An 82,508-nucleotide genomic window follows, 5' to 3' on the forward strand; every position below is an offset into this window, starting at 1 on the left:
GTGCAGCTTCTGCGTGCTGACAGCGACTTCTGCTCCCAGGCCAAACTGTCCGCCGTCGGTAAAACGCGTAGACGCATTCACATACACTGCGGAGGAGTCCACCTCGTTGATAAAGCGGTCTGCATTGCGCAGCGTACGCGTGAGGATGGCATCAGAGTGCTGAGTGCCGTGCTGGCGAATATGATCGATGGCGTCATCCAGACCCGCCACGATTTTCACATTCAAATCCAGTGATAAAAACTCGTCGTCATACTGCTCCGCTTTTACCGCTTCCACTTTTGCCGGGCCGTTTTGCAGCAGCGCCAACGCCAGTTCATCAGCATGCAATGTCACGCCACTTTCCGCCATCTGCTTACTCAGCGCGGGCAGGAATCGCTGCGCGATACCCTGATGCACCAGCAGTGTTTCCACCGTGTTGCAGGTACTGGGGCGTTGGGTTTTCGCGTTAACGATGATTTTTAACGCCGGATCGATTTCCGCAGAGTCATCAACCACGATATGACACACGCCGATACCTCCGGTGATCACCGGGATGGTCGACTGTTCACGGCACAGCTTATGTAAACCAGCGCCACCGCGCGGGATCAGCATGTCGATGTATTTATCCATACGCAGCATTTCATTCACCAACGCGCGATCCGGGCTTTCGATAGCCTGCACCGCGCCGGCCGGTAAGCCGCACTCTTCCAGTGCCTGCTGGATAACTTTTACCGTGGCGGCGTTGGTGCGCCAGGTCTCTTTGCCACCGCGCAGGATCGCGGCGTTACCGGTTTTCAGGCACAAAGAGGCGACATCCACAGTGACGTTAGGACGCGCTTCATAAATCACACCAATCACGCCCAGCGGCACGCGGCGGCGCTCAATGCGCAATCCGCTGTCCAACAGACCACCATCCATCACCTGGCCTACCGGATCCGCCAGTTTGCAAACCTGGCGCACATCATTGGCGATCGCGGTTAAGCGCGCCGGGTTGAGCGCCAGCCGGTCAAGCATCGCGTCACTCAGCCCGTTGCGGCGAGCTTCCAGCAGATCCTGTTCGTTCGCGAGCAGGATCTCTTGCGCCTGCGCTTCGAGATAATCAGCGATTTTTTCCAGCACGCGGTTTTTCTCGCGGCTGGAGAGCAATGCCAGCTTGTATGACGCTGCTTTGGCAGCGATGCCCATTTGTTCCAGCATACTTCTGCTCCTTAACGGGTAATCATGTCGTCGCGGTGCACCGCGACAGGGCCATATTCGTAGCCCAGAATGGCGTCAATCTGCTGCGAATGTTGCCCGGCAATGCGACGCAGCGCATCGCTGTTATAACGGCTTACACCGTGGGCGATATCGCGACCTTGCAGATTACGAATGCGGATCACTTCACCACGGGAAAAGTTGCCTGTCACGCTTTTAATGCCTTTGGGCAACAAGGAGCTGCCGCGTTCCAGAATGGCCGCCGTTGCGCCTTCATCAACGGTGATTTCACCGGCAGGCGGCGCGCCAAAGATCCAGCGTTTACGGTTTTCCAGCGGCGACTCCTGGGCGTGAAAGCGCGTGCCGACGGAAATCCCTTCCACAACATCGCCAATCACGCCTGGCTTGCTGCCCGCAGCGATAATGGTGTCGATCCCCGCGCGGCAGGCAACGTCAGCCGCTTGCAGCTTGGTGCCCATCCCGCCCGTACCGAGGCCGGAAACGCTGTCCCCGGCAATCGCGCGCAGCGCATCGTCGATGCCGTAAACGTCTTTAATCAGTTCCGCGTCCGGGTTGCTACGCGGATCGGCGGTAAACAGGCCTTGCTGATCGGTCAGCAGTAGCAGTTTGTCGGCACCGGCAAGGATAGCGGCGAGCGCGGAGAGGTTATCATTATCGCCGACTTTGATTTCCGTGGTGGCTACGGCGTCGTTTTCGTTAATCACCGGCACGATATTGTTGTCGAGAAGCGCACGCAGCGTGTCGCGCGCATTGAGGAAACGCTCACGATCTTCCATATCGGCGCGCGTCAGCAGCATCTGCCCAATATGAATCCCGTAAATGGAAAACAGTTGTTCCCACAGTTGAATCAAACGGCTCTGCCCTACCGCCGCCAGCAGCTGTTTCGACGCGATAGTCGCGGGGAGTTCCGGGTAGCCCAGATGCTCGCGTCCGGCGGCAATCGCGCCAGACGTCACAATTACAATTCTATGCCCGGCGGCGTGTTGCTGTGCGCACTGGCGCACCAGTTCAACAATATGGGCGCGGTTCAGGCGACGGGAACCGCCCGTTAAAACACTGGTACCGAGTTTTACCACCAGCGTCTGGCTGTCACTCATGATTCTCTGCCGTTTTTTAAGGAAATATAAGGAAAGTAAATCGTCGTCAGACGTTGTAACAGGAGTGAGAGCGATTGCCAACTGCCAGAGCTGTCAGCCCACTTTTTTGTTGCGCGGGATCAGCAAGCGTAGCGGCAGGATTTGACACTTTTATGGCAAATACAAAAAAACATAACTTTTTAAAAATATTCTTAATTTGTCATAAATCTTTAATTTCGCAGCGTTAAAACCCTTCCTGTTTTTCACGGGGCGTATGCCCAGCGAATATTAGCGCGTTAGTCAAATCAGGAATCAAAATGAAAAAGAGCACTCTGGCATTAATGGTGATGAGCGTTGTCGCTTCTGCTTCTTCTGTTCACGCAGCCGAAGTTTATAACAAGAACGGCAACAAACTGGACGTGTACGGCAAAGTAAAAGCCATGCACTACTTCAGTGACGATACCAAAAACGACGGCGATAAAACTTACGTGCGTTTCGGCTTCAAAGGCGAAACACAGATTAACGATCAACTGACCGGTTTCGGCCGTTGGGAAGCTGAATTTGCTGGCAACAACGACGAAACTAACAATGGCGGTAAAGCGACCAGCCAGAAAACCCGTCTGGCGTTTGCTGGTCTGAAAATTAAAGATTTTGGTTCTATCGATTACGGTCGTAACCTGGGCGTACTGTACGACGTGGCTTCCGTAACGGATATGTTCCCGGAATTCGGTGGCGACGGCCTGACTCGTACCGATAACTTCATGACCAAGCGTACCTCTGGTGTTGCAACTTACCGCAACACCGACTTCTTCGGCATGATCGACGGTCTGAATATGACCCTGCAGTATCAGGGTAAAAATGAAACGGATCGCGATGTTAGCAAACAGAACGGCGACGGCTGGGGTACTTCTCTCTCCTATAACTTCGGCGGTAGCGCATTCAGCCTGATTGGCGCGTATGCGAACTCTGATCGTACCAACGCACAGAACACTGCAGCGTTTGGTCGCGGCGAGAAAGCCGAAGCCTGGGCAACCGGCGCGAAATACGATGCTAACAACCTGTATATCGCCACCATGTACGGCGTCGCTTACAACATGACACCAGTATCTGCCGCAGCGAGCACCGGGCTGGGTTCGGGTTTTGCTAACAAAACCGAGAACTTCGAAGCGGTTGTCCAGTACCAGTTCGACTTCGGTCTGCGTCCGTCTCTGGGTTATGTCCTGACTAAAGGCAAGGATCTGGAAAAAGGTGTTGGCGACGAAGATCTGGTTAACTACATCGACGTTGGCGCAACTTACTACTTCAACAAAAACTTCTCTGCGATGGTTGACTACAAAATCAACCAGTTGAAAGACGACAACAAACTGGGTCTGGCGAACGACGACGTTGTTGCGGTTGGCGTGACTTACCAGTTCTAAGTTGTAGCACCGGTAATACCCCTCGTTATATCGAATGCCCTCGCAAGAGGGCATTTATTTAACCTGATTCAGGTGGAAGGCCGGAAAACTGCGGCCAGGCCCGATAAGCGCGAGCTATCGGGCTTTTTTTAAGCGGGGAGTTACGCGGTGAGCTTCAACTGTTCTTTGAAGTCTTCGGCAGGTTCCAGCTTCAGCTCAAGTGAAGCCAGCAGGGTTTTCGCACGTTCGTGAAAATCGCGCAGCGTGTGCTCTAAACGATCGGTCACTTCCTGATCTTTTATCGCCGTAGGTTTCCATTGCCCTTCTTTATCAAAAAGGCCGAACTGATAACGGTAGGTAAAACGTGTCTCCTGCGCTTCCATTTCCATCCACCAGCCCCAGAACTCTCGTTTTTCCGGCGCGGGTTTAACATTCACGCAAACTGCCAGGCAATCAAAGAAAAAACGGTTCTCTTCGCATTGCTCTTCGCGGATATAAGGCCCCAGCGCAGTAAACTTTTTAATCAACCTGCTTCTCGGATGTCCACTCGGTAACGTCATTGCGATCTCCTTTTGTGAAGCAACTGTTTTACCAAACCGATAGAATTTATCAATCTATTAACGAAAATGATGGTTGATCCATCCGGTTATTTGTTGCAACGCCTTATCAAAATTTCGATAAACCGGGTTAAACGGGATTTCCAGCAGTTTGCCGTTGCCAGATGACGAGGTGATTAAACGCGACTCCTCCTCCGGGCTGAAGGGATCGTTTTGCCAGTAACCGGAAAGCATCGGCGTGGGACAACGTCTGCCGAGCAAACCCTGGGTTTTCAGCGAATAGCGATTCAGCTCCACGCGCAGCGCCTCGTCGGAAGCGTCGTGCATCCCCAGGCGGCTGGCGAGCACATCCAGATACATCTCCGGCACGCGTCCCTGGCGTTGCGGGTCGCTCAGCAATGCATGCACCACCGGCCCAAGGCAAGCCACCGCTTTCAGGCGCGACGATTCAAGATATGCCAGGCGCACCGCCACATTCGCGCCAAAGCGAAAGCCAAACGCCGCCACCCGCGTGTGATCGATCCAGGGAATGTTCGGCAGCGCATGCAGCGCATGCTGGTGCAGCAGGCTGGAATCCTGTGTCAGTTTCCACTTCGAAGAGAAGCCAACCGACGGCATATCCAGCGTCAACATCGCGATGCCTTGCGGCGCGAAATAGCGTTCAAACAGGGTGTAATAGTCGCTTTGCAGGCTATCCAGCCCGCCGCACATTAATACCGTCGGAAACGGGCCATTGCCAGGCGGCATATGCAAAAATCCGGTGACCGGCGTACCGCCGGGAATGGCGAACTGCAGCTCTTTGATCTCGCCCGGCAGACGCTGCACTGCCTCTTCATACGCGCGGTTCGCCAGCGCTTGCGCCTGCTCAGCGAGCGAATCACCTTTAATATGAGGATAAGCGGCAATGCTGAACAAACTGGACGCATGCAGCCAGTGTTTGCCACTGATCTCCGGCGCGGGTTCCTGCATCGCTTTTTGCTGCCACGACATAGCCTGCACGGACCATTCATAGATCCAGTTGCCGTTACGGTAACCCACCACCGTGTCATACAATTCCGGGTCAGTGCGTTCAGCCTGGCTCATCACAATGCGCGCCTGTACTTCGAGGATCTCTCGCGGATCCACGCCGCGCCAAACCCACATCAGCCGGTTGAGCATGCGATACCAGTGCGGCACATTTTTGCCATCAAGGGTCGACAGGATCGGCGATTGCGCGCCACGATTAAACCGGCGTACCAGCGTGGAAGTTTCAGGGTGCTTGAAGCGGGGTTTGAATAACGTTTCGCTAAGATTGGGCTGTGACATTGCGCGCAGGCTCCATGTATCTATCACCGGCGGTTATTGTAACCTGTTGCGCGCTAAAAAAAACAACGCCCGGCAAAACCGGGCGTGAGCAAATGTTTAAAAGCAGAATTAACGGCCGCTGATTGGCGGCACAAACACCACACCCATATCCCACGGCTGTTCAATCCAGGTGTCCTGCGGGATATCGATCACGTAATCGTCAACCAGCGGGCGACCTGCCGGTTTGGCGAAAATAGTGACGAAATGCGCTTTGGGATACATTTCACGAATGGCGACAGCGGTACCGCCAGTGTCCACCAGATCGTCGATCACGATAAAACCTTCGCCGTCACCTTCTGCGCGTTTCAGGACTTTCAGCTCGCGCTGGTTGTCGTGGTCGTAGCTGGAGATACATACGGTATCAACATGACGAATGCCCAGCTCACGCGCCAGCAATGCGCCTGGCACCAGACCGCCACGGCTTACGGCAATAATGCCTTTCCATTGTTCTGAAGGCATCAATCGGGCGGCCAGTTTGCGTGCGTGAATCTGCAACATGTCCCAGGTGACGACGTATTTTTCGCTCATGTGAAGTGTCCCAGCCTGTGTTTTACGGCTTAAAAATTATTCGAGGGGGAAATAGGTTGCGCGAGATTATAGAGATCTGAAGCGCTAAAAACCAGTATTACCCGGCATTACCGGCGCTTTTTCCGCGCACTGGTGCTCGCAGCGCGGCAATAAAGTGTTATTCTCAACGCCATCTCGCAAGCTGACGGCTTGCGATGTTCGTTTATTTAACCCTGTGACCTGCAAGGTATGTTGCGCAGGCTCTTCGTAAGGAGACTCATCGTGTCTGAACTGTCTCACCTATCGCCACAGCCGCTGTGGGATATTTTTGCCAAAATTTGTTCTATTCCGCACCCGTCCTACCATGAAGAACAACTCGCCGGTCACATTATGGACTGGGCGAAAGAAAAGGGGTTGCATGCGGAACGCGACCAGGTTGGCAATATTCTGATCCGTAAACCAGCCACCGCTGGCATGGAAAACCGCAAGCCGGTAGTTCTGCAAGCACACCTTGATATGGTGCCGCAGAAAAATAACGACACAGTACACGATTTCACCACCGATCCGATTCGCCCGTATGTAGACGGTGAATGGGTTAAAGCGCGCGGCACCACGCTCGGCGCGGATAACGGCATCGGCATGGCTTCCGCGCTGGCGGTGCTGGCAGATGACAGCGTTGAACACGGTCCGCTGGAAGTGCTGCTGACCATGACCGAAGAAGCAGGCATGGATGGCGCGTTTGGTCTGCAAGCGAACTGGCTGCAGGCGGACATTCTGATTAACACCGACTCTGAAGAAGAGGGGGAAATCTACATGGGGTGCGCAGGTGGTATCGATTTTATCACCACCCTGCCACTCACCCGCGAAGCCGTACCGGCCGGGTATGAAACCTTCAAGCTGACGCTGAAAGGGCTGAAAGGCGGCCACTCTGGTGCCGAAATTCATGTCGGTTTAGGTAACGCCAACAAACTGCTGGCGCGCTTCCTGGCCGGTCACGCGGCGGAGCTGGATCTGCGTCTGCTGGATTTCACTGGCGGTACGTTGCGTAACGCGATTCCTCGCGAAGCGATTGCTGTTTTCGCCATTCCGGCAGATAAAGCCGCGCAGCTGAAAACGCTGGCCAGCGAATATCAGGCAATCCTGAAAAACGAGCTGGAAGCCAAAGAGAAGAATCTGGTGGTACTGCTGGACAGCGCAAGCAGCGATAAAGCGGCGCTGACCACCGCCTCGCGCGATACGTTTGTGCGCCTGCTGAACGCGACGCCGAACGGGGTTATTCGCAACTCTGACGTCGCCAAAGGCGTGGTAGAAACCTCGCTGAACGTGGGCGTGGTAACGCTGCAAGACGACAACGCCGAGATCATCTGCCTGATCCGCTCGCTGGTAGATAGCGGGAAAGATTATGTGGTGAGCATGCTGGAGTCACTGGGTGCGCTGGCGGGAGCGAAAACCGCACCGAAAGGCGGCTACCCGGGCTGGCAGCCGGACGCACGTTCGCCGGTGATGACGCTGGTGCGTGAAACTTATCAGCGTCTGTTCAACAAAACGCCGAACATTCAGGTGATCCACGCGGGTCTGGAGTGCGGTCTGTTCAAAAAACCGTACCCGGATATGGATATGGTATCGATTGGGCCAACCATCACCGGCCCGCACTCACCGGATGAGCAAGTGCATATCGAAAGCGTGGGCCATTACTGGACCCTGCTGACCGAATTGCTGAAAGCGATTCCGGCGAAATAAGCCTGTTGTCCGCGCCGCCCGGCGCGGACATTTTCCCCGACTCTACATTGCCTTAAATGCCATCCCTTTAAACGCGCGCAGCGGGTTTCTCCCCGTTTAATCTGCGGGTGAAACAATCGATGTTCTAATTTCAGCGTCACGCGTTCAACACCCTTTATTTGTTGCAGACGATGAGCAATCAGCAAGGTTGCCAGCCGTTTAGTAGAAATATTTTCCGAAACGAGATGGCAAAGAGAATTGCCCGTATTTCCTTTTATATATGAAAAAATAAAAGGGATCGGCAGACGAAACCGGGGTTACAGGAACGACAAAGAGACATCAGGGCACGGTGAAATGCCTGTGCAGTAATGTGAAATAAACGTCGGGGATAAAGAAGCGTGTAATAGATCCGTAGCGTAATTTTATAGCCCTAACACCAGTTGCCGTTCCAGTTGGGGATCAAGCAGCGTGACATGCAGCCCAACCAGCCGGACACCGCGCCCGCTGCGGCGGTCGTTCCAGGTTTTTTGCGCCGTCGCCAGTAAATCCTCTTTATTTAACCGCGGCCAGACATGCTCCTGAGTCGTAAGCTGGAAATCATTAAATTTCAGTTTTACCCCCTGGCGAGCAATTAACAGATCCGGTTTTACTTTTGCCAACCGCCGCTCAAGCTCAGGGTAGAGATGTTCGATAATCGCTTCGCACTCTTCCCAGCTGTGAATATCTTCCGCCAGCGTCCGCTCCACGCCCACCGATTTACGCAACCGTTCGCTGTTAATTTCCCGCTCGTCAATGCCCTGACTGCGCTCCCATAAAATACGGCCGAATTTACCAAAGCGTTTAAGCAGCATGGCCAGGTCGCTCTTTTGCACATCTTCACAGGTGCGCAGCCCCAGCGTTTCCAGTTTTGCCGCTGATACCTTCCCCACACCGGGGATTTTGCCGAGCGGTAGCGTGCGCAGAAACGCCGGGACATCAGCGGGAGTAATCACATATTGCCCGTTGGGTTTGTTGAGATCGGAGGCAATTTTGGCGAGAAACTTCACCGGCGCAACGCCCGCCGACGCAGTCAGTTGGGTTTCATTAAAAATGGTCTGGCGAATCTCCTGCGCCATTAGCGTCGCCGAACCGTGGCAGTGCGGGCTATCGGTAACATCAAGATAGGCTTCATCCAGCGAGAGCGGTTCAATACGCGAGGTGTAACGAGAGAAGATATCGCGGATCTGGTTAGACGCTTCTTTATAAGCGTCAAAACGGCCGGGCAATAGCGTGAGGTGCGGGCAGAGTTTAAGCGCCATCGCTGTTGGCATCGCGCTGCGTACGCCAAATTTGCGTGCCGGATAGTTCGCCGTGCTGATCACGCCGCGTTGTACCCGGCTGCCGCCGATAGCGATGGGAATATCGCGCAGGGCCGGGTTATCGCGCATCTCAACCGCCGCGAAAAAGCAGTCCATGTCAACATGTATGATTTTGCGCATGCGTACGCCCTCACAGAACACTGGATAAGTATACAGCACACTTACAGCAATTGAGAAGCCAGTACGTAAATCCGACGAAAAGAGAGGAATATAAGCGGTAATTCAGGCTTTTTACTCGCATAATAGTCGCCAGCTTTCGGCCAAGCGTTTGATACATAATCCTCAATCTTATTCGCGCGAGACAAAAGCGAAGCCAATAAAGAGGCAGCGTGAAAGACGACGTAGATTGGGGCTTGCGAAAAAATGCCGTAATGCTAATGTGGGCGCTCCAAAACAGAATAGTCTGAATTTTGGGCTTCTTTTGCCGTCCTGGCAATGTGGTATTAGCTTTATCAAGGAAACAAGTAGTATGCGCAAAATCGCATTATTTATTGCGATGCTTCTGCTTCCGAGCGTCTCTTTTGCTGGCCTGGTGAGCAGCAACGGTTCAGTAACGCCGGTCAGCAAAGAATATAAGCAGCAGTTGATGGGGTCGCCGGTTTATATCCAGATCTTCAAAGAAGAGCGCACCCTTGATCTTTACGTCAAGATGGGCGAGCAATATCAGTTGCTCGACAGCTACAAGATTTGTAATTACTCCGGCGGGTTAGGCCCCAAGCAGCGCCAGGGTGATTTTAAAAGCCCGGAGGGTTTCTACTCCGTGCAGCGCAGCCAGTTGAAGCCGGATAGCCGCTTCTATAAAGCCATTAATATTGGGTTTCCGAATAACTACGATCGCGCCCACGGCTATGAAGGCAAATACCTGATGATCCACGGCGCTTGCGTATCGATTGGTTGCTACGCAATGACGGATTCCGGTATTGATGAGATCTTCCAGTTTGTTACCGCCGCGCTGGTTTTCGGACAGCCGAACGTGCAGGTGAGTATCTATCCGTTCCGCATGACCGACGCCAATATGCAGCGCCATAAGTATTCAACGTATGCGGATTTCTGGAAGCAATTGAAGCCGGGTTATGACTACTTCGCCACCACCCACCAGCCGCCGGTTGTCTCGGTCGTGGATGGTCGCTATGTGGTTAGTAAGCCGCTGAACACCGCTGTTCAGCCGCAGCTGGCGTCAAACTACACGCTCCCCCAGGCAAAATAATGCCCATTCGCCTGGCATAATCTTTTGCCAGGTTTCATTGCCGGTTAACGGCTGGGTGGCAATCACGGTAACCACATCGTTTGGTGTGGTTTCCCGCTGAAAATCAATTTCCACATCCTGATCCAGCAGCTTCGCTACGCCAAACGGCGCACGGCGGGTGATCCAAAACAGGTTGGTCGAACAAAACGCCATTACATAACGCCCGTCCGACAGCAGCATATTAAAAACGCCCTTCTCGCGCAGTTCCGTTGCCAGTGCCGCAATATATTTAAACACCGCCGCCATATTGCCCGGTGTGCGCGGGTAGCGTTCGGTCAGCTTGTGCAATAGCCAGCAAAAGGCTTTCTCGCTGTCGGTTTCGCCAATGGGGCGGAAATTACCGGTCTCCAGCGATTTATAACCTGTGAGCTGCCCGTTGTGCGCATATGTCCAGTTGCGCCCCCAAAGTTCGCGGGTAAACGGATGGGTATTTTCCAGCGCCACTTCGCCACGATTCGCCTGGCGAATATGGGCAATCACCGAACGGGATTTGATCGGATAGTCCTGTACTAATTTCGCAATAGGGGAATTAAAACTCGGTTGCGGATCTTTGAACGTGCGACAGCCCTTGCCTTCGTAAAAGGTAATGCCCCAGCCATCTTTATGCGGCCCGGTTCCGCCGCCACGCTGGACGAGACCGGTAAAACTAAAGCAGATATCGGTTGGCACATTTGCGCTCATACCGAGCAGTTCGCACATACACACCCCCACACAGCGCCCTTATCAGAGAAGGCGTAATTGGTGCAGCCAGTTGGCATACGGACAGTGCGCCGATTCACTGCACACAGACAGGATCTCGGGCACTGCCGGAGTCAAAAAGGCAAAATCGCCTTCCTTAAGCCTTAACCATCTCTTTTTCAATCAACTGAATCAGGATATGGATCACTTTAATGTGAATTTCCTGAATACGGTCAGCATAACCAAAATGCGGCACGCGAATTTCAACATCTGCGCTGCCCGCCATTTTGCCGCCGTCTTTACCGGTCAGGGTGATCACTTTCATTCCCTTCTCACGCGCCGCCGCAACCGCTTTGATCACGTTGCCGGAGTTACCGGAAGTGGAGATCCCCAGCAGCACGTCGCCTTCGCGGCCAACGGCTTCCACATAACGGGAGAAAACATAGTCGTAACCGAAGTCGTTGCTGACGCAGGAGAGATGGCTCACGTCAGAGATGGCAATTGCCGGGTAACCCGGACGGTTTTCACGGTAGCGCCCGGTTAACTCTTCTGCGAAATGCATCGCATCACAATGCGAGCCGCCGTTACCACAGGACAACACTTTGCCGCCGGCTTTAAAGCTGTCGGCCAGCAATACCGCCGCGCGCTGAATAGCGTGAATATTGGCATCATCTTTCAAGAAGTTCGCCAGCGTTTCGGCCGCTTCGTTCAGTTCGTTACGAATAAGATCCTGGTACATGAGGATATCCTTCAGCATAAATGTAAATAACACTGCGCAGTGTACCGGATACTATTCCAGGCGAGAAGTTAAAGCCGTAGCGCCCCGTCGTTTTCATTTTCCGTGCGCAAAAAGCCCTCAACAATGTGAACCAGGTTGTAATTATTTTGTAAACACATTGCTAAAAGAAATCACATCCACTACAACCAATACATCACAAGTGGTCAGACCTCCTACAAGCAAGGGAGCTTTTCTTTATGATGATTTTGAGCATTATCGCAACGGTTGTTCTGCTCGGCGCGCTGTTTTACCACCGCGTTAACCTGCTGCTCAGCAGCGTGATCCTGCTGGCGTGGACCGCCGCGCTCGGCGTTGCGGGCCTGTGGTCTATCTGGGTGCTGCTGCCGCTCGCGATTATTCTGGTGCCGTTTAACCTGCCGCCGATGCGTAAAGCGTTGATTTCCGCACCGGCATTCCGTGGTTTCCGTAAAGTGATGCCGCCAATGTCGCGAACCGAAAAAGAGGCCATCGACGCCGGGACAACCTGGTGGGAAGGCGATCTGTTTCGCGGTAACCCGGACTGGAAAAAACTGCATAACTACCCGCAGCCGCGCCTGACTGCCGAAGAGCAGGCATTTATCGACGGCCCGGTGGAAGAAGCCTGTCGCATGGCGAATGACTTCCAGATCACCCACGAAATGGCCGATCTGCCGCCAGAACTGTGGGCGTTCTTAAAAGAGCACCGCTTCTTTGCGATGATCATCAAAAAAGAGTACGGCGGGCTGGAATTCTCTGCTTATGCCCAGTCCCGTGTGCTGCAAAAACTCGCGGGTGTCTCCGGTATTCTGGCGATCACCGTCGGCGTACCGAACTCCTTAGGCCCGGGTGAATTGCTGCAACACTACGGCACCCAGGAGCAAAAAGATCACTATCTGCCGCGCCTGGCGCGCGGTGTAGAAATCCCCTGCTTCGCACTGACCAGCCCGGAAGCTGGCTCCGATGCGGGCGCCATTCCGGATACCGGCATCGTTTGCATGGGTGACTGGCAGGGCGAACAGGTGCTCGGTATGCGCCTGACCTGGAACAAACGCTACATTACGCTCGCGCCAATCGCTACGGTTCTGGGGCTGGCGTTCAAACTCTCTGACCCGGATAAACTGCTGGGTGGCGAGGAAGAATTAGGCATTACCTGTGCGCTGATCCCCACCTCTACGCCGGGCGTGGAAATTGGCCGCCGTCACTTCCCGCTGAACGTGCCGTTCCAGAACGGCCCGACCCGCGGCGACGATATTTTTGTGCCGATTGATTACATTATTGGCGGGCCGAAGATGGCCGGTCAGGGCTGGCGTATGCTGGTGGAATGTCTGTCGGTAGGTCGCGGTATTACGCTGCCGTCCAATTCCACTGGCGGCGTTAAATCCGTCGCGATGGGGATTGGCGCGTACGCTCATATCCGCCGCCAGTTCAAAGTGTCGATTGGTAAAATGGAAGGCATCGAAGAGCCGCTGGCGCGCATTGGCGGTAACGCCTACGCCATGGATGCAGCCGCATCGCTGGTGACCTACGGCATTATGCTCGGTGAAAAACCGGCGGTGCTTTCGGCAATCGTTAAGTATCACTGTACCCACCGTGGTCAGCAGTCAATCATTGATGCGATGGATATTGCCGGCGGTAAAGGCATCATGCTCGGCGAGGGCAACTTCCTGGCGCGTAGCTACCAGGGTGCGCCGATCGCCATTACCGTAGAAGGCGCGAATATCCTCACCCGTACCATGATGATCTTCGGCCAGGGCGCTATCCGCTGCCATCCGTATGTGCTGGAAGAGATGGCCGCCGCGCAGAATAACGACGTGGATGCCTTCGATAAACTGCTGTTCAAACATATCGGCCATGTCGGCAGCAATATGATGCGCAGTTTCTGGCTCGGCCTGACACGCGGTTTAACCAGCGCCACACCAACCCGTGACGCCACCAAACGTTACTACCAGCATCTGAACCGTGTGAGTGCCAACCTCGCGCTGCTCTCGGATGTGTCTATGGCGGTGCTTGGCGGCAGCCTGAAACGCCGCGAACGCATCTCGGCACGTCTCGGCGATGTGTTAAGCCAGCTCTATCTCGCCTCGGCGGTGCTGAAACGCTATGACGACGAAGGCCGTCAGGAAGCGGATCTGCCGCTGGTACACTGGGGCGTGCAGGATGCGCTCTACCAGGCGGAACAGGCAATGCATGATTTACTGGAGAACTTCCCGAACCGCTTTGTGGCTGGCGCCCTGAGCCTGGTGATTTTCCCGACCGGTCGTCACTACCGCGCGCCGTCCGACAAACTGGATCACAAAATAGCGAAGATCCTGCAAACCCCGAGCGCAACGCGTTCACGTATTGGTCGCGGCCAGTACCTGACGCCGAGCGAGCATAACCCGGTCGGCTTGCTGGAAGAGGCGCTGGTTGATGTGATGGCAGCGGATCCAATTCATCAGCGCATCTGCAAAGAGTTAGGCAAAAACCTGCCGTTCACCCGTCTGGACGTGCTGGCCCAGCAGGCGCTGGCAAGCGGGCTGATTAATCAGGAAGAGGCCGCGCTGTTGAACAAAGCCGAGGTCAGCCGCCTGCGCAGTATCAACGTTGACGACTTTGAACCGGAGGCACTGGCGACTCAGCCGGTGGTAAAAACGCCGGAGAAAGTGCGTAAACCGGAAGCTGCCTGACGCAGTAAGCGGCTGAAAACCCTCTCCTCTTATCGAAACCCGCATCATGCGGGTTTTTTTATTTATCCTCATGCTACAGTGTGCAGATGCTGTCTTACGGGGAGTTGCTATTGTGCCTGGTTTAAAAATTACGCTGTTACAACAACCGTTAGTCTGGATGGATGGACCCGCTAACCTGCGCCATTTCGATATCCAGTTAGAAGACGTCACCGGGCGTGATGTGATTGTGCTGCCGGAAATGTTCACCACCGGTTTTGCCATGGAGGCGGCGAAACAATCCATGCCGCAAGATGAGGTCATCGCCTGGATGCGGGATAAAGCCCAACAGACCAAGGCGCTGATCGCCGGTAGCGCCGCGCTGCAAACCGAACGCGGGCCGGTCAACCGCTTTCTGCTCGTCGAACCGGAAGGCAAAGTGCACTTCTACGATAAACGCCATCTGTTCCGCATGGCCGATGAGCACCACCATTACGAAGCGGGTAACGAGCGCGTGGTATTTGAATGGCGCGGCTGGCGTATTCTGCCGCTGGTCTGTTACGACCTGCGCTTTCCGGTGTGGTCGCGCAACCGCAATGATTACGATCTGCTGCTTTATGTTGCCAACTGGCCAGCGCCGCGCTCGCTGCACTGGCAATCACTGCTGGTGGCCCGCGCGATTGAGAACCTCGCCTGGGTGGCGGGCTGCAACCGCGTCGGCACCGATGGCAACGGTCATCACTATCGTGGCGACAGCCGGGTTATCAGCCCGCAGGGCGAAATCATCGCCACCGCCGAGCCGCACCAGGCGACGCGCATTGACGCCGAGCTGTCACTCAGCGCGTTACGGGAGTACCGCGAGAAGTTTCCCGCCTGGCAGGATGCCGATCCCTTTACGCTGGGGTAAGGCGATCCCCTCTCCCCGCCGGGAGAGGGGGCTCATCAACTCACTAACGCCTGTCCGTCTTTGCGGCTTTCGGTCGCTGCGACATAGTGGCCTTCCGGCATCCGGTAAATGACCTGCGCGCCGCCAAAGTTATAGCCAGCCAGCGGATCTTCTACCGTTATCACATGCCCGCGCTCACGCAGCGCCGCAATCACGTTGCGATCAAAGCTTGATTCCAGCGCCACTTCGCGCCCCTGAATCACGCGCCAGCGCGGCGCATCAATCGCCGCCTGCGGGTTTTGCCCATGCAACATAATGCGCAGCGCCATCTGCATATGTCCCTGCGCCTGCATCGGCCCGCCCATCACGCCAAACGACATTAGCGGTTTACCGTCTGCCCCCATCGCAAAACCGGGAATAATGGTGTGGAACGGGCGCTTGCTGCCCGCCAGTGCATTCGGGTGTTTTGGATCAAGCACAAAACCGCAGCCCCGATTTTGCAGGCTGATGCCGGTGTCCGGCACCACTACGCCGGAGCCAAAACCCATAAAGTTGGACTGAATAAACGACACCATCATGCCGCTGGCATCAGCGGTAGAAAGATAAACCGTACCGCTTTGCGTCGGTGCGCCATAGACAAAATCAGACGCGTTATCGGGGTCGATCAGCGCCGCACGCGATTTCAGATAGTCGTCACTGAGCAGCAGTTCGGCGGCAAACTCCAGGTGTGCGTCATCGGCAACATAGCGGTCAAGGTCGGCCAAAGCCAGCTTCATGGCTTCAATGGCAAGGTGCAGCGACTGCACAGAGTCCGGGTGATAACGCCCCATATCGCACTGCTCAAGAATGCCGAGGGCAATCAGCGTGGCGATCCCCTGCCCGTTCGGCGGCAACTCCTGCACAGAGCCGCCGGCGAACTCACGCGACAGCAACGTGACCCAATCGGCTTTGTGGTTCGCCAGGTCAGCCTCGCTGAGGTGCGCACCGTGTGCTTTGGCGAATGCGGCAATCTTCTGTGCCAGCTCACCGCGATAGAAGGCTTCACCGTTAGTCTGCGCAATCAACTCCAGCGTGCGCGCCTGCGCCGGATTACGGAAAATTTCACCGATCTTCGGCGCGCGCCCGTCAGGTGCAAAGCAGGCGCTAAAGCCCGGCTGATCTTTGAGTTTGTTATAGCCGCGCTGCCACAAGTGACCAATCAGCGGCGAGACGGGAAAACCGTGGCGCGCATACTCAATGGCCGGTTGCGCCAGCGTGGTCAGCGGCAGTGTGGCAAAACGTTCCGCCAGCGCCACCCAACCTGATACCGCGCCCGGCACGGTGACGGCATCCCAGCCCAGTTCTGGCACTGCCGTTTTCCCGGCGAACATATCCGCATGCCAGCTCGCGGGCGAACGCCCGGAAGCATTCAATCCGTGTAATTGCGTGCCATCCCAGACAATAGCAAAGGCATCGCTGCCGATCCCGCAGCCGGTCGGTTCAACGACGGTGAGCGCCATCGCGGTGGCAATCGCCGCATCCACCGCGTTACCACCGAGTGCGAGCATACGCATCCCGGCCTGCGCCGCCAGCGGCTGCGAGGTGGCAACCGCGTTGCGGCCAATCATCGGCGCGCGATGTGAGGCGTAATTTACATTGAAATCAATCGCTTTTGTCATCAGAACTCCTTAGTCGTGGCGCGGATCGAGCGCGTCGCGCAGCCCGTCGCCGAGTAAATTAAATCCCTGCACGGTCAGAAAGATGGTTACGCCGGGGAAAATAGACATCCAGGGAGCCTGTTCCAGAAAGCCCTTCGCGGTGTTCAGCATTGCCCCCCACGACGGATAGGGCGGCTGCTGGCCAAGGCCGAGAAACGACAGGCTCGCTTCGGTAATGATCGCCGAAGCGATCGCCAGCGTGGCCTGCACGAGGATCGGCGACATCACATTCGGCAACACGTAGCGCAGGATGATCCAGCGATCCGGCAGACCAATCGCCCGCGCGCCGTCGATATACTCTTCGTTGCGAATCGCGATCACCTGGCCGCGCGTCAGGCGGGCAAAGATGGGCATCGCCGACAAGCCAATGGCGATCATCGCATTGGTCAGGCTGGGGCCAAGAAATGCCCCCAGTGCAATGGCCATAATCAGAAACGGACAGGCGAGCAGCGCTTCGATAACGCGGGAAATCACCCCATCCCAGACGCCCTGGAAGTAACCTGCCAGCAAACCGAGCGGTACGCCAATCACCACGGCGATCACCACCGACACGCACCCCGCCAGCAGTGAAGTGCGCGCCCCCCAGATCATGCGCGAGAGAATATCGCGCCCCAGCTCATCGGTGCCGAACCAGTAAAGCTCCGACGGCGGTTTGCGTACTGCCAGAAAGTTCGCTTTGACCGGGTCAAACGGCGCGATCCACGGCGCGAACAGCGCAATCAACACGAACACGCCGACAATCATCGCGCCAATCACCGCGCTACGGTTAGCGAGGAATTTTTTCAGTACCCGGTTTTCCGTACGCGGCAGCGATGCCGCCACGCCGGTGGTGGACAGTTCTGCCATCATTTACTCCGCATTTTCGGGTTGATTAACACATACAGCACATCCGCCAGCAGGTTCAGCGCGAGAAAACCGATTGCCACCACCAGCACGACACCCTGCACCACCGCGTAGTCACGGTTGAACACCGAATCGACAATCATCTTGCCGAAACCGGGAATGGTAAACACCTGCTCAGTCAGCACCGCGCCCCCCAGCAGCTCGCCAAACAGCAGCGTGGTCAGGGTGATCACCGGCACCAGCGCATTACGAAACGCATGCTTCATGATCACCGCTTTTGGCAGCAACCCCTTCGCGCGTGCGGTGCGAATATAATCCGCTTTTAGCACCGCAATCATCGACGCGCGAGTATGGCGCATTAACGTCGCCGCCAGCCCCGTTCCCAGCACCAGCGCGGGCAACAACAGCGTGCGCAAGTTCTGCAATGGATCTTCACTAAATGGCACAAAACCAGACGCCGGCAGCCATTGCAGGTTGACGGAAAAGATGAGGATCAACAGGATCCCCAGCCAGAAATGCGGCACCGAAATGCCGGATATCGCCACAAAATTAGCGCCGTGATCGATCCAGCTATTCCTGTTCACCGCCGCCAGAATGCCCATGCTGATACCGAACAGCAGCGCAATAACCATCGCCAGCAGCGACATCTCAAGCGTCACCGGCAGCTTGGTGGCAACCAGGTGCGTGACCGGCTCCTGCGTACGCAGTGAGACGCCAAGATCGCCCTGCAATGCGCGGGTCAGCCAGTGAAAATATTGCACCGGAATCGGCGCATCCAGGTTCAGCTCCGCGCGCAACTGGGCGATGACCGCCGGATCGCGCTCCTCGCCCAGCATCGCAGTGAGCGGATCGCCGGGGAGCAACTTTTGCAAACCGAACACCATCATGCTGACCAGCAGCAAGGTCGGAACGGCGAGTAGCAGGCGTTTGCAAATCAATTCCAGCATGGTTTCTCCAGGCGACGCCGTTTAGTTGGCAAGCGACAGACCCGCCAGACGCACAATGCCGTCCGGGTAAGGTTTAAAGCCCTGCACTTTTTTGTTCATACCAAACAGGCGCGGTTCAAAGTAGAGGTAGGCAATCGGCATATCGGTTTGCAACTGCTTCACGACCTTTTCATACAACGCCTGACGGGTTGCCGGATCGTTGTGCAGACGCGCCTGCGTCAGCCACTCATCGACCTGCGGGTTGCTGTAGCGACCATCGTTAAGCGTCCCTTTGCTATTAATGAAGCCGAAGATGCTGCCATCGGGATCGGGGCGACCAGACCAGCCGGAGTAGCTAAGCTGAAAATTGCCGCTTTGCTGCCTGTCCAGCAGGGTGGCGAATTCCGTCATCTGCAGATTGACATTGAAACCGGCTTCGGCGGTCATCGCCTGCAACACCTGGCCCACTTGCTGTGACGTCGGGTTGTTCGGCACCAGCAGTGAGACGGTGATCGGCGTCTTCACCCCTGCGGCTTGCAGCAGCGCTTTGGCTTTTTCCACATCGCGCGGGGGCACCGGCAATTTGACGTGATACGGGCTGACTGGCGAAAACGCCTGGTTCGCCGGGGCGTATAACCCTTCGAATACCACCTGGTTGAGTGCATCGCGATCTATCGCCAGCGAGAACGCCTCACGCACGCGCGCATCTTTGAACGGATCGTTGGCCGGGACGTTGCCGTTATTGATATTAAACGTGATGCCCTGATACCCCAGCCCTGTCACTTTCGCCAGGTGAAGTTTGTTGTCGGCCTCTACGGTTTTCACATCGCTGGCGGCAATCCCTTCGGTCAGATCGAGATCGCCCGCACGCAGGTTCGCCAGTCGCACCGAGGCATCCGGGATCGGCAGGTAGATAACTTTGTCGAAGTGGTACGCACCTTTGTTCCAGTAGTTATCAAAACGCGACAACACAATGCGGTCTTGTGAGACGCGGCTGTCGAATTTATACGGACCAGAACAGACCGGGTGGGCGGCAAAATCCGCTTTCTTCGCCGCCACGGGGGCCAGCATCGCGCCGGCGCGATCGGTTAACTGCATCAGCAACGCCGAGTCCGGCGTTTTCAAATGCAACTTAATTTGCAGCGGTCCGCTGACCTCCACCGACTCGATAGAGGAGATTTCACTTTTTCGCAGCGAACCAGGCAGCGTCAGCGCACGATCGAGACTGAATTTCGCCGCAGCGGCGTCAAACTTCTCGCCATCGTGGAAGGTCACGCCCTCACGCAGATCCATGGTCAGGGTTTTGCCATCCTCGCTCCACGACCAGGCCTTCGCCAGCACGGGCACCACTTTCAGGTTTTCATCCACGTCCACCAGCCGATCGCACAGTGAAGCGAAGACAAAACGGCCATAGTAAGTACGCGCCAGGTGCGGATCGAGCATATCCGGATCCGCGCCAAGACCCACGCGCAGCACACTTTCAGCCTGGGCAGGCAGTGCCGCGCCCAGCAACATGACACTTCCCAGAACGGTCAAAAGCGAATTTCGCATCATCATTATTGTTTCCTTTAAGGGGAGGAGTGAGAGGCCGCGTGTTCAAACAGCGCGCGACGGCGCAAGAACGCGGCTGAGGGGGGAGCAATCTGAATCACGCTGCGGTCGCGGTTAATCTCCTGCCAGCGATGACAAGAGACCTGGCGACCACCTTCGAGTACCTGTGTGATGGGCTCACGTTGCTGGCACTCGTCTGTCGCAAACGGGCAGCGGGTATGAAAACGGCAGCCCTGCGGCGGGCTTGCGGGATTGGGTAAATCACCCTGCAACAGCGGCGTTTCGCGCACAATGCCGGGCTGGGGTTGCGGAGCAGACGCCATCAGCGCCTGCGTGTAGGGATGCAGCGGCGCATCGAAGATCTCATCCACCGTTGCCATTTCCACAATTTGCCCAAGGTACATCACCGCCACGCGGTCGCTCATATGGCGGATCACCGCCAGCCCGTGCGCGACGATGATCATGGTTAAACCAAGCTGCTGTTTCAGCGTCTCCAGCAGGTTGACCACCTGCGCTTGCACCGACACATCCAGTGCGGAAACGGGTTCATCGCCAAGCAGCAATTTCGGCCCAGAAGCCAGCGCGCGGGCAATGCCAATACGCTGGCGCTGGCCGCCGGAAAACTCATGCGGGTAGCGTCTGGTCCACGCCGCAGGCAGACCCACGGTGCCAAGCAGCTCGGCAACGCGTGCCTGACGTTCCGCTTTACCGATTTTCTGGTGCAACCACAGCGGCTCACCAACAATCTGCTCTACCGTCATACGCGGGTTGAGCGAAGCAAACGGATCCTGAAAGATAATTTGCAGCTCGCGCCGAAGCTGGTTTAATCGCGCGCCGCTGGCATGGGTGATCTCCTCTCCCTGGTAGTAAACGCGCCCTTCGGACGCCGCCAGCAAACGCAATAGCAGGCGACCAAGCGTCGATTTTCCTGAACCGGACTCCCCCACAATCGCCAGCGTTTCGCCGGGGTAAACCGCCAGGGAAATACGATCCACCGCCGTGACATAACGTTTTGGCGCGAACAAGCGGGTTGGCCCGGCAAAGCGTTTGCTCAGATCGAAAGCTTCGAGGATCGGCGTGCTCATGCGGTTTCCCCCAGCGCGATGTGCTGTTCAAGTGGCACACGGAAACAGGCCACCAGATGGCCCTTCCCTTGCGGTGTCAGTGGGGGTTTTTGCTGCTGGCAGCGTGCCTGGGCAAACGGGCAACGGGTGGCGAAACGGCAGCCTTGCGGCATCGCTTCCGGTAACGGCACCGCACCGGGAATGGTCGACAGTTGCCCTTTGCGCGCCCCCAGCGAGGGAATCGATCCCATCAGACCAATGGTGTACGGGTGCTGTGGGTCGGCAAAAATCGCCTCCACGCTGCCCTGCTCCACCACTTGTCCGGCGTACATCACCGCCACCTGCTGCGCCACTTCCGCCACCACACCGAGATCGTGGGTGATCATCAATACCGCCGTGCCGGTTTCGGCTTTCAGAGTGTTGAGCAGCGCGAGGATCTGCGCCTGAATTGTTACATCCAGTGCGGTTGTCGGTTCGTCGGCAATTAACAGGCGCGGCTTGTTGATGAGTGCCATCGCGATCATCACGCGCTGGCGCATACCGCCGGAAAGCTGGTGTGGATACGCTTTCAGGCGCATCTCCGCTGCCGGGATCTGCACTTTTTCCAAGATGTGGAGCGCCGCCTCGCGCGCCGCATTCGCCGACACGTTCTGGTGGCGTATCACCGCTTCGCTGAGCTGGTCGCCGAGCGTAAATGCCGGGTTGAGCGAGGTCATCGGTTCCTGAAAAATCATCGCCAGTTCATTACCGCGCAGGTCGGCATATTCGCGCGCAGTGAGCTGGCGCAAGTTGCGCCCGCGAAACTGCATCTCACCGCCAAGGATCTGCGCACTGGCGGGCAGCAGCCCCATCAGTGCCAGCGAGGTAATGCTTTTGCCGCAGCCGGACTCACCGACCAGCGCCAGCGTTTCTCCGCTTTTGACAGAGAGCGAAATCCTGTCCAGTACGCTCACCGGGCTGCCAGCAAACTGCACTTCCAGATTATGCAGACGCAGCACCGGCGCAGCCTCTTTAAACGGGATCGTCGTCATGGGGTATCGTCCTCAAGATGAATGGCCTGGATCAGCGCATGTTGCAGATCGAGCAGGTGTTCGCGCATCGCCGTCGCCGCCTCATGCGGCTGGCGCTGGCGAATGGCAATCATGATGCGGTGGTGGTGATCGTTGTAGCGATCCACTTTCGCTGGCGTTCGCGCCAGTTCCCGCAGATGGTGCCAGGCAGGTTCGCGCCGCACCGCGTCAAGCGTGTCAAAAAGACCGAGCATCAGACGGTTTCCTGCCGCCTCGGCGATAGCCCGGTGAAAAGCGCTGTCCCACAGCTCATTCAGATCCGGATCATCCGGGTTAACGTTGTCGATGCGTTCCAGCATGCGCTGCATCAGCGCCAGATTTTCCGGGCTGGCGCGAAGTGCCGCCAGCCGCGCAAGACCGGGCTCAATTTGCAGGCGGGCTTCCATCACTTCCAGCATATTGGTTTGTTGCACCAGTCCCTGTAGTGCAAGAGGTGCAACCGGTGCCGCAGGGCCAATAAAGGTGCCTTTGCCCTGTTTGCGCCAGATCCGCCCCTCCTCTTCCAGCACGTCCAGCGCGCGACGCACTTCGCGTCGCCCGACGCCTAAGTTTTCCGCCAGTTCACGTTCCGTGGGAAGAGGAGTCCCTGGTGTTGACTCATGCTGGTGAATTAGCCCACGAAGTTGTTCCAGCGCCGTACTGGAATTTGCCAGATAGCGTGACGGTTTTTCCATATTGGTTCATCCGCATTTCGCGTTATCTTTTTATTTAATTACAGACAGTTAGTTCTAATGCCGTCTGTACGCCTCGTTATTTACTAAGCAATTCGCGAACCAATACGGCATTGGTTCGATAAATTTTTGTTAATACTTTGATTTATTAATGTTTATTTTTTGGCTAACGCAGAGGAGGTAGCAGGCACCTGCGGATGCAGGCGATGAAATGCACAGTTAGCGTGCAAACCATGCACTAAAAGGGAAGAAAGAAACCAAAGGGGGAACGACCTGAACACGACAGGGACGTAGTGATGAGGAGGCGAAATGACCCGTTCTCAATCACTACGTCGAAGACAGAAACCAACACAACCTGCCGCGCCTGCCAGCCCGGCCTGTTCTCAGCATGGCGAATTCACTATCACAACGGCCAGGGTCCAGGTGCGCCCGAACAGAATGGCAGGCTGATATTTTTACCGTGATCCCCGATAACCGCACGCTGACACGGTAGTAACAGCTTGACGCTACGCCGCGTGAATAAGCCTTCCTACCGCAAGGCTCAGGGCGCGCAGCGCCTGGGCGACATCGCTACAGGCCACGCTTTCCGCCGGGTGATGGCTGATGCCTTTATAACAACGCACAAACAGCATGGCGGAAGGCCAGCGCTCCGCAATGGCGATAGCATCATGTCCTGCCCCACTCGGCAGAGATAAAACCTTCCCCTGCACGGTGTGTACCGCATCGGCCAGCTCTTCACGCAGTGGCATATCACACGGCGTGGCGGCGATGGTGTAAAAAATGTCGTGGCGGAACTCAAGCCTGCGTTGCCGGGCGATGCGGGTGGCTTCATCCAGCAAGAGGTTGAGCAACGCTTCGCGCTTATCATCGTGCGGGCTACGGATATCGAGCGTAAGCCCAACTGCGCCGGGGATCACATTCACCGCGCCGGGTTCGCATTGCAATGTGCCAACGGTGGCAACCATCTCCGGGCCAGCCTCGATCGTTGCCTGTTCGATAATCTGTATCCATTCGGCGGCAGCGGTCAGCGCATCACGGCGATGACGCATCGGCACCGTACCGGCGTGCCCGGCCTCACCGGTAAAACGGCAGCTAAGCCGCCGCGCACCGTTGATGGCCGTGACCACGCCGAGCGCCAGATCCGCGTCTTCCAGCACCGGCCCCTGTTCAATATGCAGCTCCAGATAGGCGGAAAAATCCCCGACCGGGCGCTGCGCCGTAGCAATCTGTGCGGCATCCAACCCGGCCTGTTCCAGCGCCTGTGCCACGCTGATACCCTGCGCATCTTCACAGGCCAGCCACGCTTGTGGCCAGCTGCCGGTCAGCCCACGGCTACCCAGCAGCGCGATGTTAAATCTTGTGCCCTCTTCGTCAGCAAAACCGACAATCTCGATCGCCTGCCTGCCGCGCAGGTTAGCCCGATTCAGGCCATCAACAACTTCAATCGCCGCCAGTACACCAAGCATACCGTCGTAACGCCCGGCGTCGCGCACGGTATCAAGATGCGAACCGAGCAGCAGCGCCTGGCCTCCCGCTTCGATACCTTCGTAACGGCCAAAAATGTTGCCGACCGTATCTTGCCAGGTGCGCATCCCTGCCTGCTGCATCCACCCGGCAACCAGCGCATTTGCCTGCAAATGCTGGGGCGAGAGATAAACACGGGTAAGCTGACCCGGCGTTTCGCTGATTTGCGCCAGCGCGTCACAGCGCTGCATAACCCGGCTGGCGGCTTGTGCGGCATCGAAAGGTGTCATCATTAACTGACTCCTTCGTAAATATCCCATGCCGCCTGCATACCCGCTCCCTGGATGGTGCGAAAACCCAGCCGGTTCAACACCGCTTCCAGCGCGGTCAGCGTTTGCAGCACGCAATCTTTACGCGCGTTATAGCCCATGGTGCCGATGCGCCAGATCTTGCCCTGCAGCGGGCCAAACGAGGTGCCAATTTCAATATGGAAATCATCCAGCAGACGTTTACGCACCTCTTCGCCATGCACTTCCCGCGGGATTTGTACGCCGAGGACGTTGTTCATCTTGTGCCGGATATCGCCAAACACTTCCAGCCCCATTCCCTGGATGCCCGCCAGCAGCGCGCGCCCGTGCAGTTCGTGGCGCGCAATCAGCTTATCCATCCCCTCTTCGAGCATAATGCGCGCGCATTCGCGGGCGGCGAACAGCATGCTGGTCGCTTCCGTGTGGTGATTCAGACGTTCCGGCCCCCAGTAATCCATCACCATGCCGAGATCGAAATAGTTGGAGTAGATCATCTCCTGTGCGCCGTCCTGATGCGCCTCGGTGCGAATGCCCTGTTCTACGCATTTGCGCGCCCGCACGGCAGCTTCCATTCGTGGGCTGAGGGTAATGGGCGAGCTCCCGGACGGGCCACCAAGGCACTTCTGCAACCCGGCGGAAACAGCATCCAGGCCCCACGCATCGCTTTCTAACCGGTTACCACCGAGCGAAGCGGTGGCGTCGGTATAAAACAGCACATCGTGGTGGCGGCAAATCTCACCTAATTGCTCCAGCGGTTGCAGCATGGTGGTCGAGGTATCGCCGTGTACCGTTAACAGCAGGCGCGGCTTGATGCGAACGATGGCATCTTCAATCTGATCCGGGCTAAACACCTCGCCCCACGGCACCTCAATGGTGTGGACTTCAGCGCGGCAGCGGCGGGCAATTTCACACAGCAGATGACCAAAACGGCCAAACACCGGCACCAGCACCTTATCCCCAGGGCGAATGGCGGAAACGAGGATCGCCTCAATACCCGCGCGCGAGGTGCCATCCACCAGCATCGTCCAGCGGTTTTCCGTGCGAAACACCTCGCGGTAAAGCGCCATCACTTCATTCATGTAGCCGGTCATCACCGGATCGTATTGCCCTATCAACTGGCTCGCCATCGCCCGCAGAACACGCGGGTCGGCGTTGATTGGCCCCGGCCCCATCAACAGGCGCGAAGGTGGATTAATTTGCGGGAACTGCTGGAAATCAAACATGGGCGCGTCCTTTAGTCTGCGACAGCGTGAAATGTGAAACAAAAGATTCTTTAAATTAATTTCTGCAACTAATGTGCCACAGACAAAAAAACGACACCAGCGCTGGATAGCCGCTATTTCATGCCAAAAACCATAAGAAAACGGGGCGCTTAACGCCCCGTCATAACACATCAGGATGGTGCATAAGCACCTTTATGGTGCATTAACGGTGTTCAAGCTCATCCAGTTCATCGTACAGGGAAGCGATGTGGTGAATGCGCTGACGCCCTTCGCTCAGCGCGGTGTGCAGCACGGCATTGGACAGCAAATTAACCAGGCTCATGGCGCTGCTGTAGCTGTCGAACGCGGAGACGCTCTCCAGCGGCAAACCGATGTGCCAGCGGCACAGCGGCTTAATGCTGGCTGCCTGCGGCTCACTGATTGCCAGCAGCGGAATGCCCTGCTGATGCAACACCGCCAGCAGCGGGCGCACCACGCGCGGGCGGCGGCGAAACGCCACCACCACCACCATATCCTGCGGAGTGATATCGACCACTTCTTCCGCCAGCGTCTGCCCCGGCTGCGGCATCAGCAGCACCTGACCACGGCTTTGCAGCAACTGCTGACGCAGGTGTAACGCCACAGGGGCGCTGTTACGCAGCCCCAAAATAAAAACCCGCTTCGCGGTATTGAGCGCGGTGACAATTTCGGCGAATTGCCCGGCATCCAGCGTATTGACCCACAGCGTCAGGTTCGCCATCTCCTGCTTGTAATGGCGCGCCAGCAATGTGTTGCCCTGCACCGCGTCGCGGTTCTCGGTCAACGGCATACCGCTCTGGCGCAGCGTGCGCAGTTCATCGCGCATCTCTTTGAAACGATCGTAGCCGAGGCGCTTAAACAAGCGACTGACAGTCGCTTTCGATACCCCGCTCAAGCGCGCCAGCTCGGCGCTGTTATAGCTCACCAGATCGTCGAAATGATCGATGATAAACGAGGCAACCCGTTGTTCCTGCGGGGATAGCTCGTCAAAGCTCGCCCGTAAACGCTCATCCAGCTGCTGCATAGCTTCTCCTGCAACTTTTGTTTCAGGCTAAGCTGACACAGTGAAACGCCTGTCGTCAATCTGGAACAGCTCTTGCTTAGTGTTCTGCACTTACCCGCAAAAACAGGAAGCGTGACGATGCAAAGTAATATGGCCCCCTCCGGCATGGCGGTGACACCGCACCATCTCGCCAGCGAATCGGCGTTGTCGGTGTTGCGCCACGGCGGCGACGCGATTGAAGCGATGGTGGCGGCAGCAGCAACGATTGCAGTAGCCTACCCGCACATGAACGGCATCGGTGGCGATGGCTTCTGGTTGATTGTGCCGCCAGAAGGCGAACCGCTAGCCATCGACGCCAGCGGCGCGGCCGGACAACACGCAACGCGCGAATTTTATGCCGGTCACGTACATATTCCCCATCGCGGTACGCTTGCTGCGCTGACCGTACCCGGCACGCTCAGCGGCTGGGATGAGGCGCTGAAGGTCTCCGCCACGCTCGGTGGCGGGCAGCTTCCGCTCTCACGGTTACTGGCCGATGCGATCCGCTACGCCGCCGAAGGCATCCCGGTGACCCAGTCGCAGGCCAGCGCTACGCAAAGTAAATATGCGGAACTGGTGGATATCCCCGGTTTTGCAGACACATTTTTACAGCAAGGCAACGCCCCACTGGCCGGCAGCCGGTTTTGCCAGCCGAAACTCGCCCGCACGCTGACCCAGCTTGCCACCGAAGGGCTGGAGAGCTTTTACCGTGGCTCGCTGGCGCAGGTGATCGCCCATGAAATGCAGATGTTGGGTTTGCCCGTGACCGCCCAGGATCTGGCGAACCATCGTGCCCAGCGCCGCGTGCCGTTGAAGCTCAGCCATAGCCAGGGCGAAATTTTCAATATGACGCCGCCGACGCAGGGGCTGGTATCGCTCGCCATCCTCGGCATTACCGACCATCTGGAGATGGCGCAGGCCAGCGACGTGCAGACCATTCACCGCATTGTGGAAGCGACCAAGAAAGCCTTCGCCCTGCGCGATCGCTACATCACCGATCCGCGCCACGTCACGCTGCCGGTACAGAGCCTGCTGGAACAAGCGCCGCTGGAGCAACTGGCGGCCAGCATTGATGAGCAACGCGCCGCGCCCTGGGGTCAGGGGAAAGGGCCAGGCGATACCGTGTGGATGGGAGTTATCGACAAAAACGGGCTGGCGGTGTCGTTTATCCAGAGTATTTATCACGAATTTGGCAGCGGCGTGGTGCTACCGGAAAGTGGCGTGCTGCTGCAAAACCGTGGCGCGGCCTTTAGCCTCGATCCGGCGCATCTGCTGGCGCTGATGCCTGGCAAACAGCCGTTCCATACCTTAAACCCCGCCGCCGCGCGGCTGAAAGACGGGCGCACGCTGGTTTACGGCACCATGGGCGGCGACGGGCAGCCGCAAACGCAGGCCGCTATTTTTACCCGCCATGTCATGCAGGGTATGCCGCTGCAGGAGGCGGTTTGCGCCCCGCGCTGGTTGCTGGGCCGCACGTGGGGGCAACTTTCCGATAGTCTGAAACTGGAAGGACGCTTTAGCGAAGAGACATTTCAGGCGCTGCGCGCGCTGGGCCATGACGTTGAGTGGTTGCCGGGAATGAGCGAAGCCACCGGGCACGCAGGGGCGATTGTGCGCCACCCCAGCGGCATGCTGGAAGGGGCTTACGATCCGCGCAGTAACGGCAGCGCAGCAGGGTTTTAAGGAGCAATGATGAATACACCTTTTGACTGGCCGACCTATATCCGATTGATGGAACAACTGCTTGATGTCCCGCTGGATGATGCACGCCGCGCCGAACTGGAAATCCAGCTCGCCAGAATCGCCGCGATGGCGCAACCGCTGATGGCCTTTACGCTGCCGCATCGCCAGGAAGGCGCAGGAGAGTACCGGCTATGAATTTATCGATTGCTGATATCCGGCGCGGTCTGCGGGAGAAAAACTTTAGCGTCGGAGAACTGGCGCATCGCCAGCAAGGTACAGGAGAGTGCCGGTTATGAATTTATCGATTGCTGATATCCGGCGCGGTCTGCGGGAAAAAACCTTCAGCGCCTGCGAGCTGGCGCAGCAGACGCTGGCGCACGTTGAGCGCGACAATCCGCGCATCAACGCCTTCACCGCCATCACTGCTATGCGAATGCTGGCTGAGGCCGCGCAAATCGACCGGCAAATCGCGAAGGGCGAAGCATTGCCCGCGCTGGCAGGCGTGCCGTATGGAGTAAAAAACCTGTTTGATGTTGAAGGTGTCACCACGCTTGCCGGGGCGAAACTCTTCAGCCAGCGGCCACCGGCTACGGAAGATGCCTTCGCGCTTCGCCAGTTGACGCGCGCGGGCGCGATGCTCGCCGGGGCGCTGAATATGGATGCCTACGCCTATGGTTTTACCACCGAAAACAGCCACTACGGCGCAACGCGTAACCCACGCGATCCCGAGCGTATCGCGGGCGGCTCGTCCGGCGGTTCGGCTGCAGCTGTCGCCGCGGGGATGGTCAATTTTTCGCTCGGTAGTGACACCAACGGATCAATCCGCGTACCCGCCTCCCTGTGCGGTATTAACGGGCTGAAACCGACATTTGGCCGTCTGTCGCGTAGCGGTAGCCATCCGTTTGTCGCCAGCCTCGATCATATCGGCCCGCTGGCGCGTAGCGTTGAGGATTTAACGCAGGTGTATGACGCTTTGCAGGGTCACGATCCCGACGATCGCTGGCAGTCCGATCGCGCCAGTGATGCCGCCTTGCCGCAGTTGCATGGGGAAAGCAGGCTGCGCTGCGCCGTGCTGGAGGGGTATTTCACCACCTGGTGCGATGATGATGCGCGCAAGGCCGTTGCCCGTGTCGCGCGAGCGCTGAATGCTGACAATGCGATAACGCTGCCGGAAGCGGAACTGGCGCGAACGGCGGCCTTTTTGCTGTCGGCAGCGGAAGGCGGCAACCACTATTTACCCGCCCTGCGCACCGACGCTGACGCGTTCGAACCCAACTCGCGCGAACGCCTGCTGGCGGGCGCGATGACGCCCTCGGCCTGGTACACGCAGGCACAGCGGTTTCGCGCCTGGTTTCGCGACAAAACATTGCCGCTATTCGATGACGTCGATCTGCTGTTAGCCCCGGCAACGCCTTGCTGTGCCACGCCGATTGGCGCACAGACCATGCATATCAATGGTGTCGATTTACCCATAAAAGCAAGCATGGGGATGCTGACGCAGCCAATCTCCTTTCTTGGCTTGCCGGTGGTCACCGTGGCGCTGAAAACCGCCTGCGGTTTACCGACAGGCGTACAGATTATTGGCGCGCCCTGGCAGGAAGCGCGCTGTTTACAGGCGGCATGGCGGCTGGAGCAGGCCGGTCTTCTTTTTCCACAGGATGCAGCATGAACCGAGATAATGTTGATCGCCCGGCGATCCTCAATGAAGTGACCACCGCGTTTTACCGCTATGAGCAGGCGCTTATCAGCAACGATATCAATGTGCTGGACGAGTTGTTCTGGGATGACGCACGCACCGTGCGTTACGGCGCCACCGAAAACCTGTACGGCATTGCCGCGATCCGCGATTTTCGCAACGCTCGCCCCTCAAGCGGGCTTGAGCGCGTGCTACGCAATACCACTATCACCACTTTTGGCGATGATATGGCGGTAGCGAGCACCGAGTTTACGCGGGAAAACAGCGAGAAAATTGGCCGCCAGATGCAGACCTGGGTGAAGTTCCCGTGGGGCTGGCGCATTGTGGCGGCGCATGTGAGTGTGATGGGGTAACAATAGCCCTCTCCGGTAAAAGAGAGGGAGAACATTAACCTTCGTGCAGCCCGCATTCGCGTTTCAGGCCAAAGAAGCGGGTCTCTTCTTCTGCCATGCCTGGCTCCCATTTGCGAGTGGTATGCGTGTCGCCCACCGAAAGGTAGCCCTGATCCCACAGCGGGTGGTAGTTCAGCCCGTGTTTTTGCAGGTACTGGTAGACCGTGCGGTTATCCCAGTCGATGATCGGCAGCACTTTGAACACGCCGCGCTGAATAGCCAGCACCGGCAATGTGGCGCGGCTGCCGGATTGCTCGCGGCGCAGCCCGGCGAACCAGGTTTTCGCGTTCAGTTCGGCCAGCGCGCGGTTCATCGGCTCAACTTTGTTGATGTGATTGTATTTTTCAATCCCTTCAACGCCCTGCTCCCACAGCTTGCCGTAGCGCGCCTCCTGCCAGGCCGGGCTGTGCTCGGCGCGGTAGATTTTCAGGTTCAGCTTGAGCTTATCCGTGAGCTCGTCGATAAACTGGTAGGTTTCCGGAAACAGGTAGCCGGTATCGGTGAGGATCACCGGGATATCCGGACGCACCTGGTTTACCAGATGCAGGCTCACCGCCGCCTGAATACCAAAACTTGAGGAGAGCACATATTCACCCGGCAGGTTTTCCAGCGCCCAGGCGACACGCTCTTCAGCGCTGAGTTTCTCAAGCTGCGCGTTGGTTTCAGAAAGCTGCAGTATGCGGTCTACTTTGGGCAGCTCGTTTAGCGCGTTCAGATCGAGTACGGACATATTGACCTCTCTTATCACCTCTTCCTCCCCGATCGGGGAGGAAGGAATCAGGCGTTATTCCCAGAAATCCCGCGCCGGATCGAGCACCGGGCGGATAATTCCAGCGCGGATGGTGAAGTCGCCAAAACCTTCGCCCTCTTCACGCTCGTGCGCCCAGCGTGCGACCAGTTCGTCGATAGCGCCAAGGATTTCGGATTCAGTAATGTTTTCGCGGTACATGCGCGGAATGCGTGTACCACTGCGATTACCGCCGATATGCAAGTTATAGCGTCCCGGCGCTTTACCCACCAGGCCGATCTCCGCCAGCATCGCACGACCGCAGCCGTTCGGGCAGCCGGTCACACGCAGCACAATATGGTCATCGCCCACGCCGTGTTTTTCCATCAGCGCTTCGACTTTATCGACAAACGAAGGCAGGAAACGCTCGGCTTCCGCCATCGCCAGCGGGCAGGTCGGGAATGACACACAGGCCATGGAGTTTTCGCGCTGCGGTTTTACCGCGTCCATCAGCCCGTGGCTGCGCGCCAGTTTTTCGATCTTCGCTTTCTGGCTTTCCGGCACACCGGCGATGATCAGGTTCTGGTTAGCGGTAATGCGGAACTCGCCTTTGTGGATCTTCGCAATTTCCAGCAAGCCGGTTTTCAGCGGTCGTCCCGGGTAATCCAGAATACGGCCGTTTTCAATAAACAGCGTCAGGTGCCATTTATTATCGATGCCTTTCACCCAACCGATGCGATCGCCACGACCGGTAAATTCATACGGACGGATCGGTTCAAATTTGATCCCGGCGCGGCGTTCAACTTCCGCTTTGAAGGTTTCAACGCCCACGCGCTCAAGGGTGTATTTGGTTTTGGCGTTTTTACGATCGGTACGGTTACCCCAGTCGCGCTGCGTCGTAACCACCGCTTCCGCGACCGCCAGCGTGTGCTCCAGCGGCAGATAACCGAATTCGCTCGCCGTGCGGGCATATGTTTTCTTGTTACCATGCTCGATAGACAAACCGCCGCCAACCAGCAGGTTAAATCCCACCAGCTTGCCGTTTTCCGCAATCGCCACGAAGTTCATGTCGTTGGCGTGCAGATCGATGTCGTTCTGCGGCGGAATAACCACCGTAGTTTTAAACTTACGCGGCAAGTAAGTCTGGCCTAAGATCGGCTCTTCATCCGTGGTGGCCACTTTTTCCTGATCGAGCCAGATCTCGGCATAAGCCCGGGTGCGCGGCAGCAGATGTTCGGAGATCTTTTTCGCCCATTCGTAGGCTTCAGCGTGCAGTTCAGATTCGTACGGGTTCGAGGTACAGAGCACGTTACGGTTCATGTCGTTGGCGGTTGCCAGTGCGTCCAGCCCAACGGAGTGCAGCATCTGGTGCGCCGGTTTCACATTTTTCTTCAAAATGCCGTGAAACTGGAACGTCTGACGGTTGGTCAGTCGGATGCTGCCGTAAATGGTGTTGTCGTGGGCGAATTGATCAATCGCCTGCCACTGTTTGGTGGTGATAACGCCGCCCGGCAGGCGGCAACGCAGCATCATCGCGTGGCGCGGCTCCAGCTTTTGCTCAGCACGCTCGGCGCGGATATCGCGATCGTCTTGCTGATACATGCCGTGAAAACGGATCAGCAGAAAGTTGTCGCCTTTGAAGCCGCCGGTCAGACCGTCATGCAAATCTTCCGCAATCGTACCGCGCAGGTAGTTGCTTTCGCGTTTCATGCGTTCGGCGTCGGTCAGTTTGCCTTCGACCACCAGTGGGCCGGGGTGTTTTTCGCTCATTAGTAGACATCTCGCTGATAACGGCGCTCAACGCGCAGCTCACTTAAAAATTCATCCGCCGCTTCGGTGTCCATGCCACCAAATTCGGCAATCACATCCAGTAAAGCCTGCTCAACGTCTTTCGCCATGCGATTGGCGTCGCCGCAGACATAAATGTGCGCGCCGTCGTTGATCCAGCGCCACAGTTCCGCGCCTTGCTCGCGCAGTTTGTCTTGTACGTAAACTTTTTCTTTTTGATCTCTGGACCAGGCCAAATCGATGCGGTTCAGCACGCCCTCTTTCACATAGCGCTGCCACTCAACCTGGTAGAGGAAATCTTCGGTAAAGTGCGGGTTGCCAAAGAACAGCCAGTTTTTGCCTGGCGCGTCATCGGCGGCGCGCTGCTGCATAAAGGCGCGGAACGGCGCAATACCGGTGCCCGGCCCAATCATGATCACTGGCGTTTGCGGGTTCGCCGGCAGACGGAAGTTATCGTTATGCTCGATAAATACGCGAACTTCACCCTCGTCTTCTACGCGATCGGCGAGGAAGCTTGAAGCACCGCCCGCACGGGCGCGGCCTTCGACGTCATAACGCACCACGCCAACGGTGATATGTACTTCACTCTCCACTTCTGCCTGCGAAGAGGCAATAGAGTAAAGGCGCGGCGTCAGCGGGCGCAGCAGGCCAATCAGCGCGTCCGCATCCAGCTGCGCCGGAGAGAAACGCACCATGTCGACAATCGGCGTGGTCGCGGCGTAGTGCTGCAACTGCGCTTTATCACCGACCAGCGGCAGCAACGATTCGCTGCGCGTCAGGGTGGCGTAATTTTCCACGATATTGGCGGTGTTGACCGTCAACTCGAAATGCCACTGCAACGCTTCGGCAAGCGGCAGGGTTTTGCCATCGACCGTGACGGGCTCATCACCTTTCAGCCACAGCAGTTCAACCAGCTCTTTGACTAACGCAGGATCGTTCTGATACCAGACGCCGAGCGCATCGCCCGGCTGGTAACGCAGACCGGAGTCGCCCAAATCGATCTCGATGTGACGCACATCTTTTTCTGAATTACGCCCAGTGATTTTCTGGTTAACCGACAGGCTTGCACTCAGCGGTGCTTCTTTGGTGTACGGGCTGGAGACGATTTCATTCACCGCACCGCTGGCGGCAACAGCAGCTTGCACAGGCGAAGAGGCTGGCGCACGGGCTTTCAGCACTTCAACCACACGGGCGCGCCACTCTGCGGCGGCGGCCTGGTACTCCACATCGGCATCGACGCGATCCAGCAGACGTTCAGCACCCAGCTCAGCCAGTTTGCTGTCAAAATCTTTCCCGGCCTGGCAGAAAAACTCATACGAGGTGTCGCCCAGACCGAAGACCGCAAAAGCGGTGCCATCCAGCTTTGGCGCTTTTTTCGAGAACAGGAACTTATGCAGCGCAACAGCTTCTTCCGGCGCTTCGCCTTCACCCTGCGTTGAAGCAACGACGATCAGCAGTTTTTCATTGGCGATCTGTTTGAATTTGTAGTCGCCTGCGTTGACCAGCGTAACATTGAGTTTCGCGGCCAATAAATCATCGCGCAGCGCTTCGGCTACACGGCGGGCGTTACCGGTCTGCGAGGCGGAAATCAGCGTAATAGAGGACGCTTCTGCGACCGGCGTCGCAGCGGCAACCGCGCCAGCTGGCTGCTGATTCAGCACGCCCCAGAAATAGCCGGAAACCCAGGCGAGCTGGGTGGGTGTTAAATCAGTGGTGGCCGCCTGGAGGCGCGCCAGTTGCTCCGGGCTAAGCGGAAGCAACGCGGAAGGTGGGACCTGGGTCGTCATGCGTCGTATTGTTCCAGTAGCAATTCCCTTTCGTCTTTCGCGCAGCCTGTGAACGCGCCAACGCCGCGAAATCCATGGGGATATAATTTTAAAAAAGTGAAGTGAAACTAAGGTTAACGGTGGGGATAATAACAATTAAAGAAAGGTTGGAAATAATAAATAACCAAATGGACTAACCTGTTTTAGTTATAGTTGATAACACTAAAACAGGTTAAATAACTTATTGAATTACATTGATAAAACGAATGTATTGCGGTTCGGCTTCTGTCGTAACCGCTTTTAGTGATTTTAATTAATGCTAAAAAAGGTCATTTCCGCTACCATGCGGCGGTTTTTTGGAAGCCTGAGAGTTCATTATGTCGACCACGTTGTTTAAAGATTTCACTTTCGAAGCCGCGCATCACCTGCCGCATGTCCCGCAGGGGCACAAATGCGGTCGTCTGCATGGCCACTCGTTTATGGTGCGCCTGGAGATCACCGGCGAGGTGGATCCTTATACCGGCTGGATTATGGACTTCGCCGAGCTGAAAGCCGCGTTTAAACCGCTTTACGAGCGCCTGGATCACTACTATTTGAATGAGATCCCAGGGCTGGAAAACCCCACCAGCGAAGTGCTGGCGAAATGGATTTGGGATCAGATGAAACCGGTGGTGCCGCTGCTGAGCGCGGTGATGGTAAAAGAGACCTGCACGGCGGGTTGCGTTTATCGCGGCGAATAAACGACTTTCGTACCGTCAACCTGCGAGCCGGCCAGCCCTGCGGGTTGACAGCACATTTGCCCACGCTTTATCTGCTCCGCTCACCCTCTCCGGTCTATTTAACGCACCAGATAGCCGCCATCAACGACCAGTAAATGACCATTTACATAATCTGAGGCGCGGCTGGCGAGAAAAATGACTGCGCCCATTAAATCCTGCGTATCTCCCCAGCGCATAGCCGGTGTGTGATCAATTCCCCATTTATATTGTTTGCGATCGTTACGAATTATCTGCGTGATATCCGTGGAGAAATATCCCGGCGCAATACCGTTTACCTGAATATTAAATTGCGCTAATTCGTCGCAATAGGCTTTTGTTAAACCGGCCAGCGCATGTTTTGTCGCGGAATAGGCGGGAGATCCCTGTTGACCTAAAAATGAACGCACCGAACAAATATTGATAATTTTTCCGCGAAGGTTTTTCGCCATCACTTTTGCCGCTTCATGACATAATTCAAAGGCGGCTGTCAGATTCACGTTAATCATCGGATCCCAATCAGTGCGATTAAACTCCCAGACATTATTCATTTTGCAGATGCCCGCGTTATTCACCAGGATATCAACCGTACCAAAACGTTCGCAGCAGGCGGCAATAATTTTTTTTGGCGCATCTTTTTCAGTGATATCAATCGCCATGAATTCAGATTCTGCCCCCTGCTGCTTAATGGCTTCTTCTGTTTCCCCACTGTCATCACTGATAGCGGGAATAAAAACATTTGCCCCCGCTTTCGCCAGTGCGACAGAAAATGCCTGCCCTAACCCACTATTACCACCGGTGACAATCGCAGTTTTACCCTGCAAGGAAAAAAAACTCATTGAGAAATTATTAATTGATCTTATTGACATTACTTGTTCCAAAATCCTTTTAGAAAAAGCGAAACCTCATAATAATGAGACAAACTTATTTTGAGAGATAAAACAACGAATGACTTCTATCACAGTAAAACAATGTTACATTTGATAAAGGTCAAATTTAAATTACCACCACAATTTACTTCGGAATAATCACCAATATTTAGCTTGCGTATTAATAAAAAACCCGCCAGCGGCGGGTTTTTTATTAAGCAATATTGAGATATTTGTGCGTCTGCATTGACAGCCGCCAGTTGCGGGCAATACAGGTTTCAATACACAAGCGTGTCGCATCCTCTTTCTGGCTGATCGGCTGCAAGGCGATTACCCGCTGCTTATCATCGTGCAGCTGCGCCAAAAGCTCGTCCAGCGCTTCAATATCGCGCACGCGGCCAACAGGGTGCTTAATCTCATCGGCGCGTTCCAGCGCCTGCTGGAGGACATCATAACCGCCGCGCATATTTACTTTCGGCGATACGGTGACCCAGGTGGCGTGCGACGTACGAACGTCGTGCGTGCCGCTGGTTTCAATCTGACAGCTAAAGCCGTTGTGCTCCAGCAATGTGGTCAACGGGGTGAGATCGTGAATGCAGGGTTCACCGCCGGTAATCACCACATGGCGCGCAGTCCAGCCCTGGCGCTGGATAATGGCGAGCAGATCTTCACTGCTTGCCGCACCCCATTTATCGCTCTCTTTGGTCTTCGCGAGAATGCTGTACAGCGAAACCTCCCGATCCGCGAGCTTATCCCAGGTGTGTTTGGTATCGCACCAGGCGCAACCAACCGGGCATCCCTGTAAACGAATAAAAATGGCGGGAACGCCGGTGAAGTAACCCTCGCCTTGCAGGGTCTGGAACATCTCGTTAATCGGGTACTGCATCGTCGCTCTTATTAGCAGGGAAAAACGCCATTATTGCAGATAACCCGCAGGGGATCATGTGCCATTTGCGCCGCGCACGGCGGGCTATTTAACCTGCTGATAATGAAAACTATCAGTTATGGCAAATTGTCATTACCTGCTATCAGCCGCTATCCTATGGCGGTTCTTTCTCTGGTTTGCCCCGCAAGGATGATGCAAATGGCGCGCATATTGGCCCTGTTGCTGGTGCTGAGTTTTACCCTTCCGGCGCTGGCTGTGCCTGTTCCACCGATGAATGGCGTGGTTAACGATCCCGAAAATCAGTTAAGCCTCTGGCAGCGTAAGGCGCTTATCCAGCAGGTGAGCGATCTGAATGCCCGCACGGGTACGCAAACCGCCGTACTGCTGATATCCACGACAAATGGCGAAACCATTGAACACTTTGCTAACGCGGTTTTTAACCGCTGGCGGCCTGGCGATGCCCGGCGTAATGATGGCGTGCTGGTGCTGGTCGCCTGGCAGGACAGAAAAGTGCGTATCGAGGTAGGAAGCGGCCTTGAGGGCATGTTAACCAACGCGCTGGCGAAGCAAATCATTGATGAATATATGATTCCAGCCTTCCGGCAGAATGACCTGAATACCGGAATTGTGCGCGGCGTTGAGGGGATCAGCACCGTGCTTGCCAGCCAGCCACTGCCCAAAGCTCAACCCCCGTCATTTTTCGAGCAAATGGCTGCCTGGTTTTCCCTGTGGAAGAGTTTAATTATATTGGCGGTGGTTATCATTGCCCTGACGGTCAAAGGCAAAATCCTCACGCTGACAGGACTGTTTCTTATCGCCTGCCCTCTGGCCGTGATTTTGTTCGCTTACAGTGAACAACACCCTTTGCTGCTGCCTTTTACGATATTCTGCGCTGCCGTGCCCGCCTTTATTTTACTGATGATTTTGTGCGTATGGTTAATTTACCCGCAGCGGCTTACCGTCGCAGGCCGGCAAAAATATCGTGAGAGCAGGCAACTTACTTATTCGCGTGGAGGCGAGACCAGCACCGACACAACCACTTATACCAGCAGCGAGAGTTCCAGCCATAGCAGTAGTGACAGTTCCAGTGGTGGTGGCGGTTCGAGTGACGGCGGCGGCGCTTCGGGAAACTGGTGAGCCATAAAGCGCAAAAGAAATGGTGTAACCAGATATTATTTATTTTACATTTTGAATTGAATTTATAAATAATTTGCAGGCTAACAAAATAAAAATAATCCATTAAATATCATCGATATAAATATTTAACACAGCGTGAAGGAATCTTTTTATTTTATTGGTTGTCGTAGACAAATCCCCTGTGTTTTCTTCCTTAAAACCAGCTTAAGAAACCCCGTTTTTGTACGCCATTTTATTGATATGGCGTTTAGCTTTCTGTGCCTACAATCCGCCAGAACAACCATGATGAGAAAGCGTTGATGAATACATTATTGATTACGGGTGTCACTGGGTTTCTTGGCGGGGCGGTATTAGAAAAAATTCTTCACGACAATCTACCGATGAATTTATTGCTGCTGGTTCGTGCCGAAGATAACGAAGCCGGGCTTGCGCGCGTTAAAAGCAATATGCGCAAGTTCAACCTCAGTGATGAGGTACTGAACTCACTTTCAACGTCGCAGATCCTGCTCGGTGATTTGGGCGAACCAGAAGGTTTTATTACCGATCCACGGCTGGAAAATGTCACCCATGTGCTGAACTGCGCAGCGGTGGCCTCTTTTGGTAATAATCCGTTGGTCTGGAAAGTCAACGTGGAAGGCACGCTGACGTTTGCACGCCGGATGTCGCAAGTCGCCGGGTTACAGCGTTTTCTGCACGTGGGCACCGCGATGTCATGCACCCCGGAGCCGGATTCACTGGTACCGGAAAGCAGCGAGTTTCGCGAGAATGCCGAGCATCTGGTGACCTATACGCACTCCAAATCCACTATCGAACAACTGATGCGCAAAGAGTGCCCGCAGTTGCCGCTGGTGATCGCACGTCCGTCGATTGTCGTCGGCCATACCAGCCATGGCTGCACCCCGTCTACCAGTATCTTCTGGGTGTTCAGCATGGGACTGATGCTGCAAAAATTTATGTGTTCGCTGGAAGATCGCGTGGATGTGATCCCGGTGGATTACTGCGCCGACGCGCTGCTGATGCTGCTTAGCGGAGAGATTGCACAGGGTGAAGTGGTGCATATCTCGGCCGGGGAAGAGAATAGCGTCCGCTTTGCCGATATCGACCGGGCAATGGCGAAGGCACTGGAAAAAGCCCCGGTTGGCGATAAATACGCGCAGGTGAGCTATGAAACGCTGGTGAAAATGCGCCGCGAGCTGAAGGATATCTTCGGGCCGTGCAACGAGCGCCTGATGCTGAAAGCGATGCGTCTCTACGGAGCGTTTGCCACGCTTAACGTGCGTTTCAGCAATGACAAGCTGCTCAGCATGGGTATGCCGAAGCCGCCACGCTTTACCGACTATATCGCCCGCTGCGTGCAGACAACGCGCGGCCTGACGATTCCGCAGCAGATGGAAGTCGACTTCAAATAGTCAAAAGCCTAAAAAAATGCCAGTCAACTGACTGGCATTTTTATTTGATCAACGCTTAGCGATTACGCCTGGCCTTTGATCTCTTTACGACCGTTGAACGGCGCTTGGTCACCCAGAGCTTCTTCGATACGAATCAGCTGGTTGTATTTAGCAACACGGTCAGAACGGCTCATAGAACCAGTTTTGATCTGGCCTGCAGCGGTACCAACAGCCAGGTCAGCGATGGTAGCGTCTTCAGTTTCGCCAGAACGGTGAGAGATGACGGCGGTGTAGCCAGCGTCTTTCGCCATTTTGATCGCAGCCAGCGTTTCGGTCAGAGAACCGATCTGGTTGAATTTGATCAGGATGGAGTTAACGATGCCTTTTTCGATGCCTTCTTTCAGGATCTTGGTGTTGGTTACGAACAGGTCGTCGCCAACCAGCTGGATTTTGTCGCCCAGCACTTTGGTCTGGTAAGCAAAGCCAGTCCAGTCAGATTCGTCCAGACCATCTTCGATGGAAACGATCGGATACTGTTTGGTCAGATCTTCCAGGAAGTGAGTGAACTCTTCAGAGGTGAACGCTTTGTTGCCTTCGCCAGCCAGAACGTATTTACCGTCTTTGTAGAACTCAGATGCTGCACAGTCCATCGCCAGAGTGATGTCTTTGCCCAGCTCGTAGCCCGCAGCTTTAACCGCTTCAGCGATAACAGCCAGTGCTTCTGCGTTGGAACCCAGGTTCGGCGCGTAGCCACCTTCGTCACCCACAGCGGTGTTCATGCCTTTGGATTTCAGTACTTTCGCCAGGTTATGGAACACTTCTGAACCCATACGTACAGCTTCTTTCAGGGTTTTCGCGCCAACCGGCTGAATCATGAATTCCTGAATGTCGACGTTGTTATCAGCGTGCTCACCACCGTTGATGATGTTCATCATCGGAACCGGCATGGAGTATTTACCCGGGGTGCCGTTCAGTTCAGCGATGTGTGCGTACAGCGGCAGGCCTTTAGAAGCAGCAGCAGCTTTAGCGGTAGCCAGAGAAACAGCCAGGATTGCGTTCGCGCCGAAGTTGGATTTGTTTTCGGTACCATCCAGATCGATCATGATTTTGTCGATGCCGGCCTGGTCTTTCGCGTCTTTACCCAGGATTGCCTGAGCGATCGGGCCGTTAACCGCGCCAACCGCTTTCAGTACGCCTTTACCCATGAAGCGGGATTTGTCGCCATCGCGCAGTTCCAGCGCTTCGCGGGAACCAGTGGAAGCACCTGACGGCGCAGCAGCCAGACCTACGAAACCACCTTCCAGGTGTACTTCGGCTTCAACAGTCGGGTTACCACGGGAGTCGATGATTTCACGACCGATGACTTTAACGATTTTGGACATTAGGTTTTCCTCAGTACAAGTTAAACTAAAACTCCAGACAAACAACGCGTACCGATGGTACGCGTTGCTGTTGTAACTTTTTTACTTCGCCTGGCGCTTCTGATACTCGCTGGCGGCTTTCACAAAACCGGCAAACAGCGGATGTCCATCACGCGGCGTAGAAGTAAATTCCGGGTGGAACTGACAAGCGACGAACCACGGATGATTCGGCACTTCGATGATCTCGACCAACTGATCATCCCCGGAACGGCCCGCAACACGCAGACCCGCAGCTTCGATTTGTTTCAACAGCATGTTGTTGACTTCGTAACGATGGCGATGGCGTTCAATAATGGTTGGCGCGCCATACAGTTGGCGAACCAGGCTGTCATCACCAAGCTGGCACTGCTGCGCGCCGAGGCGCATGGTGCCACCGAGATCGCTCTTCTCCGAACGCTGCTCAACGTTGCCGTCTTCGTCACGCCATTCGGTAATAAGCGCCACAACCGGGTATTTACAGTCTGGCACAAATTCCGTGGAGTTGGCGTTCTCCATTCCGACTACGTTACGAGCAAATTCAATCAACGCAACCTGCATACCCAGGCAAATACCCAGGTAAGGAATATTGTTTTCACGCGCATAGCGTGCGGTGGCGATCTTGCCTTCCACACCGCGGTAGCCGAAGCCGCCAGGGATAAGAATGGCATCAAGACCTTTCAGGATCTCTACGCCACGCGTTTCAACATCCTGCGAGTCAATCAGCTTGATGTTGACGGTTACGCGGTTTTTCAGGCCACCGTGTTTCAGTGCTTCAATAACCGATTTATATGCGTCCGGAAGTTCAATGTACTTACCGACCATACCAATGGTGACTTCGCCTGACGGATTCGCTTCTTCGTAAATAACCTGTTCCCATTCGGCCAGGTTTGCTTCCGGACAGTTCAAGCTGAATCGTTTACAAATATAATCGTCCAGCCCCTGGGATTTCAACAGGCCCGGGATTTTATAAATGGAATCGACGTCTTTCAGAGAAATCACAGCTTTTTCTGGAACGTTACAGAACAAAGCAATTTTTGCGCGTTCATTAGCAGGAACCGCGCGATCGGAACGGCAAATCAGAATATCTGGCTGAATACCGATAGAGAGCAGCTCTTTAACAGAGTGCTGCGTCGGCTTGGTTTTCACCTCACCGGAAGCCGCCATATAAGGCACCAGCGTCAGGTGCATGTAGAGAGTGCGCTCGCGGCCCACTTCTACCGCCATCTGACGGATAGCTTCAAGGAACGGCAGGGATTCGATGTCACCCACCGTACCGCCGATTTCTACCAGCGCAACGTCATGGCCTTCGCCACCGGCAATAATGCGCTCTTTAATCGCGTTGGTGATGTGCGGAATAACCTGTACGGTTGCACCCAGATAGTCGCCACGACGCTCTTTACGCAAAACCTCGGAGTAGATACGACCAGTGGTGAAGTTGTTGCGACGGGTCATTTTGGTGCGGATAAAACGCTCGTAGTGACCCAAATCCAGATCGGTTTCAGCGCCGTCTTCGGTAACGAACACTTCACCATGCTGGATTGGACTCATAGTCCCTGGATCGACGTTAATGTACGGATCCAATTTCATCATGGTGACGTTGAGGCCACGGGCTTCAAGAATGGCTGCCAGGGAGGCTGCGGCAATGCCTTTACCCAGAGAGGATACGACCCCGCCGGTCACAAAAATATAGTTCGTTGTCATGCTGAACCTGAGAAGTTAGGTTTAAAAGACGATGGAATAACCAGGACGGGAAAGCAGTATACCCGATGATGGTCTACGCCACAAACTTTCATTGCCCCCTCTCCTCTGTTCTTCAGGCCGCATCTGCATTGGCTTCTGTCACTCACCCCAGACGCGGCGCGTTTCGCTGCGTCTGAAGATTCGCTCGGTTGCCGCCTTGCTGCGACCCGAATTACTCGAAGAGGCGATTCTCAAGGCATTTCAACAAACTTAAGGAGTGTGAAAATAGCCACTTTTGGGTAAATGTTTTTGACGCAAATCAAGCGCTTGTTATTTAAAAAATCACACAAATCGCGCTTACTGGAACAAATGCTTTAAAGATCATGTTCCTGGCGTTTTACCTGTTGCCAGACATTTTCCATTGTTTCCAGATCTACACCGGTCATTTCCAGACCGCGTTCGCGCACAATACGCTCAACTTCGCGAAAACGCCGCTCAAATTTCAGGTTGGCTTTTTGCAACGCCACTTCCGCTTTGACGCCTAGATGACGCGAAAGGTTGACGGTCGCGAAGAGCAAATCGCCGACTTCCTCTTCCAGTTTCGCTTCATCAACCACCGCTTGTTTGGCTTCGTCCATGACTTCGTCAATCTCTTCGTACACTTTATCAAGCACCGGGCCAAGCGACGTCCAGTCAAAGCCGACGGTCGAGCAGCGTTTCTGGATTTTGTGCGCGCGCATCAGCGCAGGCAGGCTGTGGGGAATGTCGTCCAGCGCTGAGTGCTGAGATTTTTCTGCACGCTCTTCGCTTTTAATTTGCTCCCAACGCGCCAGCACTTCCGTGCTGTTTCCCGCATGTGCATCACCGAAAATATGTGGGTGACGACGCTCCAGTTTGTCGCTGATAGCGGCGCAAATGTCGTTGAAATCGAAACGCCCTTCTTCCTGCGCCATCTGCGCATAAAAAACCACCTGGAACAGCAGGTCACCGAGCTCACCGCGTAAGTCGTCAAAATCTTCGCGCGAAATAGCGTCCAGCACTTCGTACGTCTCTTCCAGCGTGTAAGGCGCAATGGTGGCGTAAGTCTGCTCTTTGTCCCACGGGCAGCCGTTTTCCGGGTCGCGCAGGCGTTGCATAATCCCGAGCAGACGATCGATTTGAGTCATGAGAAATTCCTGGTAATAAGTGTTAAGCCTCGCCCATCAAGGCGAGGCTCGGATGAGGAGAAAATCAGCCACCATGCAGGCGGCGAGCGTCGATGACGTCCGGCACCTGGTTGAGTTTGCCGAGCACGCGGCCCAGCACTTGCAGGTTGTAGATTTCGATATTCATATCGATGGTGGCCAGCTGTTCTTTGGTGTCGCTGCGACTGGCGACGCCGAGCACGTTCACCTTCTCATTGGCGAGAATTGTGGTGATATCGCGCAGCAGACCGCTACGGTCATTCGCCGTGACGCGCACCACCAGCGAGTAACCCGCCGAGTAGCTTTCGCCCCAGACGGCATCAACGATACGTTCCGGCGCCACGTTACGCAGCTCTTCCAGTTGATCGCAGTCGGCGCGGTGAATAGAGATCCCGCGCCCCTGAGTAATAAACCCGACGATTTCGTCACCCGGGATCGGCTGGCAGCAACGCGCAATATGGTGCATCAGATTGCCTACGCCTTCGACAACGACGCGGCCATTGTCTTTGCTGCGGCTTTGCGGCGTATACGTTTTCTGTTGCAGCTGCTTCAGCGCGGCGGCGTCCTGCTCCTCCGCGCTCGGTTTATTGAACTGCGACTGCAGGAAATTCACCATCTGATTGAGACGGATATCCCCACCGCCAATCGCCGCCAGCAACTCGTCCAGTTCGTTAAAGTTGTAGCGCGGCAGCAGGAATTTTTCCGCCTCTTTCAGGCTGATACCAAGATGCGCCAGCTCATCGTCGAGGATCTGACGCCCCGCAAGAATATTTTTGTCGCGATCCTGTTTGCGGAACCAGGCGTGGATCTTCGAGCGTCCACGGCTGGTGGTCACATAGCCCAGGTTCGGGTTCAGCCAGTCGCGGCTTGGGTTCGGTTGCTTCTGGGTGATAATTTCGATCTGATCGCCCATCTGCAATTGGTAAGTGAACGGTACGATGCGCCCGCCGATCTTCGCGCCGATGCAACGGTGCCCGACATCGCTGTGAATATGGTAAGCAAAATCCAGCGGCGTCGAACCTGCAGGCAAGTCCACTACATCGCCTTTCGGGGTAAAGACATACACACGGTCGTCGAACACCTGGCTGCGAACTTCGTCGAGCATCTCGCCGGAATCGGCCATCTCTTCCTGCCAGGCGATCAGTTTACGCAGCCATGCAATGCGGTCTTCGTGCGCCGAACGCGGGCCGCCAACGGTAGCGGTGCCCTCTTTGTACTTCCAGTGCGCAGCGACGCCAAGCTCTGCATCTTCATGCATCTGCCGGGTACGAATCTGGATTTCAACGGTTTTCCCGCCCGGCCCAAGCACTACCGTGTGGATAGACTGGTAACCATTCGGCTTTGGGTTAGCAACATAGTCGTCAAACTCATCCGGCAGATGGCGGTAATGGGTGTGTACAATCCCGAGCGCAGCGTAGCAGTCCTGTAAACGCTCGGCGACGATACGCACGGCGCGCACATCAAACAGCTCATCAAAGGCGAGGTGTTTTTTCTGCATTTTGCGCCAGATGCTGTAGATGTGTTTCGGGCGGCCATACACTTCCGCTTTGACGCCTTCGGTCTTCATTTCGGCACGCAAATGCCCGACAAATTCGTCGATGTAGTGTTCGCGATCGATACGGCGTTCGTGCAGCAGTTTGGCGATGCGTTTGTACTCTGCCGGATGCAGATAACGGAAGCAGTAATCTTCCAGTTCCCATTTGAGCTGCCCGATGCCCAGCCGGTTCGCCAGCGGCGCGTAGATATTAGTACACTCTTTCGCCGCCAGTACGCGCTCATCTTCCGGCGCATCTTTCACTTCGCGCAGATGAGCGATACGTTCCGCCAGCTTGATAACTACGCAGCGGAAATCATCCACCATCGCCAGCAGCATACGACGAACGTTATCGACTTGTTCGGAGGAGACGGAATCGGTGTGGGTGGCTTTCAACTGGCGGATAGCCGCCATATCGCGTACGCCATGAATCAGGTTGACCACCGACGTGCCGACGCTTTCTCGCAGCACCTCTTCGCTGACCACTTCCGCATCGGCCAGTGGGAACAGCAGCGCCGCACGCAGCGTGTCGGTATCCATGCTCAGCATGGAGAGGATCTCCACCATCTCGACGCCGCGCCACAGCAGTAATTCCGCGTTCGGATGTCCCTGTGTTTGTCGCAGACAATATGCCCAGGTTTCGGTTAAGCGTTCACACGACGGCTGACTGGTGATACCCAGACTCGCGATCCATTTGGCCGGATCGAATTCACCCGCTTTGTTCAAATGCGCACTGCGTACCGCAACCATTGTCCTCTCCTTTCAGGGACCGGGCCTGTCGAACTCGACAAGCCGAAATTAATCATTTGTGATTCACAAACAACACCATCGATTCCAGGTGGCCAGTGTGCGGGAACATGTCCAGCATCGCCAGCCGCTGGATCTGGTAACCCGCATCCAATAGCGCTTCACTGTCGCGGGCAAGGGTGGCGGGGTTACAGGAAACGTACACCACTCTGCCCGGCGACAATTTTAGAATATGTTTCATCACTCCGGCAGCGCCTGCGCGTGCCGGGTCGAGTAAAACTTTGTCAAATCCACGGCTTGCCCAGGGCTGTTTCGTGACATCTTCCTCCAGATTTTCATGAAAGAATGTCACATTCTGCAAGCCATTCTGTTGCGCGTTATCCTGTGCTTTCGCCACCAAATCGGCGACGCCTTCCACTCCGACCACGCTGGCCGCGCGTTTCGCCAGCGGTAGCGTGAAATTGCCCATGCCGCAGAACAGATCCAGCACCCGGTCGCCGGGCTGCACATCAAGCCACTCCAGCGCTCGCGCCACCATCTGCTGGTTAACACCATCGTTGACCTGAATAAAGTCCCGCGGGCTGAACGTTAAGCGTAGCCCGTCCGAGCTGTACCAGGGAGATTCTCCGCTAACCTGTTCCAGTATCTCGCTTTGTGGCGCGAGATACAGCGAGAGTTCCTGAGAATGCGAAAACTGTTCCAGTTTTTCTCTGTCTGTTGCACTTAATGCAACAGTGTGACGCAAAACCATTAATGGGCCATTATCGGCTTCCACCAGCTCAACATGTCCAAGCTGACGCACGGCCTGCAACCCGCTCAGGCATTCACGCAGCGGCACCAGTAATGCCTCAAGACGGGGCACCAACACCGGGCAGCGCGTGATATTAATAATGTCGTTACCGCCCGCTTTACGAAACCCCATCTCCAGACACTGGCTTTTGGGCTGCCAGCTCAGGCTGAGCCGCGCGCGGCGGCGATAGCCCCAGGGTTCGCCTGCAATCACTTCATCGACGTCCCGTTTCATCAAACGCGCCAGCGCCGCACTTTTGCTGCGCTGTTGCAGGGCAATACTGGCATGCTGCTGCTGGCAACCACCGCAGACGCCAAAATGCGGGCACAGCGGCGTAACGCGCTCGTCGCTATCATTCAGGCGACGCTTCACCTCACCGCGTGAAAACTGCCGCTTCTCCTCTTTCAGCACAATGTCCGCCGTTTCGCCAGGTAACAGCCCGGGGATGAACAGCGCTTTCCCGTTATGGCGCGCAACCCCCTGCCCAAAGGGATCAAGATCAGTTACGGTTACGGTTACTTTTTGACTAGTCGTCACACGTCGTTTTGCAGAGTAGAATTGCGCCATTGCAGGGATTTATCTCATTTACAGATTAATGGCCTAATTCTCCCATAACGGAACTCCATGACCAACTACAGCTTGCGCGCACGCATGATGATCCTGATTCTGGCGCCCACCGTGCTTATCGGTGTGCTGCTCAGCATCTTCTTTGTCGTTCACCGCTATAACGATTTGCAGCGTCAACTGGAAGACGCCGGTGCCAGCATCATTGAGCCGCTGGCGGTCTCGAGCGAATACAGCATGACGTTGCAGGACAAAGATGCGATAGGCCAACTGGTGAGCGTTTTGCATCGCCGCCATTCCGATATTGTGCGGGCAATTTCCATTTACGATGGGCAGAATAACGTATTCGTTTCCTCTAATTTCCAGCTTGATGGCGATAATCTCCGGCTGGCGGAAGGGCAACCTTTTCCGCGCAGGCTCAGCGTCTCCCGGCGCGGCGATGTGATGATCCTGCGCACGCCCATTCTTTCCGAAGGATTTACGCAAACCAACACCGCGCTACCAGCGGATAAAATTACCGGCAACATGCTCGGCTATGTGGCGCTGGAGCTGGATCTCAAATCGGTTCGTTTGCAGCAGTACAAAGAGATTTTTATCTCCAGCCTGATGATTTTGTTCTGTATAGGCATTGCGCTGATTTTCGGCTGGCGCTTAATGCGCGACGTAACCAGCCCGATCCGTAATATGGTCAACACCGTTGACCGCATTCGTCGCGGGCAGCTCGACAGCCGCGTGGAAGGTTTTATGCTCGGCGAGCTGGATATGTTGAAAAACGGCATCAACTCGATGGCGATGTCGCTGGCGGCCTACCACGAAGAGATGCAGCACAACATTGACCAGTCCACTTCCGATCTGCGTGAAACGCTGGAGCAGATGGAGATCCAGAACGTCGAGTTGGATCTGGCGAAAAAACGCGCCCAGGAAGCGGCGCGCATCAAATCTGAGTTCCTCGCCAATATGTCCCATGAGCTGCGCACGCCACTGAACGGCGTGATTGGCTTTACCCGCCTGACACTGAAATCTGAGCTTAACCCCACGCAGCGCGATCACCTGCTGACGATTGAACGTTCGGCGAACAACCTGCTGGCGATCATTAACGACGTGCTGGATTTCTCCAAGCTGGAGGCGGGCAAGTTAATTCTGGAAAGCATCCCGTTCCCGCTGCGTAATACGCTCGATGAGGTCGTCATCCTGCTGGCACACTCGGCGCACGACAAGGGGCTGGAACTGACGCTGAATATCAAAAACGATGTGCCGGATAACGTAATTGGTGACCCGCTGCGTCTGCAACAGGTGATCACCAATCTTGTCGGTAACGCCATCAAATTCACCGAACATGGCAATATCGACATTGTGGTTGAGAAGCGCGCCATCAGTAACAACAAAGTGCAGGTTGAGATGCAGATCCGCGATACCGGCATCGGCATCCCCGAACGCGATCAGTCGCGGTTGTTCCAGGCGTTTCGTCAGGCCGATGCCAGCATCTCGCGCCGCCACGGCGGCACCGGCCTGGGGCTGGTGATAACCCAAAGGCTGGTCAATGAAATGGGCGGCGATATCTCCTTCCATAGCCAGCCGAATCGCGGATCCACCTTCTGGTTCCACATTAATCTCGATCTCAATCCCAACGCCATCAGCGAAGCGCCTGCCACAGGCTGTCTGGCGGGCAAACGCCTTGCCTATGTCGAGCCCAATGCGACAGCCGCGCAAAGCACGCTGGACGTGTTGCACGAAACGCCGCTGGAGGTGATTTACAGCCCGTCGTTCTCGGCGCTGCCGCAGGCGCATTACGACATTCTGCTGATGGCGATTCCGGTAACGGTGCGTGAGCCGCTCAACATGCAGCACGACCGCCTCGCACGAGCCGCCGCCATGACCGACTACCTGCTATTAGCGCTGCCTTGCCATGCGCAGGTAAACGCCGAGGAGCTGAAGCAAGATGGCGCGGCGGCCTGTCTGCTGAAACCGCTGACCACCACCCGCCTGCTGCCCGCGCTCACAGAATATTGCCGTGCGACCCGGCTCACGCAGGCTCAGCCGATAGATGAAACAAAACTGCCGATGACGGTAATGGCGGTGGACGATAACCCGGCCAACCTGAAACTCATCGGCGCGTTGCTGGAAGATCAGGTGCAGCATGTCGAGCTGTGTGAAAGCGGTATACAGGCCATTGAGCGCGCCCGCCAGCTACAGTTCGATCTGATCCTGATGGATATTCAGATGCCGGACATGGATGGCATTCGCGCCTGCGAGCTGATTCGCCAGTTGCCGCACCAGCAGCAAACGCCGGTCATCGCCGTTACGGCCCATGCGATGGCCGGACAAAAAGAGAAACTGCTCAGCGCCGGGATGAACGATTATCTGGCGAAGCCCATTGAAGAGGATAAGCTGCGCAGCCTGCTGCGCCGTTATAAGCCCGGCCCGGATATCGGCAGTTGGCTGATGCCACCGGAACAGGCAGTAGCACCGGCGGACATCGTAGTTGACGCCGACACCACGCTCGACTGGCAACTGGCGCTGCGCCAGGCTGCCGGGAAATCGGATCTGGCGCGCGAGATGCTGCATATGCTGGTCGAGTTCCTGCCGGAGATCCGCAATATGGTGGAAGAACAGCTGGTTGGCGAAGCGCCGCAAGGGCTATCTGAAGGGATCCATAAGTTACACGGCAGTTGCGGTTACAGCGGCGTACCGCGGCTGAAAAACCTCTGCCAGCTGATTGAACAGCAGCTACGCAGCGGCGTTGCGGCCGAAGAGCTGGAACCTGAGTTTCTGGAATTGCTCGATGAGATGGATAACGTCACCCGCGAAGCACACAAATTGCTGGGGTAGCCTGCCGCATAACCGCTGGCGGGAGTTGAGGTTGGACACGTTGTGTATCCGCGAGTGGATAACCAACGCATTGATTATCCACTCAGCGTACCAGCGCCAGGCCAGTGAGAACGCGCTGATACAAGCCCGGTAAGCCTGCATGCTACCGGGCGGTTTGCGTTACAGCTTCTGCCCTGCTTTCAGCACTGCCGCCACGTTGCGCGCGGTCATGCGGACATTTTCGCCGGCATTTTCCAGCGCGTCTTCCAGCGAACAGACCTTGTAGATCACACTGAACACCGCATCGATACCGTGATGGTGTACCACGCCAACATCGGCGGTCAGGCTGCCGGCAATGCCAATAACCGGAATATTATGGCGCTTCGCCACTTTCGCCACGCCCACCGGCACTTTGCCGTGCACCGTCTGGCTATCGATACGCCCTTCGCCGGTGATCACCAGGTCAGCGCCAATCACGTACTCATCCAGCGCCAGCGCATCGGTGACAATCTCGATACCCTGGCGCAACTCTGCGCCGCAAAACGCATACAGCGCGGCACCCATCCCCCCTGCCGCGCCGCCGCCCGCCAGGTGCAGCACGTCCAAATCCAGGTCGCGGGCAATGATCCGCGCATAATGCCCGAGCGCTTTATCGAGCCTGTCGATCATCTCCGCCGTCGCCCCTTTCTGCGGGCCAAACACCGCCGACGCGCCCTCTTTTCCGGTGAGTGGATTGGTCACATCGCAGGCCACTTCGATACGGCACCCGGCAAGGCGTTTATCCAGTTGCGCGGTATCAATTCGCGCCAGCGTTTCCAGCGCCGCACCACCCAGCGCAATCTGCTGGCCATTCTCATCCAGCAGCTTTGCGCCCAGCGCCTGCACCATGCCAGCACCACCGTCATTGGTCGCACTGCCGCCAATGCCAATGATGATATGTTTAACGCCCGCGTCCAGCGCATGGCGAATCAACTCGCCGGTGCCCCAGGACGTGGTGATGAGCGGGTCGCGTTTGGCCGGGGGTACCATTTCCAGCCCGCTGGCGGCGGCCATTTCGATAAAAGCGGATTGCTCGTCGCCAGAAATCCCGTAGAACCCTTCAGCCTGCTCGCCGAGCGGGCCTTTTACCGCAACCTTAACGATACGCCCGTTGGTAGCGGCGACCATGGCTTCAACCGTCCCTTCGCCACCGTCCGCCACCGGTATTTTGACGTATTCCGCCGTGGGGAAAATTTCACGAAAACCGCTCTCAATCGCGGTCGCCACATCCAGGGCACTTAAACTTTCTTTGTAAGAGTCTGGTGCGATCACAATTTTCATAAGCCATCCTTACGCATATTCACGGCTTTAAGCATACACCCAGCAAAGATGAGGAAATGCCAGCCCCCGCAAGGACTGGCAATTTCATCAACGCACCATGCACGGACGTTTGTTATCAAATTTCCAGTTCGGGATCAGGTATTGCATTCCCATTGCATCGTCACGCGCGCCGAGGCCATGTTTTTGATACAGCTCGTTGGCTTTCATCACCTGGTCCATATCCAGCTCTACGCCAAGACCCGGTTTGTTTGGCACCTGCACCATCCCGCCTTTAATTTCGAACGGTTGTTTAGTCAGGCGCTGGTTGCCCTCCTGCCAGATCCAGTGCGTATCGATAGCGGTGATATTGCCCGGTGCCGCAGCGGCAACATGGGTGAACATCGCCAGCGAAATATCAAAGTGGTTATTCGAGTGCGAGCCCCAGGTCAGACCGAACTCGTGGCACATTTGCGCCACACGTACCGACCCCTGCATGGTCCAGAAGTGCGGGTCAGCCAGCGGGATATCCACCGATTGCAGTGACAGCGTATGGCCCATTTGACGCCAGTCGGTGGCGATCATATTGGTGGCAGTCGGCAGGCCGGTCGCGCGGCGGAACTCCGCCATCACTTCACGACCGGAGAAGCCCTGTTCCGCGCCGCACGGATCTTCCGCGTACGCCAGCACGCCTTTCAGGTGCTTACCAATTTTTATCGCTTCATCCAGTGACCAGGCACCGTTCGGATCGAGCGTGACGCGCGCCTGCGGGAAGCGTTTTGCCAGGGCGGAAATCGCTTCGGCTTCTTCCATTCCCGCCAGCACACCGCCTTTCAGTTTGAAATCGTTAAAACCATATTTCTCATACGCGGCTTCTGCCAGACGCACTACGCGATCCGGCGTCATCGCCTCTTCGTGACGCACGCGATACCAGTCGCACTTGTCATCCGGCTGGCTCTGGTACGGCAGCGGCGTTTTTTTGCTGTCGCCAACGAAGAACAGGTAACCGAGCATCTCTACTTCGCTGCGCTGCTGGCCTTCGCCAAGCAGGGAAGCGACGTTCACACCGAGGTGCTGACCGAGCAGATCAAGCATCGCCGCTTCAATGCCGGTCACCACGTGGATCGTAGTACGCAGATCGAAAGTTTGCAGGCCACGGCCACCGGCGTCGCGGTCGGCAAAGTTATTGCGCACGGTGTTGAGGATATTTTTGTACTCACCCAGCGTCTTACCGACCACCAGCGGAATAGCGTCTTCCAGCGTTTGACGGATTTTCTCGCCGCCGGGGATTTCCCCCACACCGGTGTGGCCGGCGTTGTCTTTAATCACCACGATATTGCGGGTGAAGAACGGGGCGTGCGCGCCGCTCAGGTTCATCAACATGCTGTCGTGACCCGCAACCGGGATAACCTGCATGGAGGAGACAACGGGTGTCGAACTGTATGTGCTCATTTTTTTAATCCTTTTGGTCTATCAATGACGTCCAAAAACGGGGCGTTTTTTGTCAAACGTCCAGCCTGGGATGAGGTACTGCATCGGGCCTGCGTCATTGCGCGCGCCGCCTGGCAGCGTTTTGTATGCCGCGTGCGCTTTTTCGATTTGCGTCCAGTCGATCTCTACACCAAGGCCTGGCGCATCGGGTACGGCGATTTTTCCCTGGCGGATCTCCAGCGGCTGTTTGGTCAGGCGGGCGTCGCCCTCCTGCCAGATCCAGTGCGTGTCGATGGCGGTCGGCGTTCCCGGTGCTGCCGCGCCAACGTGGGTGAACATCGCCAGCGAGATATCAAAATGGTTGTTGGAGTGGCAGCCCCAGGTTAATCCCCAGTCGTCGCACAGTTGCGCCACGCGTACCGCGCCGGAAAGCGTCCAGAAGTGCGGATCCGCCAGCGGGATATCCACCGCGTTTAACATCACCGCATGGCCCATTTCACGCCAGTTGGTGGCAATCATATTGGTCGCTACCGGCAAGCCGGTGGCGCGGCGGAACTCCGCCATCACTTCACGCCCGGAAAAGCCCTGTTCCGCGCCGCACGGATCTTCCGCGTAGGTCAGCACATCATTAAGGCCTTTGCACAGGCTGATAGCTTCGTCGAGCAGCCAGGCGCCGTTGGGATCAACCGTGATGCGCGCGTCCGGGAAGCGTTTTTTCAGCGCCCGCACGGTGTCGATCTCTTTTTCGCCCGGCAGTACGCCGCCCTTGAGTTTGAAATCTTTAAAGCCGTAGCGATCCTGCGACGCTTCCGCCAGGCGCACGACCGCATCGCTGTTCATCGCTTCCTGATGACGCAGGTGATACCACTCATGGCGGCCAGGCGTCGCGGCCAGGTATGGCAGATCGGTTTTGGTACGATCGCCGACATAAAACAGATAACCCAGCACCGTCACCGCATCGCGCTGTTTACCGGGGCCAAGCAGTTCGCACACCGGGACGTTCAGCGCTTTGCCTAACAGATCCAGCAGGGCGGCTTCCAGTGCCGCCACCGCATTCACGCGCAGCTCAAATGTCCAGGCACCTTTCCCGAAGGTGTCGAAATCCGCCGCCTGGTTGCCTTTGTGTACGCGCTGCACCACTTTATTCAATCGTGCCACTTCCTGCCCCACCACCATCGGCGTGGCGTCAACCAATGTTTTGTAGATCACGTCGCCGCCCGGCGCTTCACCGACGCCAGTGTTACCGGCGTTGTCGGTGAGCACCACGATGTTGCGGGTGAAGTAAGCGTTATGCGCGCCACCGATGTTCATCAGCATGCTGTCATGCCCGGCCACCGGAATGACCTTCATGTCGGTGATAATGGGGCTTGCTTGCGTATTCATCATTCACGTCCTGTCACAGGTTTCAGCACGATACGCTTGATATCCCCCACCAGAACCAGGTAACTGAGTACCGCCACCAGTGCATGGATACCGACATAAATCAGCGCGCCGTTAAACGAGCCGGTCGTGCCGACGATGTAGCCAATGGCAATCGGCGTCACGATGCCGGAGATATTGCCGAACATGTTGAACAGACCGCCGCTCAGGCCGCTGATCTCTTTCGGCGCGGTATCTGCCATCACCGCCCAGCCCAGTGCACCGATACCTTTACCGAAGAAAGCCAGCGCCATGAAAGCGATAATCAGCGTTTCGGAGTTGGTGTAGTTACAGAACACCATGCTCATGGAGAGCAGCATTCCCAATACAATTGGCGTCTTACGCGCCACGTTCAGCGAGCCGTAACGGCGCATTAACCAGTCGGAAATAATCCCGCCCAGTACGCCCCCCACAAAGCCGCAGATCGCCGGGATTGAAGCAACAAAACCTGCTTTCAAAATCGACATGCCACGTGCCTGCACCAAATAAACCGGGAACCAGGTGATAAAGAAATAGGTCAGGGCGTTAATACAGTACTGGCCCAGATAGACGCCGATCATCATGCGGGAACCCAGCAGCTGTTTGATCTGTCCCCATTTTTCTGAGAATGGAACATGGTGCGCGCTTTTCGCCTGATCCATGTTGATCAGTGCGCCACCTTCTGCAATGTACTCCAGCTCTTTTTTGTTTACGCCCGGATGCTGGTTCGGCTCGTGGATCATTTTCTGCCACAGGAAGCTGATGAAAATGCCGAGACCGCCCATAAAGAAGAACACATGTGACCAGCCCACGGTGTGCGTCAGCCAGCCCATGATCGGCGCGAAGATCACCGTCGCGAAATATTGCGCGGAGTTAAAAATCGCCACCGCCGTGCCCCTCTCCTGCGCCGGGAACCAGGCTGCAACGATGCGGCTGTTGCCCGGGAAGGAAGGAGATTCGGCCAGACCGACCATAAAGCGCAGGGTGAAGAGCGCAACGATGATGCCAAAGCCGCTAAAGATATCGACGAAACCTTGCAGCAAGGTAAACAGCGACCAGGTGAAGATAGACCAGAAATAGACGCGTTTTGATCCGAAGCGGTCAAGCAACCAGCCGCCCGGTATCTGGCCAATCACATAAGCCCAGGAAAACGCGGAGAAAACATAACCCATACCGACCGGATCCAGGCCTATCGCTTTGGACATCTCTGAACCGGCAATCGACAACGTGGCGCGATCGCCATAGTTGAAGGATGTGACGATAAACAGCATCACCACTATCCAGTAGCGGGCGTTGGTACGCTTTTCAGCGCCGCTCGCCGCCTGGCTAAATGTACTCATGGTTGTACTCCCGAAGCATAAATGTTCTTTTGTCCATTCATCCTGTACGGCGCAACCTGTAGGGGAAGACAGGATGATGTCATTGTGTTTTTGCTGCTCCTGCCGGGTTTGCCACACCCGGCGGGCCGCGTTTTTTTTACTGGCGAGAAAAAGTATATGGAGCGCCTTTTCAACTCTCACCGTGCAACAACACAACATTCGCCGGGCGCGGCTATGCCCTTTAAGGCATTAGCCCAGGCGGATGGGGAGTACTTCACGGAAATGAAAATGGAGCAGACCGAAGGTGGTCAAAAGAGAGGCAGCGTTAAAGAGTGTGAAATGCGTCGCTTGACGCGGCAAAAAGAGAGGTTTCCTCCCCGCTTACGGAGAGGAAGACAGCTTATTTCAGCAGGGTCGCCCAGTGCTCAACCCACGGATTAGAGACGGTTTCCGGTTCCGGGTCTTCGCTGGCGTCAATCAGCAACATCTCGCCGATACGCTGCGCACCTTGCTCTTGCAGCAGGGCATCAAACTGCTTCCCCCCGCCGCAGAAATGGGCGTATGTGCTATCGCCCAGGGCAATCACGCCATAGTGCAGATCGGGCTGATACCCCACGGTATCGCGCAGATAATGGAACAGCGGCGCAATACTTTCCGGCAAATCGCCCTGACCGGTCGTGGAGGTGACTATCAGCGCGTAATTGCCTTTGTTGTTTTCCCAGTCGCTGGCTTCGGGATCTTCAAATACCGTCGCCTTGTGGCCCTGCGCCTGTAAGATCTCCTGCGCTTCTTCCGCCACCAGCAGCGAATTGCCGTACATGGTGCCAACAAAAATTCCGACCTTCGCCATGCTCATCACTCCTTGCGTGATTCCAGATTGCCCTCATCCTGGCGACTCACTGGCAAGAACTCAACCCTTTCATTTTCAGGGAGAAGCCCGCGCCAGCCAAAGTGCGACAGCGCGCCCATCCAGGTTTCATCCAGCCCGGCGCGGATCGTTAACGGCTCGCCGGTAAAAGGGTGAGTGAGCGTTAACTGGCTGGCATGCAGCATCAAGCGGTTGCAGCCAAAGTGTTCCGCCGCGCTACGATTTTGCCGTAAATCGCCGTGTTTACTGTCGCCAATAATCGGATGGCGCAAATGCGCCAGATGGCGACGCAATTGGTGCTTGCGGCCCGTTTTCGGTTCCAGTTCAACCAGACCATAGCGCGTGGTGGGAAATTTGCTCGTCGCCACTGGCATTTCGCACGTTGCCAGCCCGCGATAGTACGTTACGGCTGGCTGCGCCTCTTTATCGGCGCGGGCGAACTTGTCGGCCACTTTATCCAGCTCTTCGACCAGCGGATAATCCAGCAACGCCTCTTCCATCAGCCAGCCACGCACAATGGCGTGATAGCGTTTTTGAATCTGATGTTGCTCAAATTGCTGTGCTAAGCGGCGACCGGCCTCGCTGGATAAGCCCATTAACAACACGCCGGAAGTGGGCCTGTCGAGGCGATGGGCGGTAAAAACGTGCTGGCCGATTTGGTCACGCACCGTTTGCATGACCACCACTTTTTCATCGCGATCTAACCAGCTACGGTGAACCAGCCAGCCGGAAGGTTTATTCACCGCCACCAGCCACTCATCCTGGTAAATAATCTCCAGCATCAGGCGTTTTCGTCGCTGAACAGCGCATCGAGCTGCTGTAAATGCACCAGCATCACTTCACGGGACGGATGGGTCGCCTCAAGGGCAATTTCATAGTATGGCGCGATGGCGAATGCCTGCGGCAATGGTTGTTGACTATCCAGCAGAGCGTGCATACGCGGAATAAGCACCCACTGCAGCCATTCGAATGGCTCAAGGGTATCCATGCAAAAAGGCTGCGTGCTTTCAAAGGCGCTTGCCGCGGGCGCGTTGGTTTGCCAAAGATTCTGTTCGCGCAGTTGCGCTTCGAGAAGATGAAGTTGCTCACGCACACGTTGATGTTGAGTCATATAAACCCCCGGAATAATCAGACTGGCGCGCAGCATACCAAAGAGCGGAGCAAATAAAAAAAGGGAGCACTGTAAAAACAGTGCTCCCGGTTCGTTTCGCAGCAGTCCCGCTACTCGTATGCTCCCTGCTCATCCATGAAAACTTTTCCTGCGGTCTCCTGACCCGTTCATCCTTAAACAGCGCATCTTGCTCACACCACCCCGATGTGACTTGGCCTCATCCGTAAAGCGTGTCCTGGATCTTCCTGATCTGCCGGGTATCCTTACCGGCTCTCATTCTCCGTCCTGGAGGTGTCCGTTAACGCATTCCAGCGATGTCCCTTTGCTTCGTCCTGAAGCCTTTCCTTGCAGCACCGTCCTGGTGAGTCCTCGAAACAACATCATCCTGATGTACGCTTCGTTGTCAGACTCCGTGTCGACACAGATAGAATCACCGATTCTGTGACGTCTTACAAGAAGACTTAACACAAATTCAGCTTTGAATGAAACCACTACAGGAAAAGGGTTTTAGATTAACCTCATGATTTATATTAATTATGAATGAGAAGGCGCATCAGAATTATGGAAAAAGACCTGGCGATCTCTTACAGGTCGTGTAAGAGATCTCTCACAAGATGAGTAGTATTGAGGATTACACAACGGGTTCGAGCTGGTCGAGGAATGCCGCGAGGCTTGGGGCGAGAACGGTGCGCTGACGCGTACCCAGCGTCTCTTTCACCACTTCGCCGCTCAGGTTACACAGCGAAATCACATCCAGTTCGCTGTCGAGCGTAGCAATAAAAAGTGTAGGCGATAACTTCAGTCTTTTTTGCGTAACCAGGTGACCAATCAGATTTTCCTGCATACGCACGAAGTCATCCTCACTCCACGTTTGCAGCAGCGTCAGCGTCAGTTCGCCAAAACGCGCGGTCATATCACCGGCAAATTGTGTGGTGTAAAAGGTATGGAGCGGCGTTTGTACCACAATTTCCATGGCCTGTTCAATTGGGTTTACATTTCGTTCTGGTACGAACGGTTTTGGCTGCCAGATAACGTATTTGTCGGTGGAAGAAATAATGCACGGCGAGGGAATACCGTAAAGCGCTTCGCTTTGCGGCCAGCTGTCTCGCAGTTCGTGCCACGCATTACAGTAACGTTCCGTAAAGGCTTTCAGGGCATGCGCCGTCTCTTTTTCCACCGATTTCTCTCTTCACATAAGCCAGGATAAACTCTGCGTCATAGTTTACCTGCAAAATGGCGATGAAACATGTCCTCTTATGATAACCATCAGGCGCTGGCTGGCCTGACGCTTGGCAAAACCACCGATTACCGCGACACCTATGACGCCAGCTTGCTGCAAGGCGTTCCCCGTTCGTTAAACCGCGATCCGTTAGGCTTAAAAGCCGACAGCTTGCCTTTTCGCGGCGCGGATATCTGGACGTTGTATGAACTCTCCTGGCTCAATGCGAAGGGTTTGCCGCAGGTGGCGGTTGGCCACGTTGAGCTGGATCACGCCAGCGTCAATTTGGTGGAATCGAAAAGCTTCAAGCTCTATCTCAACAGTTTTAACCAGACACGTTTTACCAGCTGGCAAGAGGTACACGACACGTTGCAACGCGATTTAAGCGCCTGCGCGCAAGGCGCCGTGAACGTGGTGCTGTATCGCATTGATGAGCTGGAAGGGCAGCCGATTGCGCATTTCCCTGGGGTCTGTATCGACGACCAGGATATTGAGATCGCAAATTACGAATTTGACGCCGCGCTGTTAACCGATGCCGCCAGCGGAAAGGTTGTGGAAGAGACGCTGGTCAGCCATTTATTAAAATCGAACTGCCTGATCACCCACCAGCCAGATTGGGGCTCAGTGCAAATCCAGTATCGCGGCGCGCAAATCGACCGTGAAAAATTGCTGCGCTACCTGGTCTCTTTCCGTCATCACAATGAGTTTCATGAGCAGTGTGTCGAGCGCATCTTCTCGGATATTCTGCGTTTCTGCCAGCCTGAAAGCCTGAGCGTGTACGCGCGCTATACCCGACGCGGCGGGCTGGATATCAATCCGTGGCGCACCAATACCGATTTTGTCCCTGCAACCGGTCGGTTAGTACGCCAGTAAATCACAACTTTTTATCGCTCTGCGTGGAAGATCCCACGCGACAGGTTGTTAAACGTCATAAGCCAGGGCTATTGTAATCACGGGAAAGATAAAATTTTCGTCCCGTAAGGAGTTCACTTGATTACACATATTAGCCCGCTTGGCTCAATGGATATGCTGTCGCAGCTGGAAGTCGATATGCTTAAACGCACGGCCAGCAGTGACCTGTATCAACTGTTTCGCAACTGCTCGCTCGCTGTACTGAACTCAGGGAGCCAGACCGACAGCAGCAAAGAGCTGCTCTCCCGTAACGAAAGTTTTGATATCAACGTGTTACGCCGTGAACGCGGCGTAAAGCTGGAGTTGATCAACCCACCGGAAGAGGCCTTTGTCGACGGGCGCATTATCCGCTCGCTGCAGGCCAACCTGTTTGCTGTTCTGCGCGACATTCTCTTCGTTAATGGACAGATACATAACGCCGGACGCGTTCAGCATTTAAATCTGGAAAGCTCCATTCATATCACCAACCTGGTGTTTTCCATTTTGCGTAACGCCCGCGCGCTGCATGTCGGCGAAGCGCCGAGCATGGTGGTCTGCTGGGGCGGCCACTCGATTAACGAAACCGAGTACCTCTACGCGCGCCGCGTGGGAACCCAGCTTGGCTTGCGTGAGCTGAACATCTGTACGGGCTGTGGCCCAGGCGCGATGGAAGCGCCCATGAAAGGTGCCGCCGTCGGTCACGCGCAGCAACGCTATAAAGAGGGCCGTTTTATTGGCATGACCGAACCATCGATCATTGCCGCTGAACCGCCAAACCCGCTGGTCAACGAACTGATCATCATGCCGGATATTGAAAAACGTCTGGAAGCGTTTGTCCGTATCGCGCACGGCATCATCATCTTCCCGGGTGGCGTAGGCACGGCGGAAGAGTTGTTGTATCTGCTGGGGATTTTGATGAACCCGGCCAACAAAAACCAGGTACTACCGCTGATCCTGACCGGGCCAAAAGAGAGTGCGGACTATTTCCGTGTGCTGGACGAATTTATCGTTAACACGCTGGGCGAAGCCGCGCGACAACACTACACCATCATCATTAATGATGCGGCTGAAGTGGCGCGGCAGATGAAAAAAGCGATGCCGCGCGTGAAAGAGAACCGTCGTGAAACCGGGGATGCCTATAGTTTCAACTGGTCTATCCGTATCGCGCCGGATCTGCAGGTGCCGTTTGAACCGACGCACGAAAATATGGCTAACCTGAAACTTTATCCGGATCAGCCGGTGGAAACGTTAGCGGCGGATCTGCGCCGGGCGTTCTCAGGCATCGTGGCGGGTAACGTGAAAGAGCACGGCATTCGGGCGATTGAGGAGTTCGGCCCGTATAAAATTCATGGCGATAGCGACATGATGCGCCGTATGGATGACCTGCTACAGGGCTTTGTCGCCCAGCATCGTATGAAACTGCCAGGCAGCGCGTACATTCCTTGCTACGAAATCTGCGCCTGATCTTCCAGGGCGACGCATAAGTCGCCCTTATACCTCGGATTTTTTCCCTGTATAACTCGCACTCCTATCACCAGCATATTCATATGTTACAGCGCCCCTCAAACGCCGATAAATCACTGCGATAGCGGTTTTTTACAGGGCATTTATCGTCTTTCAGCGGTGTGCGTTTGATCGCAAATCTTGCTGGTGATAGCCTTCGCGCCCATAAATTTCATCTCTCGATCATTAAGCAGAGAGATGGTCTAAATATATCCACATAAAAAGTGATTTATTGCAATTGCGATCCCGATCACTGATAGAGTCATAACATAAATGTATCTTTCCGCCGCAAATAATTGCGCAAAGAAATTATAAAAAAACCGTGATTGACCGAATTTAATATTACCGCCAGCCTGTCAGGCATTTTATTCGCCCGTCATGCCAGCATTTTGCTTTTCCCAGGAGATTTATAAATGGAAACCACTCAAACCAGTACGCTGGCCACATCGGCTACACGAAGTTCATGGCGCAAAACGGATACCATGTGGATGCTGGGCCTGTACGGTACTGCCATCGGCGCTGGTGTACTGTTCCTGCCAATTAACGCCGGCGTTGGCGGTTTAATTCCGCTGATCATCATGGCCATCCTCGCTTTCCCAATGACTTACTTCGCACACCGCGGTCTGACTCGCTTTGTGCTGTCGGGTAAAAACCCGGGTGAAGACATCACCGAGGTGGTTGAAGAGCACTTTGGTATCGGCGCGGGTAAACTGATTACCCTGCTCTACTTCTTCGCTATCTATCCGATCCTGCTGGTCTACAGCGTGGCGATCACCAACACCGTTGACAGCTTTATGACCCACCAGTTGGGTATGACGCCGCCGCCGCGCGCCATTCTGTCGCTGATCCTGATTGTCGGCATGATGACCATCGTGCGTTTTGGCGAGCAGATGATTGTAAAAGCGATGAGTATTCTGGTGTTCCCGTTTGTTATCGCCCTGATGTTGCTGGCGGTTTACCTGATCCCGCAGTGGAACGGCGCAGCACTCGACACGCTGTCTTTGAACAGCACTTCCGCGACCGGTAACGGCCTGTGGATGACCTTGTGGCTGGCTATTCCGGTGATGGTGTTCTCCTTTAACCACTCGCCGATCATCTCCTCGTTTGCGGTAGCAAAACGTGAAGAGTACGGTAACGAAGCAGAGAGCAAATGTTCACGTATTCTGGCGTTCGCACACATCATGATGGTGCTGACGGTAATGTTCTTCGTATTCAGCTGTGTACTGAGCCTTTCTCCGGCTGACCTGGCATCGGCGAAACAGCAGAACATCTCGATTCTTTCTTACCTGGCAAACCACTTTAACGCACCGATCATCGCCTGGATGGCACCGATCATTGCGATGATCGCCATCACCAAATCTTTCCTCGGCCACTATCTGGGTGCGCGTGAAGGTTTCAACGGTATGGTGATCAAGTCCCTGCGTGGCAAAGGTAAAAGCATCGAAATCAACAAGCTGAACCGCATTACCGCGCTGTTTATGCTGCTGACCACCTGGGCTGTAGCAACCTGGAACCCGAGCATCCTCGGAATGATTGAAACTCTGGGCGGCCCGATTATCGCGATGATCCTGTTCCTGATGCCGATGTACGCCATCGCCAAAGTACCGGCAATGCGTAAATACAGCGGCAAAATCAGCAACATCTTCATTGTTATCATGGGCCTTATCGCTATCTCCGCGATCTTCTACTCTCTGTTCAGCTAATCTCTTTCGCGCCGCTCTCCACGGGCGGCGCGACTCTCATTGCAATGGATAATGCGTCATGATCAGCGTATTCGATATTTTTAAAATCGGCATTGGCCCTTCCAGCTCGCATACCGTTGGCCCAATGAAAGCCGGTAAACAATTCACTGACGATCTGATTGCTCGCCGCATGCTGCACGACGTGACCCGTGTAGTGGTAGACGTTTACGGTTCCCTCTCTCTGACCGGTAAAGGGCACCATACCGATATCGCTATCATTATGGGTCTGGCGGGTAACCTGCCGGATAGCGTTGATATCGATGCTATTCCAGGATTTATTCAGGACGTAAACACGCACGGCCGCCTGCTGCTGGCTAACGGCGAGCACGAAGTCGAGTTTCCGGTCGATCAATGCATGAACTTCCATGCCGATAACCTCTCGCTACATGAGAACGGCATGCGTATTACCGCGCTCGCGAGCGACAGGGTTCTCTATAGCCAGACCTACTACTCCATCGGCGGCGGTTTTATTGTCGACGAAGAACATTTCGGCCAGACCAACAACGCGCCTGTCGCCGTACCTTATCCGTACAAAAATGCGGCGGATCTGCAACGTCACTGTCAGGAAACCGGGCTTTCACTCTCTGGTCTGATGATGAAGAACGAACTGGCGCTGCACAGCAAAGAGGAGCTGGAACAGCACCTCGCGCGCGTCTGGGAAGTGATGCAGGGCGGTATTGAGCGCGGAATTACCACCGAAGGCGTGTTGCCGGGCAAATTACGCGTGCCGCGCCGTGCAGCTGCGCTGCGCCGTATGCTGGTCAGCAGCGATAACACCAGTAAAGATCCGATGCAGGTCGTCGACTGGATCAACATGTTTGCGCTGGCGGTTAACGAAGAGAACGCCGCCGGTGGTCGCGTGGTGACTGCGCCAACCAATGGCGCGTGCGGCATTGTGCCGGCAGTACTGGCTTATTACGACAAGTTTATTCGTCAGGTAAACGCGAATTCACTGGCTCGCTATCTGCTGGTCGCCAGCGCGATTGGCTCGCTCTATAAAATGAACGCCTCCATCTCCGGCGCGGAAGTAGGCTGCCAGGGCGAAGTGGGTGTTGCCTGTTCGATGGCCGCCGCAGGCCTTGCGGAGCTGCTCGGCGCAAGCCCGGCGCAGGTCTGCATCGCTGCGGAAATCGGTATGGAACACAACCTCGGTCTGACTTGCGATCCGGTCGCAGGCCAGGTACAGGTTCCGTGCATCGAGCGCAACGCCATTGCGTCAGTAAAAGCGGTAAACGCCGCGCGTATGGCGCTACGCCGTACCAGCGAGCCGCGCGTATGCCTGGATAAAGTCATCGAAACCATGTACGAAACCGGGAAAGATATGAACGCCAAGTACCGCGAAACCTCACGCGGTGGGCTGGCGATGAAGATCGTGACCTGCGATTAAGCCCTGCCAGATGCCTCGTTTTGCGAGGCATCTTCCTGATTATCCCCCGCTTCATAGCCTCACGCCGCACGCGATGTTACCCTTAGGCACGATTTCAAGGAGGGTTTCTGTGGCTCATCTGTTAATTGTCGACGCGCTTAATCTTATCCGCCGGATCCACGCGGTACAGGGATCGCCCTGTGTAGACACCTGCCTGCACGCGCTGGAACAACTCGTCGTTCACAGCCAGCCGACGCACGCTGTGGCGGTGTTTGATGATGAGGCTCGCAGCCAGGGCTGGCGTCACCAGTTATTACCCGACTATAAAGCCGGGCGACCGCCCATGCCGGAGACGCTGCATGCCGAGATGCCCGCTTTGCGCAGCGCTTTTGAACAGCGCGGCATTCGTTGCTGGGCCACGCCGGGTAACGAAGCGGACGATCTCGCCGCGACGCTGGCGGTAAAAATGGCGCAGGCCGGGCAGCAGGCGACAATTGTTTCCACGGATAAAGGCTATTGCCAGTTGCTTTCCCCAACCATTCGTATCCGCGACTATTTTCAGAAACGCTGGCTGGATGCGCCCTTTATCGCGCAGGAATATGGTGTCACGCCGCAACAATTGCCGGATTACTGGGGGCTGGCGGGGATCAGCAGTTCTAAAGTGCCAGGTGTTGCCGGTATTGGCCCGAAAAGCGCCACCCAACTGTTAAACACCTTCCCGACGCTGGAAGTGTTGTACGAGAATCTTGCGGACGTGCCGGAAAAGTGGCGGCAAAAACTGGAAGCGCATAAAGCAATGGCCTTTACCTGTCGCGATGTGGCGCGACTGCAAACGGATCTGCAACTGGACGGCAATTTACAACAGCTGCGGCTGACACGCTAAGTAAAGCCCGCTCGGTGGCGGGCTATTCGCTTTGCTTCAGTCCTTATTTCAGCCCTTATAAGGATGGTGCTTTAGCCAATGTTCGGCGATATCCTGGCGACGGCAGATCCAGACATCGCTGTGGCTTTGCACGTAATCAAGAAAACGCTGCAGTGCACGAAAGCGCCCGGGCCGCCCGAGCAGGCGGCAGTGCATGCCAATCGACATCATCTTTGGCGCATACGCCCCTTCTTCGTACAACACATCAAAACTGTCTTTCAGATAGGTATAAAACTGTTCAGCGGTGTTAAAACCCTGAGCCGTGGCAAAGCGCATATCGTTGGCATCAAGCGTATACGGCACAATCAGATGCGGCTTCCCTTCCACCGTGGTCCAGAAGGGTAAATCATCGCCGTAATAGTCGCTGTCGTAGAGAAAATCGCCCTGCTCGACCACCAGCTTACGGGTGTTTGGGCTGTCGCGCCCGGTGTACCAGCCAAGCGGCTTTTTGCCAAACAGCGTTTGCAGGATCTCAATCGCCTGCTGCATGTGCTGGCGTTCGGTTTGAATATCAAGATCCTGATAATGGATCCAGCGCCAGCCGTGGCTTACCACGTCGTAGTCTGCCGCTTTGATCGCCTCGACGATTTCCGGGTTACGCGCCAGCGCCATTGCCACGCCAAAAACCGTGAGCGGCAGACCACGTTGCTGAAAAGCCTGATGAATACGCCAGAACCCTGCTCGCGATCCATACTCATACAGCGAGTCCATCGACATATGCCGCGCGGGATAGCTGGCAGCGCCAATAATATCTGACAAAAATTGCTCTGAACCCGCGTCACCATGCAGCACATGGTTCTCGCCGCCCTCTTCAAAATTAAGGGCAAACTGGACGGCAATGCGCGCGCCGCCCGGCCAGCGGGCATGCGGCGGTTTTCCCGCATAACCCGCCATATCGCGGGGGTAGTTGGCGGTGAAATGCCAGAAAGGTTTGTCCGTTGCTGATTGCATGCTGATTCGACCTCTTTACGGGGCCGCTTTCAGCAAAGCTGTTCGAAACATCCTGAAAGCGGCTTTTTATTGGGATACGCGAGATCGCCGTATTTGCTGGTGCCAAGCCCCAGCGCGAGAAGGGATTCCACCATCTTCACCGCGGCCGTAACGCCGTCGATCACCGGCATGCCAAGCTCTTGCGTCAACTCGCTGGCAAGGTTCGCCATGCCGCCGCAGCCCAGCACAATGGCGCCGCTATGATCTTCCCGTTTAGCTTGTATACAACGTTCACGTACCTTTTGCTGAGCAAGACCCGTGCCATCTTCCAGCGCCAGTACCGGTAAATCGATAGCATGCAGCGCGGCGCAGTGATGTTCGAAGCCATACTGGCGCAATAAATGACGGGCGATAATCACCGTGCGTGGCAGCGTGGTAACAATCGAGAACCGCGTCGCCACAAGCGTTGCCACGTGCATAGCCGCTTCAGCAATACCGATAACCGGCCCGCTCGCCAGCTCGCGCGCCGCCAGTAATCCGGGGTCGCCAAAACAGGCAATCACGTGTCCCTGTGCGCCCTGGTTTTTACCCTGTTTGATTTGCTCCAGCACGCCAATCGCCGCAATGGCTTCATCAAAATGTCCTTCGATTGATTCCACTCCCTGCGAGGGGCAACTGGCGAGAATGGTGGTGCCAGGCGACGCCACGCTGCGCGCCGCGCTGGCGATGGTGGCGGTCATTTCCGGGCTGGTATTAGGATTAATAACTTGTATACAAAACTGGCTCATCAGTGTTCTCCTGGCGCACCAAACAGGCGGGCGAAGTCCGGCACTGTCTCGCCGCTGCGCTCAAAGCGCAGGCTGGAAACAATGTGATCAAAGTGGTGGGCCATCGCATCACTGAGCCCCGGCAGATCCTTTTTACGCAGCAGCGTAACCAGTTGGTCATGATCGTCACAGCGGCAACCGCGCTGCCAGGGCGCGCCCCAGGCGGCTATCACCAGCGACGAACGCTGCGCCAGCGTGGTAATAATGTCAGCCACCACCGCATTACCGGAAATGGCCTGCAGCTGGATATGGAAAGCCGCAGAGTGGCGGATAGCCGCCGCGCCATCATGGTTTTGATGCGCCTCTTCTTCCTGCGCGATGATGTTTTCCAGCCCGGCAAGGTGTGGCGGCTGAAGATGTTCCAGCACCAGCGGCAGGTTGGCGCATTCGATCATTTTACGGGTAGTAAAGATAGCTTTTGACTCTTCAACGCCGGGGTTGGCGACAAATGCACCACGTCTGGGCGTCATGGTGATCATTTGCACCGTCGCAAGGCGGGTTAAGACTTTGCGGATCCCGGTACGGCTGACGCCAAAAACTTCCGCCAGAGCCTCTTCCGGCAGTTTACTTCCCGGTGGCAATTGATGTTCAACGATGGCGTTCATTAACGATTGCCAAATGACATGCTCTTTATCTTCCAGATCTGCAGGGGTTCGCAGCCCTATTTGCTGGTTCATAGCGCAATTCCTTTGTTACTCAATTCATCTATTTTTGTATACACCGTTAATTTATTTTGTATACAAAAAATTAAAACCTGGCCTGGTTAATGCAATGAGGGATAGCAGACAACACGTCACTATCTGTATTCAGAGGAGCAGAATCCATGCCAAACCTTGAACCAAATTACGATGCCCGCTACAGCCCGCGCCTGACCAATGAAGATTTAGCGCCGACCCGCCATCAGACCTGGAGCTGGTACAATATTTTCTCTTTCTGGATGTCCGATGTGCATAGCATGGGCGGCTATGTGGTCGCCGCCAGCTTCTTCGCCTTAGGGCTTGCCAGCTGGCAGGTGCTACTTTGCCTGCTGTTGGGGATCTGTATTGTGCAGCTGTGCGCAAACCTGGTGGCGAAACCGAGCCAAATGGCCGGTGTGCCGTATGCCGTGATCTGCCGTCAGGCATTTGGCGTGTTCGGCGCGAATATCCCGGCGGTGATCCGCGGGTTGATTGCGTTTGCGTGGTACGGCATTCAGACCTATCTGGCCGCCAACGCGTTGATGCTGGTGATCCTGAAGTTTTGGCCCGCCCTTACTCCCCTGACCAACGGCCATTTCCTTGGCCTGTCACATTTGGGCTGGCTCTGTTTCGGTATTATGTGGGTGCTGCAAGCGCTGGTGTTCTGGCACGGGATGAGTGCGATTAAACGCTTTATCGATATCGCCGGTCCGGCGGTATACGTTGTGATGATGGCGCTGGCGGGATGGATCCTCTGGCAAACGGGTTTCGATGGCATCTCTTTTACCCTCGCCAGCAAACAACTGACGGCAGGTGAGCAAACCTGGCAGATGATCACCGCAACGGCGTTAGTGGTTTCATACTTCTCCGGCCCGCTGCTCAATTTTGGCGATTTTTCCCGCTACGGTAAAAGCATGCAGGAGATCCGCCGCGGCAACCGCTGGGGACTGCCGTTTAACTTCCTGCTGTTTTCCATTGTCACAGTGGTGATTGTTTCCGGGACCCAATCGCTGTTTGGCAAGATGATCACCGATCCTATCGAAACAGTGAGCCATGTTGGTAGCAGCCTGGCGATGGCAATTGGCCTGCTGACGATGATCACCGCCACCATCGGCATCAATATTGTGGCGAACTTCGTCTCCCCGGCCTTCGATTTTTCTAACTGTTCCCCGCAAAAAATCAGTTTTCGTACCGGCGGGATGATCGCGGCGGTCGGCTCGGTACTGCTGACGCCGTGGAATTTGTTCCAGTCTCCGGAGTTGATCCACTACACGCTGGATGTGCTCGGCGCGTTTATTGGCCCGTTGTTCGGTATTTTACTGACCGATTTTTATCTGATTAAACGCGGAAATGTGTTTGTCGACGATCTGTTTACCGACTCGCCAAACGGGCGTTACTGGTACAAAAACGGCTTTAACCCGAAAGCGATTGCTGCGCTGGCGCCATCAGTGGCGGTTGGGCTGATTATTAGCTTTATTCCGGCGCTGCATGAAGTGGCCAACTTTAGCTGGTTTATTGGCGCGTTCCTCGGGGCGGGATGCTACCGCTTTCTGGCGCGTAACGAACGCGAAGGTGTGAGCAGCACATTTACCGCTCAGCGCGTGGCGGCAAAGGAGTAGAAACGACGAAGGCCTGAATCATTGCTGATTCAGGCCTTCTGAATAGTGGCGGAACGGACGGGACTCGAACCCGCGACCCCCTGCGTGACAGGCAGGTATTCTAACCGACTGAACTACCGCTCCGCGTTGTGTTCCTGTTAGGGAACGAGGCGCATATTACGGATTGCACCTGGTGCCGTCAACGCTTTTTCCATCGTTTTGAATTGTTTGCTGCAAAAATCACCCGTGCGGCGATTTTCCTGTGTTCACAAAACGATTTTACCCGCGCCACAGGCAGCTTCCGCCCTTCTTCTGCACTAAATCGAGCCGTGATTCATGGGCCATCAGCTCCTCATCACTGGCTAAAACCACGCGCAAGCGGTTTGCCTGACGAACAACACGCTGGATCCCCGCATCGCCTGTTTGTGTTTGCCCTTCGCCTTCCATCGCAAATTTCATCGATGTCTGGCCGCCGGTCATCATCAGATAGACATCAGCAAGAATTTGGGAGTCGAGTAATGCGCCGTGCAGCGTACGTTTGCTGTTGTCTATTTCGTAACGCGCGCAGAGCGCATCAAGGCTGTTACGCTTGCCGGGGAACATTTTACGCGCCAGCGCCAGGCTGTCGGTAATTTTGCAAAACGTTTCGGTTTTTGGAATACCGCGGTTCAGCTTGCTGAACTCGTAGTCCATAAAGCCGATATCAAACGACGCGTTGTGAATGACCAGCTCCGCACCGCGGATATACTCAATAAACTCATCGGCGATGTCGGCAAAGGTCGGTTTATCGAGCAGGAATTCGTCGGCGATACCGTGAACGCCAAACGCTTCCGGATCCACCAGCCGGTCAGGCTTGAGATAAATATGGAAGTTGTTACCGGTTAGGCGGCGGTTGATCACCTCCACCGCACCGATCTCAATAATCTTGTGCCCTTCATAGTGGGCGCCAATCTGGTTCATACCGGTGGTTTCGGTATCGAGGACGATCTGTCGTGTAATTGCTGTGCTCATAGCGGCCATTTATGTCAGACTTGTCGTTTTAAACACAGGAAGTCTACCAGAGATGCTTAAACAGGTAGAAATTTTCACCGACGGATCTTGTCTTGGCAACCCGGGTCCGGGCGGTTACGGCGCGATTTTACGCTATCGTCAGCATGAAAGATTGTTTAGCGAAGGCTACCGTCTCACCACCAATAACCGGATGGAACTGATGGCGGCTATTGTCGCACTGGAAGCATTAAAAGAGCATTGCGAAGTGGTGCTCAGTACCGATAGCCAGTATGTGCGCCAGGGGATCACGCAGTGGATCCATAACTGGAAAAAGCGTGGCTGGAAAACAGCGGAAAAAAAACCGGTCAAGAATGTCGATCTCTGGAAGCGACTCGATGCGGCGTTGAGCCAACATCAAATCCGCTGGGAATGGGTTAAAGGCCACGCAGGTCACCCGGAAAACGAACGCTGCGATGAACTGGCGCGCGCCGCCGCGATGAACCCAACGCAGGAAGATGTGGGCTATCAGCCCGAGAGTTAAGACTGGCGGGTCGCGCCCACGGGCTGGCGAACCCGGGGTTTGCTGAGGCTCGACTTCATGGGGTTTAGCGTAAGCGGAATGGTGCGTTTGCGCGCAACAATAAGCTGCATACACCCCAAAGCCGGTAAATGCGTGCTAAGCAGTTTCCCGCCCTGTTTCGTCCAGGGCAGGACGCGAAAGCGGCTATAATGTAACACCTCGAAATTGAGCAACGACAGCCAGTCAAACTGGCGCATCAGGGTGAACATCCGGCTTTTTACCGCAGGTGATCGGCGCGCAAAAGGAACCGCTTTGCAAAGCCCAAGCAGGCTAATCGGGTTGAAACCGCTCATTACCAGCCAGCCGTCGTCAATTAACACGCGATCCACTTCCTGCAATAGCCGATGCGGATCGGTACACCAGGGAAGCGTATGTGCCAGCAAGCAGGCATCCACCGATTTTTCTGCGAACGGTAAATGCAGCGGATCGGCTCTGACCTGCGCTGGTTCGCCGCTAAGGGAAACATTGACCTGGTGGGAAATAGCGCAGCTTTCGGCATTGATTTCCGCGCTCAGATTGCCGATCTTAAGCAAATGAAATCCATACATTTTTGCAAACCACGGCTTAAGTTCTCCTTCCAGCGCTTCGCGATAATACGCGCCTTTAGGTAAATCGCCCCAGCTTGCCGGTGCGACCAATGTCTTAGGAGTCCTTGCCGGTTTCATCACAACCTTCCGCTACGCTTTGAGAGGTAATTTATGAATCTTAACAGTATTCCGGCATTCCAGGATAACTACATCTGGGTGCTGAACAATGATGATGGCCGCTGCCTGATTGTCGATCCAGGCGAAGCCGCACCGGTATTACGCGCATTAGAAGAAAACCAGTGGCAACCGGAAGCTATCTTGCTTACTCATCATCACAACGACCATGTTGGCGGTGTGAAAGCGTTGCGTCAGCATTTCCCTGATGTGGTGGTTTATGGGCCGGAGGAAACGCAAGATAAAGGAACCACACAGATCGTTAAAGAGGGGGACGTTATCTCCGTTTTAGGACATGATTTTTCCGTCTTTGCCACGCCAGGTCACACTTTAGGACATATCTGTTTCTTCAGTTCTCCTTATCTATTTTGCGGCGACACACTCTTTTCGGGTGGCTGTGGGAGATTATTTGAAGGGACGGCAAGCCAGATGTATCAATCCTTTTGTAAGATTAATGCGCTTCCGGATGATACGGTGATTTGCTGTGCACACGAATATACTTTAGGGAATATGAAGTTTGCGATCAGCATCTTACCGAAGGATCCTGCACTTAACGAATATTATCGAAAAGTTAATGAGTTACGTGCGAAAAATCAAAAAACACTCCCCGTAATTCTGAAAAATGAACGACGAATTAATTTATTTTTACGCACGGAAGACACTGATTTAATTGATGTAATTAACCAAGAAACAAAGTTGCAACACCCAGAGGAGCGTTTCGCATGGTTAAGGTCAAAGAAAGATAACTTCTGATATTTCCGGGTTGCCTTTTAAAGACGACGCCGTTATCATCGCTCGTCTTTTAAGCAACTACTATTGACACACACATGAAGGCAAAAGCGATCTTATTCGCCTCTGTCTTGCTTGCTGGGTGCCAGGCGTCTAACCATGACGGTACGGTACAACAGCACGCACAGAGCCTTTCTGCAGCTGGTCAAGGGGAAGCAGGGAAGTTTACTAGTCAGGCGCGGTGGATGGACGATGGAACATTCGCCGCCCAGAATAACAGTGACTTGTGGACCTCCATTAGCGACGAGCTAAAGATGGGAATTCCGGAAAATACCCGGATTCGCGAACAAAAACTCAAGTATTTAAGCAATAAGAGCTATCTCCACGATGTAACTTTACGGGCAGAGCCGTATATGTACTGGATAGCAGGGCAAGTTAAAAAACGTAACATGCCCATGGAACTGGTACTACTACCCATAGTGGAGAGCGCTTTTGACCCACACGCGACGTCTGGCGCCAATGCCGCAGGCATTTGGCAGATCATACCGAGCACCGGGCGAAATTATGGTTTAAAGCAGACTCGCAGCTACGATGCGCGTCGTGACATTGTGGCCTCTACCACGGCCGCGCTTGACATGATGCAGCGTCTTAACCGCATGTTTGACGGCGACTGGTTACTGACAGTCGCTGCTTATAACAGCGGTGAAGGTCGCGTGTTGAAAGCGATGAAAGCCAATAAATCGCGGGGTAAACCCACCGATTTCTGGTCGCTTTCATTGCCGCAGGAAACCAAGATTTACGTGCCTAAAATGCTGGCTTTGAGCGATATTCTCAAAAACAGTAAGCGCTATGGCGTGAGTCTGCCAACACCAGACGAAAGCCGTGCGCTGGCGCGAGTCAGACTGAGCAGCCCGGTTGAGGTCGATCAGTTGGCGGAAATGGCCGGGATTTCGGTGAACAAACTGAAAACGTTTAACGCTGGCGTTAAAGGTTCGACGTTAGGTTCAGCGGGTCCGCAGTACGTGATGGTGCCGAAGAAACACGCCGATCAATTGCGTGAATCGCTGGCATCAGGCGAAATCGCCGCCGTACAGCCAACCCAGCTGGCGGATAACACCCCGCTGACAGGCCGGAGCTACAAGGTTCGCTCAGGCGATACGCTTTCCGCCATCGCGGCGCGTCTCGGCGTTAGCGCAAAGGATATCCAGCAGTGGAATAACCTGCGCGGTTCGAACCTGAAAGTGGGCCAGAGTCTGACGGTAGGCGCAGGTAGCAGCGCGCAGCGTCTCGCCAGCAACAGCGATAGTATTACTTATCGCGTACGCAAAGGTGATTCGTTATCGAGTATTGCGAAACGTCACGGCGTGAACATCCAGGATGTGATGCGCTGGAATAACGATACCGATAATCTGCAGCCAGGCGATCAGCTGACCCTGTTTGTTAAGAACAGCGCCACACCGGATTCCTGATACAAACCGATAAAAAAGCACCGTTTCCCCACGGTGCTTTTTTTTGTCCATAGAAAACCCCCAGCCTGGCTGGGGGTTCCGGAAAGCTTTCAGCTTTAAGCCAGTTATTGCCTGCTTGTCACCCCTCAAGCCGGTTTACCTGGGGTAAATTCCACCAGCAGCGGGTTGTGATCCGATGCGCGCGTCACCAGCACTGACGCTTCCTGCACATTCAAACCACGATAGAAAACAAAATCCAGCGGACGACCAAAGGCGCGGCGGCGATTGTCATCGGTAAAACGAACCTGTCGCAACGACATATCACGCGTAAAACGATAGAGCGCATTCATCCTCGGCCGGCTCCAGGCGTTGAAATCGCCTGCCATAATCACAGGTCCGGCGTGGCGCATAATCTGATCGCCAATCGGCAACAACTGCTTGCTGTAGACATCCACGCCCAGACTGAAATTCACCGCATGGACATTCACTACCATCAGGTTACGTAAATCAGGCAGCGGGTACACCGTGACCAGCGCTGATTTCGCCAGCCGTAGAATCGGTTCCCGCTCACGTAGCGGGCAGCAATAGACCGGGTGAGCAGACGAAAGCGTCATGACGCCAGAGGGATGTTGCGGCAGCACAAACGCGGGAACCTGATCGGCAGCAAGATAGTTAGTGGTCGCAAACCTGACAAGTTCCGGTGTGGTTTGCGCTTCCTGTAACAGCACGAGATGCGCGTCTTTGCCAAAACTCTGCAGCACCGATAACCATTCGGCGCGCTGCTGCTTAAAGATATTCCATACCAGTACACGGATTTTTTCGTCGCTGCTTAAAGGCACACCTGCAGGCAACGCTTTGCCGATGCTCGCGAAAGACCCCGGCGGTAAAATTCGCTCCGCTGGCTGTCCGGCAACATATCGCATGGCATAGGTATTTTTTGGCACTTTCGGCTTCAAACCTCATTGATTTCCACACCCGGTTCCCGGGTGGTCATTCAGTTATAGGGATTTTAGCGCACACTTTCAACGCACAATCGGCAGAAAAACCACCGGTTATGGTTAGTGAGCGCTTATTAATGCCGCCAGCGCCGCGCGTGCGTGGCATCGCAGGCTTCAACATGGTTAAATAGCGTATGGATGAATAATATCGTTGCAGTGTTGCTACAGAGGCAATAATGAAAACCACCTCAGAAGAACTCGCGATTTTTGTGGCTGTTGTCGAAAGCGGCAGCTTCAGCCGGGCAGCGGAACGCCTGGGACAGGCGAACTCGGCGATCAGCCGTGCAGTAAAAAAGCTGGAGAACAAGCTGGGCGTCAATTTGCTTAATCGCACCACGCGCCAGCTCAGTTTAACCGAAGAAGGTGAGCGCTATTTCCGCCGCGTACAAAGCGTATTGCAGGAGATGGCGGCCGCAGAAACAGAGGTGATGGAAACCAAATCCACGCCGCGTGGCACGCTGCGCGTTGATGCGGCAACGCCGGTGGTGCTGCATTTCCTGATGCCGCTGATTAAACCGTTTCGTGAACGCTACCCGGAAATCAACCTTTCTCTGGTCTCAAGCGAGACGTTTATCAATTTGATTGAGCGTAAAGTGGATGTGGCTATCCGCGTGGGGAAACTGACGGACTCCAGCCTGCGCGCCCGCCCGCTGTTCAAGAGCTATCGAAAAATTATCGCCTCACCGGATTACATCGCTCGCTATGGCAAGCCTGAAACAGTCGAAGAGCTGCGCAATCATGTGTTACTCGGGTTTACCGAACCGGTCTCCCTTAACACCTGGCCGATTGCTTCTGCCGATGGTCAATTATTTGAAGCCACGCCGGATATCTCCTCAAATAGCGGAGAAACGCTTAAACACTTGTGTCTGAGTGGCAACGGTATCGCCAGTTTATCGGACTATATGATTGATAAAGAGCTGGCAAGTGGGGAACTGGTGGATTTGCTGGCGGATAAGCGCCTGCCGGTAGAGATGCCTTTTAGCGCGGTCTACTACAGCGATCGGGCGGTGAGTACACGTATTCGCGCCTTTATCGATTTTATCAGCGAACATCTGCCGCAATAACGACAACGGGAGCATGACGCTCCCGTTAAACTCTTGATTAATCCCACTTCGGTGCGAGGCCTTCCGGGCTGACCAGACGGTCATTGCAATCAAGCTTCGCGATTTCCGCTTTATCTTCTGCATCCAGTTTCAGCGACTGTGCCAGCAGGTTGCTTGCCAGATTCTCACGCTTGGTCGAAGACGGGATTACCGCATAACCTTCGCCCATCGCCCACGCCAGGATAACCTGCGCGGGTGTAGCATTATGTTTCTTCGCGATACGGCTAATCACTTCGTCTTTCAATGCCTTACCATACGCCAGCGTCATGTAAGAGGTGATATGGATACCGTGCTGTTTTGCCCAGTCAACGACTTTGCGGTTTTGCAGATATGGTGACAATTCAATCTGGTTAGTGGCGATGTTTTCCGCGCCCACAGCGGCAATGGCCTGCTCCATCAGCGGAATGGTGAAGTTAGACACCCCAATCTGGCGCGTGAGCCCCTGCGCTTTTGCCTTCATCAGCTCCTGCATAGAGACATCAACCGCCACAGCTGCGCCCGGAGACGGCCAGTGAATCAGTGTCAGATCAACATAATCCGTACCTAATTTTTTCAGACTCTCTTTCAGGCTGGGGATCAGTTTGTCTGCGCCCAGATTTTCGGTCCAGATTTTGGTGGTGATAAACAACTCTTCACGCGCAACGCCGCTCTGTGCCAGCGCTTCGCCAATGGCAGCTTCGTTACCGTAGATCTGCGCGGTATCAATCACGCGATAACCCAGTTCAAGGGCATTTTTCACAGAAGCGATAACCGCTTCGTCAGTCAAACGGAAGGTGCCAAGACCAAATGCAGGGATAGCCATAAGAATTCCTCTTTCTGATTTCGTATTGTTTCGTTGCGCTGATTATTCCCCGCTTCAGTGAGGGGAAAAAGAGGCGAAAACGCATAGGTTTTTTGCCGGAGAAGCAAAAGTAAGGAATTCAGGGCGCAAAGATAGTCACTTGCATTTTGAAAGTCACTATGTCAACGTAAGCGCAGAATCTAGCCAGTAACCGGGTCAGACCATGAAAAATGAACCGCTTTGCAACGCTCCCTGCCCCATCGCCCGCAGCTTAGGCCGCATTGGTGACAGCTGGAGCATAATAATCCTGCGTGACGCTTTAGCCGGTTTCACACGTTTTGATGAGTTCCAGAAAAGCGCGAATGTCGCCCCCAACATTCTCTCTCGTCGTCTGAAAGAGTTGGTTGATGACGGGCTGCTGGAAAAAGTGAGCTACAGCACAACACCGCCGCGCTATGAATATCACCTGACGGCTCTCGGGCGCGATTTTCGCCCGGTGATCCTTGCTCTGGTGGAATGGGGGAATCGCCACTTCTCGCCAGAAGGCGCGCAAATAGAGTTAGTCGAGCGTGAAACACAGCGCCCGGTCGAGACCATTCTCATTGATAAAGCAACCGGCGAACCCATTACACCGGAGAAATATGCCCTGGTGCCTGGTCCTGCGGCTGCACCGGTTATCCATTACCGCCACGATTATTTGCAACGCAAACGCACGGGCGATAACACGCAAAAATTCGCCCCGCTTCACCATGTGAGCCGCGATCATGACGCTCAGTAACAAGAAAAAGGCACTCACTCTGCCGCTGTTAGCCGCAGCGCTGGTAGCCGCTGCGGGTTACGGCGTGTACTGGTGGCAAAGCGGGCGATTTATTCAATCCACCGACGATGCCTACGTGGGTGGTGATATCAGCGCCATCTCCAGTAAAGTGTCCGGTTATGTCCAGCAGATTGCCGTTCAGGACAATATGCTGGTCAAAAAAGGCGACCTTTTAGTCCGCCTTGATGACAGGGATTACCAGGCTGCACTGGCGAAAGCCGCTGGCGAAGTCGCCGCGCAACGGGCGGCGCTGGCTGATATCGCCGCGACGCGTCAGTTACAGCTGGCAACCATTGAAGGCGCAACAGCATCGCTGGCTGCTGCTAAAACGGTGAGTGAGAAGTCAGCCAATGACAACCGCCGTTACAGCGCGCTGGTCATGTCCAGTGCCGTTTCTGCGCAGGTGCGGGAAAACGCGGCTGCGGATTATCGCCAGGCACGTGCGCAGGAGAGCAAAGCGCAGGCGGATAACGCTGTCGCCACGCGCCAGCTGGCCGTGCTTGATGCACGGGAAAAACAGACGCAAGCCGCGCTGCAACAGGCCCTGGCGAATCTTGAAATCGCGAAATTAAACCTGAACTATACCGAGATCCGCGCCCCGTTCGATGGCGTTATAGGCAATCGCCGGGCCTGGACCGGCTCCTTCGTCGGCGGCGGCATGCAACTGCTTTCACTGGTTCCCGCAGAAGGCTTGTGGGTCGACGCCAATTTCAAAGAGAGCCAGCTAGCCCATATGCGCCCAGGGCAACGAGCGACCATTGTGGCGGATGTTATGCCGGGTCGAACGTTCTACGGCCATGTTCTCAGCGTTTCCCCCGCGACCGGTTCACGATTTAGTCTTCTCCCGGCAGAAAATGCCACCGGAAATTTCACCAAGATTGTCCAGCGAGTGCCCGTGCGTATCGCGCTGGAGGGCGAAGCGGCAAAACTCGGCGTATTGCGCCCCGGTTTTTCTGTCATCGTTACCGTTGACGAAAAGAGCGCGCAATGAGCACCACCGATGCGGTACCGCTGCAACCGGGCGTTTCAATGCCGGTGAGTCAGAAAGTATTTGCCTTCGCGACAATGTGTGTGGGCATGTTTATCGCCCTGATTGATATTCAGATCGTGTCGGCGTCGCTACGGGATATCGGCGGAGGGCTTTCTGCCGGCGATGATGAAACAGTATGGGTACAAACCAGTTATCTGATTGCCGAAATCATCATTATTCCCCTCTCCGGCTGGCTGGCGAGGGTGATGTCCACGCGCTGGCTATTTGCCGCCTCCGCCGCCGGGTTTACGGTGATGAGCCTGCTCTGCGGCTGGGCGTGGAATATCCAAAGTATGATCGCTTTTCGCGCATTACAAGGGCTGGCGGGTGGCTCGATGATCCCGCTGGTTTTCACCACCGCTTTTGCCTTTTTCCAGGGAAAACAACGCGTCATCGCTGCTGCGACGATTGGCGGGCTGGCATCGCTGGCACCAACGCTCGGCCCCACCGTCGGTGGCTGGATAACCGAGAACTTCAGCTGGCACTGGCTGTTTTATATCAACATCGTACCGGGGATTTACATCACCCTCGCCGTACCACTGCTGGTAAAAATTGATACGCCAAATCCGTCGCTATTGCGCGGCGCGGACTATCTGAGCATCCTGCTGCTCGCGGTATCGCTGGGCTGTCTGGAATATACCCTCGAAGAAGGCCCACGCTGGGGCTGGTTTGACGACAACACATTAGCGATGACTGGCTGGGTGGCGTTACTGTGCGGCATCTTTTTTGTTATTCGCACGCTACGCCATACGCAGCCGGTGATGGATCTGCGTGCGCTGAAGGACAGAACGTTCACGCTGGGCTGCTACTTCTCGTTTATGGCAGGGGTTGGCATCTTTGCTACGATCTATCTAACGCCATTATTTCTTGGCACGGTGCGCGGCTTTAGCGCACTGGAAATTGGTCTGGCGGTGTTTTCCACTGGCCTTTTTCAGGTGCTGTCGATCCCGTTCTATGCGTGGCTTGCGAATCGGGTCGATCTACGCTGGCTACTGATGGCAGGGCTGCTTGGATTTGCGTTGTCGATGTACAGTTTTATTCCGCTCACCCATGAATGGGGAGCGCAAGAACTACTGTTACCGCAAGCATTTCGCGGCCTGGCGCAACAATTTGCGGTTGCCCCGACGGTCACGTTGACGCTTGGCAGCCTGCCGCCGGCGCGGCTAAAACTGGCATCAGGTCTGTTCAATTTGATGCGCAATCTGGGCGGCGCGATTGGCATCGCCTTGTGCGGTACCGTGATTAATGACCGAACCAATTTACACTACAGCCGCCTCGCGGATCATCTCAATAATGCCTCTCTTTCCGTCACGGAATTCGTTCAGAGCAACATCAGCAGATTGGTTAGCCAGGGGATTTCACCCGATATCGCCAGCAGTGCTGCGCTAAAGAATCTTTCGGCCATCACGTTGCGTGAGGCCCGGACACAAGCGTTTTCAGATGCTTTTTATCTGATCATGTTAGGTTTTTTAATCGCTGCGCTGCTGGTTCCCTTAATGAAAAAACCGCAAACAGCGTGAAATTTCAGGAGAATTGATGATGAGCGTTTCAACAAAACGCATCGTGGTAACAGGTATGGGAATTGTCAGCCCGCTGGGTTGTGGTGTCTCGCACGTATGGCAATCCCTATTACAGGGAAAATCCGGGATTTCCCGGCTTGCAGATGAGGTTGTCGACGATATTCCCTGCAAAGTGGCAGGTCAGGTTCCGTCTATTGAAGAGGATCCGCAGTACGGTTTTGATCCACTGGTGGCTATTCCCGCCAAAGAACGCAAAAAAATGGATCGTTTTATTGAGTTCGCGCTGGTAGCGGCAAAAGAAGCCCTGACGCAGGCGAACTGGTTTCCACAGGATCAAGTGGAAAAAGACCGTACTGCCACGGTAATTGCGACCGGGATCGGTGGGTTTAACGAAATCGCCAATGCTGTGCGCACAACGGATGATCGTGGGCCGCGTCGACTCTCCCCTTTTACCATCCCCTCTTTCCTCGCCAACCTCGCTGCCGGGCATGTTTCCATTGCGCATGGCTTTCGCGGCCCCATTGGCGCACCGGTTACCGCCTGTGCTGCCGGTGCGCAGGCCATCGGCGATGCCGCGCGCATGATCCGTAGCGGTGAAGCGGATATTGCGTTGTGTGGGGGCAGTGAAGCGGCAATACACCGGGTTAGTCTTGCCGGTTTCGCGGCTGCAAGAGCACTTTCAAGCAGTTTTAACGACGATCCAACAGCAGCATCGCGGCCATTTGATCGCGATCGTGATGGTTTTGTAATGGGAGAAGGCGCCGGATTGCTCGTTATCGAATCGCTGGAACATGCCCAGGCACGCGGTGCGACACCGCTGGCAGAACTGGTAGGATACGGAACCAGCGCGGATGCATATCATCTGACGGCAGGCCCGGAAGATGGTAACGGTGCGCGTCGCGCCATGGAAGCAGCCATTCACCAGGCTGAGATTACCACTGCGGACATTCAGCATATCAATGCGCATGCGACCTCAACACAGGTGGGTGATAAAGGAGAGCTGGCGGCGATTAAGGGGCTTTTTGGTGACGCTCCGGTTGCAATTACCTCAACTAAATCCGCAACGGGCCACTTGTTGGGCGCAGCAGGCGGTATCGAAGCTATTTTCACTATCCAGGCTTTACGTGATCAGGTTGTACCGCCAACGCTGAATTTGCATCACCCTGATACCGAGGCAGAAGGGCTGCATTTAGTTGCGCTGACTGCGCAACCGCTGGAGATACGTTATGCCTTATCAAATGGCTTTGGATTTGGTGGCGTGAACGCCAGCCTGCTGCTGAAACGCTGGGAGTGACATACGGCAAAAAGGGCGCGATTGCCCTTTTTTATAGAAATAACAGACGAAAAAAAACCGCATCTCGTTAGAGATGCGGCTCTTAAATGAGTGGCGGAACGGACGGGACTCGAACCCGCGACCCCCTGCGTGACAGGCAGGTATTCTAACCGACTGAACTACCGCTCCACCGAATTTCTTCACAACTACCGGTTTGTTGCCCCGGTTTCACTACTAATTTGATGCCTGGCAGTTCCCTACTCTCGCATGGGGAGACCCCACACTACCATCGGCGCTACGGCGTTTCACTTCTGAGTTCGGCATGGGGTCAGGTGGGACCACCGCGCTACTGCCGCCAGGCAAATTCTGTTGTCAGACCGTTCTCACGCCCTGACCTAATCTGTATCA

70 protein-coding genes, 2 tRNA genes and 1 rRNA gene (1 of these 73 cut by a window edge) are annotated in these 82,508 nt (G+C 55.3%); 27 read left to right on the top strand and 46 right to left on the bottom strand.

Going from position 1 to position 82,508, the window contains the following annotated elements:
* Positions 1-1,176, bottom strand: partial view of a glutamate-5-semialdehyde dehydrogenase gene (proA, locus tag AAIG26_RS06605; protein ID WP_343180262.1) — the 5' portion only. It extends 78 nt beyond the left edge of the window; the window shows 1,176 of its 1,254 coding nt (coding positions 1-1,176); the start codon lies at positions 1,174-1,176; its stop codon lies beyond the left edge, outside the window.
* A gap of 11 nt (positions 1,177-1,187) precedes the next feature.
* Entirely contained in the window at positions 1,188-2,291 is a 1,104-nt protein-coding gene (gene proB, locus AAIG26_RS06610; RefSeq protein WP_020456691.1) for a glutamate 5-kinase, read from the bottom strand.
* Between the two features lie 296 nt (positions 2,292-2,587).
* On the opposite strand from proB, the gene phoE reads away from it, so the two are divergent.
* Positions 2,588-3,688 (top strand): phosphoporin PhoE, encoded by a 1,101-nt coding sequence (gene phoE / locus AAIG26_RS06615; RefSeq protein ID WP_343180263.1) that lies wholly within the window; start codon positions 2,588-2,590, stop codon positions 3,686-3,688.
* A gap of 140 nt (positions 3,689-3,828) precedes the next feature.
* Here phoE and crl read toward each other — a convergent pair whose 3' ends face one another.
* The 3 genes from crl to gpt all read right to left on the bottom strand — a co-directional run bounded on the left by crl (position 3,829) and on the right by gpt (position 6,096).
* Positions 3,829-4,227, bottom strand: a complete 399-nt coding sequence (gene crl / locus AAIG26_RS06620; RefSeq protein ID WP_045509415.1) for a sigma factor-binding protein Crl — start codon at positions 4,225-4,227, stop codon at positions 3,829-3,831.
* Positions 4,228-4,284: 57 nt separating this feature from the next.
* Positions 4,285-5,529: an esterase FrsA gene (gene frsA / locus AAIG26_RS06625; RefSeq protein ID WP_343180264.1), complete on the bottom strand. Its 1,245-nt coding sequence runs from the start codon at positions 5,527-5,529 to the stop codon at positions 4,285-4,287.
* Between the two features lie 108 nt (positions 5,530-5,637).
* Entirely contained in the window at positions 5,638-6,096 is a 459-nt protein-coding gene (gene gpt, locus AAIG26_RS06630; protein ID WP_003863205.1) for a xanthine phosphoribosyltransferase, read from the bottom strand.
* A 261-nt stretch (positions 6,097-6,357) separates the two neighbouring features.
* Between gpt and pepD the strand changes: the two genes are divergently transcribed.
* Entirely contained in the window at positions 6,358-7,815 is a 1,458-nt protein-coding gene (gene pepD, locus AAIG26_RS06635; protein WP_343180269.1) for a cytosol nonspecific dipeptidase, read from the top strand.
* 401 nt (positions 7,816-8,216) lie between these two features.
* On the opposite strand, the gene dinB is transcribed toward pepD, so the two are convergent.
* Complete coding sequence (gene dinB / locus AAIG26_RS06640; protein ID WP_020456687.1) at positions 8,217-9,272, bottom strand: DNA polymerase IV; 1,056 nt, start codon at positions 9,270-9,272, stop codon at positions 8,217-8,219.
* A gap of 349 nt (positions 9,273-9,621) precedes the next feature.
* On the opposite strand from dinB, the gene dpaA reads away from it, so the two are divergent.
* Entirely contained in the window at positions 9,622-10,359 is a 738-nt protein-coding gene (gene dpaA, locus AAIG26_RS06645) for a peptidoglycan meso-diaminopimelic acid protein amidase (RefSeq protein ID WP_343180270.1), read from the top strand.
* On the opposite strand, the gene AAIG26_RS06650 is transcribed toward dpaA, so the two are convergent.
* Entirely contained in the window at positions 10,330-11,097 is a 768-nt protein-coding gene (locus AAIG26_RS06650; protein WP_045513248.1) for a class II glutamine amidotransferase, read from the bottom strand. The genes dpaA and AAIG26_RS06650 overlap by 30 nt on opposite strands.
* 136 nt (positions 11,098-11,233) lie before the next feature.
* Positions 11,234-11,815 (bottom strand): D-sedoheptulose 7-phosphate isomerase, encoded by a 582-nt coding sequence (lpcA, locus tag AAIG26_RS06655; RefSeq protein ID WP_017458774.1) that lies wholly within the window; start codon positions 11,813-11,815, stop codon positions 11,234-11,236.
* A 236-nt stretch (positions 11,816-12,051) separates the two neighbouring features.
* On the opposite strand from lpcA, the gene fadE reads away from it, so the two are divergent.
* Both fadE and AAIG26_RS06665 read left to right on the top strand, forming a co-directional pair.
* Positions 12,052-14,499 carry an acyl-CoA dehydrogenase FadE gene (gene fadE / locus AAIG26_RS06660; RefSeq protein WP_045513253.1) on the top strand — a complete coding sequence of 816 codons (2,448 nt, stop codon included), beginning with the start codon at positions 12,052-12,054 and terminating at the stop codon, positions 14,497-14,499.
* A gap of 112 nt (positions 14,500-14,611) precedes the next feature.
* Positions 14,612-15,382 (top strand): amidohydrolase, encoded by a 771-nt coding sequence (locus AAIG26_RS06665; RefSeq protein WP_020456683.1) that lies wholly within the window; start codon positions 14,612-14,614, stop codon positions 15,380-15,382.
* A 35-nt stretch (positions 15,383-15,417) separates the two neighbouring features.
* Here the strand turns inward: AAIG26_RS06665 and AAIG26_RS06670 are convergent, their stop codons facing one another.
* The 10 genes from AAIG26_RS06670 to AAIG26_RS06715 form a co-directional block, all read right to left on the bottom strand.
* A complete protein-coding gene (locus AAIG26_RS06670; RefSeq protein WP_343180271.1) occupies positions 15,418-17,019 on the bottom strand; it encodes a gamma-glutamyltransferase family protein in 1,602 nt (533 codons plus the stop codon).
* Between the two features lie 9 nt (positions 17,020-17,028).
* The gene (locus AAIG26_RS06675) at positions 17,029-17,904 is read right to left on the bottom strand and encodes an ABC transporter permease (RefSeq protein ID WP_160271130.1); all 876 of its coding nucleotides are present in this window, start codon (positions 17,902-17,904) and stop codon (positions 17,029-17,031) included.
* Positions 17,904-18,848, bottom strand: coding sequence for an ABC transporter permease (locus AAIG26_RS06680; RefSeq protein WP_343180272.1), 945 nt, complete (start codon positions 18,846-18,848; stop codon positions 17,904-17,906). The genes AAIG26_RS06675 and AAIG26_RS06680 overlap by 1 nt, the downstream gene beginning before the upstream one ends.
* A gap of 21 nt (positions 18,849-18,869) precedes the next feature.
* The gene (locus AAIG26_RS06685; RefSeq protein ID WP_343180273.1) at positions 18,870-20,384 is read right to left on the bottom strand and encodes an ABC transporter substrate-binding protein; all 1,515 of its coding nucleotides are present in this window, start codon (positions 20,382-20,384) and stop codon (positions 18,870-18,872) included.
* 11 nt (positions 20,385-20,395) lie between these two features.
* A complete protein-coding gene (locus tag AAIG26_RS06690) occupies positions 20,396-21,463 on the bottom strand; it encodes an oligopeptide/dipeptide ABC transporter ATP-binding protein (RefSeq protein WP_343180274.1) in 1,068 nt (355 codons plus the stop codon).
* Entirely contained in the window at positions 21,460-22,473 is a 1,014-nt protein-coding gene (locus tag AAIG26_RS06695; RefSeq protein ID WP_045513264.1) for an ABC transporter ATP-binding protein, read from the bottom strand. Before AAIG26_RS06695 ends, AAIG26_RS06690 begins: the two co-directional genes overlap by 4 nt.
* Positions 22,470-23,186 (bottom strand): FCD domain-containing protein, encoded by a 717-nt coding sequence (locus AAIG26_RS06700; protein WP_017458765.1) that lies wholly within the window; start codon positions 23,184-23,186, stop codon positions 22,470-22,472. Before AAIG26_RS06700 ends, AAIG26_RS06695 begins: the two co-directional genes overlap by 4 nt.
* Positions 23,187-23,689: 503 nt before the next feature.
* Entirely contained in the window at positions 23,690-24,940 is a 1,251-nt protein-coding gene (gene hpxK, locus AAIG26_RS06705; RefSeq protein WP_343180276.1) for an allantoate amidohydrolase, read from the bottom strand.
* Positions 24,940-26,178, bottom strand: coding sequence for an alanine--glyoxylate aminotransferase family protein (locus AAIG26_RS06710; protein ID WP_343180278.1), 1,239 nt, complete (start codon positions 26,176-26,178; stop codon positions 24,940-24,942). Before AAIG26_RS06710 ends, hpxK begins: the two co-directional genes overlap by 1 nt.
* Before the next feature lie 202 nt (positions 26,179-26,380).
* Positions 26,381-27,220, bottom strand: coding sequence for a MurR/RpiR family transcriptional regulator (locus AAIG26_RS06715; protein ID WP_020456674.1), 840 nt, complete (start codon positions 27,218-27,220; stop codon positions 26,381-26,383).
* A gap of 117 nt (positions 27,221-27,337) precedes the next feature.
* Here AAIG26_RS06715 and ggt point away from each other — a divergent pair, with 117 nt between their 5' ends.
* The 4 genes from ggt to hpxZ all read left to right on the top strand — a co-directional run bounded on the left by ggt (position 27,338) and on the right by hpxZ (position 30,970).
* Positions 27,338-28,921, top strand: a complete 1,584-nt coding sequence (gene ggt / locus AAIG26_RS06720) for a gamma-glutamyltransferase (RefSeq protein ID WP_343180280.1) — start codon at positions 27,338-27,340, stop codon at positions 28,919-28,921.
* A 9-nt stretch (positions 28,922-28,930) separates the two neighbouring features.
* Entirely contained in the window at positions 28,931-29,116 is a 186-nt protein-coding gene (hpxX, locus tag AAIG26_RS06725; RefSeq protein ID WP_020456672.1) for an oxalurate catabolism protein HpxX, read from the top strand.
* Between the two features lie 97 nt (positions 29,117-29,213).
* Entirely contained in the window at positions 29,214-30,590 is a 1,377-nt protein-coding gene (locus tag AAIG26_RS06730) for an AtzE family amidohydrolase (RefSeq protein ID WP_343180281.1), read from the top strand.
* Complete coding sequence (gene hpxZ / locus AAIG26_RS06735) at positions 30,587-30,970, top strand: oxalurate catabolism protein HpxZ (protein ID WP_269231627.1); 384 nt, start codon at positions 30,587-30,589, stop codon at positions 30,968-30,970. Before AAIG26_RS06730 ends, hpxZ begins: the two co-directional genes overlap by 4 nt.
* 34 nt (positions 30,971-31,004) lie before the next feature.
* Here hpxZ and cysH read toward each other — a convergent pair whose 3' ends face one another.
* Genes cysH through cysJ form a run of 3 tightly spaced genes read right to left on the bottom strand, consistent with a single transcriptional unit; the run spans position 31,005 to position 35,311 of the window.
* Positions 31,005-31,739 (bottom strand): phosphoadenosine phosphosulfate reductase, encoded by a 735-nt coding sequence (gene cysH, locus AAIG26_RS06740; protein ID WP_045513282.1) that lies wholly within the window; start codon positions 31,737-31,739, stop codon positions 31,005-31,007.
* A gap of 54 nt (positions 31,740-31,793) precedes the next feature.
* Entirely contained in the window at positions 31,794-33,506 is a 1,713-nt protein-coding gene (gene cysI / locus AAIG26_RS06745; protein WP_020456669.1) for an assimilatory sulfite reductase (NADPH) hemoprotein subunit, read from the bottom strand.
* Positions 33,506-35,311: an NADPH-dependent assimilatory sulfite reductase flavoprotein subunit gene (cysJ, locus tag AAIG26_RS06750; protein WP_343180282.1), complete on the bottom strand. Its 1,806-nt coding sequence runs from the start codon at positions 35,309-35,311 to the stop codon at positions 33,506-33,508. The genes cysI and cysJ overlap by 1 nt, the downstream gene beginning before the upstream one ends.
* Positions 35,312-35,667: 356 nt before the next feature.
* Here cysJ and queD point away from each other — a divergent pair, with 356 nt between their 5' ends.
* Complete coding sequence (gene queD / locus AAIG26_RS06755) at positions 35,668-36,030, top strand: 6-carboxytetrahydropterin synthase QueD (protein ID WP_017458754.1); 363 nt, start codon at positions 35,668-35,670, stop codon at positions 36,028-36,030.
* Positions 36,031-36,128: 98 nt separating this feature from the next.
* Here the strand turns inward: queD and AAIG26_RS06760 are convergent, their stop codons facing one another.
* A complete protein-coding gene (locus AAIG26_RS06760) occupies positions 36,129-36,914 on the bottom strand; it encodes an SDR family oxidoreductase (RefSeq protein WP_343180346.1) in 786 nt (261 codons plus the stop codon).
* A 214-nt stretch (positions 36,915-37,128) separates the two neighbouring features.
* Positions 37,129-37,800 (bottom strand): 7-carboxy-7-deazaguanine synthase QueE, encoded by a 672-nt coding sequence (gene queE, locus AAIG26_RS06765; RefSeq protein WP_045513290.1) that lies wholly within the window; start codon positions 37,798-37,800, stop codon positions 37,129-37,131.
* A 198-nt stretch (positions 37,801-37,998) separates the two neighbouring features.
* Between queE and AAIG26_RS06770 the strand changes: the two genes are divergently transcribed.
* Entirely contained in the window at positions 37,999-38,937 is a 939-nt protein-coding gene (locus tag AAIG26_RS06770; RefSeq protein WP_343180283.1) for a TPM domain-containing protein, read from the top strand.
* Between the two features lie 299 nt (positions 38,938-39,236).
* Positions 39,237-40,346 carry an SDR family oxidoreductase gene (locus AAIG26_RS06775; RefSeq protein WP_097406364.1) on the top strand — a complete coding sequence of 370 codons (1,110 nt, stop codon included), beginning with the start codon at positions 39,237-39,239 and terminating at the stop codon, positions 40,344-40,346.
* Positions 40,347-40,408: 62 nt separating this feature from the next.
* Here AAIG26_RS06775 and eno read toward each other — a convergent pair whose 3' ends face one another.
* The 5 genes from eno to rlmD form a co-directional block, all read right to left on the bottom strand.
* Positions 40,409-41,707, bottom strand: coding sequence for a phosphopyruvate hydratase (gene eno, locus AAIG26_RS06780; RefSeq protein ID WP_097406365.1), 1,299 nt, complete (start codon positions 41,705-41,707; stop codon positions 40,409-40,411).
* Positions 41,708-41,788: 81 nt separating this feature from the next.
* Entirely contained in the window at positions 41,789-43,426 is a 1,638-nt protein-coding gene (gene pyrG / locus AAIG26_RS06785; protein ID WP_017458748.1) for a CTP synthase (glutamine hydrolyzing), read from the bottom strand.
* Between the two features lie 353 nt (positions 43,427-43,779).
* Positions 43,780-44,571, bottom strand: coding sequence for a nucleoside triphosphate pyrophosphohydrolase (mazG, locus tag AAIG26_RS06790; protein ID WP_045513302.1), 792 nt, complete (start codon positions 44,569-44,571; stop codon positions 43,780-43,782).
* Positions 44,572-44,635: 64 nt separating this feature from the next.
* The gene (gene relA, locus AAIG26_RS06795; protein ID WP_017458746.1) at positions 44,636-46,873 is read right to left on the bottom strand and encodes a GTP diphosphokinase; all 2,238 of its coding nucleotides are present in this window, start codon (positions 46,871-46,873) and stop codon (positions 44,636-44,638) included.
* Positions 46,874-46,925: 52 nt separating this feature from the next.
* Positions 46,926-48,227: a 23S rRNA (uracil(1939)-C(5))-methyltransferase RlmD gene (gene rlmD / locus AAIG26_RS06800; protein ID WP_343180284.1), complete on the bottom strand. Its 1,302-nt coding sequence runs from the start codon at positions 48,225-48,227 to the stop codon at positions 46,926-46,928.
* A 57-nt stretch (positions 48,228-48,284) separates the two neighbouring features.
* On the opposite strand from rlmD, the gene barA reads away from it, so the two are divergent.
* Positions 48,285-51,053, top strand: a complete 2,769-nt coding sequence (barA, locus tag AAIG26_RS06805) for a two-component sensor histidine kinase BarA (protein ID WP_343180285.1) — start codon at positions 48,285-48,287, stop codon at positions 51,051-51,053.
* A gap of 159 nt (positions 51,054-51,212) precedes the next feature.
* Here the strand turns inward: barA and AAIG26_RS06810 are convergent, their stop codons facing one another.
* The 8 genes from AAIG26_RS06810 to syd all read right to left on the bottom strand — a co-directional run bounded on the left by AAIG26_RS06810 (position 51,213) and on the right by syd (position 59,632).
* Positions 51,213-52,352 carry a glycerate kinase gene (locus tag AAIG26_RS06810; RefSeq protein ID WP_343180286.1) on the bottom strand — a complete coding sequence of 380 codons (1,140 nt, stop codon included), beginning with the start codon at positions 52,350-52,352 and terminating at the stop codon, positions 51,213-51,215.
* A gap of 87 nt (positions 52,353-52,439) precedes the next feature.
* Positions 52,440-53,780, bottom strand: a complete 1,341-nt coding sequence (gene gudD, locus AAIG26_RS06815; protein ID WP_160271143.1) for a glucarate dehydratase — start codon at positions 53,778-53,780, stop codon at positions 52,440-52,442.
* Positions 53,781-53,801: 21 nt separating this feature from the next.
* A complete protein-coding gene (locus AAIG26_RS06820) occupies positions 53,802-55,142 on the bottom strand; it encodes an enolase C-terminal domain-like protein (protein ID WP_343180347.1) in 1,341 nt (446 codons plus the stop codon).
* Positions 55,142-56,497: an MFS transporter gene (locus AAIG26_RS06825; protein WP_343180287.1), complete on the bottom strand. Its 1,356-nt coding sequence runs from the start codon at positions 56,495-56,497 to the stop codon at positions 55,142-55,144. Before AAIG26_RS06825 ends, AAIG26_RS06820 begins: the two co-directional genes overlap by 1 nt.
* A 379-nt stretch (positions 56,498-56,876) precedes the next feature.
* Positions 56,877-57,326, bottom strand: coding sequence for a flavodoxin (locus AAIG26_RS06830; protein ID WP_020456654.1), 450 nt, complete (start codon positions 57,324-57,326; stop codon positions 56,877-56,879).
* Positions 57,327-57,331: 5 nt separating this feature from the next.
* Positions 57,332-58,126, bottom strand: a complete 795-nt coding sequence (gene truC, locus AAIG26_RS06835; protein WP_269231633.1) for a tRNA pseudouridine(65) synthase TruC — start codon at positions 58,124-58,126, stop codon at positions 57,332-57,334.
* A complete protein-coding gene (locus tag AAIG26_RS06840) occupies positions 58,126-58,455 on the bottom strand; it encodes a YqcC family protein (protein WP_045513360.1) in 330 nt (109 codons plus the stop codon). The genes truC and AAIG26_RS06840 overlap by 1 nt, the downstream gene beginning before the upstream one ends.
* Before the next feature lie 631 nt (positions 58,456-59,086).
* On the bottom strand, positions 59,087-59,632 hold the full coding sequence (syd, locus tag AAIG26_RS06845) for a SecY-interacting protein (protein WP_097406374.1): 546 nt from the start codon (positions 59,630-59,632) through the stop codon (positions 59,087-59,089).
* Positions 59,633-59,701: 69 nt separating this feature from the next.
* Between syd and queF the strand changes: the two genes are divergently transcribed.
* From queF to xni, 5 genes are all read left to right on the top strand, one after another.
* Positions 59,702-60,547 carry an NADPH-dependent 7-cyano-7-deazaguanine reductase QueF gene (gene queF, locus AAIG26_RS06850; protein ID WP_269231634.1) on the top strand — a complete coding sequence of 282 codons (846 nt, stop codon included), beginning with the start codon at positions 59,702-59,704 and terminating at the stop codon, positions 60,545-60,547.
* A gap of 117 nt (positions 60,548-60,664) precedes the next feature.
* On the top strand, positions 60,665-62,029 hold the full coding sequence (gene ppnN / locus AAIG26_RS06855; protein WP_017458733.1) for a nucleotide 5'-monophosphate nucleosidase PpnN: 1,365 nt from the start codon (positions 60,665-60,667) through the stop codon (positions 62,027-62,029).
* A 452-nt stretch (positions 62,030-62,481) separates the two neighbouring features.
* A complete protein-coding gene (locus AAIG26_RS06860) occupies positions 62,482-63,771 on the top strand; it encodes an HAAAP family serine/threonine permease (protein WP_020456649.1) in 1,290 nt (429 codons plus the stop codon).
* Between the two features lie 58 nt (positions 63,772-63,829).
* Complete coding sequence (locus AAIG26_RS06865) at positions 63,830-65,197, top strand: L-serine ammonia-lyase (RefSeq protein ID WP_269231635.1); 1,368 nt, start codon at positions 63,830-63,832, stop codon at positions 65,195-65,197.
* Between the two features lie 73 nt (positions 65,198-65,270).
* Positions 65,271-66,059, top strand: coding sequence for a flap endonuclease Xni (gene xni, locus AAIG26_RS06870; protein WP_269231636.1), 789 nt, complete (start codon positions 65,271-65,273; stop codon positions 66,057-66,059).
* Between the two features lie 48 nt (positions 66,060-66,107).
* Here the strand turns inward: xni and puuE are convergent, their stop codons facing one another.
* From puuE to AAIG26_RS06885, 3 genes are read right to left on the bottom strand one after another with little or no spacing between them, the layout of a single operon-like run.
* Positions 66,108-67,049 (bottom strand): allantoinase PuuE, encoded by a 942-nt coding sequence (puuE, locus tag AAIG26_RS06875; protein WP_343180288.1) that lies wholly within the window; start codon positions 67,047-67,049, stop codon positions 66,108-66,110.
* A 29-nt stretch (positions 67,050-67,078) separates the two neighbouring features.
* Complete coding sequence (locus AAIG26_RS06880) at positions 67,079-67,816, bottom strand: aspartate/glutamate racemase family protein (protein WP_343180289.1); 738 nt, start codon at positions 67,814-67,816, stop codon at positions 67,079-67,081.
* Positions 67,816-68,532 carry a GntR family transcriptional regulator gene (locus tag AAIG26_RS06885; RefSeq protein WP_343180290.1) on the bottom strand — a complete coding sequence of 239 codons (717 nt, stop codon included), beginning with the start codon at positions 68,530-68,532 and terminating at the stop codon, positions 67,816-67,818. The genes AAIG26_RS06880 and AAIG26_RS06885 overlap by 1 nt, the downstream gene beginning before the upstream one ends.
* A 146-nt stretch (positions 68,533-68,678) precedes the next feature.
* Here AAIG26_RS06885 and AAIG26_RS06890 point away from each other — a divergent pair, with 146 nt between their 5' ends.
* Complete coding sequence (locus AAIG26_RS06890) at positions 68,679-70,151, top strand: NCS1 family nucleobase:cation symporter-1 (RefSeq protein WP_020456643.1); 1,473 nt, start codon at positions 68,679-68,681, stop codon at positions 70,149-70,151.
* Between the two features lie 46 nt (positions 70,152-70,197).
* Here AAIG26_RS06890 and AAIG26_RS06895 read toward each other — a convergent pair.
* Positions 70,198-70,274: transfer RNA gene (locus tag AAIG26_RS06895), tRNA-Asp, on the bottom strand.
* Positions 70,275-70,409: 135 nt separating this feature from the next.
* Complete coding sequence (gene dnaQ / locus AAIG26_RS06900) at positions 70,410-71,141, bottom strand: DNA polymerase III subunit epsilon (protein ID WP_020456642.1); 732 nt, start codon at positions 71,139-71,141, stop codon at positions 70,410-70,412.
* On the opposite strand from dnaQ, the gene rnhA reads away from it, so the two are divergent.
* A complete protein-coding gene (rnhA, locus tag AAIG26_RS06905; protein ID WP_161796289.1) occupies positions 71,095-71,661 on the top strand; it encodes a ribonuclease HI in 567 nt (188 codons plus the stop codon). The genes dnaQ and rnhA overlap by 47 nt on opposite strands.
* On the opposite strand, the gene AAIG26_RS06910 is transcribed toward rnhA, so the two are convergent.
* Positions 71,658-72,365: a class I SAM-dependent methyltransferase gene (locus AAIG26_RS06910; RefSeq protein ID WP_044489570.1), complete on the bottom strand. Its 708-nt coding sequence runs from the start codon at positions 72,363-72,365 to the stop codon at positions 71,658-71,660. The genes rnhA and AAIG26_RS06910 overlap by 4 nt on opposite strands.
* A 33-nt stretch (positions 72,366-72,398) precedes the next feature.
* Between AAIG26_RS06910 and gloB the strand changes: the two genes are divergently transcribed.
* Positions 72,399-73,154 (top strand): hydroxyacylglutathione hydrolase, encoded by a 756-nt coding sequence (gene gloB, locus AAIG26_RS06915; protein WP_343180291.1) that lies wholly within the window; start codon positions 72,399-72,401, stop codon positions 73,152-73,154.
* 74 nt (positions 73,155-73,228) lie between these two features.
* The gene (mltD, locus tag AAIG26_RS06920) at positions 73,229-74,599 is read left to right on the top strand and encodes a murein transglycosylase D (RefSeq protein WP_045513344.1); all 1,371 of its coding nucleotides are present in this window, start codon (positions 73,229-73,231) and stop codon (positions 74,597-74,599) included.
* 125 nt (positions 74,600-74,724) lie between these two features.
* Here mltD and AAIG26_RS06925 read toward each other — a convergent pair whose 3' ends face one another.
* Entirely contained in the window at positions 74,725-75,522 is a 798-nt protein-coding gene (locus tag AAIG26_RS06925; RefSeq protein ID WP_045513363.1) for an endonuclease/exonuclease/phosphatase family protein, read from the bottom strand.
* A gap of 230 nt (positions 75,523-75,752) precedes the next feature.
* Between AAIG26_RS06925 and yafC the strand changes: the two genes are divergently transcribed.
* The gene (gene yafC / locus AAIG26_RS06930; RefSeq protein WP_020456637.1) at positions 75,753-76,640 is read left to right on the top strand and encodes a DNA-binding transcriptional regulator YafC; all 888 of its coding nucleotides are present in this window, start codon (positions 75,753-75,755) and stop codon (positions 76,638-76,640) included.
* 37 nt (positions 76,641-76,677) lie between these two features.
* Here the strand turns inward: yafC and dkgB are convergent, their stop codons facing one another.
* Positions 76,678-77,481, bottom strand: a complete 804-nt coding sequence (gene dkgB, locus AAIG26_RS06935; protein ID WP_045513346.1) for a 2,5-didehydrogluconate reductase DkgB — start codon at positions 77,479-77,481, stop codon at positions 76,678-76,680.
* A gap of 202 nt (positions 77,482-77,683) precedes the next feature.
* On the opposite strand from dkgB, the gene AAIG26_RS06940 reads away from it, so the two are divergent.
* Genes AAIG26_RS06940 through fabF form a run of 4 tightly spaced genes read left to right on the top strand, consistent with a single transcriptional unit; the run spans position 77,684 to position 82,121 of the window.
* Entirely contained in the window at positions 77,684-78,238 is a 555-nt protein-coding gene (locus AAIG26_RS06940; RefSeq protein WP_020456635.1) for a helix-turn-helix domain-containing protein, read from the top strand.
* On the top strand, positions 78,225-79,268 hold the full coding sequence (locus AAIG26_RS06945; protein ID WP_343180293.1) for an HlyD family secretion protein: 1,044 nt from the start codon (positions 78,225-78,227) through the stop codon (positions 79,266-79,268). The genes AAIG26_RS06940 and AAIG26_RS06945 overlap by 14 nt, the downstream gene beginning before the upstream one ends.
* The gene (locus AAIG26_RS06950; RefSeq protein ID WP_097406383.1) at positions 79,265-80,827 is read left to right on the top strand and encodes a DHA2 family efflux MFS transporter permease subunit; all 1,563 of its coding nucleotides are present in this window, start codon (positions 79,265-79,267) and stop codon (positions 80,825-80,827) included. The genes AAIG26_RS06945 and AAIG26_RS06950 overlap by 4 nt, the downstream gene beginning before the upstream one ends.
* A gap of 19 nt (positions 80,828-80,846) precedes the next feature.
* Positions 80,847-82,121 carry a beta-ketoacyl-ACP synthase II gene (gene fabF / locus AAIG26_RS06955; protein ID WP_343180349.1) on the top strand — a complete coding sequence of 425 codons (1,275 nt, stop codon included), beginning with the start codon at positions 80,847-80,849 and terminating at the stop codon, positions 82,119-82,121.
* A 91-nt stretch (positions 82,122-82,212) separates the two neighbouring features.
* Here the strand turns inward: fabF and AAIG26_RS06960 are convergent.
* A tRNA-Asp gene (locus tag AAIG26_RS06960) sits at positions 82,213-82,289 on the bottom strand.
* 55 nt (positions 82,290-82,344) lie between these two features.
* Positions 82,345-82,460: ribosomal RNA gene (gene rrf / locus AAIG26_RS06965) — 5S ribosomal RNA — on the bottom strand.
* Positions 82,461-82,508 lie beyond the last annotated feature (48 nt).

It is taken from the genome of Kosakonia sp. PSU_27 (assembly GCF_039409795.1).
Classification (GTDB): Bacteria; Pseudomonadota; Gammaproteobacteria; order Enterobacterales; family Enterobacteriaceae; genus Kosakonia.

Bases quoted from the DNA above. Each gene is read 5' to 3' on its own strand.
- rlmD (WP_343180284.1), bottom strand. From the start codon at position 48,227: ATGGCGCAATTCTACTCTGCAAAACGACGTGTGACGACTAGTCAAAAA.
- puuE (WP_343180288.1), bottom strand. From the start codon at position 67,049: ATGCAATCAGCAACGGACAAACCTTTCTGGCATTTCACCGCCAACTAC.
- eno (WP_097406365.1), bottom strand. From the start codon at position 41,707: ATGTCCAAAATCGTTAAAGTCATCGGTCGTGAAATCATCGACTCCCGT.
- AAIG26_RS06880 (WP_343180289.1), bottom strand. From the start codon at position 67,816: ATGAGCCAGTTTTGTATACAAGTTATTAATCCTAATACCAGCCCGGAA.
- AAIG26_RS06675 (WP_160271130.1), bottom strand. From the start codon at position 17,904: ATGGCAGAACTGTCCACCACCGGCGTGGCGGCATCGCTGCCGCGTACG.
- cysJ (WP_343180282.1), bottom strand. From the start codon at position 35,311: ATGACGACCCAGGTCCCACCTTCCGCGTTGCTTCCGCTTAGCCCGGAG.
- dpaA (WP_343180270.1), top strand. From the start codon at position 9,622: ATGCGCAAAATCGCATTATTTATTGCGATGCTTCTGCTTCCGAGCGTC.
- cysI (WP_020456669.1), bottom strand. From the start codon at position 33,506: ATGAGCGAAAAACACCCCGGCCCACTGGTGGTCGAAGGCAAACTGACC.
- truC (WP_269231633.1), bottom strand. From the start codon at position 58,126: ATGCTGGAGATTATTTACCAGGATGAGTGGCTGGTGGCGGTGAATAAA.
- AAIG26_RS06700 (WP_017458765.1), bottom strand. From the start codon at position 23,186: ATGGAAAAACCGTCACGCTATCTGGCAAATTCCAGTACGGCGCTGGAA.
- gloB (WP_343180291.1), top strand. From the start codon at position 72,399: ATGAATCTTAACAGTATTCCGGCATTCCAGGATAACTACATCTGGGTG.
- proB (WP_020456691.1), bottom strand. From the start codon at position 2,291: ATGAGTGACAGCCAGACGCTGGTGGTAAAACTCGGTACCAGTGTTTTA.
- AAIG26_RS06680 (WP_343180272.1), bottom strand. From the start codon at position 18,848: ATGCTGGAATTGATTTGCAAACGCCTGCTACTCGCCGTTCCGACCTTG.
- pyrG (WP_017458748.1), bottom strand. From the start codon at position 43,426: ATGACAACGAACTATATTTTTGTGACCGGCGGGGTCGTATCCTCTCTG.
- xni (WP_269231636.1), top strand. From the start codon at position 65,271: ATGTTACCCTTAGGCACGATTTCAAGGAGGGTTTCTGTGGCTCATCTG.
- cysH (WP_045513282.1), bottom strand. From the start codon at position 31,739: ATGTCCGTACTCGATCTGAACGCGCTAAACGAGCTGCCCAAAGTAGAC.
- AAIG26_RS06830 (WP_020456654.1), bottom strand. From the start codon at position 57,326: ATGGCGAAGGTCGGAATTTTTGTTGGCACCATGTACGGCAATTCGCTG.
- AAIG26_RS06670 (WP_343180271.1), bottom strand. From the start codon at position 17,019: ATGACAAAAGCGATTGATTTCAATGTAAATTACGCCTCACATCGCGCG.
- frsA (WP_343180264.1), bottom strand. From the start codon at position 5,529: ATGTCACAGCCCAATCTTAGCGAAACGTTATTCAAACCCCGCTTCAAG.
- AAIG26_RS06810 (WP_343180286.1), bottom strand. From the start codon at position 52,352: ATGAAAATTGTGATCGCACCAGACTCTTACAAAGAAAGTTTAAGTGCC.
- fabF (WP_343180349.1), top strand. From the start codon at position 80,847: ATGAGCGTTTCAACAAAACGCATCGTGGTAACAGGTATGGGAATTGTC.
- AAIG26_RS06775 (WP_097406364.1), top strand. From the start codon at position 39,237: ATGAATACATTATTGATTACGGGTGTCACTGGGTTTCTTGGCGGGGCG.
- AAIG26_RS06860 (WP_020456649.1), top strand. From the start codon at position 62,482: ATGGAAACCACTCAAACCAGTACGCTGGCCACATCGGCTACACGAAGT.
- phoE (WP_343180263.1), top strand. From the start codon at position 2,588: ATGAAAAAGAGCACTCTGGCATTAATGGTGATGAGCGTTGTCGCTTCT.
- mltD (WP_045513344.1), top strand. From the start codon at position 73,229: ATGAAGGCAAAAGCGATCTTATTCGCCTCTGTCTTGCTTGCTGGGTGC.
- AAIG26_RS06865 (WP_269231635.1), top strand. From the start codon at position 63,830: ATGATCAGCGTATTCGATATTTTTAAAATCGGCATTGGCCCTTCCAGC.
- AAIG26_RS06910 (WP_044489570.1), bottom strand. From the start codon at position 72,365: ATGAAACCGGCAAGGACTCCTAAGACATTGGTCGCACCGGCAAGCTGG.
- AAIG26_RS06820 (WP_343180347.1), bottom strand. From the start codon at position 55,142: ATGAATACGCAAGCAAGCCCCATTATCACCGACATGAAGGTCATTCCG.
- mazG (WP_045513302.1), bottom strand. From the start codon at position 44,571: ATGACTCAAATCGATCGTCTGCTCGGGATTATGCAACGCCTGCGCGAC.
- AAIG26_RS06710 (WP_343180278.1), bottom strand. From the start codon at position 26,178: ATGTTTGATTTCCAGCAGTTCCCGCAAATTAATCCACCTTCGCGCCTG.
- lpcA (WP_017458774.1), bottom strand. From the start codon at position 11,815: ATGTACCAGGATCTTATTCGTAACGAACTGAACGAAGCGGCCGAAACG.
- AAIG26_RS06650 (WP_045513248.1), bottom strand. From the start codon at position 11,097: ATGTGCGAACTGCTCGGTATGAGCGCAAATGTGCCAACCGATATCTGC.
- AAIG26_RS06695 (WP_045513264.1), bottom strand. From the start codon at position 22,473: ATGACGACGATCCCGTTTAAAGAGGCTGCGCCGGTGCTGCGTCTGCAT.
- fadE (WP_045513253.1), top strand. From the start codon at position 12,052: ATGATGATTTTGAGCATTATCGCAACGGTTGTTCTGCTCGGCGCGCTG.
- ggt (WP_343180280.1), top strand. From the start codon at position 27,338: ATGCAAAGTAATATGGCCCCCTCCGGCATGGCGGTGACACCGCACCAT.
- AAIG26_RS06760 (WP_343180346.1), bottom strand. From the start codon at position 36,914: ATGTCAATAAGATCAATTAATAATTTCTCAATGAGTTTTTTTTCCTTG.
- AAIG26_RS06690 (WP_343180274.1), bottom strand. From the start codon at position 21,463: ATGAGCACGCCGATCCTCGAAGCTTTCGATCTGAGCAAACGCTTTGCC.
- AAIG26_RS06825 (WP_343180287.1), bottom strand. From the start codon at position 56,497: ATGAGTACATTTAGCCAGGCGGCGAGCGGCGCTGAAAAGCGTACCAAC.
- AAIG26_RS06885 (WP_343180290.1), bottom strand. From the start codon at position 68,532: ATGAACCAGCAAATAGGGCTGCGAACCCCTGCAGATCTGGAAGATAAA.
- queF (WP_269231634.1), top strand. From the start codon at position 59,702: ATGTCCTCTTATGATAACCATCAGGCGCTGGCTGGCCTGACGCTTGGC.
- yafC (WP_020456637.1), top strand. From the start codon at position 75,753: ATGAAAACCACCTCAGAAGAACTCGCGATTTTTGTGGCTGTTGTCGAA.
- AAIG26_RS06890 (WP_020456643.1), top strand. From the start codon at position 68,679: ATGCCAAACCTTGAACCAAATTACGATGCCCGCTACAGCCCGCGCCTG.
- queE (WP_045513290.1), bottom strand. From the start codon at position 37,800: ATGCAGTACCCGATTAACGAGATGTTCCAGACCCTGCAAGGCGAGGGT.
- dnaQ (WP_020456642.1), bottom strand. From the start codon at position 71,141: ATGAGCACAGCAATTACACGACAGATCGTCCTCGATACCGAAACCACC.
- hpxZ (WP_269231627.1), top strand. From the start codon at position 30,587: ATGAACCGAGATAATGTTGATCGCCCGGCGATCCTCAATGAAGTGACC.
- AAIG26_RS06770 (WP_343180283.1), top strand. From the start codon at position 37,999: ATGGCGCGCATATTGGCCCTGTTGCTGGTGCTGAGTTTTACCCTTCCG.
- gudD (WP_160271143.1), bottom strand. From the start codon at position 53,780: ATGAGCACATACAGTTCGACACCCGTTGTCTCCTCCATGCAGGTTATC.
- dkgB (WP_045513346.1), bottom strand. From the start codon at position 77,481: ATGGCTATCCCTGCATTTGGTCTTGGCACCTTCCGTTTGACTGACGAA.
- AAIG26_RS06940 (WP_020456635.1), top strand. From the start codon at position 77,684: ATGAAAAATGAACCGCTTTGCAACGCTCCCTGCCCCATCGCCCGCAGC.
- AAIG26_RS06730 (WP_343180281.1), top strand. From the start codon at position 29,214: ATGAATTTATCGATTGCTGATATCCGGCGCGGTCTGCGGGAAAAAACC.
- AAIG26_RS06950 (WP_097406383.1), top strand. From the start codon at position 79,265: ATGAGCACCACCGATGCGGTACCGCTGCAACCGGGCGTTTCAATGCCG.
- AAIG26_RS06685 (WP_343180273.1), bottom strand. From the start codon at position 20,384: ATGATGATGCGAAATTCGCTTTTGACCGTTCTGGGAAGTGTCATGTTG.
- barA (WP_343180285.1), top strand. From the start codon at position 48,285: ATGACCAACTACAGCTTGCGCGCACGCATGATGATCCTGATTCTGGCG.
- dinB (WP_020456687.1), bottom strand. From the start codon at position 9,272: ATGCGCAAAATCATACATGTTGACATGGACTGCTTTTTCGCGGCGGTT.
- queD (WP_017458754.1), top strand. From the start codon at position 35,668: ATGTCGACCACGTTGTTTAAAGATTTCACTTTCGAAGCCGCGCATCAC.
- AAIG26_RS06945 (WP_343180293.1), top strand. From the start codon at position 78,225: ATGACGCTCAGTAACAAGAAAAAGGCACTCACTCTGCCGCTGTTAGCC.
- hpxX (WP_020456672.1), top strand. From the start codon at position 28,931: ATGAATACACCTTTTGACTGGCCGACCTATATCCGATTGATGGAACAA.
- hpxK (WP_343180276.1), bottom strand. From the start codon at position 24,940: ATGATGACACCTTTCGATGCCGCACAAGCCGCCAGCCGGGTTATGCAG.
- relA (WP_017458746.1), bottom strand. From the start codon at position 46,873: ATGGTTGCGGTACGCAGTGCGCATTTGAACAAAGCGGGTGAATTCGAT.
- AAIG26_RS06715 (WP_020456674.1), bottom strand. From the start codon at position 27,220: ATGCAGCAGCTGGATGAGCGTTTACGGGCGAGCTTTGACGAGCTATCC.
- crl (WP_045509415.1), bottom strand. From the start codon at position 4,227: ATGACGTTACCGAGTGGACATCCGAGAAGCAGGTTGATTAAAAAGTTT.
- gpt (WP_003863205.1), bottom strand. From the start codon at position 6,096: ATGAGCGAAAAATACGTCGTCACCTGGGACATGTTGCAGATTCACGCA.
- AAIG26_RS06840 (WP_045513360.1), bottom strand. From the start codon at position 58,455: ATGACTCAACATCAACGTGTGCGTGAGCAACTTCATCTTCTCGAAGCG.